We start from the raw sequence: 114,258 nt of genomic DNA on the forward strand, positions 1-114,258 counted from the left end.
CGAGTGAGAACCATTGCTGTTTGCATTTTGCATTGAGCTCGACAGCCGGATCAAGAAATCCTGATGTGGCGGGATCACATATTTAAACCCTGTTCAAACAAAGGGGCCGGATAGAATCCCATCCGGCCCCACCATGGAGTCAATCAGCGACAAAGTACCGATCATTCGCCCCATCCAGCGCGATCAGAGCGCCTCGTCGTCGCTCTCACCGGTCCGAATGCGCACGGCCTGCAGCAGGTCATAGACGAAGATCTTGCCGTCACCGATCTTGCCGGTATAGGCAGCCTTGCAGATCGCCTCGATCACCCCTTCGACGTTGTCGTCGGCCGTCGCTATCTCCAGCTTTACCTTGGGCAGGAAGTCGACCTGATACTCGGCTCCCCGGTATAATTCGGTGTGCCCCTTCTGGCGGCCAAACCCTTTGACCTCGGACACGGTCAGACCCTCGACCCCCAGGTTGGCGATGGCTTCGCGCACGTCGTCCAACTTGAAGGGTTTGATAATCGCAGTAATCAGCTTCATCTGGTTGCTCCCAATCCATGGTATGTCATGAATGGGGAATCAATTCTTGTGCCAAGTCTTTTTATTGTTTAATTTCAAAAAGATAGCATTTACGTCTGGAGCAGGACTCTCCCGGCATCACCAAGGGAGCGCATCTCGCCCCATTATGAGGCACCAAGCTGAGCCAGCCACAGCCGATGCACCAAACAAGAGCACCGCAGTATGTTAGTCATCTCCAACAGCGTTACCCTGCCCTGGCATGAACTGCAATTCCAGACCATGCGGGCACAGGGCAACGGTGGCCAGCACGTCAACAAGACCGACTCCGCCGTCTGGTTGCGCTTCGATTACCGCAACTCCCCCAGCCTCACCCCGCTCTACAAGGAGGGGCTCGACAAGCTGAGCGACAGCCGGGTTCACGACGGTTTTATCATGATCCGGGTCGAGACCCACCGCAGCCAGGACATGAACCGCAAGGAGGCGATGAACCGTCTGGTGGAGCTGCTGAAGAAAGCGGCCTGGCGCCCCAAGGCCCGCCACGCCACCAAGCCGACCCGCAGCTCCCAGCGCAAGCGGGTCGATGCCAAGAAGCGCAAGGGGGAGATAAAATCGACCCGCGGCAAGCCGGTAGTGGACTAGCCGGGCCCTTGCCCAACGCCCGAGGATGACAGAATGAAATTCAGTTTTTGCGACAGCGCCCACGGCCCCCTGCTCATCGCCATCGACCGGGACGGGCTGCGCTATGTGGAGTTCGTGCTAGGCGAGCAGCCGGTGACCCCGACCGACGAGTGGCAGCGCGACGATCAGGCGCTGGCCCCCTTCGTCGAACAGTTCGCTGCCTACTTCGCCGGTCGCCTGCGCCGCTTCGATCTGCCGCTCGCCGCCCGGGGCACTCCTTTTCAGCAGTCGGTGTGGCGCGCCCTGGGCGACATCCCCTACGGCGAGACCGTCAGCTACCTCGAGATAGCCCAGGCTATCGGCAATCCCAAGGCGGTTCGCGCGGTGGGGGCGGCCAATGGCCGCAATCCGCTCAGCATCATAGTGCCCTGTCACCGGGTGATCGGCCGCAGCGGCGAGCTGACCGGTTATGCCGGCGGTATCCCCATCAAACGTTGGTTGCTGGCGCTGGAACAGCAGACCGCCGACGACTTCGTGCTGACTCCCTGATCAGCCAGCGGCATCCCGTTCACAGCGCTGGGACAGTAGACCGCCGACAACTTCGCGCTGACCCCCTGACCAGCCAGCCCGCATTGCGTTTAGCAAAATGAACATAGTATGAAGAATCGCCTCAGAAGGGCTTCAGACAGCATCAGGCATCATGGCTTCACACTTGGATGGCATGGCTCATCCCTCATTCAAGTGGCACCCATGTGACGCTTCCAATCTGTCTTTTTCCCCGCGCCTCCCTGAGGCGCTTTTTTTTGCCGGCAAACGGCCACAAAAAAGCCCGCCGAAGCGGGCTCTGACCGGAAGGTGCTAGCTTCAGGGTCAATCAGAGGGCGAGGAACAAACCTGCCAGCGAGGCACTCATCAGGTTCGCCAGCACACCCGCCAGGATGGCGCGCATGCCGTAACGGGCGATGAAGGATTTGCGCTCCGGCACCATGGCACCCAGGCCGCCGATCAGGATCGCCATGGAGGAGATGTTGGCGAAACCACACAGGGCAAAGGTGACGATGGCCTTGCTCGACTCGCTCAGGGTCTGATCCTGCACCAGGGCGATGAAGGCGACGAACTCGTTCACCACTATCTTGGTCCCGATCAGGGCGCCGGCAGCCTGAGCCTGCTCCCAGGGGATGCCGATCAGCCAGGAGACAGGCGCAAACAGCCAGCCCAGGATGATCTGGAAGCTCAGCTCCAGCCCGACCAGGTCGCCGGCCCAGCCCAGCAGGCCGTTGAGCATGGCGATCACCCCGACGAACGCCAGCAGGGTGGCACCCACGGCAACCGCGATGTTGAGGCCGGACATGGCGCCATCGGCGGCCGCTTCAATCACGTTGGTGGCGCGCGGGATCACCACGTCCTGATGATGGTCCTGCTCTTCGGCGGCAGGCGGCACCAGGATCTTGGCCATGGCCAGACCGGCCGGTGCCGACATGAAGGCCGCCGCGATCAGATATTTCAGCTCGACCCCGATGCTGGCGTAACCCACCAGGGTACCGCCGGCCACGGAGGCGAGGCCGCAGCTCATCACCGCGAAGAACTGGGAGTCAGACATCTTGGAGAGATAGGGTTTGACCACCAGCGGCGCCTCCACCATGCCGACGAAGATGTTGGCGGTGGCGGAGAGGCTCTCGGCGCGGCCGGTGCCCAGCAGTTTCTGCAGGCCGCCGCCGAGCAGGGCGATCACTTTCGGCATCAGGCCGATGTGGTAGAGGATGGCGATCACCGCGGAGAAGAAGATGATGACCGGCAGCACGTTGAAGGCAAAGATGAAGCCCAGCTTGAACTTGGCCAGATCGCCGAACAGGAAAGCGATCCCCTCCTGACCATAACCGATCACGCTGCTGACGCTTTCGCTCACCCCGTTCAGCACGTGCTGACCGGCGGGCAGCCAGAGCACCAGGCCGGCGAAGAGGATCTGCAGGCAGAGGGCGAGACCCACTGTTCGCAACGGGATACGACGACGATTATCAGAGCAGAGCGTGGCCACGGCCAGAATGCTCAGGATGCCGAGCAGGGCAATCATAGGGACTCCATCAGGTGGGGCGAAAGATGGGCGCGGATTCTGCGCTCCCGGCCTCACCACTGCAAGTCCACTTGGTTACAGCCCTGTTAGCAAAAACGTTTGCACGATACCGGTTGCGGCAACTGGCTGATTTGACTCGATTTTGGTTTCAAGCGAAAGCCAGTGTTCTTATGTGGAAACGATTATTCCTCTGTACCGGACAATTTGCCGCCGAGCCAGGGGGCCAGCCGCTGCTCCCAGTAGGGATTCGGACCGAAGCTCTCCTTGAGGAAGTCGATGAACAGCCGGATCTTGGGATCCAGGTGCTCGCGTCTGGCATAGACGGCGTGCACCGCCATCTTCTGGTTCGGCCGCCACTGGGGCAGCAGCGGGATCAGCTGGCCGGACTGCAACTCCTTGTCCAGCAGGTAGTTGGCCACGTAGGCGATGCCGAGCCCGGCCAGGGCGGCGTCGCGCACCGCCTCCGCCAGATCCACCCGGTAGTTGCCGGCCACCTGCACCGTCTGGCGTTCCTTGCCCTGGCGAAACGACCACTCGTGGTAGCGCCGCTCCCGGCTCTGGTAGGTGATGCAGTTGTGCTGGGCCAGGTCTCTGGGGTGCAGCGGGGTGCCGTGGCTCAGCAGATAGTCCGGCGAGGCCACCAGTACGAAGTGAATGTCCGCCAGCCGCTGCCCCACCAGGGCCTCGGGCTTGTCCTCGTAGGTGGTGATCCAGAGATCCAGCCCCTCATCCACCAGGTTGGTGCGATGATCGAACAGCGAGACCTCCAGCTCCAGCTCGGGGTAGCGATCCTGAAACACCTTGAGGCGCGGGATCACGTGCAGCCGGCCGAAAGACTGGCCAACCCCCAGATGCAGGATGCCGCTCACCTTGCCGCGCCGCTCCGCCACCATGGAGTCGGCCTCCAGTGCCACCGCCACCAGGGCACGGCAGTGGCGGGCATACTCCTGACCGAGCTCGGTGAGGGAGAAGCGGCGGGTAGTGCGCTGCACCAGCTGGGCACCGAGTTCGGTCTCCAGCTGGGCCAGCTGTTTGCTGATGTGGGATTTGGAGACCCCGAGCCGCCGGGCGGCCGCCGAGATGCCCTGTTCACGGACCAGGGCATCGAAGATCACCATTTGGGGCAGACGTTGCAGCACGGGATTACCAGAGAGAAGAGCGGGCCCCCATTATTCCAGAGCCGCCCGCCGCGGGGTAGCGCTAAAGGCCGAGCGCCCGTTTGACCTCTTTTTGCAGGGGATCGTCCGCCGGATTCTGGTTCGCGCCATAACTCGCGACCAGCTTGCCGTCACGCCCGACCAGGTATTTGTGAAAGTTCCAGCCCGGCGCCTCGCCCGCCGCTGCGGCCAACCCCCGGTAAAGCGGGCTGGCATCGGCCCCGCGCACGGCGATCCGGTTGAACATGGGGAAGGTCACCCCGTAATCGCGTCGGCAGACCGAGGCGGTCTTGCCCTCCTCCCCCGCCTCCTGCCAGAAGTCGTTGGAGGGGAAGCCGAGCACCACCAACCCCTTCTCCTTGTAGGTCTGGTAGAGCGTCTCCAGATCCCGGAACTGGCCGCGATAGCCGCAGTAGGAGGCGGTATTGACCACCAGTACCACCTTGCCCTCGGTCAGCTGGCAGAGGTTGTGGCGCTGGGTGCTGTTGAGCTCCTGCATCTCCACGTTGAAGTAGTCCGGGCAGGCGGCGACGGCCGCCCCGGCTCCGAGTGTCAGCAACAACATGATCCATTTCATCGAGCGACTCCTGTCAGGCAGATGAGTGACATACGCGCGGACACGCCGGTCGGTTCACCCGCTCAATAGAGGGGGATGCCGGTGAGCATGCCGTGCCCCCAGAAGATCAGCAGGGCGGTGAGCGCCAGTCCGGCCCCCACGCTGAGCCCGGTGCCGTACCAGTTGGCCGCCGGACGGGGATGGCGCTGCCAGTCCCGCACCGAAATCCAGACGATGCTCACCAGCGCCCACAGGCCGATGCCGCCAAACAGCACCAGGGAGCGGGCCTCGCTGTTGACCGCCAGGTGGGCACCGGCCCAGAGCAGGGTGCCGAGCAGCTGGGGATGCACCAGCCAGCGCCGCAGGTGATTGGGCCCCTGGCCGGAGCAGAACAGGATCAGGGCGATGGGCATGACCGCCATCATCAGGGTCGGTCCCCAGGCGGGCAGAAAATAGAGCGGCAGGGGGCTGGCGGTGCGCCAGCCGGCGATGATGCAGGCGATGGCGATGAACACCAGCAACGAGAAGAGTCCCTTGTAGCGATTCTCCCCCAGCCGCTCGCGCAAGCGGGCCCGATGGGCACCTGCGAAGCAGGGATAGAGGTGGATCAGGGTAAACAGCAGTACCCCCAGGGTCAGCAAGATCATGGGTTGCTCCTTGTACTATGGGGGATCACTATGCCGCAAAGTCGGCGGCCAGAATACAGAAACCGCAGAAAAGCACAGGCTATACAGCAGGATAATGAAAAAAGCCGATCATCTGATCGGCAAGGTGTTTCGGGCAGACCTGCAGCGGGGCAGGTCGTCACCGCGACACGGGGCTAGGTTGGCCGGCGCCAGGCACCGGCCAGAAGAGAGTCAGGGTCGCAGCAGATAGAGCGCCGCCACGTTGCGGGCCGTGAGCTGCAGGTTGGTGGTGGCGGTGGCCAGCGCCTCCGGCAGCGACATGGCGCGGTTGACCACGGCGAACACCGCATCCAGCCCGTGCTCGTGCACCACGCCGCAGTCGTCGGTCAGGCAGCCCGCAATGCCGATCACCGGCTTGCCAAACTGCTTGGCACAGCGTGCGACACCGATTGGCGTCTTGCCGTGGATGGTCTGGTTGTCGATGCGCCCCTCGCCGGTGATGACCAGATCCGCATCGGCCACCGCCTCGGCCAGTTTCAACGCCTCGATGACGATCTGGATGCCGGGTTTGAGCTCGGCGCCGAGCAGGCCCACCAGGGCCGCCCCCATGCCACCGGCGGCGCCCGCCCCCGCAATCTCCTTCACCTGCTTGCCAAGCGCCTGCTCGATGCAGTCGGCGTAGTGTGCCAGGTTGGCGTCCAGCTGCGCCACCATCGCGGGGGTCGCCCCCTTCTGCGGACCAAACACGGCGGAGGCCCCTTTCGGCCCGCACAGCGGGTTGTCCACGTCGCAGGCCACCTCGATGGTGATCTTGGCGAGGCGCGAATCGAGCCCGCTCAGATCGATGCTGGCCAGCTCGGCCAGACCGGCGCCGCCCGGTGCGATGGGAGTACCGTCGCGCTTGAGCAGCTTGCCGCCAAGTGCCTGGATCATGCCGGCACCGCCGTCATTGGTGGCGCTGCCGCCGATACCGAGGATCAGATGCTTCACCCCCATGTCGAGGGCCGCTAGGATCAGCTCGCCGGTGCCGCTGCTCGAGGTGTGCAGCGGATTGCGCAGCTCAGGCGCCACCAGATGCAGGCCAGAGGCCGCCGCCATCTCGATGACGGCGCGCTCGCCATCCCCCAGCAGACCGACGAAGCCCTGTACCTTGTTGCCGAGGGGAGCGGTCACGTAGAAGGGCAGAATGCGGCCACCGGTGGCGTCCACCAAGGACTGCACCGTCCCCTCGCCGCCATCGGCCATCGGCAATTTGACGTAGGTGGCATCCGGCAACACCTGCTTGAATCCGGCCTCGATGGCATCGGCCACCGCCATGGCGCTGAGGCTCTCCTTGAATGAATCGGGGGCGATAACAATTTTCATATCAATTCCTTAGGCGAGGCCAAACACGCCGAACATCAGGGTAGAGACGGCGGCAATGGTCAGACCCACCGCGGTTTCGTAGGGGATAAGCTTGAGCCGCTCACCCACGCCCATGTGGACGCTGCCGCCGGTGGCATGGAAGAAGGAGCCGTGGGGCATGTGGTCGAACACGGTGGCACCGGCGTGGATCATGGCGGCCCCCGCCAGGCTGCTGATGCCAAGCTCTATCAGAGTGGAGCTGAACACGTTGGAGGCCACCACGGTACCGGCGGTGGTCGAGGCGGTCGCCAGCGACATCAGGGCACCGGAGATGGGAGCCAGCAGGTAGGAGGGCAGGCCGGAGGCGGTCAGGCCGCTGATCAGCACATCCTTGAGACCGGAGTTGGCGATGATACCCGCCAGGGTACCGGTACCCAGCAGCATGATGGCCACCGGCGCCATGCGGGCGAGACCCGAGACCGCAAACTGGTTCACCTTGCTGAACTTGCCCATCATCAGGGCGCCGACCAGGCCACCGAGGGGCAGTGCAATGAGCGGGTCCACCACGATGCCGGCGATGGGGCGCAGGGCCAGCAGCAGGATGGCCACCAGCGGCGCGCTGATGGCGGCGGCAAAGCCCGGCAGCTTGCTGCCATTGAAGCTCACCACCTCGTCGGCGGCGACCTTGCTGCCCTTGTTGTTGAGGCGCTTGGCCAGCCAGTAGGCCATCACCAGCCCGAACAGACCCGGGATGATGCCGGCCGCCATCACCGAGGTGAGCGGCAGGTGGAAGGCATCCGCTGCGGCGATGGCGTTCGGGTTCGGGGACATGACGTTGCCCGCCTTGCCGCCGCCGATCATCGCCAGCAGGATGGCCGCCTTGGAGAGGTCGGCACGACGGGCGATGGCCAGCGCAATGGGGGCGACCGTGATGACGGCCACGTCCACGAACACGCCGACCGCGGTCAGGATCAGGGTGGCCAGCGCCAGTGCCAGCAGGGCCCGGGTCTCGCCCAGCTTCTTGACGATGGTCTCGGCGATGGTGGTGGCAGCGCCCGATTCGATCAGCACGCCGGCCAGCACGCCCGCCGCCAGGATCCGCATCACCGCCGTGGTGATCCCCTGGGCACCGCCGATCATCAGGGCGACCGTCTGGCTCAGATCGGCGCCGCCGATCAGGCCGCCGGCCAGGGCGCCGACGATCATGCCGTAAGCGGGCGGTACCTTCTTCAAGATCAGGAAGATGGCGATGGAGAGCGCGGCGAGAGCGCCGAGCGCGGATACAGGGATCATGACGGGCACCTTTCAAATGAGTGAGTGGTGGCCATTATGGTGATCCGGGATCGGAATGCTTTGGTCAAAAAACCAAATATCAGCTTTGTAAAACGCAACTTTCTGTATGAATGAACAAATCAACTGTCGAGGTTGAGCCCGAGATAGAGCAGAAACTTGTCATCTAACTTGTTGAAATTCAACCCGGTTATCTGCTCAATCCGGGTCAGCCGATAGCGCAGGGTATTGGGGTGGATGAACAAGGCTTCGGCGCAGGGATGCAGATCACAATCCTGCAAGAAATATTGGCGCAGCGTCTTCTGCAGCGTTCCCTTTGTGTCCTCCTGCGCCAGCTTGTGCAGCGGGGCCCGCAGTTGATCTGCCTGCCAGGAGTCCGCCAGACTGCCGAGCAGCACCGGCAGCCGGTAATCCTCGAAGAAATAGACCTGCTTGCGCGGCGCCTGCCGCATGCCGCGGCGCAAGGTGTCCCGCGCCGTCTGGTAGGAACGCGCCAGCCCGCCGGTGCCGGCGAAGTAATCACCCACCCCGATGCGCACCCGAAAGTGGGGAATGCGCGCCAGCAGCTGCTTGATGCGGCTGCGCTCCTGCGCCGACTGCCAGATGCCGTCGCTGAGCTGGGCCGGCTTGAGCACCACTATCTCGTCCAGGCCGTTGATGGCCACCAGGTTGTCCCGCTCCGGGTTTTCCAGCAGGTGCACCAGCTCCCGCAGCCTGGCCGGGTCGGCCTCCTCCAGCGCCAGCACCGCCACCACCCGCGGCTGGGCCAGATCCAGCCCGAGAAAACGGGCCGCCTGCTGCAGCTGATCTTCCCGCCCTTCACCACGGATGAGCTGCAGGACCAGCTCCTCCTTGTGGCGCTTGTCCCACTGCAGCTGCTCGGTGAGCGCCGCCTGCTCCAGAATGAGCTCGGCGGTCATGCGCACCAGCTCGGCGTAAGCACGCACTTCGTCCGGATCGCCCGAGATGCCGATGACCCCGAGCAGCTCCCCCTGATAGGCGATGGGCAGGTTGATGCCGGGGCGCACTCCCTTGAGCTCGCGGGCGGTGGCGTCGCTGATCTCCACCACCCGGTTTTCGGTCAATGCCAGCACCGCCCCCTCGTGACGCTGATGGAGCCGCTCCGGGTTGCCGGACGCAATGATCAGGCCGTGCTCGTCCATCACGTTGACCGAAAAAGAGAGGATCTTCATCGCCCGGCTGACAATCTGCCGTGCGAGGGTGTCATTGAGCTGCATAGGTACTCCGCTGAACGAAACGGGAATAGCCTGAAGCGATGATGAGTCTCTGTGGCTCGTCCATCACGTTGGCCGAAGAAGAGAGGATCTTCATCGCCCGGCTGACTCTCTGGCGCGCGAGGGTATCGTTTAGCTGCATCACATCTCCAAAGCGGGGGCCGGACCGGCCACAAAGCGCCGGTAGCGGGGCAAAGATGCCACATCTTCAAGACAAGCGAGGGGGGGCTCGCTAGAATAGGCCACTTTACGCTATATGCGCCCCGCCATGGAGCAGGATTTGCCCTGCCCATGACGACTCACCCTTCCGCTATGGACTGAACTATGGATTATGAATTTCGCCGCGATCCGTTCGGCGGTTATCGCGCCCGGTTCTCCATGGGCCATGAGGCCATCGGCCAGTGGCTGATCGACGAAGTGGGCAAGGACGAGGATAAACTCGACGAGCTGTTCGCCATCATCGATCAGCTCTCCAGCCGCACTCGCGTCGAATACCGGCTGCTGGGCGGCGACTACTCCCTGCTGCTGACCCACGAGGAAGCCGAGGTGAAAGCCAACGTCCTCAATATCGAGCAGGATGAGGATCTCGACGATCTCGCCTACTACGATGATGAACAGCTGGCCATGTGCGGGCTGGAAGATTTTGCCCAGGTGCTCGGCTCCTGGCGCGCCTTTATCCGCAACGAGGATATGGGCTGATCGACCCCTCTGAAAAACGACATCGGGCAACCATGCCCCATTGCCTAACCAACAGGATTGACTATGTCTATTTACGATTTTGATGACGAGCTGCCGGAAGACGAGCAGGAACAACCGAAAAAAGCCGCCCCTGCCAAGAAGAAAGGCAAGCAGGTGCTGAACACCCAGGTCAACCTGAGCCCTCGCGATGCCAGCCGTCTGAACGGTATGCACGTCGAAGCCATCGCTACCCTGGACGACGTCAGCCTGCCGAAGAACGTCATCTTCAAGGCCGGCCTCATCGCCCTGGGCGAGCTGGAAGCCAGCAAGCGTGCCGACATCATTGCCCGGGTGATCGCCGAATCCGGCCGCTGAGACGCCTTGTCACCCTTGCCAAAACCGGAGCCCAGCTCCGGTTTTTTATGGCCTCGCTCCCTGGCAACCACCCGAGCACGGGATCCGACCAGCTTATTAAGCCTTGTCTCATGGGATGCCCCATTGTTAAGGTGCGGGACTTTCATCGGCCTTGGAGACTCAATGTTACCTCTACCTGATTCACTCATCTGGGGAGCACTGGCGCTGGCCGTCTTGCTCTGTCTGGCCCGGCAACGGCTGCCCGGCTTCATCATGCTGGCCATCGCCCTGCTGGCGGCCCTCGGCCTCGGCCACCTGAGCCCCATCGCCCTGCTGGCCAGCGCGGCGGGCCTGCTGCTGGCCTGGCGCACCCCCTCCCTGCCCCAGCCCTGGCGCGCCGTCGCCCTGGGCGCCGTGCTGCTGTGGGCGGTGGCGCTGATGCTGCACCTCATCCCCGGCTTCACCAACCTGAAGGTGCTGGACCAGGTGCAGGCCGGCCCCGCCAGCGTGCCGTTCAACATGTACCTCAACCTGGACAAGCCGCTGGTCTTCTTCGGCCTGCTGCTGGCCTGGCCCGCCCTGCTGGGCCCGGGCGGCGCCATTCAGTGGCGCAGACTGGCACTGCTGCTGGTGCCGCTGGCGGCCCTGCTGATCGCCGCCTGGCAGCTGGGGGCCCTCAGGCCCGAGGTGGGCCTGCCCGGCTGGTGGTGGCTGTTTGCCCTCAATAACCTGCTGTTCACCTGCGTGGCGGAAGAGGCGCTGTTTCGCGGCTTCCTGCAGCAGGGGATCGCCGCACACAGCCGGCGCTGGCTTGGGGTGCTGGTGGCCAGTCTGCTGTTCGGCGCCGCCCACCTGGCCGGCGGCCCGCTGCTGGTGCTGTTCGCCGCGCTGGCGGGGGCCTGCTATGGCCTGGCCTTCCTGCTGAGCGGGCGCCTCAGCGTCGCCATCGCGATCCACTTCCTGTTCAACTTCGCCCACCTGACCCTCTTTACCTACCCGCTGGCCAGCCGCTGATCCCGGGCGCCCCCTGCGGGGCGCCTGCAACCTCTGCTCCCCCTTGGCGCACGCCGCCCACTCCTTTGCCATCCGTCTGCGCAGATGCACCTTTCATTTGCACTATTTAGCTAAGCGAGAGTGGCGATTAATTGACCCAAGCCAAGATAGCGCGCTTGCTGCCCCCTAGAATGGGCCGGTAACAATCACAAAAAATAAAAACAAATCTATCAGTTACTTGGCTCAATCAGGATGCACTCATGACCACAACCCAACGGGAGGGGGAGATACGTTTCCCCGACCACCTGTCACTGATCTCGACGACCGACCCCGCCAGCCACATCACCTACGCCAACCAGCACTTCTGTGATGTGGCCGGTTATCACCCCGCCGAAATGGAGGGGGTACCCCACAATCTGGTACGCCACCCCGACATGCCCAAGGCCGCCTTTGCCGACATGTGGCAGCGACTGCGTCAGGGCAAAAGCTGGATGGGGCTGGTGAAAAACCGCGCCAAGAGCGGCAAGTTCTACTGGGTCAACGCCTATGTCACCCCCATCCTCAACGAACAGCGGCAGATCATCGAGTACCAGTCGGTGCGCACCCGCCCGAGCGAGCACGACATCGCCTGGGCGGAGCAGCTCTACGCCCGTATCCGGGCCGGCAAGGCGCTGCCCTGGTTGAGCCGGCTCGCCCTCGAACCTGGCCTGCTCACCCTGCTGCTGTCGGGCGGTGCCCTGCTCACCCTCCTGATGGCCATCATCAGCGGCAATCCGCTGTGGGGAGCGCCAGGCGCACTGGCCATGCTGGCCCAGATGCTGCACGGCTGGCGCCTGCAGCAGCGGCTCAACCGGCTGGCCCGCACTGCCGGCGAAGAGATGGGCACCCCGCTTTGCCAGGTGCTCTACACCAGGCGGCGGGATACCCTGGCAGCCCTGGAGCTGGCGCTTCGCATGAAGCGGGCCGAGCTCAAGGCGGTGGTGGGGCGCAGCGCCGACACCAACCAGCAGATCCTGCAGGCCGCCGAGGATGACAGAGGCAATATCCAGACCATCGACATCCACCTGCAGCAGCAACGGGCCCAGAGCGAGCAGCTGGCCGCCGCCATCACCGAGCTCAGCCACTCCATTCGCGATGTGGCGAGCAACGCCCATCAGGCCAGCGAACTGGTGGGCGAGGTGCAGCAGGTCTCCGCCGAGGGGTTGCGGGCGCTCGCCACCACCCAGTCCTCGGTCGATCAGCTCCATCACGAGCTCGATGCCAACCACGCCGTGCTGGCCAGGCTGACCGGCGACAGCCAGAAGATCAGCGGGATCCTGGAGGTGATCAGCCAGATCGCCGATCAGACCAACCTGCTCTCTCTCAATGCGGCCATCGAGGCGGCGCGGGCCGGCGAGCAGGGGCGCGGTTTTGCGGTGGTGGCCGACGAGATCCGGGCGCTGGCCCAGAAGACCCGCAGCTCCACCGGCGAGATCAACGAGATGATCCAGGCGCTGCAGCAGACGACCCGTCAGCTGGCCGACGGCATGAGCCAGGGCGCCCAGACCTCGGACCGCTGCCAGCAGCACGTGGGGACCACCGCCGAGGTGCTCAACCAGATCAACCGCATGCTGGCCCGGGTCACCCATACCAGCGACGAGATTGCCCAGGCCGTCAGCCAGCAGGCGGATGTCACCAGCACCCTAGACAAGGGCATCCACCAGATCCACCAGCTGGCCAGCCACACCGCCGACAACAGCCGCCAGGCCCTTGACGGCATCACCCTGCTGGTGGAGCGGCTGCATGCCCTCTCCCGCCTGATCAACCAGTTCCAGCACTGACCGCCTTGCAGGGGCGTGCCGCCCGGCACGCCCGCTTCACCTCGTTCGCCTGATCTCCCCCCGTCCCTGTCGGCAGCTGCCAACCCCATGGGTTAACACCTCCCCATATGGGGCCTTTCATTTATTTGTAACAAAAATGTAAATGAAATGACCTCTGTGCCCGCCATAACAGTCACTTTCCAGCGTGCCTCGACCAAAAGGACTTCATGATGCACAAACCCCTCAGTTATGCCGCCCTGCTGCTGGCCAGCCAGTTTCCGCTGCAGGCGCTGGCCGACACCGATGTCTACCTCACCAACAACAGCCCGGATCCGGTTCAGCTGGAGATCCGCCAGAGCGGCTCCGGCCAGCTGCAGGCCGGCAGCCAGTGGCTTCAGCACAGAACCGAGCTGGGCCCCTGGGAGAGCGCCATGGTGCTCAGCTTCAATCGCTACGAGGGGGTGAAGGCGGGTAAGAGCTATCTGTTCGAAACCCGGGTCACCACTCCCGGCGGTGACACCTATCGCCTCAACCAGAAGATGGAGGGCACCTGGTGGAACAGCACCCTGCAACACGGCGGCGAGACGCCGGCAGACAACTCAGGCTGGCAGAGCGATCGCACCATCCACCGCCTGAGCGGGCCGCAGGAGCTGGCCTTTGCCGCCAAGTTCACCGGCCGCTACGACGATCTGCACTATATGCTGACTCCGCCACAAAAGCGGGAGCAGCCCGAAGCTGACGAAGCCAGGTTGAAGGTGGCCAGCTACAACGTCTGGGCGCTGCCGGTGATCGCCTCCAGCATCGGCGAGCGACTGGCGCTGCTGCCCGAGTACCTCAAGGGTTATGACGCCCTGCTGTTGCAGGAGGTGTTCGATGGCCGCCGCGAGGGCTTCCTGCAGGCACTGGCCAAGGAGTACCCGTACCAGACCAGGGTGCTCGACAAGCCGGGGGTCAACATCCACGACGGCGGCGTGGTGATCGTCAGCCGCTACCCAATCGTGCGCGAGGCCCAGCTGGTCTATCCCCAGTGCACCGGCACCGACTGCTTCGCCGACAAGGGGGTGATGTATGCGGAGGTGATCAAGGGGGGCAAGGCCTGGCACCTGTTCGCCACCCACACCGCCAGCTTCGACACCGACGAGGCGCGCCGGCTGCGCCAGATCCAGTTCGGCCAGATCCGCACCCTGGCCGCCAGTCTGAAGATCCCCGCCAGCGACACCGTCATCTACGGCGGCGACTTCAACGTCAACAAGCGCAAGTTTGCCGACGACTACGCCGGCATGCTGGCCAATCTCAACGCCGACGAGCCCCGTTATGGCGGCTACACCGAGGCCACCTTCGATCCCAGGCTCAACCCCTATGCCGGCGGTCCGCTCTCCGGCGGTGCCAACGTGGAGTACCTGGACTATCTGGTGGTGAGCCGGGAATACGGCGCCGTGCGCCACAACCTCAACAGCGTCTGGATCCCGCGCAGCAGCGATGGCAGCCTCTGGCCCGCCAGCAACCTCTCCGATCACTTCCCGGTCAAGGGGGAGATCAGCCGATGAAGCGCCGCTACGGCTTGCTGGCACTGGCGGTGCTGGCCTTGTTGCTGCTCAACCTAAGCTGGCAAGAGGCGCCAACGCAGCCGGCACACACCGGCCAGCTCGCTCACCCTGCCGCCGCAGCGTCGCCGCAGACACTACCGGCACAGGCCCCCGCTACCGGCCCGGTTGCCGCCACCGCCGTGCCAGATGGCCCAGCACCTGCACCTGCCAGCTGGCGCGAGCTGCCGGACGAAATGAACCGGCAGCTCGCCAGCGAGGTGAGCGACAGCGAGCAGCCGCTGGCCGAGCGGCTGGCCAATCTGGAGGCGATAGAGGCCCAATGGCTGAGCGAGGGGGAGAGCCTGTTCCGGCTGCAGGGGCGCTACGCCCTGGCACTCGAGCAGCTGGCGCAGGAGCACGAGCAGCTGCCGCTGGCCGAGCGGCTGGCCGCCCTCACCCGCTTGCAGGATGAGTGGGCGGCGGATCATCCGGATCTGGCGGCGGAGCTGTTCAACCCGGCCGCCCGCTTGCAGCAGGCGCGCCAGCTGTGGGGGGACGAGGAGCTGGCGACCTTGGCTCGCCACTTCCTGCCGGCCGGACAGGCCGAAGCGACCGTGCAGTTTGCCGCCAGCCGACAGCAGCAGCTGGCGCAGCGCAGCCACTACCAGCAGCAGCTGACCGAGCTGGAGCAGCAGCTGGCGGCCAGCCGGGGCAACATGGACGAGGCAAGCTGGCAACAGCACAGGGAGGAGGTACTCGGCCAGTTTCGGCGCGACTTCTTCGCCCAGACGCCGGAGCAGCCCTGAACAAACTACGGCTCGGGGGATCTGACCCCGACAAGAAAAAGGGCCCGTCAGGGCCCTTCGCATTTTCCCGCCATCAGGCCAGCGGGTAACTGGCCGCCAGTCCGTTCTCGCAATGCCAGTTGGCCCACAGCTTGTTGTCGGTGCCCATCAGCAGGGTGGCGAAGTTGCGGGTACGCAGGTAGACGGGGGCGCCGAACGGCTTGATAAGCTCAGCGCGGATCAGCCGGTTCTCGTCGAGGTATTCGGCATCGTCGTTGGTCATGGCGAGGATCCCCATCCACTGGAACTGGGTAGGACAGGGGTGGACGATACCGGAGGAGACCAGCTGGTGCACGTTGATCACCCCGTCCCGCTTGTCCTGGATCACCCCGAGGCAGCCCACGTGCACGTCGCCAGAGAGGATCAGGGTCTTGCAGCCAGCATCCTGCTGGCGCCGGACCCTGGCATTGTCCAGCAGCCGCATGATGAGCCGGGCCCGCTCCCCCTGATGATCCTTGGCCCGCCAGTGATCCTTGAGATCGTCGGTCAGCTCCTCCTCCCAGGGGGTAGCATCCAGCGCCGCCTCGGTGAAGGAGAAGTCACGATAGACCACGGGCACCCCCGCCAGCACCAGCAGGTGGCCCGCGTCGCAGGCGGCCAGCGCGTCGTTGATCTGATCCCACTGGGACGGACTCATCACCTGGGCGCGGGTCCGATTGGCCCGGTTGTCCAGCGCCAGGATCTGGTAACCCCGAAAACTGAGCCGCCAGGAGTGGTGGCCCAGCTTGACCGGGTCCAGCAGGGAGACGTTGGCAACGGAGCGCAGCTGGAACAGCCGGAAATAGCGGGACGCGGCGGCATAGATGGCCTTATAGACGTCGCAGCCCTGCAGATTGTCTGGCGACTCGGGATAGCTGCCCCAGCCATCGAAGATGTCGTGGTCATCCCACATCATGGCGCTCGGGATCCGGGCCAGCAGGCGCGCCACCTCGGGCCGCCCCCACTGTTTGCAGTAGAGATCGCAGTAGAAGCGATCGAGCTGCTCCTCCATGGTGCGGGTCGCCTTGCGTTTGACCTTCTCCGCCATGTCCAGCTCGTTCCAGGCCTTGAGGCTGGGCACCGTGGTCCAGAGGGAGTCGGCATAGACCTGATCGCCCCCCATCAGCAGCAGCGAGAAGGGGTGCGTGGCGTGCTCGGTGGCCAGCTTGTCCCACATTACATAGGGCTGCGGGGTGGAGGTGAGCAGCTTGAAGTCGGAAAAACCGTTGCAGGAGGCGTACCCGATACGCACCCGCTCCGCCAACCCAGGCAGATGAAACTGCCAGCGATCCTCACCGGCCAGATCCCGGGCGGGCTCCCCGTCCAGCAGGATCTGGTACTCCACGCTCGAACCCGCCTCGGCCGGGGTTGCCGTCCAGTTGACCCGCCAGAAGCCGCCCCTGGGGGTATCCGCCTGCTTGCCGGCGGCCAGCAGGCTGCCGTTGATCCTGACCCCGGCGCCCTTGCAGTCAGGCCCCGCCAAAAAACAGATGCTGTATTGCGTCTCCGCCTCGAGCCCCAGCAGGGGCCCCATCACCAGACTCGCCATTGCCTATCCCTCCGTGGTTGAACCCATGGAGCATAGTGAAACGGGCGTCCTTTGGTACTGCCCAAGCGGGCAGTCCATCTTGGGTCAGGCTTGCCCTAGCCCTTGCTCTTGAACTGTTTGGCGCTGCGTTTGGCCTGGGTGCGACGGTTGGCCTGCTTGTCACGGGGGGCGCGCTTGCCCTCCCCGCTGGCTGGCTGATCGGTGACCGGGAAGCCGGCGAGCTCCGCCAGCGGCAGCTCGCGGCCGGTGAGGGTGCGGATCGCCGCCAGGGTGTCGGCCTCGCCATGGCAGGTGAGCGAGATGGCGAGCCCGCTGCGTCCGGCCCGGGCAGTGCGGCCGATGCGGTGCACGTAGACGGGGGCGCTGGCGGGCAGATCCAGGTTGATCACCAGCGGCAGCGCCTCCACGTGAATGCCGCGCGCCATCAGATCGGTGGCCACCAGCACCCGTACCTTGCCCGCCTTGAAGTCACCGAGCGCCTGCTCGCGCACCGCCTGCTCCTTCTCGCCGTGCAGGGCCGCCACCGCGATGCCCGCCTTGGCCAGCTTGCGGGCCACCCCGTCGGCGTCGTCCCGCGCGCTGATGAAGACCAGCACCTGCGGCCACTCGTGGGCCTTGAGCAGGCTGATGAGCACCGGCACCTTGCTGCTCTTGTTGACCAGATAGAGGCGCTCCTCGATGTCGTCGGCCACGCTGTTGCGGGGATCCGCCTCCACCCGCACCGGCTCGGTCAGCAGACCGGTCGCCAGCGCATCCAGCTCGGCCGGCAGGGTGGCCGAGAACAGCAGGGTCTGACGCGCGACCGGCATGGCATTCAGCAGCCACTGGATGTCGGGCCAGAAGCCCATCTCCAGCAGCCGATCCGCCTCGTCCAGCACCAGATGGCGCAGCTGGCTCAGTCCCAGCAGTTGCTGGGCCAGCAGATCCCGCAGCCGCCCCGGGGTCGCCACCAGCAGTTGCGGCCCCAACGCCAGTTCGGCCTGTTGCAGCTCTTGCGCCACCCCGCCGCACAGAGTCACCAGCCGCAGACCCAGCCCGGCGGCCGGCCCCTGCAACGCCTCGCTCACCTGCACTGCCAGCTCGCGGGTCGGCACCAGCACCAGCCCCTGCACCCGATCGCTGGCCGGATCGAGGCGCTGCAGCAGCGGCAGGCCGAACGCCAGGGTCTTGCCGCTGCCAGTGCGGGCCAGCGCCAGCAGATCCCGTCCTGCCAGCGCGGCGGGAATAGCCAGTTGCTGCACCCGGGTCGGGCGCTTGAGGTCGGCGGGCAGGGTCGCCAGCAGAGCGGGGACGAGGGCAAGTTCATCAAAAGTCATGGGGCTACGCAGCTATCGACAGAAGAGGGAGGTGGGGGCGAAGTCTAGTGAGCGGCCGACCATAAGTAAAATCCCATCCATCGCGGCTAGCGGCCCGCGCCCGGCCCGCCATGAGCAAAGCGGGCCTGACTACACTTCAGGGAACCTCCCCCGGGGACGTGACCAGACCATGACCAGACATCCCTCTCTGCTGCTGTTGCTGCTGCTTTGCCTGACGGGACTGACCAGCCTCAGCCTCTCCCGCGCCGACACGGCTGCCGCTCCCGCCGCCAAACCGGTACGGATCCTCAACGCCCACCTCGGCGAGTTGCCGGGGCTCATCAACGCCGACAAGACCGGCCCCTTCGTCGATCTGGTGCGCGCCATCGATGATCTCTACCCCGAGGTGAGCATCCGGATCACCATCTATCCCCTCGCCCGGGCCATGGCCGGGGTGATCGCCGGCACCGCCGATTTCAGCCTGCCCGCCATCCGCAATCTGCAGGATGCCGACCTGCTGCCCTATCGCTTCAGCACTCGCAGCTTCGGCAAGGTCACCCACGTGCTCTACAGCAATACCGACCACCTCATCACCCCCGACATGGCCTACGGCATAGTGCCCACCAAACGGGATCTGCTGATCGAGGCGACCCCCGGCTTTCTGCCCATTCCGCTGCAACGGTCGATGAGCATAGAGCAGTCCCTGCGCAAGCTGTCGCGCGGGCGCATCGACGCCTTCATCTGGGCCCAGGAGGAGGCCGACCTGATGCTGCGCCAGCTCAAACTGACCAACATTCACCGGGAACACCTGGGGGATTTCGAGGATGTCTTCATCATCGCCAAGGGGCCTACCGGCGACGAGGTGGATCGCTTCCTCGGCGAGGCGATCGAGAGGCTCGCCGCCTCCGGCAAGCTGGCAGAGATCTACTCAAGGCTGCACCGCCCCTATGTCGAGTGGCAACCCCACCCGGAGCCACTACCCGCCAAAGACGCGACCAAAGCCCCCTGACTGTTCCATAAAAAAATCCCGCCGGGGCCATGCCCCGGCGGGATTGTTGTCAGCCTGCCTGCTTACAGTACGGCCAGGGCGGCGGCGTAGTTCGGCTCGTCGGCGACTTCGGCCACCAGCTCGCTGTGCAGCACCTTGTTCTCTTCATCCAGCACCACGATGGCACGGGCAGCCAGACCCACCAGCGGGCCGGAGGAGAAGGCCACGCCGTAGTCCTGTAGGAAGGCGGCACCACGCAGGGTGGAGAGAGTCACTACCTTGTCCAGCCCTTCGGCGCCGCAGAAGCGGGACTGGGCGAACGGCAGGTCGGCGGAGATGCACAGCACCACGGCGTTGTTCAGCGCGCTGGCCTGCTCGTTGAACTTGCGCACGGAAGTGGCACAGGTCGGGGTATCGACGCTCGGGAAGATGTTCAGGATCTTGCGCTGACCGGCGAAGCTCGCCAGGGTCAGATCGGAGAGATCCTTGGCCACCAGGGAGAACGGCTTGGCCTGCTCGCCGGCAACCGGGAAGTGACCGGCGACGGAGACGGGATTGCCTTGCAGGGTAACGGAATTGCTCATGTTATGTCCTTGACTATCGAGGGAGGATCAGGCCCTCCAGTATAGGCCCGCCGGGCGGGGACAAACACCCGCCAACCACAGGGATATCACCTCTGCCGGCAGCCTGTTGCGAGGAGCGGGAGAAAGGGGCTTGACCTTGGACTTAACACCAAGGTTTACACTCGGCTCAGTTATCGAAGATCTCGCACCGGCGGGATCCATCCAAGAGGGACTCATCATGAGCAAATCCTGCTGCAGCCATCAACACGCCGCCGCCCCCATCAAGGCCGTCAGCAAGACCGCTGCGCCCCAGGCCGAGCACCAGCACGACAGCCACTGCTGCGACCAGGCCGCACCAGCCAGCTGCTGCGCGAGTCAGGCCCCCCATGATCATCAGGATCATGCCGCCAGCGACGCTCCCGAGGGGGAAGAGCCCCCCAGAGGGGGTTGCTGCGCCACTCCGCCGCCCGCCCATGCCCAGCATGCCCATGACGGGGAGCACGACCACCATGAGCATGCCGTCGCGGCAGAACCTCCGCTGGACGCCCCCGAGCAGAACAGCCGCCGCCACAGCTGGCAGGTGCTGGGGATGGACTGCCCCAGCTGCGCCCGCAAGATAGAGACCGCCGTCAGCCGGGTGAACGGCGTGCAACAGGCCCGCGTGCTGTTTGCCACCGAGAAGCTGGTGGTGGATCTGGCCCCCGGCCTCTCCCCCGATCCCGTCACCGCCGCCGTGCTGGCCGCCGGCTTCCAGCTCAAGGGCGAGCGCAGCGGCAAGCAGGAGCCCGGCCGCGAGCGCAACCCGCTGCAGACCCTGCTCGCCAAGTATTGGCAGCCGCTGTCGCTGGCCGGTCTGATGCTGGTGGCGGCCCTGCTGCCGAGCCAGATCGGTCAACCGCTGTTTACCCTGGCCACCCTCTGGGGCCTGTGGCCCATCTCCCGCAAGGCGTGGGCACTGACCAAGAGCGGCTCCCCCTTCGCCATCGAGACCCTGATGACGGTCGCCGCCGTAGGCGCCCTGTTCCTCGGCGAAACCGCCGAAGCGGCCATGGTGCTGCTGCTGTTCATGCTGGGTGAACATCTGGAGGCCTACGCCGCCGGCCGCGCCCGCGCCGGGGTCACCGCCCTGATGGCGCTGGTGCCCGACAAGGCGCTGCGCATCCGTACCACTGCCGAGGGCGAGGTGCGGGAAGAGGTGGCGGCCGACCAGCTGCGCCCCGGTGACATCATCGAAATCGCCCCGGGCGCCCGCCTGGCCGCTGATGCCCGCCTGCTCGACACCCTCGGCGCCTTTGACGAGAGCGCCCTGACCGGCGAATCCATCCCGGTGGAGCGCCGTCAGGGTGACAAGGTGCCCGCCGGCAGCCTGGCGGCGGATCGGGTGCTGCGCCTCGAGGTGGTGTCCGAGCCCGGCAACAACGCCATCGACCGCATCCTGCATCTCATCGAAGAGGCCGAGACCCAGCGCGCCCCCATCGAGCGCTTCATCGACCGCTTCAGCCGCTGGTATACCCCGGCCATGATGCTGGTTGCCCTGCTGGTGGTGCTGGTACCGCCGCTTGCCTTCGGCCAGAGCTGGGACGAGTGGGTCTATCGCGGGCTGGCGCTGCTGCTGATCGGTTGCCCCTGCGCCCTGGTCATCTCCACCCCGGCGGCGGTCACCTCGGCGCTGGCGGCAGCCACCCGGCAGGGGGCCCTCATCAAGGGAGGCGCCGCGCTGGAGCGCCTCGCCCATATCGATACCGTGGCCTTTGACAAAACCGGCACCCTGACTTTGGGCAAGCCGCAGCTGACCGAACTGGTGAGCCTCAATGGCCAGCCTGAGGCCGAACTGCTGGCGCTGGCGGCGGCCATCGAGCAGGGCTCCCACCACCCGCTGGCCCGCGCCGTGGTGACGGCGGCCAGCGAACGGGGCCTCAGCCTCGCCGCGGCCCAGGCGCTGCGCGCCCTGCCCGGCATGGGCGTGGAAGGTCGCATCGACGGTACCCTCTGGCAGCTGCTGGCGCCGAGCCGGGTCGCCACCCTGGATGCCGCGATGCAGGCCCGGGTCGCCACCCTGGAGCAGCAAGGCAAGACAGTCGTGGTGCTCGGTCAGCCTGACGCCGCCCCGGCCGCCCTGCTGGCCCTGCGCGACCAGATCCGGCCGGAAGCGGCGGCGGCGCTGCAAGAGCTCAACCAGCTCGGCCTGCAGAGCATCATGCTGACCGGCGACAACCCCCGCGCCGCCGAGGCCATCGCCGGCGAGCTCGGCATGGGTTGGCGCGCCAGCCTGCTGCCGGAGGGCAAGGTCGATGAAATCGCCAAGCTCGGCCTGACGCAAAAGGTCGCGATGATCGGCGACGGCATCAACGACGCCCCGGCCATGAAGCGGGCCAGCATCGGCATCGCCATGGGGGGCGGCACCGACGTGGCGCTGGAGACCGCCGATGCGGCGCTGACCCACAACCAGCTCGGCGGGGTCGCCGCCATGATCCGGCTCTCCCGTGCGGCACTGGCCAACATCCACCAGAACATAGCGCTGGCGCTGGGGCTCAAGGCCATCTTCCTGGTCACCAGCCTGCTCGGCATCACCGGCCTGTGGATTGCGGTGCTGGCCGACACCGGCGCCACCGCGCTGGTCACCGCCAACGCCCTGCGCCTGCTGCGCAAGCGCTAAGCCGGCCGTTAACGGCACAACTTACAGCCGCCCCAACGGGGCGGCTTTTTTATTGCCTCGCCCACAGCAAAGAAAAAGCGCGGCTGCCGGTCGGCAGTCGCGCTTTGCTTACTCTCTCGGAGTTATCCCACCCTTGGCGAGGTGGAATTCAACCCTGGGGTGCCGAGCCAGCCCCGGGCTCGATGGGAATGACTACTTGGCGCTGCACTCCTGGATCACAGCGGTACCGGCCTTGGTGCCGGCCGGGTCAACCTTCACCAGCACGCTCCACAGCCCCTGCGGCAAGGTGATGCTGTTGTTGGCGCTGCCCGGCTGGGAGAAGCCGATGGCATAACCCGTCTCCGCCGTCACCGCGCCGCCACCGTTGAGCAGGTACTCCTTGCTCCAGTCCTCGTTGGCCACCTTGAACTCGGTGCTGCCGGTGTAGTTGAAGGCCGCCTGATAGATGGCCAGATCTCCGTCCATCCCCTTGTAGCTCAACTGATACTGGGGCTGAGCGGCCCAGCCGGAGAGCTCGCCCTTGACGAACAGGTTGTAGCCGAGCGGATTGCCCGCCACCGTGTCCAGCACCTTGCAGCTCTGCACCGGCTCGGTGAAGCTGACGCTCAAGGTGGGCTTGTCCTTGTTCATGGCGGTAAACACGAACTTGTAGCTGCCCGCCTTGGCCAGATCGAGCCCGATGTTGCCGGTATCGCCACCCTTGCAAAGGGTCAACGGAGTGCCGACCACCAGCTTGTCACCCGCATTGCAGCTGCCGTAGTTGAGGGGACCCCAGCTGGCATCCGCGATCTTGACGTTGGTGGTGCCCAGCTTGTCGCTGCTCACCTCGGTGGTGAACTCGTACATGAAGTTGCTGCTGAAGGTCATCTGGTTGATGTTGCCCCACTCATTGAGGAACCCCTTCAGATAGACGGCGGTGTCACCGAACGGCGGTACCGTGCTCAGATCAATCTTCTTGCCGACCGGCAAGCCAGTGCCCTGGGCACCGCTCTGCGGCTTGACGAACACCGCCGCCGACCAGGCACCCAGGGTCAGGGTACCGCCATTGACGGCCGCATCACGGGCGATGCTCTCGCCGCCGCGGTGGGCCGGGCTCAGCTGCAGGCTGGTCAGGTCGATGGGCTGATCGTTGCCGTCACGGAAGTCGCTGATGCTCTGGGGAGCATTGGTGGCGTTGATCATCACCACCAGACCGTCGATGGCCGGATCCAGATCCGCCCCCGCATTGATGCCGTCATCCACCGTCATCACGATGAGGCCGGGCTCCTGATCCGGGCCGGTATTGCGGAAGTCGACCCGCTTGATCACCTCGGCGCCGCTGCCCAGACGCAGCAGACGGGAGGATTGACGCAGCTCGGCCAGCTCCTGATAGAAGCCCACCATGGTCGCCATGTCGGCACCGCTCGGCTTGACGTGCTTGCCGAGTACTTTCTCGATCAGCGGATAGTTGTCGCCATCCTTGTCCTTGCGCGGCAGCCCCTTGTCGAAGTTGTTGTCGGCCAGGGTATAGTCGACCCGGTTGTACCAGTCACCCGAGTCGTAGCTGTCCCGCTCCATGGACTTGGAGCGCAGCAGCTCGACACCGGCATGGGTGAAGGGAATACCCTGCCCCAGCATGGTGGTGGCGAGCGATACCCCCTGCATCCGCACCAGATCGGCCCCTTGCGGCGCCTTGTAGATCAGGTTGTCGAACAGGGTCTGGTTGTCGTGCTTGTCGACGTAGTTCTGGATTTCGGTCGGATCCTGGGCATAGCCCGCCGGTTGACCGTTGTAGTCGATGTCGGAGCCCTTCTTCGGCATCCCGTCCTTGTCGGTCAGGATGAAGTCCTTGAGGTTGCCGGCCATGCCGAGGCGCACCAGATCGGCTTGATGCAGGGCAGTGGCGCGATCGACGCCATCCATCTCGTTGGCATCCACCAGAGCACCGTTGCCGAAGCCCTGAGTCTTGCGAATGGTGTCGCCGCCGTCGAACGGACTGCCGCCGCGCACCGCATCCCGCAGCCGGTCGGAGAAGGAGCCGATGCCGGTGCCGGCCAGGTGTTTCTGGGTCGCCTGCACGAAGCGCTTGTCATCCTGCACCTCGCCGAAGTTCCAGCCCTCGCCGTAGAAGTACATCTCGGGGTTGACCTGCTTCACCGCGGCCAGCGCCTGCACCATCTGATCTTTCGGGTGATGGCCCATCAGGTCGAAGCGGAAGGCGTCGATCTTGTAGTCGCGCGCCCAGGTGACCAGGGAGTCATCCATCAGCTTGGCGAACATGGCGTGTTCTGGCGCCGTGTTGGAGCAGCAGGTGGAGTTCTCCACCGAGCCGGTCTCCGGATTGAGGCGCTGATAGTACCAGGGCACTATCTTGTCGAGCACCGACTTGGGCCCCAGGCCCGCCTCGTTGGTGTGGTTGTAGACCACGTCCATCACCACGTTCATGCCGATGTTCTGCTTGATGGCCTTGACCATTTCGCGGAACTCCAGGATGCGCTGGCTGCCCTCTGCGTTGGTGGCGTAGGAGCCTTCCGGGGTGGTGTAGTGGTAGGGGTCATAACCCCAGTTGAAGGAGTCGACGCCACGCAGATAGCCGTAGAGCTCCTGCACCTGCGGGTTCTCCTTGCTGTCGCTCCCTTGCAGATCGCCAAGCACGGCCTCGATGGTCTGGCCGCTGCTGCAGTAGCCGGCGAACTTGGAGTTCTGCACCTCGGGGTTGACCTGGCACAGCTTGCCGAAGTCGTCGCTGATGTTGGCGACCTTGGCCGGATCCTCGTTGACGGTGGCGATGTCGAACACCGGCAGCAGGTGCAGGTGGCTGACGCCGCTCTTGGCCAGCGCCTGCAGGTGCTTGACCGGCGCCGTGTCGGTATCGGTCAGGCCGAGGAACTTGCCGCGGTGCTCGGCCGGGGTGGAGTCGTCGTTGCCGGTCAGATCGCGGACATGGGCCTCATAGATGGTGATGTCGGCGGGGTTCTGCTGGCTGTGGGGCGCCTTGAGGCTGTCCCACCCTTCCGGCTTGAGGGCCGGATCGTTGAGATCCACCACCTGGCTGAACTCGGAGTTCATCGCCAGGCTCAGGGAGTAAGGATCGGTCACCTGATAGGATTCCAGCTTGCGGCTGACCGGGTGATAGACCTGGATGTCGTAGCGGTAGAACTTGCCCACCAGCTCGCTGCCACCCTGCACGCTCCAGCTGCCGCTGGCCTCGTCCAGGGTCATGGTGCGCTCGCCGAGCGGCTTGTGCTGCCCGTCGAACAGCGCCAGCTTGACCGACTTGGCGGTCGGCGCCCACAGCCGGAAGGTGACATTGCCCCCCTCGACCACGGCGCCATAAGTCAGCTTGGTGGCCGCTTCGCTGTAGATGGCATCGAGAGCGCCGGCGCTCTGCACCAGGGTCGCCCCCTGCAGAATGCCGTCGGCGTCGGTGCCGATGGCCACCAGCTCACCCTTGAGCAGCGGCTTGAGGTCCTTGCCAGCCGGCAGGGCGAAGGCGGCGGCATCTTTCAGATGCGGATACTTGGCCTGCTGCTCGGCGGTCAGGCTGGTCGGAGCAAGGGTGATGTAGGGGAAGTCGAACACCCCTTCGGCGTTGGCCTTGATGGTGCCGGACTCGGTGTAATAGAGGCGCACATGGGGCTTGTCCTTGCCCCCTTGCCAGATCAGGGTGTTGCCGTCGATCAAGTGGGCACTGGCGCCCGCCACGCCGAAGGCGGCGGTGAAGGCCTCGGCGCGGCTCCCGAAGATCTCGTTCTTGCCGGCGACGATGGCCACGGTGCGGTCCGGGTGATCGCTGAAGACCACCTTCATGTCGCTGCCGGTCAGGTTGGCCAGATCGCCGTTGCGGGCGATGAAGTTGATGCAGCCTTCCAGCTTGCTAAGGGGCACCACCCAGCTCGGGCCGAAGCCGTCGGCCGCGGCCGGGGTGTTGACCTTGTCGTCCCAGCCCGCGTTGAGGCCGCTCTCGGCGGTGGCGCTGCAGGCGTCGTTGTTCCACAGGTGCAGGCTGTAGTTGGCGAAGGGGCCTGTGACCCCGCGGGCCGCACTGGTCTGGGTATCCACCAGGGCGATCACCGCCTGATCGGGCCCGGCCACCAGTTGCTCGGCAGGGGGTTGCACATTGGGCAGACGGGCGACGGGGCCGTCCGTGGGTTCAGGGGTGGAGGGGGAGGAGCTGTTGTCATTGCAGCCGGACAAAAGCGCGAGCAGTGAGGCTGTTACCAGCGCCACTTTGGTCTTTTTCATATCCATTTTTTTATAATTCCCGCTGTAGTTAGTCTCGATATCCGAGTACCCGGTCATTGCCGAGCGGTGCCATATTAATCAGCAGAAATCGTTTCAAATGTGAGCAGGGGGGCAAAAAAGTTAACCGCTTTCAACAAGATAACGTTTTCATAACGAAAATCGGATCGGGCTCACAGACCTGCCGCCCGATTCGGCACATACCTGCGGGCAGAGCCATGATGTCTGGAAAAATTGATTTCCGATCAAATGGATAAGTGGATACGGCAAGAGAGAGGGAGCCACGACAGATGAAGCGGATTGAGGAGCAGGCCAGGCGGCTGGACCAGGAGTATCAAGAGATTGCCCAGCTGTTTGACCAATTTTGTCAGCAGGCGGGGACGCTCGCCGAGCAGTACCACTTCTTCAACTGGCCGGATTATGAGGATACCCCGCCCCTCGCCCGAGCCTTTACCCTGCTGGGAGAGCCACGGGAGCTGCGGCTGCGCTGCCAGCCGGGGGAGCGCGGCAGTTTGAGCGGGCTGATCCAGGTGTGCGGCGAGGAGGGAACAATCCACGCCAGCCTCGGCTTTCGGGCCGACGGCCACCTGCTGCTGGAGTCGGGCCGGCTGCTGGACAACCCGCCAGAGCTGCTGCTCAAGCTGCTGCTCGGCGCCATCTGGCAGCACAAACCGGAGGATGTGCAGGGCCAGCCACACTGAGCCAAAAAAACAGGAAGGGGCCTTGGCCCCTTCCTGCTGTTGCGGGCGGCCAACCGGCCAGGATCAGGAAGCGCTCACCTCTATGGTGACGTGCACCAGCTCCTCGTGGATGGCGAGCCGGGCGCGGATCTCGCTGGCGGAAACCGGCGCCGCCATCAGCAGGGAGAGCACGCAGGCATACTGCTGCTGGCCCACCCGCCAGACGTGCAGATCGCGCACTTCGGCGTCCGGCAACTCGGCGATCACCTCGCGGATCTCCGCCACCAGCGGCGCGTCCATCTCGGCATCCAGCAGCACCCGGCCGGAGTCGCGCAGCAGGCCCCAGGCCCACACCGCCACCAGCCCGGCCCCCACTATGCCCATCAGGGGATCCAGCCAGTCGGCCCCCCACAGCATGCCCCCCACCAGCGCCAGAATGGCCAGCACCGAGGTGGCCGCATCCGCCAGCACGTGGATGTAGGCGGCGCGCAGGTTGAGATCCTGATGACCGTGATGATCGTGTGAGTGATCGTGGTCGTGATGATCATGATGGTGGTCGTGACCGTGTCCATGGTGATGAGCGTGATCATCCTTGAGCAGCCAGGCGCAAGCCAGGTTCACCAGCAGGCCGACGATGGCGATGGCGATGGCCTGCTGGTAGTGGATCGGGCTGGGATCCAGCAGCCGGAACACCGACTCGAACAGCATCATGCCGGCCACCCCCACCAGCAAGAGGGCGCTGGTAAAGCCCCCCAGCACCTCGATCTTCCAGGTGCCGAAGCTGAATCTGTGGTCGCGGGCGAAGTGGCGGGCGGCGCGGTAGGCCAGCACCGACAGGCCGAGCGCCAGCGCGTGGGAGCTCATGTGCCAGCCGTCGGCCAGCAGCGCCATGGAGTTGTAGAACCAGCCGCCGCCGATCTCCGCCACCATCATGATGACGGTCAGCAGCACGGCCCAGCGGGTCTTCTGTTCGGCCAGCGGATTCCCTTCGTGGACGACGGGTTGGTGGCAGTGGGATGAGGCGAGGGATGACATGGATTTCTCCTGAGGACGACAATGCAATATACTATACCCCAGTATAGTTTTATTGATCGAGAGGATCCTGCATGTCACACACCATTCACGGCAAGAAGAAGCTGCTGGCGCGGGTGCGCCGCATCAAGGGACAGGCAGGGGCACTGGAGAGCGCGCTGGAGCAGGAGAGCGACTGCGCCGCCATCTTGCAGCAGATCGCCGCCATTCGCGGCGCCGTCAACGGCCTGATGCTGGAGGTGCTGGAGGGCCACATGCGCGAGCATCTCGGCGCCGAAGAGGCGACCCCGGCCGAGCGGCTGGAGGATCTGGATCAGGTGGTGCGGGTATTGCGATCCTATCTGAAGTAGGGCCGGTAGATGGAGCCATGCGTAGCCCCGCCTCATCCCGTTGACGGCTGGGCGGCGTCGGCCCCACGGCCCCCGCCCCTTTCAGACTTGAGCCCTCGCCGGCTTTACGCCATGATGACCGCCGATCATTGATCGCCATACCCTGGATTCCATTTCGCAAGGACCCCCCATGTTTGAACACGTCGATGCCTATGCTGGCGACCCCATCCTGACCCTGGTCGAGACCTTCCACAAAGACACCCGCGAGCAGAAGGTGAACCTGGGGATCGGCCTCTATTACGACGAGCAGGGCCGCATTCCGCTGCTGGCCTCGGTACAGCAGGCCGAAGCCCAGCGCGCCGCCGCCCCGGCCCCCCGCCCCTACCAGCCGATGGAAGGCGCCGCCAACTACCGCACCGCAGTGCAGCACCTGCTGTTCGGTGCCGACCACGAAGCGGTCAAGGCGGGTCGCATCGCCACCATCCAGACCATCGGTGGCTCGGGCGCCCTGAAGATCGGCGCCGATCTGCTCAAGCGCTACTTCCCGACCTCCGAGGTGTGGGTCAGCAATCCCACCTGGGACAACCACAAAGCGATGTTCGAGGGCGCCGGCATCAAGGTGCACGATTACCCCTACTACGATGCGGCCACCGGCGGCGTGCAGTTTGACGCCATGATCGACTGCCTGAGCAGCCTGCCGGCAAAAAGCATCGTGCTGCTGCACCCCTGCTGCCACAACCCGACCGGGGTGGATCTCTCTCGCGCCCAGTGGGACCAGGTGATCGCGCTGGTAGTCGAGAAGAATCTCATTCCTTTCATGGACATCGCCTATCAGGGCTTCGGCGACGGGCTGGAAGAGGATGCCTACGCCATTCGCGCCATGGTGGCCGCCGGCGTCAGCTTCTTCGTCAGCAACTCCTTCTCCAAGAACCTCTCCTTCTACGGCGAACGTTGTGGCGGCCTGTCGGTCATCTGCCAGGATGCCGAAGAGGCGAGCCGCGTGCTGGGCCAGATGAAGGCCACCGTGCGCCGCAACTACTCCAGCCCCCCCACCCACGGCGGTCAGATCACTGCGGCCGTGATGAACGACGCCAGCCTGCACGCCATGTGGGTCGGTGAGGTGACCGAGATGCGCACCCGCATCAAGGCGATGCGCGAGAAGCTGTTCGAGGTGCTGAGTGCCAAGGTGCCGGGCCGTGACTTCAGCTACTTCATCAACCAGCGCGGCATGTTCAGCTACACCGGCTTCACCCCGGAGCAGGTGGACAGACTGCGGGAGGAGTTCGCCGTCTACCTGGTGCGCTCCGGTCGCATGTGCGTGGCGGGCCTCAACAGCCGCAACGTCGACTACGTGGCCGACGCCATGGCCGCCGTGCTCAAGGGCTGATCCCCGCAAGCCCCGCTCAGGCGGGGTTTTTTGTTTGTCCCGCTTGCTCGTGGAACCGTTATGGATCTCATTGCCCTCTCCCGCCTCGGCGGTCGCCATCTGGTCACCCTGCACCTGCTGCTCGACAGCCAGAGCGTCACCCGCACCGCCGAGCGGCTCTGCACCACTCCCTCCACCGTCAGCAAGACCCTCAACCAGCTGCGGGATCTGCTCGGCGATCAGCTGCTCTACCGCCAGGGCAACCAGCTGTTGCTGACCCCGTTCGCCGAGCGGCTCGGCCCTACGCTGCACCGGCTGCTGAGCGAGCTGAACGGCCTCACCGGCCAGGGCGGGTTCGATCCCGCCAGCTGGCAGGGGCAGCTGAAATTTGCCCTGCGCGAGAGCGGCATGGTCTGGCCCATGGGCCCCATCCTGGCGCAGCTGATGCGCGAGGTGCCGGGCCTGGTACCCGACATTCGCAACAAGGATGAGCAGGGGTTGGCGGCACTGGCGGCAGGCAAGCTGGACTTCGTGATCCTGCCCCACGATCAGAGCCAGCCCCTGCCCCGCCAGCAAGGGCTGGTGTGGGAGACCCTGCGCGAGGACAAGCTGGTCTGCCTGCTGCGCGCGGATCACCCGGCGCTGGCGCGATCCTGGGATCTCGATGCCTACCTGAGCTGGCGCCATATCGCCATTCGCGATCAGGAGCTGGCCAACCCCTTCTTCGAACAGAGCCTGGCCCAGTTGCAGGTGCGCCGGCAGATCGCCGCCATCCTGCCGGATTTTGGCAGTGCGGCGGCCCTGCTGCGCCAGAGCGATCTGATCCTCACTGCCATCGGTGGCTGGGCAGAGCAGGCGGCCCCCCACGCTCTGGTGAGCAGGCCGGTGCCCTTCGATTACGGTGCCGTCACCCACAGCCTGGTGTGGTACGGCCCGGCCGGAGAAGAGCCGGCCCGGCGCTGGTTTCGCCAGCGCATCCTGCAACTGGCCCGCGAGCTGGGATAAGGACGACCATGCCCGGCACACTCAGGCCGGGCATGGCGGGTGTCAGGGTTTCTTGGTGTAGATGGGGCTGGGGAAGGGAGAAACGTTGTTGCCCAGTTCGGTGATGCGGGCGGCCCCCTGCTTGCGCACCTGATCGACCCGCAGCACGTGGTGCATGGGGATCATGGTGCGATTGACGTCGGCAAATTCACTCTTCAACTTCTCGTGGCTGGGGTCGACGATGAGCGCCGTGTGGTTGTCCCACACGAAGTTGGCGATCTCGATGAAGCCGAACAGCTGACCCTGGCTCACTTCCCTGACATAGACTTCGTAACGCTCGTTGTGACAAATGAACTGCACTCGATATAAGGCGTTGGATTCACTCATGTTCGTCTGTTGATAGTGGGCGATTGACCCATTCTAGCCGCCACCTCGCAGAGCTCAAATAGACAGCAATCACAGTTACGTCATCTCAAGACTCAGGCAGCAAAAAAGCCACGCCAAACCGCTCGGTTCGCCGTCCAATCTTGCCTTGTAGTATCAAATCCCTTTGCGATCAGTTGATTAGCATCCGGCTACTCAGAGCAGTGGCGGCAGGCTGACCGGGCCGAGCCCGGCCACCGCCAGCGCAGCGGCCAGCTGCTCCAGCTCCTCTCGCGCCGCCTCTGGCCAGCCCTGCGCCGCCCCGCGCACGCCGTGATGGCGAAAGCCGTTGAGGCGGATGGGCACGGGCCCGAGGGCGCACAAGAAGGCGGCGAGCCCGCCCTCCAGCGTGCCGTCGGCGGCGAGATAATCGCTCTGCCCCGGCACCTGCAGCAGGCGTACCTCCGCCAGCTTGCCCGCCTGCGCCAGCAGTTGCAGCGACGCCAGCACCCGCTCGCGGCCATAGCCGGTCAGCGTGTGATGCACAGAGTCGCGCCACCCCTTGAGATCGATCATGGCGCCGTCCAGCACCGGCAGCAGCCGCTGCCAGCCAGCCTCGGCAAGCGAACCGTTGCTGTCGAGCAGGCAGTCGAGATGAGCCAGATCCGGCGCCCCCTTGATGGCCGTGAACAGCGCGATCACGAACGGCAACTGGGTGGTGGCCTCACCGCCGGAGACGGTAATGCCGGTCAGCAGCGGGCCGTAGCGGCGCAGCAGAGCCAGCACCTCGGCCACCGTCATGGTGGCGGTCTTGGGGCTGGCGCTGCGGGGGCAGGCATCGAGACAGGCATCGCAGTCGGTGCAGTGCGCCGCCTGCCAGCTCACCCGTCCCTCGTGCAGGGTCAGCGCCCCGCTCGGACAACCGGGCACGCAGTCACCGCAGTGATCGCAGAGGCCGATGGTGTGCGGGTTATGACAGCCGGGGCAAGCGAAGTTGCAGCCCTGCAGAAACAGCACCAGCCGGTTGCCGGGGCCGTCCACGCAGGAGAAGGGCAGCCAGCGGCTCACCGTCGCGGTGCGCGCCGCCCCTGCCCGCCTGCCGCACTCAGTAGTCACACAGGGTCGCCTCGCGCCCCACCACCCGCGGCGCCCGCTGGCGGATCCCGGTCAGTTCGCTCGCCTCGGCGCCGAGGCAGGTGGTCTGCAGCCGCGAGCCCTCGGTCGCGAAGCGGGCCACGTCGCTCTTGCGGATCATGTAGCCGGTCACCCGCACCAGGTCGCTGTCCGCCACGTTGGCGGTGAACTCGCGCATGCCGATGGCGAGCGCCCCCTTGCACAGCTGCAGCAGCGCCTGCAGGTTCTGGCGGATGGTGGGATCCAGGGTGAGGATCTCGCTGATCCCGGAGTGATAGAAGCCGTGGTGGGGCGCCAGCGCCAGCACATGGCTGGCGGGATCCGGCTCCTCGCCATAGGGGATGCGTACCCCGGGGGTCACCCCGCGATCCACGCTGAGCCCGCCCTGGGAGTGGAGCAGGGCGCGGCCACCCCAGGCGTGCACCTGCGGCGTTTCGCTCACGTGGCGGGCGAGCTGGGCCGAGATGCGATAGCCCAGCTGGTTCGCCTCCTCGTCCCGGCCGTAGCGCTCCGGCAGATTCTCCTTGTCCATCAGAAGGTTGACCGCCTCGGCCATGCCGTAGATGCCGAACATGGGTACGAAGCGATCCTCTTCCAGCAGCCCCTCCTGCACCAGGAAGCTGTCGAAGAAGCCTGACTCCTGGTGCAGGAAGGCGGCACGCGCCTCGATCAGGCGGGAGGCGAGGCGGCAGTAGTGGGGCAACAGGCAGCCCAGGAAGTCGTCGATGCCGTGGGCCTGCTCGGCCACCCGCTTGAGGGAGACCCGCACCAGAGTATTGGCACCGCCCGCCTGGGGCAGGGCGTTGTAGCAGCTGACGATACCGAAGCCGCGCTCATCGAAGGTGTTGCGATGCAGCGGGTAGTTGGCGATGTGGGGCTTGCTGCAAGCCGCGATGTTCTTCACCCCCTGCAGCAGCAGGCTGTCCGGGGTCTGCGCCGGATCGTGGAACAGGGTGAGGTTGGGAGCCACCTGCTTGAGATCGCCGTCGATGCGCAGGATCAGGCGGCAGAGCCGGTTGTCATCCGGGCCTATGTTGACGTGCATGAAGGCATCCGGCAGCACCCGGTCCAGGTAGATCCAGAACCCCTTCAGCTTGCGATAGAGGGCCTCGTCATCCAGCTCACCGACGAAGGGCAGCAGCAGGTGGTCGAGTCGGCCCAGCCAGACCGGCATGCCGGTGACGGAGGGCACGTGGTGGTAGAGGATGCGCAAGGCATCGAGCGCCTCGTCAAAATCCTGCGGCGGTGCCAGCTCCAGCCAGGCCGAGCCCTGGCGCAGGAACTTCTCGTAATCCGGCAGCACATAGCGCGGCTTGTAGGGGGCGTGCCCCTCGAACATGTCGCAGACAAAGCCCTTGGCCATCGCCTCGCTCACCTCGGCGGGCAGTTCGGGATAGGGCAGCGCATTCTCGGCGGCCAGCGCCAGGGCATGGCTCTTCTGGGCCGGTGACAGCAGGGGATCGCGCACGATGCGCTGGCAGGTTTCGGTGAAGGACATGGCTCGCTCCTCGACGGATGGGAGCTAAATCCTCACACTTGAGAGGTGTTTTTTGAAGTGACATTCACAACATGGCGGATATCCAATAAAGACATCCGCCATGCAAGATCACGGGCCTAGCCCAGCCAGGGCAACAGCTGGGCCACGCCCCCCTGCCAGCGCAGCAGGAAGAAGCCCCCCATGCCGACCACCACCACCAGCAGGGTCGGCAGCCGCAGCAGGGTCAGCACCGTCACCAGCAGGGTGGCGACCAGGTAGTCCGGATCCCAGCTCAGCCCAGTGCCCGGCTGGTAGCTGAAGACGATGGGCAACCAGATGGCGGTCAGCACCGACTGGGCCGAGAAGCTGAGGAAGGCCCCCATCTCGGCACCTGGCTGATAGCGGGTCAGCCGCGAGAAGAAGGCGAAACGGTTGAAGAAGGTGATCAGGGCCAGCAGGCCTATCATCAGCCAGCTCATGATTACCTCCTCATCCGATGCAACACATAACCCACCAACATGCCCGAGAGCGCCGAGATGATGATGTAGACCTCCGCCAGCAGCGGCTTGGTGAGCAGCGCCATGGCACCGCTCACCAGGGTGGCCGCCACCATGGGCAGGTTCTTCATGGCGGGAATGGTCATGGCGATGAAGGTGGCGGCGATGGCAAAATCCAGCCCCATCTGATCCAGTCCGTCGATGTACTGGCCGGCGGCGATGCCGAGCAGGGTCGCCGCATTCCAGAACAGATAGAAGACGAAGCCAGCAATGAGCGCGTAGGCCGGGTCGAAGCGACCGCTGCGCTCCCGGTCTTTGAGCGCCACCGCGAACATCTCGTCGGTCAGAAAGAACGCCAGACTGGCGCGCCAGCGCAGGGAGAGCGGCAGCACGTCGCGGCGAAAGGTGAAGCCGTAGAGCAGGTGCTGAGAGGTGATGACAAAGGTGGAGCCCATGATGGGCACCAGTGGCGTCCCCGCCCCAAACAGGGTGGTGGCCGAGAGCTGGGCGGCGCCGGCATAGACCAGCAGCGACATCAGCTGGGCCTGCAGCGGGCTCAGCCCCACCTGCAGCGCCAGGGCGCCGCACAGGATCCCCCAGGGGATCACCGAGACGGAGAGCGGCAGAATATCGATCGAGGCGCGCCACCAGAGCGCGCGGGTACTCTCGGCCCCGACGGGCCGGGAGCAGGTTGCTGATGGCATGGGATCATCCTTGTTGCGTCCACGGCGAGCCGGAAAAACTAGCACAGCACGGGGACGGATACCAAGAGGCTGCGGGTAAAGAAAGAGGATGGAGACAGAACAGGGGGAGCCAAAAAACAGAACGCCACCCGGAGGTGGCGCGCTGCAGAGAGTCAGGGCTGAATGACGATGGGGGTGCCGGGTTCAATGGCGTTCCACACTTCGTCCAGATCCTTGTTGAGCATGGCGATGCAGCCATTGGTCCAGTTGGACGGCTGCAGGCGGGTGTTGCCTATGCTGTTGCGCTGACCGTGGATCATGATCATGCCGCCCGGTCGCACACCCATCTCGTTGGCCGCCTTGATGTCGTCCAGATTCGGGTAGTTGATGTGGATGGCCTTGTAATAGTTGGAGTTGGTCTTCTTGTAGTCGAGGATGTAACGGCCTTCCGGCGTGCGCTGATCCCCTTCCCGCTGCTTGTGCCCCTTGGGAGCCGGACCCAGAGCGATCCAGTAGCGTTTGACCTCCTTGCCATCCTTCATCAGGGTCAGGCTATAACTCGATTTCTTCACCACCACCATATCGGCGGACAGGGTGGCAAAACTCAATGCGGGCCACAGCCCCAGCAAACACAGTAATACGGCTCTCATTCCATCCCTCGGCAAGCCTCTGGTAAGGGCTTTTCTGTTACCAAATCATCTGAACTGCACCGCCTCGTGTGGCGGGCGAGCGCCATCATATTGGATCGCCATCAATACTCAATATATCCAGAGAAACATATCCCGCGCCATCTTTTATAGATTGTTACAATTAACTGCCAAAACAACGGGATAACCCCCCTATCTCGGGATAGTCCCGGGCGGGACATTGGGGGAAGATAAGGCGCTTTTCACCTCTCAGGAACCTCACGATGCGATACCGACTCTCCCTGCTGCTCCTGCTGCTCTGCTCCTCCCTGCAGGCGGCCGAGCCGCTCTGGCTGCGCGAGCCCGCCCTCTCCCCCGACGGCAAGCAGCTTGCCTTCACCTGGCAGGGCCGCGTCTACCTGAGCGCGGGGGATGGCGGCCCCGCCATGCCCCTCACCGATAGCAACTACCTGAGCCAGCGCCCGCTCTGGTCGCCGGATGGCAAGCTCATAGCCTTTGCCGCCAACCTCTACGGCAACGAAGATGTGTTCGTGGTGCCGAGCCACGGCGGCGAGATGGTGCGGCTGACCCGGGATTCGCGCCCCGACCTGCCCCAGGCCTTCAGCGCCGACGGCAAGCAGCTGCTGCTGAGCAGCCAGCGCCTCACCGACCCCGACGCCGATCACTTCGTGGCAGAAGGCTATCAGGCCGGCAACCTCTACTGGACGCCGGTTGCCGGCGGCCCGCTGACCCCGGCCCAGCCCCTGCCCGCCACCCTGGCCCGCCCCCACGGCAACCAGCTGGCCTACCAGATGCCGGGCATGGATCAGCCGTTTCGCAAGCACCAGCACTCGTTCGCGGTCTCCCGTCTGTGGTTGTTCGACGGCAAACAGCATCGCCAGCTGACCGAAGACAGGGTGGCCGCCAGCGATCCGGTCTGGGATGAGCAGGGCAAGCAGCTCTACTACCTGAGCGAGCGCAGCGGCGATTTCAACGTCTGGCAACGGGATCTGGCCAGCGGCCAGGATCGCCAGCTCACCCACTTCAAGGGCCATCCGGTGCGCGGCCTCTCTGCCTCCCGCCAAGGGGATCTGGTCTGGTCCTGGCAGGGGGAGCTCTACCGCCTCGATGCCGGCAGCGACACCCCGCGCAAGCTCGTCATCCAGCCACTGTTCGCCAAGGTACCGGCCGAGCAGAGCTGGCAGCCCGGCCCCGTCGACGAGGCCATCGCCCGCCAGGACGGGGAAGAGGTGATCCTGGTCAGCCAGGGGGATCTCTACGCGGTCGACACCCGGCGCGAGCGGGTACGCCAGCTCACCCGCCACCCCAGCGAGCAGTCGGCGCCGCGCTATCTGGATAAAGAGCAGGAGCTCATCTACCTCTCCGAACAGGAGGGGCCGGCGGCGCTGTATCGCCTCAAGAAGGGGCAGCCGGACAAGCTGTTCAGCGACCCCGGCACCCTGACCGAGGAGAAACTGCTGGCCATTCCGGGCGCCGCCATCAGCGTGCCGACCCTCTCCCCCGACGGCAAACAGCTCGCCTTCGTGGTGGACGGCCAGGCCGTCCACCTGCTGGATCTGGCCAGCGGCAAGCAGCGCCAGCTGGTCGCCGCCGAGTTCAACCCCTCCCGCCACGCGGTGGAACTGGCCTTTGCCCCCGATTCACGCCACCTGGCGCTGACCATCCAGCCCGACTCCGCCCAGCAGGAGATCGCCGTCATCGATACCCGGGATGCCAAGGCCAAACCGATCAATGTCAGTCTCAACGGCTATCGGGATGGCGAGCCTGCCTGGAGTCAGGACGGCGGCATCCTCTACTGGCAATCCACCAAGTACGGTGTGCTGGGCGCCGATGGCGAGCCCCTCGGCGGCAGCCTGCTCGGCCTCTACAGCAGTCGCGCCGCCAAGAGCGACTTCATCGCCGAACAGGCACCGCCCAAGGCCGGTTACGGTTTCGAAGCCGACCGGCTGGCCCACCGGGAGGCACTCCAGCTGCAGCCAGAGGGCCCCATCCTCGCCAGTCGCATCGTCGACGATCATCTGATCTATCTGGTGGAGGTGATGGACGCCAACGGCGAGAGCGAGATCAAGGGCTATGCCCAGGATCTGCGCAAGGGTGAAACCAAGCTGCTGTTTGCCGAGCAGCCGGGGCCGGCGCTGGCCAGCCTCAACCAGGATGCCAGCCTCGCCACCCTGGTGCGGGAGGGGGAAATCGCCCTCATCGATACCCGCTCCGGCGAGGCCAGCAGCCACCCCTTCAATCTGCTGATCACCGCCAGCTGGCAGGATCGGATGAGCGCCGCCTTCGACCAGATCACCCGTCTCACCCGGGACGAGTTCTACCGGGCCGACATGAACGGAGTGGACTGGGACGGCTATGTGGCCGCCTATCGCCGCCTGCTGCCCGGCATCAGCAACGATCGTGACTTCGGCAACCTGCTGGCGGAGCTGGCCGGCGAGCTCAATGTCTCCCACACCTGGGGCAGCGGTCCGGCCCCCTCCCTGCGCATGCCGGACGAGACTGCCAGCCTCGGCGGTTACTGGCGCGAGCGACAGGGGGCGGTCGAGCTCGACGCCCTGCTGGCCGGCGGCCCGCTGGAGCAGGAGACGGATCTGGCGCCAGGCGCCCGCCTGCTGGCCGTCAACGGCACCGAGCTGCACAGCCTCAACGAACTGGATGCCCTGCTCAACCACCAGGCCGGCCAGCGACTGGCGCTCACTGTGCTGCCCAAGGGGGCCAAGGAGCCCAGCCAGCTGGAGGTCACCGCCATCGACCTGCAGCAGGAGTATCAGTTGCAGCTCGACGGCTGGGTCGCCAAGCGCCGCAGCCAGGTGGAGCAGTTGAGTCAGGGGCGGGTCGGCTATGTCTATCTGCCGGAGATGAGCAGCGCCGTCTATGAGGAGGTGGTGGCCGACGCCCTCGGTCGCCAGCGCAATCGCGAGGCGCTGATCGTCGACGTGCGCTTCAACAAGGGGGGCTATCTGGCCAACACTCTGGTGGAGTTCCTGACCGGCAGCGGCAGCGCCCAGGGCATGGCCCGCAGCTGGCCACGCCTTGGCAAGGGGGAGACGGACGCCGCCACCCGCCAGTGGACCAAACCCTCGGTGGTGCTGGTCAATGCGGGCAGCTACTCGGAAGGCTCGGCCTTTCCCCAGTACTACCGCACCCTCAAGGTGGGCCCCATCGTCGGTGAGCCGGTGCCGGGCACCGGCACCATGGTGTACGCCCACACTTCCAGGCTGATCCCGGGCCTTGCCTACGGCATCCCGACCCTGGGGCTGCGCAACCCCGACGGCACCCTGTACGAGAATCAGGAGCTGATCCCGGACGTGCAGGTGGCACTGACCCCGGCCGACATGCTGGCGGGGCGCGATCCCCAGCTGGTCGCCGCAGTGCAGGCCGCCCTCGCCCAGTTGACCACGAATGCGAAACCCGCAGCCAAACGGGCTGACTGACGCCAGCCAGCAAAAGAGGAGCCGGCCGGGCTTGCCCGGTCGGCTCCTCTGACAGACAGACATCAAGGGCGCCCCACCTGTTGCGGGGCGCCCTTGATGCATCAGGCCGGCTGCGTCTCGGCCGGCTGGCGTGCCAGCGCCAGCTGATACCTGTGCTCGGCCAGCTCCAGCTCGCGGCGCGCCTCGTCCACCTTGCCATCGGCGCTCTTCACCGCCGCCACCAGCTGGTTGTAGCGATCCCAGCTGCCGTTGTACTCGTTCACCTCGGCCTGGTAGCGCTGGCTGATCTCGTTGGACTGGCGAATGATGGCGTTGTTCTCATCGTGCAGCTGATCGATGCGGGCGCTCAGGTTCGCCTGGATGGCGCGGATCCGGCGATACTCTTCCGGGCCGTAGCTGCCGTTGTAGCTGTTGTGCTCACGCACCAGCCGGTTGATCTCCTGCACCGTCTGGCGGTTGCGCTGGTTCAGCTGGCTCAGCTCGCGCTGGTAGCGATCAAAGTTGCCCTTGAGCGTCTGCTGGCGATCCTGCAGGGCGGTTCTGGCCGCCACCTGCTGGCTGTAGTGCTCCTGAGCCGCCGCCAGGTCCTGGCGTCGGGTCTCGAGGGAGCGCTCCAGCTCGCCCAGATCCGGCAACTCTTCCGTCACCATGGTGGGGTAGAAGGCGGCGATCTGCGGCGTCGTCACCCTCAGCGCCCGCACCGCATCGGCTCCGTTGGCCTGATCCCGGTAATCCACGCCGCACGGCTGCCCCTTGCAGATCAGGTCCGGGCTGGAGAACTTGTACTCGTGGCTGTAGACCCCGAAGCTGGAGGGATAAGCCATCACGGTGGCGAAAGAACCCCGCACCCCGTGCCCCAACGCATAGTGATAAGTGCCCCCCGTGCCATCCTGCAGGCGGGAGTGGTTGAGCCCCATGTTATGACCCAGCTCGTGCGCCAGCACCACGTCGCCACAGCCGGTGGCCGTCACATGGCTGAACATGCTGCCGGCATCCTGGGAGACATCCCCGTCGGCATACGCCTTGCTGCCATCGGGATAGGTCGCGGAACCACCAACCCAGGCCAGCCCGCAGCTGCCGTGGTCACCGGTCTGGGGGCGCATCAGCACCACCATGTCGGCGCCATAACGGGTGCGCAGGGTCGGTACCTGCTTGAAAGCCGGATCCTGCTGGTAGGTCACCGCGTTGAGCGCGGATTTGTCGGTGCCGCCATCCGGGTAATTGACCTGCTGGTCGTGCACGGCCCGCACCGTCAGATCCAGGCCGCTGGCGGCATAGATCTGGTTGGTGACGTTGATCATGTGCTGGATCCGGGTCTGCGCATCCCCTTGATAGCGGGCCGCCAGCCCCGGACTGTGCAACACCATCAGGTCGATGGTTTCCGCCAGCACCGGGGTCGCCCCGAGCAATCCCGCAATCATGATCCCCAAGGTGGTTTTCTGCATGTGATCTTCCTTTTCTGTTGTTATTGGTGAGTCGGGATCAGGGCGTCATCGCCGCCATGACCCAGATCCAGCGGCGGGTTCTTGTAAACCCAGCCCTTGCCTCCCAGGGTCTCGACGGAGTAACTGCCTTGCGGCGTGCCGATGAACCCGAAAGTCGCTTGCTTGCCGACGGTGAAATTGACCGGATAGCTGTCACCGTCAACCCGAATTTCCCCCTGCCAGTTGCGCTCCCCGCCCCGCTGCAGTTCAACCTTGGTCACCCTGGCCTGCAGGGTGCTGCCGTCTGGCAGCGGCAGGGCCACGCTGTCGCCCACCTGGGCCTGCTCCAGGTCGCTGCCCTGCAGGGCGATCGGCTGGGGTTGCTCGACCGCATCGCCGGGCTCCGCCAGCGGAAAGTCCGCATCCACCTCGGCCGCCTGCCAAGGGGTCTCCAGCTGCTGGCTGCCATCTTCCCGCAGCCGATCCGGCTTGGCGGGGGCTGCGACCGGCGCCGGCTTGAGCACGGGGGCAGGCATGGCGGCGAGTGGCGCGAGCTCCGCCAGCGGGCCGCTATCCGCCGCGTGCCCCTCATCCCCTGCCGCCCCCTGGCCGGGCGCCACCGCTTGCGGCCACAGGTACCAGCCGATCACTCCAGCCAAGAGGGCGCACAACCCCAGCCAAGGCTTCCATTTCGCTCTCTTCATACTGATACTCCAGTCAAAAACAATCCTTATAAAACAATGGATTGCGTTCAAAGTGAGCAGGCATGCTAGAAACCGCCGAGCAGGCTGGCACCCCCCTATATGGGGCGTCGAAAAAATGGACGCGGGAGGTTCACCCCTGCAGGAGGAGTCACACAAGCCAGTGCTGGCGGGGGCTGAGAGAGGGTTCGAATGATGCTTTTTTGCCGCATGAAAATGGCCCCAAAAAGGGCTGGAATGAGGCCATTCACCCCATATGGGTTAAGCAGATTTGGCTGTACCGGGGGGCAGGCGTCGGCGTACCCTGATGGCATCAATCAGGTCAAGGATGTTGCATGAACGGTTTGCCGATACGGGCGCCAGCACTGGGCTGGCTGTTGATTTCACTGCTGGCGGCGCCGCTGGCCGCCGCCCCCCTGACGCTGCAGGGCGAGACCCAGCGTTACCGCATCGATCCCGATACCCTGGCCATCTCGGTCAACCAGATCCCGGTCAGCACGGGCCAGCCCGCCCGCCAGGTCGATCAGTTGCAACAAGGGGAGCAGCAGGCCAGCTGGCACTGGCCCGCCCAGGACGCCAGGGTGGAGGTCAAGCTGGATGGTGACGACCTCTTGCTGACGCTGGTCAGCGACAGTCCCCGTCAGCTGGCCTGGTTCAGCCTGCCGAAAAACCAGACCCACCTCTCCCTGGCCTTCGGCGAGGGCAGCCGCTTCTCGGTGCGCGACAGCGACTGGCTCGGCTATGTCGGCGACGAGCTGGCCGAGCTCAACACCCATTACGACCTCAAACTGCCGCTCTGGAGCCAGGATGCCGGCAAGCAGACCTACAGCTGGATCCTGCAGACCCCCTACGACAACCGGCTTCGCTTCAGCCGCCAGGGAGGCCGGCTGCAACTGAGCGCCAGCCATGAATTCAGCAGCTTCAACCAGCAGGCGCCTATGGTGGTGCGGCTGAGCGTGGGGGATGACTGGCTGGCCGGCGCCCGCCGCTACCGGGCGTGGTTGCAGAGCGAGGGGGACTGGCAGTCTCTGGCCGACAAGGTCGCCCGCATCCCCGCCGGGCGGCGGCTGATCGGCGCCAGCCATGTCTACCTGTGGGGTGATGCCCTGCTCGATCGGCAAGATGTGAAGGCGTGGCCCGCGCTGCAGGCCAAGCTCCGGCAAAAGCCGGAGTGGCTGCAAGGCTTCAACAGCGAGGAGCGGGAGGCGCTGGCCGCCAAGGCGCCAGAGCCCTGGCAGCAGGCGCTGATCATGGCGGGTCTCAACCGGCTGATTGCCGACCAGCTGCCGCTGCCTGCCCAGCAGGGCCCGCAGGCCCAGAGCAAGGTGCTGGCCCTGCGCCAGCAGTGGGTCAAGAGCCAGTTCGGTGAGCAACTGGTGGCGCAGGAGCGCTGGGGCCAGGGGCTGTCGCTGCCGGTGATCGAGGCGCTGCAGCAGGCGGGACTGCGCAAGCTGTGGCTCGGCACCCCGCAATGGACGGCGGCCCTGCAGCAGGGCTATGCCCTCACCGCCGCCCAGCGCCAGGGCTATCTGGTGGGCAGCTATGATTCTTACGATACCGCCATCGCGCCCGGCACCAACGACAGCTGGCTCACCGCCCAGCTGCCGCCGGAGATCGGCAAGCGCTGCGCCATCGTCGAGGCCAACGGCAAGCCCAAGCCGGGCTTTGGTGGCGAGGGGGTCTATCTCAATCCGGGCTGCACCCTGCCGTTTGCCAAGAGCCGCATGAGCGAGCTGGCCAAGGTCAGCGGCATCAACAGCCTGTTCCTCGATGTGGACGGCACCGCCATGGCCTCGAACGATTACAACCCGGCCCACCAGCAGGGCAGCCAGGCGATGATCGCCGACCGCAACGCCCGCATGAGCTGGGTGGGAGAGCGGCTCGGGCTGGTGCTCGGCTCGGAGGATGGCAACGCCCTCACCAGCAAGCCGCTGCTGTTTGCCCACGGCATCCAGAGCTGGGGCTTTGGCTGGACCGATGCCGCCATGCGCAAGCAGGCCAAGTCTCCCTACTACCTCGGCAAGTGGTGGCCGGACGAGGCGCCGCAGGTCTTCTTCCAGCCTGCCCGGCTCAAGCCGCGCTACCTGAAGACGGTGTTCAACCCGGCGGATCGGCTGCCCCTCTATCAGACGGTGTTCCACGACTCCGTGCTCAACAGCCACCACTGGCTGCTGGACAACCTGAAATTCCCGGGCATCAAGGAGGAGCGTGCCCTGCTCGGCCTGCTCTACAACACGCCGCCGCTGGTCAACCTGAGTCGCAGCACGCTGGCGAGCCGCCTGCCGGAGCTGGTGAGGCTAGACAGCCAGTTCGGCCCGCTGCACGAGGCGCTGTGGGACAAGGCTCTGGTGGGCTTTCGCTGGCGTGACGGGGTGGGCCGGGTGCAGGAGACCCGCTTCTCCGACGGCAGCCGGCTGGTGGCCAACTTCGGCCACAGCTCCATCATGATCGACGGCCACAAGCTGCCGGGCCGCCAGCTGCTGGTGGCGCTCAAGGACAAGCCGGTCAGCGTGCTGAAGATCCAGGGCTGAACCCGGGCAGCCATCAGGAGGGGGTCGCCCCGCTGGCCGGGGCGGGCGGCAATGCATGGAGGTTGAGCCAGCGCCGGCGCAGCGCCTCCAGCGAGCCATCCTGGCGCATCTGGTCGAGGGCCCGCTGCAGGGCCTGCACCTTGGCCGGCTCCGTCGCCAGGTTGAGGGCGAAGTAGTACTGCTCGCCGTCGTCATAGACGAACAGCGGGGTGAGCGCCGCCAAGCCGTGCCCCAGCTGGTGCATGTGAAAGGCTGCCCCCAGATCCAGCGCCGTTACCAGCTCCACCCGGCCGCGCAGCAGCATGCGAAACTTGTCCTCCTCGCTGTTGACGCTGACCGGCGCCAGCCCCTGGCGGATCAGTTGCTGGGCCGAGGCCGAATTGCGCACCACGGCGATCCGGTAGTGGCTCGCCTCCTGCAGGCTGCGGGGCTGGATGTCGGTGCGCGAGCTCAGCCGCCACACCCGGATGGTGCGCGGCCCGACCGGCCCCACCCACTGGAACTGCTGCTCCCGCTCCGGGGTACGCGCCACCGAGAAGAGGATGCTGCCCACCTGATAGCGGGCATTCTGATAGGCCCGTGCCCAGGGCTGCAGCTGGATGTCACCGCGCAGCGTCAGGCCGCTGCGCGCCAGCAAGGCATGCAGCAGATCCACCGAGAAACCGCTCACCGGCTGACCGGCCAGCTGATAGTTGTAAGGGGGCATCTGCTCGGTCAGCGCCTGCAGTGCCCGGGCCGGCTGCGCCAGCCCTCCCGTCAGCAGCAGCGTGGCCAGAAGCCACCGCCACCGCGCTGTTGTTCCCACCCTCGACTCCTTCCCATGAAAACAGACCCCTGCCGCAGCAGGGGTCTGACATAATGCATGTTCACCGGCTTGCGCCTCAGTGGCTGGTCACCGTCTCCTGGTAGTGGTCGCGGATCCAGTGCTCGAAGTCGGCCAGCATGGCCGCTTCGGAGCCGCTATTGTCGGCGATAAGCTGGTCGCCGTGAACCACCCGGATGCGGGCATTGAGCGGCTCACCCTCACCGACCGGCGGACGCTGGCGGGCCGCCGCCATGCAGGCCTCTGCCTGCTGCCACGCCTCGGCCACGCTCTGGTTGCAGGCCCGGGCCAGCGGCCCGGCGCTGAAGCCCTTGCCGGTCAGGCTCTGCAGCGTCTCGTCATGGGTCATGCCGTTGCCCGGCCCCCAGTAGTGGGCGGCCAGATCCGGCCCGATGCGCGGGTTGTCGGTGAGGTAGCCGTCGCGTTTGAGGAAGTAGGCGCGGGTCTGCTCCACCGCCATCAGCGCCAGCAGATAGCCGTGATAGGCGCAGGCCGACTCCTGGTTGAGCAAGTGCGGGATAGCCAGCAGCGGACGCGGACTCTCCACCCCCAGGATCTTGCGCTCCCAGCGGCGGGCCAGTGCCAGCACGGCGGCCGGGGTGCGCTCGGCCTCGTCCATGGCGTAGAGATCCCGCTCGAAGTAGGCCACCAGCGCGATCTGGCGCTCATTGAAGGCGCGAAACGGCTGGCGTGCCTCGATCATCGCCTTGATCAGCGCATCGGGGATCGGCTCCCCCGCCGCGTTTCTGGCGTAGCGCTTGAGCCAGTCAGCGTCGTCCAGCAGGCTGTCGCAGAACATCGACTGGGTCTCGGCGTAGGCCATGGAGGTGGGCGGGAACTCCTGGGAGAAGCAGGGGGCGTTGCCGGTGACATTGGCAAAGTGCGCCGCGTGGCCGCCCTCGTGGAACAGGGTGTTGAGCCCGCTCCAGCCGCTGCCCACCTGGGCCGGGTTGGCCAGGCTGGTGAAGTTGACCACCGCCGGCACCCACTCCCCCTCCTGCCAGAAGCTCGGCACCGGGCCGTGGCAGAAGCCGTTCTCGTATTTCCCCTCCCGGGTCAGCAGATCCAGGGTGAGGGTGGCGCCGCGGTACTGGATGCCGAGCCGGCGAAAGCTCTCGACCCAATCCTGCAGCGCCCGCGAGAAGGGCACGTAAGGGTCGAGCTGGCGGGTCACGTCGCCACTCACGCTGTAGCGCAGGTTGTGAGGCAGCAGGGCCGCCTCCCCCTTGGCCGCTTTCAGCTCGGCCAGGCTCTGGTGCAGCCGCTGCTCGGTGCCGGCGATGAAGTCGTCGAGAATGGCGAACAGCTGCGCCGGACTCATCTGCTCGTTCTTGTGCACCTTGTAGTCGAAGTAGTCGCGATAACCCATGGCGCGGGCGAAGCGGTTGCGCAGCGCGACGATGGCCAGGTAGCCGTTGTCCACCACCCACCGCTCCAGGGTGTGGAACATGGCGAGCGCGCTGTGGCGCACCGCCTCGTCGCTGCTGGCGGCCAGCGCCGTGCTGGCGGCGGGCAGGCTGCCGGCCACCTGCCCGCCCTGCTCGTCCAGCAAGGTCAGCTTCAGCTCCCGGCGACGGGCAAACAGCGCCGCCTCGGCGGCCACCAGTTCGTCCATCAGGGCGGCGGCCTGAGGATCCTCGATGACGTTGCACTCGAAGAAGGCGATCCAGCCCCCCAGACCGCGCTTGAGCTCGGTCTCCTCGGCCTGGGCCTGCATCTGCCGCAGTACCGGCAGACGCGCCGGATCGGCGCAGAACGCCTTGTAGGCCTGCTCGGCGGCGGTGAAGCCGGCCTGATCGTCGCTGGTGCCCATGTAGGTGGACCAGAACAGATCCTCCTTGCGCCTGTGTACCTGCAGGTAGTCGGCGTTGAGCTGGTTGAGATAATTCCTGGCAATGGAACTCATAACTTCCCTCTTGTTATGGGGCGGCCGCGAGGGCGCCCACTCCTTTTTGGTGAAATGCCAACTCATTCACATTTTCTGCAAATTGAGCAGACAAATAGTGCGCCGGGATGCGCGCCATCACGCTATCAAAAGCGAGGGTTTCTGTCTGCTGGCTATACTGATTGTCAAATTGCTCAATTGGCGTTTTATGGCCCCAAGCCATTGAAAGTTAATTAAATGTTAATAAGAAAATAATCAGGGCCAGCCAACGGACTGGCCACCACCAGACCCGCACGGGAAAGTTAAGGAAGAGACTATGTTCAAGCTCGGTGATATTGCCGTGAGCCGCAAATTGATGCTGTTGCTCTCACTGGCGCTGATCGGTTTCATCGCACTGCTGCTCATCTCGGTCAGTGCCCTGCATCGCAATCTGATGAGTGAACGGGAAGCCAGGCTGCAGGCCGTGCTGGACCTGGCCATGAGCCGGATCCAGACGCTGGCGACCAGCCTGCCTGCCCCCCAGGCCCAGGCCGAAGCCAAGGCCATGCTCAACAGCATGCGCTTTGACGGCGACAACTACCTGTTCGTGCTGGACGAGAACCGCCGGATGGTGGTGCACCCCGTCAGGCCCGAGCTGGTCGGCCAGCAGATGGGCGAGAGCGGCACCGCCACCGCCGGCGTCCACTGGCAGCAGATGGTGGATCTCGGCAAAGGGGGCCACAGCGGCCGGCTGGAATACAAGTGGATCTCCCCCTCCGGCGAGGCAGCCCAGAAGATGTCGCTGGTGGCCGGTTATCAGCCCTGGGGCTGGATCCTCGGCTCCGGCGTGCTGTTGCAGGACATCCAGGCCACCATCTGGTCCCAGTATCAGCTGATGGGGGGCGCTACCTTGCTGGTGACCCTGCTGATGGGGCTGCTGGGCTTTGCCATCAGCCGCTCCATCGTCAATCCGCTGGCCGAGATCAACCGGGCCATGCAGCAGGTGGCCGCCGGCGATCTGGTGGTGAGCATCCCGGTGCACGGCAAGGATGAGCTGGGGGCCGTCGCCAGCTGCACCAACCAGGGGCTCGATGCCATTCGCCGCGCCCTGCTGGAGGCGAGCCAGGGGGCCCGCAACGTGGCGGATGCCGCCCTGCGCATCGCCGCCTCCGCCGAGCAGACCAACCAGGCGGTCAACAGCCAGCGGGATCAGCTGGCCCAGCTCGCCACCGCCATGAACGAGATGAGCGCCACCATCTCCGACGTGGCGGGCCACGCCGAGAACACCGCCCGCGATACTCAGGACGCCACCAGCGAAGCCGGTCTTGGCAACCGTGACGTGCACGCCAGCGTGCACGGCATCCAGGCGCTGGCCACCGAGGTGGAGCAGGCCACCCTGCAGGTCAACCAGCTCAAGGAGGGGGTGATGCAGATAAGCGAGGTGACGGCGGTCATCAGCGCCATCTCGGAGCAGACCAACCTGCTGGCCCTCAACGCCGCCATCGAGGCGGCCCGTGCCGGCGAGCAGGGCCGCGGTTTTGCCGTGGTGGCCGACGAGGTGCGCCAGCTGGCCAGTCGCACCCGCCAGTCCACCGAGGAGATCCAGAGCACCATAGCCCAGCTGCAACAGCGGGCGGTGACCGCCGCCAGCGCCATGGACGCCAGCCGCAAGCTGGCGGAGAGCAGCGTCAGCCAGTCGGAGAAAGCGGGCCAGGATCTCTCCCTCATCGTCAACCATATCCAGCACGTCAGCGACATGGCGACCCAGATAGCGACCGCCGCGGAGCAGCAGAGCATGGTGGCGGAGGACATGAACCGCAACGTCAGCGGCATCAACGACTCGGCGCTGGAGATGTCCCAGTCCGCCTCCCAGCTGGCCCAGGAGAGCGAGCTGCTGGCCGGGCTTTCGCGCAGCCTGGACGAGCGGCTGGCGGTATTCAAACTCGGCAGCGCCATCGACCAGCAGCTGGAGCAGCGGCTCGCCCCTCTGCACCGGCAGGTGAGCCCGGCCGAACGCCCCCGCGCTCGCCACTGATCCGTCCTGCCCTGTCGCAGCGCACGCCCCCGTCAGCCCGGCTGACGGGAGCGTTCTTCATTGATGAAAAATGTGGATTTTTTGCATCTTGTCGACCTGTTCGACGACATTGATGCGGCGGCGTTCAGTTAACCGTCATTTAAAAACAAACAGTTAAGTGTTTGCTCTACTCCGATGAGGTCAAGCTGTAAAGATTTACACTTAATTATTTAATCAAAAATAGCCATGATGGGTTGTCGCCAAACGCGACACCATGACCCTTTATGTAGTCATTTGGCAAACTGGTTGAAAGGCCAGGACGCAAAGCCTCCGGTCTAAAGACATGTCGTCCAGGATAGCGGGGTTGCCACATCGTGCTTCGGGGAACTCCCCTGCCAACTTGACTGCCCACATCTGTCGAACAGAGGAATGTATGGCAGCAAAAATCCAACTCAATCACGTCGCTGCGACGCTGGCCCTGCTGGTCAGTGGCAGCGTGCTCGCCCATGGCTACATCAGCCAGCCGGAATCACGCAACTACCTGTGCAAGACCGGCGGCAACAGCCAGTGCGGCGCGGTGCAATGGGAGCCCCAGAGCGTGGAAGGCCCCTCCGGCTTCCCGCAGGCCGGCCCGCCCGATGGCCAGATCGCCTCAGCCGGCAGTGCCAGCTGGCGCGAGCTGAATGCCCAGACCAGCGACCGCTGGACCCGCCGCGAGGTGCAGGCCGGCCCCTTCGCCATCAGCTGGACCTTCACCGCCAACCACGTCACCCGCAACTGGCGCTACTACCTCACCAAGCAGGACTGGAACCCGAACCAGCCGCTGACCCGCGCCGCCTTCGAGCTCACCCCCTTCTGCGTGGTGGACGGCAACATGACCCAGCCGCCCAAGCAGGTCACCCACCAGTGCAACCTGCCCCAGCGCACCGGCTATCAGGTGATCCTGGGGGTGTGGGAAGTGGGGGACACCAGCAACAGCTTCTATAACGTGATCGACGCCAACTTCAAGGGCGGCACCCAGCCGCCGCTGGCCTGGAGCCAGGGCGGCACCATCTATCCTTCCACCGAGCTGGCGGTCGGCGACAAGGCCAGAACCCTGGTGTTCGACGCCAACGGCGTGCGCCCCGATCTGCAGACCGAGCTGACCATCGCCAGCCCGGAGCAGGGCCAGAAGAACAACTGGACCCACGCCCTGGCGAGCAAGATCAATGCAGAGCAGAGCCAGATCCGCGCCGGCCAGCAGAGCGGCGAAGGCCAGTTCAACCCCGTCTACGGCCAGAACCCGGTCTACTTCAAGGCCGGCAGCGCACTGGAGCGGGTCGAGATCCAGCTCGAGCAACAGCAGCCGCCGGTGAGCAACGGCGTCAGCGTGAGCGGCCTGGAGAGCGACTACCTGCTCGACGAGGGCAAACTCACCCTCAACTTTACCGTGGCCGCCGAGGGCGATCTGACCGTCACCAACACCCTGTATGATCACGGTGGGGCCGCCAAGGGACAGACCAGCGCCGACATCAAGGACAGCACCCACAGCTTCACCATGCCGCTGACCGGGCTCAGCGCCGGTCACCACCAGCTGGTGATCGAGGGCAAACCCAAGGCCGGTGGCGATGCGGTGCAGCAGACCCTGGATCTGATGCTCAAGGATCCGGCCGCCGGTGGTGACTACCAGTTCACCTTCCCGGACGGGCTCAAGTCCTACACCGACGGCACCAAGGTGCTGCAGCCCAAGAACGGCAAGGTCTACCAGTGCAAGCCCTTCCCCTATCGCGGCTGGTGCAGCCAGTGGTCGGCCAGTGCCACCCAGTATGAACCCGGGGTCGGCACCAATTGGCAGGATGCCTGGATCCAGGTGAACTGAGCCGCAGGCACAGCATGACGCCATCAACAAAACGGGGAGCCACTGGCTCCCCGTTTTCTCTGATGCACCACCTCAGATCTGGAAATCGATGGCCGCCTCGCTGCCCATGGCGCGGGCCTGAATGTCCGCCAGCGCCAGCTCCGGGTTGCAGAGCTGGATGAACTGCCAGGCGAAGTTGTGCTGGAACTGTCCCTGCTTGAGACCGATCCAGGCGGTGTGGGGCGCAAACAGCCGGCTGCCGTCCAGCTGCACCAGCCCCTTGTCGCGCTGGGTGTCGAACGCCATGTCCGCCAGAATACCCACCCCCATCTCCAGCTCGACATAAGTCTTGATGACGTCGGAGTCCTGCGCGGTCAGCAGGATCTGCGGGGCGATGCCCGCCTCGGCAAACGCCTCGTCCACCCGCGCCCGCCCGGTCAGGCCGGCCTGGTAGGTGATGATGGGCCAGTGCGCCAGCGCCGCCAAAGTCAGCTCCCGCTCGGCGGTGAGCGGATGCTGCTCCGGCACCACTATGTTGTGGTGCCAGCGATAGTAGGGAAACGCCACCACCCCTTCGCTCTTGTCGAGCTGCTCGCTGCTGATGCCGATGTCCACCTCGCCGGTCTGCACCAGCCGCACTATCTCCTCCGGGCTGCCCTGGCGCAGCTCCAGCTGCACCAGCGGGAACTGCTCGCGAAACGCTTTCACCACCCGCGGCAGGGCATAGCGGGCCTGGGTATGGGTGGTCGCCACCAGCAGCCGGCCCGACTCGCGGTTGGCGAAGGTGCTGGCCAGCTTGCGGATGTTGTTGGCGTCGTTGAGGATGCGCTCGGCGATCACCAGCAGCTCCTTGCCCGGCTCGGTCATGCCGAGCAGCCGCTTGCCGTAGCGGATGAACAACTCGATCCCCAGCTCCTCTTCCAGCTCGCGGATATGGCGGCTGACCCCGGACTGGGAGGTAAACAGGGCATTGGCCACCTCGGTCAGGTTGTAATCCCGCCGTGCCGCCTCCCGGATAATTCGCAACTGCTGAAAATTCACGTCATCGCCTCCTGCGCTGACCGGCCGGTCGGAGCCTGCCCCGCCGCCTTGTTGTTATCTTGTCTGGCCGCCCGAGCCTGAACTCTGAGCGCCATACTGACCCTGTTGTATCCCAGGCGGGCAGATCCCGCCATGGTCACGCTGCTTGCCTGCGCGGCCCGCCAGGGGCCTGCCACTTAAATCTGGTAATCCGGGTAGAGCTGGGCCTGTTTGGCCACCAGCCGCACCCCCTGGCCCGGGCTGAAGGCGCGGGCCGCCTCCTTGCTCAGCTCGGCTTCGAAGTGTGCACCGTTTGTATCCCCATTACCACGCAGTTCCACCCGGATGCGCGGCCCCATGGGCAGCAGGCGGGTGATGGTGGCGCTGATGCCGCCCGGCGCATCCGCCGGCAGTATCTCCAGCTCGTGGGGACGCACATAGGCGACGGCGGCGCTGCCCTCCGCCAGCTGGGAGCTGATGGGCCCACCCAGCAGCTGCTCGCCGATGCCGAGCCCCTGCCCGGCCACCCGGCCGCGAAACAGGTTCACGCTGCCGAGGAAGCTGTGCACGAAGGAGCTGGCGGGCTGGTCGTAGACCTCGGCCGGGGTGCCGATCTGCTCGACCTTGCCGGCGTTCATCAGCACCACCCGATCCGCCACCTCCAGCGCCTCCTCCTGATCGTGGGTGACGAACAGGCTGGTGACGTGCAGCTCGTCGTGCAGCTCGCGCAGCCAGCGGCGCAGCTCCTTGCGTACCTGAGCGTCGAGGGCGCCGAAGGGTTCGTCCAACAGCAGCACCTTGGGCTGCACCGCCAGCGCGCGGGCCAGCGCGACCCGCTGACGTTGACCGCCGGAGAGCTGGGTCGGGTAACGCGCGGCCACGTGGCTGAGCTGCACCAGATCCAGCAGCTCCTTGACCCGGGCGCGGATCGCCGCCTCGGCCGGTCGCTCGCTGCGCGGCTTGACCCTAAGGCCAAACGCCACGTTTTCGAACACCGTCATGTGACGAAACAGGGCGTAATGCTGGAACACGAAGCCGACGTTGCGCTCGCGCACGTGCAGATCCGAGGCATCCTCGCCGCGGATGATCACGCTGCCGCTGTCGGCCTGCTCCAGCCCGGCGATGATCCGCAGCAAAGTGGTCTTGCCGCAGCCGGAGGGGCCGAGCAGCGCCACCAGCTCACCGTCGTGAAAGTCGAGGTTGATGTCGGCCAGCGCCGCGTACTGGTTGAAATGCTTGTTGAGTCCTTGTACCTGAATGCTCATGGCAGCCTCTTGAATTCGGTGATCAGTGAGAGTGAGTGGGCTGGGCACGCAGCCGGGCCAGCAGGGTTTCCCCCAGCAGGGTGAAGATCCCGAACAGGGCCAACAGGCTGGCCACCGCGAAGGCGGCGCCGGTCTGGTACTCGTTGTAGAGGATCTCGATGTGCAGCGGCAGGGTGTTGGTCTGGCCGCGAATGTGGCCGGAGACCACCGACACGGCGCCGAACTCCCCCACCGCCCGGGCGGTACAGAGCAGCAGGCCGTACATCAGACTCCAGCGGATGCCAGGCAGGGTGACCCGCCAGAACATCTGCAGGCCGCTCGCCCCCAGCATGATGGCAGCCTCTTCCTCTTCCGGGCCGCGCGCCTCCATCTGGGGCAGCAGCTCGCGCACCACGAAGGGCACGGTGATGAAGGTGGTGGCCAGGATGATGCCGGGGGTGGCGAAGATCACCTTGATGTCGTGCTCGCTCAGCCATTCGCCAAACCAGCCGCGGCTGCCGAACATCAGCACGAACATCAGCCCCGCGATCACCGGCGACACGGAGAACGGCAGATCGATGATGGTGATGAGCAGCTGCCGACCCGGGAAGCGGAAACGGGCGATGGCCCAGGCCGCGGCGATCCCGAACAGCAGGTTGAGGGGCACCGAGCAGAGGGTCACCAGGGCGGTGAGGCCGAGGGCACTGAGGGCGTCCGGCTCGCTGATGGCGTGCCAGAAGAAGGCCAAACCAGGGCTCAGCGCCTGGATAAAGACGGTGGCCAGCGGCAGCAGCAGCAGGGCGGCAAACCAGCCGAGGCCGACCGTGATCAGCAGCCACTTGACCCAGACCGGCTCGCGGATGACGGGAGGCTGGCGCACCGAGGTGGTCGGCGCCGCCTCGCCCGTGGCCAGCGCCAGGCTTGCGTTGGATGCATTCATATCCGGCTCCCTCCGATACGGGCCCAGCTCCAGGCCTGCAACTTGTTGATAAGCAGTAACAAAATGAAAGAGATCAGCAGCATGACCACGGCGATGGCGGAGGCGCCGGCATAGTCGTACTCCTCCAGGTGGCTCATGATCATCAGCGGCGCGATCTCCGACACCATCGGCAGGTTACCGGCGATGAAGATGACGGAGCCGTACTCCCCCACCGCCCTCGCGAAGGCCAGGGCAAAGCCGGTCAGCAGAGCAGGCACCAGGGTCGGCCACAGCACCCGGATGAAGGTCTGCCAGCGATCGGCGCCCAGGCTGGCGGCGGCCTCCTCCTGCTCGGTCTCGGCTTCCCGCAGCACCGGCTGCAGGGTGCGCACCACGAACGGCAGCCCGATGAAGGTGAGCGCGATCACCACCCCAATGGGGTTGTAGGCGAGCTCGATGCCAAACGGGGCGACCCACTGCCCGATCCAGCCGTTGGGGGCGAAGATGGCGCACAGGGCGATGCCGGAGACGGCGGTGGGCATGGCGAACGGCAAGTCGATCAGAGCATCCACCAGTCGACGACCGGGGAAGGTGTAGCGCACCAGCACCCAGGCCAGGATCAGGCCGAACAGGGCGTTGAGCAGCGCCGCCACTAGGGCGGCCCCGAAGCTCAGACGAAAGGAGGCGAGCACCCGCGGCGAACCTATCACCTGCCAGAACTCGGCCAGGGTCAGATTGTTCACCGCGAACAGCACCAGCGCCGAGAGCGGCAGCAGCACCAGCACGCCCAGATAGAGCAGGCTGAAGCCGAGGGTCGGGCCGAAGCCCGGCAGCACGGAGTAAGAACCAAATCGCATAACGCATCCGTTTGTTATGAAAAACATTAGATACAGCGATTCTGCGCATTCCTGTTTGGGGCAACAAACACCAATAACGCCTTTGCTAAGCACTTTTTTGTCTAACAGCGGCGGACAAGGCTTTTAGAGCCATAAAATGAAAAAAAGGTCTTTTATATAAATAAAAGACCTAAAAATGGAGCGTCGTGCAATGTACCAAGCTATCCAAATCAGACTGTCGCGGTGTCGGGTGCCTGCCCTCCTTCTCTATTCCAAACCTGTGTGATCAACGCTCGCCGCTCAGCGAAAACTCAAAGCCGCCCGCCGCTCCCACACCGCCGGCGTCGGCTCTACCACCATCTCGGCCCGCCGATAGAGGGTGCCGAGCAGGTTGAGCCCCTGGTTCCATTCGCCGTGGCCGGACTGGGCATTGATGTGGCCCACCTCGCCGGCATCGAACAGCGGCACCTGCCACTGGCGGCTCCAGTACTCGGCCCGCTCAAAACTCATCCAGGGATCATTGCGGCTGGCCACCAGCTGGGCCGACACCTTGAGCGACCCTGCCAGCAGCTCGTCTGGCAAGCCGAAGCGGGCCGGATCCGCCGGCGCCACGATGAACAGCGAGGCCACCTTGTCGGGCTGCTGACGTGCCGCCGTTATGGCCGCCAGCGCGCCGAAGGAGTGAGCCACCAGATGGGCCCGGCCGCGCCGGCTGCGCAGCTTGCTCGCCAGCTTGGCGCTCCAGACCGTGAGGTCAGGCCGATCCCACGGCAACCCCACCATCCGCTGCCAGTGGGGGAAGTATTGGTGCCAGCGGCTCTGCCAGTGATCCGGCCCACTGTTGTGCAGACCGGGAACCAGGAGGATCTTGTTCATCTTGGTGCTCCTATCAGCTGGCACAGGGGCCAGTTAAGTTGGCAATGGCCGGCCGCTTAGCGACCCGGCTGGTAGATCTGGTCAAACAGGGCGCCCTGGGCGAAGTGCTTCTTCTGCGCCTTGTCCCAATCCCCTTCCAGATCCTTGACGGTGAACAGCGCCAGTTGCGGGAACTGGGCCGCGGTCTCCTTCAGGATCGCCGGGTTGCTGGGGCGATAGTGATATTTGGCGATAATGCGCTGCCCCTCGTCGGAGTAGAGGTAGTCGAGGTAAGCCTTGGCCACCGCCTCGGTGCCGTGCTTCTTGGCCACCTTGTCCACCACCGCCACCGGCGGCTCGGCCAGGATGGAGACCGACGGCACCACCAGCTCGAACTTGTCGCTATTGCCGGGCTGACCCAGCACCAGCAGGGCTTCGTTCTCCCAGGCCAGCAGCACGTCGCCAAGGCCGCGCTCGATGAAGCTGGTGGTGGCACCGCGGGCGCCGGAGTCCAGCACCTTCACGTTCTTGTAGAGATCGCCGACGAACTGCTTGGCCCCCTCCTCGCTGCCGCTCTTCTTCAGGGCGTAGCCCCAGGCAGCCAGGTAGTTCCAGCGCGCCCCGCCGGAGGTCTTGGGGTTGGGGGTGACGATGGCCACGTCCTTGCGCACCAGATCATCCCAGTCCTTGATCTGCTTGGGATTGTCCTTGCGCACCAGGAACACGATGGTGGAGGTGTAGGGCGCCGCATTGTTGGCCAGCCGGCTCTGCCAGTCGGCGGCGGTCAGCCCCTGCTTGGCCACGGCATCGACGTCGTAGGCCAGCGCCAGCGACACCAGGTCCGCTTCCAGCCCGTCCACCACAGCGCGCGCCTGCTTGCCGGAGCCGCCATGGGACTGGCTGACCACCACGTCGTCGCCGGTCTTCGCCTTCCACTCCTTGGCGAAGGCGCCGTTGTACTCCTGGAACAGTTCGCGGGTCGGATCGTAGGAGACGTTGAGCAAACGGATCTCGGAGGCATTGGCCTGACCGAGGGTCAGCAGGGAGAGCAGGGTCAGGGCGGTCATTCGCAGTTTCATGGGGATACTCCATATCTCGTTGGGTTGAATGCAGCATGCCGTGGGCTTGTTATGCCGAGAACCAAGAAATAACGCTTTGCTTATCTCATTTGCTCATATCAGGAGGCCACAGGCGCCATTCGCGCACTCTGTGAGCCAGGCCGCGCTGGCCCGGTGCCGGCTGTGCCATCATGGAAACAAGGCAGGCAGATGACGAAAAGGAAGTCGTTATGTGGATCAATGCAGAACCCGTCAATGGCGCCCTGGTGTCGCTGGCCATCGGCCTCATCATCGGACTTGAACGGGGCTGGCAGGTACGCCAGCTGGGGGACAACCAACGCATCGCCGGGATGCGCACCTACGGCCTCATCGGCCTGCTCGGCGGGGTCTGCGCCCTGCTGCTGCCCACCCTGGGCCCCTGGCTGCCGCTGCTCGGTCTGCTGGCGGTGGTGACGGGCTGCGGCCTCTCGGTCTGGCTGGCCCAGCGCTGGCAGGGGGAATTCGGCCTCACCAGTTCGGTGGCCATGCTGCTCACCTATCTGTTGGGGCTGATGTCGGTGCTGTTGAGCCCGAGCGAGGCGGTGGCCTGCGCCGTGCTGGCGGCCCTCTTGATGGGGCTCAAGGGCAAGATCCAGCAGGGGATGCTGTTTCTGAGCGAGACCGAATTTCACGCCACCCTGCGCTTTCTGCTCATATCTCTGGTGCTGCTGCCGGTGCTGCCCAACGAGGAGATGGGGCCGCTCGATGCCTTCAACCCCTTCAAGATCTGGCTGATGGTGGTGGTGATCGCCGGCATCTCGTTCTGCGGCCACTTCGCGGTGCGCCTGCTCGGCACCCGCGCCGGGCTGGTGCTCACCAGCATACTGGCGGGGCTCGCCTCTTCCACCGCCCTCACCCTGCAGTTCGCCCGCCTCAACAAGGAGCAGGGCGGGCTGGAGCGGCTGCTGGCCACCGGCATCCTGCTGGCGGGGGCCACCATGTGGCTGCGGCTGCTGGTACTGGTGCTGCTCATTCACAGCGAGCTGGCGATGCGTCTGGCGGCGCCCCTGCTGCTGCTGGCAGCCACCGTCTACGGCTTTGCCTTCTGGTTCTGGCGCCAGCGCGAGGAGCTGCCCGACGGCCCGGTGCAGCCCCAGACCAGCAACCCGCTCGATCTCGCCACCGCCATCAAATTCGGCCTGCTGCTGGCGCTGATCGGCTTCATGGCCACCCTGCTGCAGAGCAAGGTGGGCAACTCCGGGGTCTATCTGCTGTCGTTGGTCTCCGGCATCACCGACGTGGACGCCATCACCTTGTCGCTCTCCCAGCTCTCCCACAAGGAGTTGGCGCTGGAGGTGGCGGCCCGCGGCATCCTGCTGGCCGGGCTGGTCAACTCGCTGGTGAAGGGGCTGCTGGCCCTGGGGATCGGCGGCCGCCGGCTGGGGCTGCGGGTGCTGCTGCCCTACTTCGTCTCGGCCCTGCTGATCCTGCCGCTGATCTGGCCCGGCACCTGAGCTTGCAGCAAGTGACAGCCTGACGCCGCCAAAGTGCTCGCGTATACTGGCTCCTCTTGGCACATGAGAGGAGCTGTAGCATGGCAAGCGATTGGGACAAGGTACTGGCGGGCGGCGCCCTGGACAGCCAGAGCGAGGAGATAGCGAACGACCGGATCCGTGGTCAGGCGCTGCTGGCACAACTCAACGCCTCCCCGGCCGGTGACGAAGCCCTGCGCCAACGCCTGTGCGGCGAGCTGTTCGGCCACTGCCCCGACTCCTGCTGGATCAGCACTCCCTTCACCTGCGAATTCGGCCGCAACATCCACATCGGCGAAAAGACCTTCTTCAACTTCAACATCACCATTCTCGACGTGGGCGAGGTGCACATCGGCAGCCATGTACTGCTGGCCCCCAACGTGCAGATCTACACCGCCACCCACACCATGGACTATCTGGAGCGACGCAACTGGACCGCCTACAACAAGCCGGTGCGGATCGGCGATGACTGCTGGATTGGCGGCGGCGCCATCATCTGCCCCGGCGTCACCATAGGGCCGCGCTCCATCATAGGTGCCGGCGCCGTGGTCACCCGCGACATTCCGGCCGACTCGGTGGCGGTGGGCAACCCGGCGCGCGTGATCCGCAGCCTGAGCCCGGACGCCCCCCGTGGCTGGGAGCTGGCCCTGTGATCTGGCTCGCCCTGCTTCCCCTGCTGTGGACCGCCTGGCTCGGCCTGGCCGACACCAACTGGTGGCCACTCGCCATCGTCACCACCATGAGCCTGCTGACGGTGCTGGCCTACGCCCACGACAAGCGCCAGGCCATTCGCGGTGGCTGGCGCATCCCCGAATCCCGGCTCCACCTGCTGGAGCTGTTCGGTGGCTGGCCAGGGGCCCTGGTGGCCCGTCACTGGTTGCGCCACAAGACCCAGAAGGGGAGCTATCGCAGGGTATTCTGGTTCATCGTGCTGCTGCACCTCACCCTGTGGGGGCTCTGGCTCGGCCGTCCACTCTGGCAGACGATCTGACGCGGGTCGCAGTGCCCGATTGCCGGCCATTGCAGCCAGCAATCGGGTATGAGACAACAGAAGGCAAGCAGGCTGTTTTCTCGTTTGTTCATCGGCAAGGAGTCACTCATGACCATGTGGACCGGTATCGTGCTGATCGTCTTCATCAGCGCACTGTTCGGCTTTCTCAGCAAGCGGGCCCGCTACCAGCTGGGGGATATTCGCATCACCGACCGCCTCGGCAAACAGGACGTACTCATCAACCAGTTGCAGGAGCGCATCGCCAATCTGGAGGCCATCGTCATCGAGGAGGAGAAGCGCCGCCCCTTCAAGGAACTCTGATCCGGCAAGCCGGGCGGCAAACCGGCCAGCCCCCGGGCTGCAAGGGTTTGCCGCCGCCCCTTCCCGCGCTCACCCGCCTCCAGCAGGGCAAAAACTAAATTCACAGCAGGATCAGTCCCCTGCCATTTTCAGTCTGAATTTTCGCCAAGCTGGCCCATTCCCTGCTCCGTCATGACATCAGTCGTACGGAGAGTGACATCATGATCGCCATCAGCACCCTGCTTCCCCTCGCCTCCCTCGCCCTCAAGCTCGGCAGCAAGCTGCTCGGCGATGGCACACCACAGGCCAAGGCCGAGCCCCCCGTGCAGGAAGAGCGGCTCGCCCCCACGGTGCAGAGCCTGTTCCAGCGGCTGGGGGTCAAGGATGCCAACAGCGAGCAGAACCGCCCCGCCATCAACCACTTCATGGGGGCGCTGATGCAGACCCTGGGCCAGGAGTACTCGGGCCAGTCGCTGCCCCAGGCCATCGACGCCGCCCGCACCCAGCTGGCCGACGGCACCCAGAGCACCCGCCTCGACGCGCTGCAGAGCGAGCTCGACACCCTCAAGGGCTCCTTGGGCAACAGCGACCTCAACCTCGATCAGCTGCTCTACGCCTTCAAGCAGACCCTGCCCAACGGCAAGGGGGAAGGCGTCGGCAAGCTGCTCAATGCCAGCGCGTGAACGGGAGTGGAACCATGAAAAACGGCAACCTGGAGGTTGCCGTTTTTGTCGGGCCGGATCCCATGCTGCCACGCTAGGGTAGTGAAAGAGGTGGACTCAGCATTGCCTCAGCCAGCGCGGTCTGCCCGCGATCCTGCAAGGTATTGGCCGCTCCCAGGCGATCCGCCGCCTCCTTGTTCTGACCCAGTTTGAACTTGCCGACCAGCCCGGTTATCTCGATTTCGATGCCGACAACCGCCTGCACCATGGTCTCGAGATAGTCTCGCGGCGCATCCGCCATCTTCCATGGGGTCGTCTCCCCGGCCTCATGGTGACGAGTCAGATTTGCCAGCAGCCTGCGCACGAAGCGGGCATCGTCGCGGATCAGGATGCGACCGTGAGCATGCACCACGCTGTAGTTCCAGGTCGGCACCTGCTGGTGATGCTCATGCTTGCTCGGATACCAGCTGGGGGAGATGTAGCCGTCGGCGGCCCTGAAGATCACCAGCACTTCGTCGCCGTCTTTCATCTCCTGCCAGAGCGGGTTGTTGCGAGCAACGTGGGCACGCAGGACGCCATGGGCCCCTTCCCCTGAATCCAGCTCGAATGGCAGATGGTTGGCATCCAGTCCCCCTTCACCATGGGTGATCAAGGCCCCCAGCGGAGAGGCCCGGATCAGCTGGTGCAGGGTCTCGGAGTCGGTAACGGCGAAATGGGGTGGTTGATACATAAGGGCTCCTTGAGCGAGGCACTGGCGTCCATGCAGAAGCCCATTCTTGCGCAATCGGGAGTGGCAGGCGATGGCATAGACATAAAAAAAGAGGGCCTGAGCCCTCTTCGTTTCATTCGGCTTGGCAATCAGCCGCGCTTGGCCAGCCAGGCTTCGGCGGCGACCAGTGCGCCTTCGATCTGCTCGCGGGCAACGCCGCCTTTGGCGACCCGCTTGGCCAGGGTCGCTTCCAGCTCCAGATTGGGGTAGACATCGAACTCGATCACCGGGCTGAAGCGCTGGAACTCACCGATGGTCAGCTCCTCAAGCGGCTTCTTCACCTGGATCGCATAGACCACGGTTTCACCGACGATGTGGTGCGCCTCACGGAACGGAATGCCCTTGGCCACCAGATAGTCTGCCAGCTCGGTGGCGTTGGCGTAGCCGCCCTGCGCCGCCGCCATGGTGCGCTCGCCATTGACCTTCAGATCGATCAGCACCAGCGCCGCCATGTCGAGGCAGTCGTGCCAGGTGTCGAGGGCATCGAACAGCCCCTCTTTGTCTTCCTGCATGTCCTTGTTGTAGGCCAGCGGCAGCGCCTTGAGGCTCATCAGCATGCCCATCTGGGCGCCGACTACCCGGCCGGTCTTGCCGCGGATCAGCTCCAGCGCATCGGGGTTTTTCTTCTGCGGCATCAGCGACGAGCCGGAAGTGACCACATCGGAGAGCTCGACAAAGCCCGCCTCGCCGGTGTTGTAGAAGATGAGATCTTCGGCAAAGCGCGACAGGTGGGTCATGGAGAGGGACGCTACGTGCATCAGCTCCACCACGTGATCCCGATCGGAGACCGAATCCAGGCTGTTGCGGGTGGCGCCGGCAAAGCCCATGTCGATCGCCAGGGCTTCGCGGTCGATGGCGTAGGCGGTGCCCGCCAGCGCGCCGCAGCCGAGCGGGCTGGTGTCGAGGCGCTTGAGGGCATCCTGCAGCCGGGAATAATCCCGCTCCAGCATCTCCACATAGGCCAGCGCCCAGTGGGCGTAGGTGACCGGCTGGGCCCGCTGCAGGTGGGTATAACCCGGCAGCACGGCGGCCTGATTGGCGCGGGCAGAGGCGACCAGCCCCTGTTGCAGGGCAGTGATGGAGCCGAGCAGCAGCTCGCCCTGGGCCTTGCACCAGAGTTTCAGGTCGGTGGCGACCTGATCGTTGCGCGAGCGGCCGGTGTGCAGCTTCTTGCCGAGATCGCCGACGGCGGCGATGAGCTGGCTCTCGACCCAGGAGTGAATGTCTTCGGCGTCCGAGCTGAGGATTTGCTGGGGATCCTGCTGCACCGAGGCGAGCAGCACTTCCATCGCCTGCTGCAACTTGGCCTGCTCACCCTCGGTCAATACGCCCACCTTGACCAGCGCTTTGGCCCAGGCCATGGAGCCCTGAATATCCTGCTCCGCCAGCCGGTAATCGAACCGCAGCGAATCGTTGAACTGCTTGAACCGGCTATCGGCTCCCTGACTGAAGCGTCCACCCCAAAGTGCCATACTGCTCTCCTTGAATGCGTTGTCGGCGGCGCCCTGGCCACCGAGCTTGAAATCGTGCCCTGTTTTTCTGCGAGCCTGTTATCTCACAGAAGCGGCCGGGGCGCTGCCGCTCTTGTCACACCCGCCGATGATGGCTCAGGAGCCATGCCCTCGGCCTATAGAAGAGGGGGCCATGCCCCCTCAACGGAATCAACGGGTTATCGCGCTTGCTTAACCGTGGGTGTGATCGCCACCGATGGCCTGGTGCTGCTCCTTCATGGCGCGGATCCGGCTGGCCAGGGTGTAGAGACGGATGAAGCCTTCGGCATGGCTCTGGTCGTACACTTCGTCGGCGCCGAAAGTGGCGAAGTCTTCGGAGTAGAGGCTGTTCGGCGACTTCTTCTGCACCGCAGTGACCTGACCCTTGTACATCTTCAGCACCACTTCACCGTCGAGATCTTCGGCAATGGCGTTAGCAGAGGCGACAATGGCCTTGCACAGCGGGGTGAACCAGCGACCGTCATAGACCAGATGGGAGAACTCGGCCCCCAGCTTCTCCCGCCAGGCGCGGGTCGGGCGATCCAGTACCAGCTCTTCTACCGCGCGCAGCGCGGCGACCATCACGGTACCGCCCGGGGTCTCGTAGCATCCGCGGGACTTCATGCCCACCATGCGGTTTTCGGTGATGTCGATGCGGCCCACGCCGTGCTTGCCGGCACGCTCGTTCAGGGTCATCAGGATCTGGTGCGGGCTGAGCGGCTGGTCGTCAACGGCCACCACTTCACCCTGGGCCACGGTCAGCTTGACGTACTCCGGCTGATCCGGTGCCTGCTCGGCCGGTACGGTCCACTGCCAGACCGCTTCGGACGGCTCGTTCCAGGTACTCTCCAGCTCGCCACCCTCGGTGGAGATGTGCCAGGCGTTGGCGTCGCGGCTGTAGATCTTCTTCAGGGTCGCCTTGCAGGGGATGTTGCGGGTCTCCAGGTAGGCCAGCAGATCTTCCCGGGAGCGCATGTCCCACAGACGCCAGGGGGCGATCACTTTCAGCTGGGGCGCCAGCGCGGCGACTGCACCTTCGAAACGCACCTGATCGTTGCCCTTGCCGGTGCAACCGTGGGAGATGGCATCGGCCCCTTCCGCCAGCGCCGCCTCGACCATCGCCTTGGCAATCACCGGACGGGCCATGGAGGTACCCAGCAGGTAGGTGCCCTCATAGACGGCGCCGGTCTTCAGGGTCGGGTAGACGTACTCTTTGACGAACTCTTCCCGCAGATCCTTGACGATGCACTTGGTGGCGCCGGAGGCGATGGCTTTTTGCTCGATCCCTTCCAGATCGTCACGCTCCTGACCGACGTCGGCGACGAAGGCGATGATCTCCGCATCATAGTTTTCCTTCAGCCAGGGAATGATGGCCGAGGTATCCAGTCCGCCCGAGTAAGCCAGTACGATCTTGTTGATTCCGCTCATTTACTTCTCTCCATGATGATTCGATAAAAGGGTGTTATTTGGGGTCGGTTGCCGTTATTTGTGCCCAAGCAGGGTCAGCAGCACGGCGTTCTGGATATGCATCCGGTTTTCTGCCTCGTCCATGATGAGGGAGCCAGGCCCGTCCATGACCTGAGAGGTGATCTCCAGCTCCCGGTGCGCCGGCTGGCAGTGCAGCACATGCTGGATGCCGGTGCGGTCGAGCAGGGCCTGGTTGATCTGATAAGGCATAAAGATATCTTTTACCTGCTCCATTCGCGTGTTGTCACCCATGGAGACCCAGGTATCCGTGTAGGCCACGTCAAACCCTTCGATGGCCGCCACGTCGTCGCTGATGTGGATGGTCGCACCGGACTGGGCTGCCAGCGCCTGGGCCTGCAGGAAGATCTGGGTATCCGGGCCGTGGCCTTTCGGGCAGACCAGGGTCACGTCGGTACCGAGGGTCGCCCCCAGCAGCAGCAAGGAGTGGCTGACGTTGTTGCCATCGCCGAGATAGGCCAGCTTCACCTTCGACAGATCGTCGTAGTGTTCGCTAATGGTCATAAAGTCGGCCAGCCCTTGGCAGGGGTGGTAGAGGTTGCACAGGCTGTTCACCACCGGCACTGTGCCGTGCTCCGCCAGCTCGACCAGGGTCTGGTGATCGAACACCCGGGCGACGATGGCATCACACCAGCGCGACAGGTTGGCGGCGAAATCCTTCACCGACTCGCGCTTGCCGAGCGCGCCGTTCTGCTGATCCAGATAGACGCTGTGGCCGCCCAGCTTGGCGATGCCGATGTCGAAGGTGACCCGGGTGCGCAGGGAGGGTTTCTCAAACAGAGTCACCACGCTCTTGCCGGCCAGCGCCTGGCTGTACTTCTTCGGGTCGGCCTTCACTGCTTTGCCCAGCGCAATCAGCGCCTCAATCTGGGCTTTGTTCAGATCACTGTCTTTCAGAAGATGTTGCATCGGATGTTCCTTGTTCCGGTGGAGATCAGAGGGTGACCTGGGTGCCGACCGCGCCGCCAGCCAGCAGCTTGAGCAGCTGATCCGGGTAGCGCCAGCTGGCGACGCAGACCGGTTTGCCCAGGGTCTCGGCGGCATGCAGGGCGGCTTTCACCTTGACCGCCATGCCGTCGCTGATCACCCCCTTCTCCATCAGATCCAGCGCGGTCACTTTGTCGAGCTGGGGCACCAGCTTGCCCTTGCCATCCAGGATGCCGCTCACATCCGACAGCATCACCAGGTCGGCGCCCAGTGCCTCGGCAATGGCGGTGGCCGCCTGATCCGCGTTGACGTTCATCAGCTGCCCCTCGGCGGTGATGCCGATGGAGCTCACCACTGGCAGGAAGCCCTGCCCCAGGATCCCTGCCACCAGTGCCGGGTTGCCCGGCTTGCACTCGCCGACGGCACCGAGATCCGGGTCGAGCTGGGTCACCTGGCACAGACCGCCGTCCGCCAGACAGAGTCCCACCGCCGGGATGTCGGTGGCGATGGCCTTGGCCATCATCATCTTGTTGGCGGTACCGGCCAGCGCGCCAGCGATGAAGGGGATCTGCTCGAACGGGGTCACCCGCAGACCGTTCTTCTTGGTGGAGGTGAGCCCCAGCCCCTTGAGCAAGTCATCCACCAGGCAGCCGCCGCCATGCACCAGCACCAGGGGTCTGTGCTGCTCGTCGAGAAAGGTCTTGAGGGTGGCAAACAGGGCGGTCAGCGCCTCGTCGTTTTCGATCAGTGCACCGCCCAACTTGATTACCAGAGTCTGCTTGTTCATCGTTGCGATCCTTCCTTGAGTCCTTAAATCAGGCCGGTGGCCGGTTCAAATCCGAATTTGATATTTATGCACTGCATGGCCTGTGAGGCGGCGCCCTTGAGCAGGTTGTCGATGGCGGATACCACCACCAGCATGTTGCCCTGCTGTTGCCAGGCGAGGTCGCAGTACGGGGTGCCCGCGACACCACGGATGGAGGGCATCTGGCCGGTCAGACGCACCAGCGACTTGCCCTCGTAGGCCTTGAGGTAGGCCTGATCCACCTGGGTCGGCGTCACGCCGTCCGCCAGTTGCACATAGATGGTGGCCAGAATGCCGCGCACATAGTTGCCAAGGTGGGGCTGGAACAGCACCTCCTTGCCCAGGTGGTGGCTGATCTCCGGCTGATGCCTGTGATTGAAGGTGCCGTAGGGGTTGAGGCTCACCTCGCAGAAGCTGGTGTTGATGGCCGCTTTGCGACCGGCACCGGAGACCCCGGAGACGGCGTTGATGATGGGCTGCCACCCCTTGGCAATCAGTCCTGCCTGCTGCAGCGGCTTGAGGGCGCACAGGGAGGCAGTCGGGTAGCAACCGGGCACGGCAATCAGCTGGGCCGCCTTGACCGCTTCGGCATTCCACTCGGCCAGGCCGTAGGCGGCCTGATCCAGCCACTGCTCGCTCTCATGGGTGAAGCCATAGTAGGAGGCGTAGAACTGCTGATCCCTGACCCGGAAGGCCCCGGAGAGATCGAACACCGGCAGCCCCTTGGCGAGGAACTTCGGCGCCAGTTCGGCGCTCACCTCGTGGGCGGTGGCCAGCAGCACCAGATCGGCCTGGGTCAGGATCCGGGTCATGCCATCTTCGTCCAGCGGCAGCAGCGGCTGATCGAGCGCGCCGACCCACTGGGGATGCAGAGAAGAGAAACGCTTGTGGGCGTCCTGGCTGCCGGCGGAAACATAGAGGCCGAACAGCTTGAGCTGTGGATGGTTCTGGACCAAGGCGGCCAGCTCGGCTCCCGCGTAGCCACTGGCACCGACGATAACGGTGTTAAGCATGTTGAGTATTCCAAGTCAGAGTTCGAGATTCACAGCATGGTGCTGCGGTGCACAAGGGGGTTCGATGCCCCATGCACAAGTGCGGAGGGGCAATTCAGGCGGGTGTGTGTCGTCGGTTATAGATCAGGTGACAGAACATTAACTTTCCCTTACAACTAGAAGCCTTGTCGATGAGCCACGTATTCAGGCAAACTTACAGAATATTCATGCACTCACTTTGCATTTGTATTTTCTAACAGAAACATTCCGGGGAAGCAAGGAGGAGCAGGTGGCCAATCTGGATTTTTTTTCACTCTACAAGAATATTATTGCGATTCCGTCCATCAGCAGCACGGATCCCCGCTGGGATCAGAGCAATGAGGCGGTGATCCGGCTGCTGGCCGACTGGTTCGGTCAGCTCGGTTTTCAGTGCGAGGTAACCGCCCTGCCCGATCTGCCGGGCAAGTTCAATCTGGTGGCGACGATAGGCCAAGGCGAAGGGGGGCTGCTGCTGGCGGGCCACACCGATACGGTGCCGTTCGATGAGGGCGCCTGGCGCAAGGATCCCTTCAAGGTGACCGAAGAGGGCAACCGCCTCTATGGCCTCGGTACCATCGACATGAAGGGCTTCTTCGCCTTTATCGTCGAGGCGCTGAAAGAGATCGATCTCAAGACCCTCAGCAAGCCGCTGCGCATCCTGGCTACCGCCGATGAAGAGACCACCATGGCGGGGGCCCGTGCCATCGCCGCCGCAGCTGAGCTGAAACCCGACTACGCGGTGATCGGCGAGCCGACCGGGCTGGTGCCGGTGGTGGCCCACAAGGGGCACATGTCGGAGGCGATCCGCATCACCGGCAAGAGTGGTCACAGCTCGGATCCCGCCAACGGCGTCAACGCGCTGGAGATCATGCACCAGGCCATGGGCCAGGTGCTCAAGCTGCAACACAGCCTGAAGGAGAAGTACGCCGACCACAGATTCGCCGTGCCGCAGCCGACCCTGAACCTCGGCTACATCCAGGGAGGCGACAGCCCGAACCGCATCTGCGGCTGCTGCGAACTGCACATCGACATGCGCCCCACCCCACAGGTGGGCCCCGACGAGCTGATGGGCATGCTCAAAGAAGCGCTCTCCCCCATCGAGATCCACCAGCCGGGCTGCCTGCACCTGCAGCACCTGCACGAGCCGATCCCCGCCTACGCCTGCGCCGATGACTCCGAGCTGGTGCGCGAGGCCGAGCGGGCGAGTGGGCGGGCCGCCGAATCCGTGAACTATTGCACCGAGGCCCCCTTCATCCAGCAGCTCGGTTGTGAAACCATAGTGCTGGGCCCCGGCCACATCGCCCAGGCCCACCAGCCGGACGAATATCTGGATCTGTCGTTCGTCAAACCGACCACCCGCGTATTGCAGCACCTGATCCGCCGTTTCTGTCTCTGAATTGACGGGAATGTAAGTAAGTTACATGACATCGCACCTCGGGACAGGTGATGGAAATACATGTTCTGAATCGGCCTGTTATTTGACCTTGCGCAGACAATCTGGGTAGATTGTCACCCTAAGATGACGGAGCATATGTTGTAATCGCACAACAATAAGTGAGGTCGTCTCTCACCCCGGATGGGTGTCAGGCACCAACAAGATAAGGATGTGGAATGAACGAAAAGTACGCCGCACTACGCGCCAACGTAGGCATGCTGGGTCAACTGCTGGGCAAGTCCATCAAGGATCATCAGGGACAGGCCTTCCTCGACAAGATCGAAACCATTCGCCAGCTGGCCAAATCCTCCCGCAAAGGCAATGAGACAGACCGGGAACGTCTGCTCGATACCCTGCGCAACCTGAGCGATGACGAGCTGCTGCCGGTGGCCCGCGCCTTCAGCCAGTTTCTCAACCTGGCCAACGTGGCCGAACAGTTCCACACCATCTCCCGTCGCTGCGAAGAGCAGGTCTGCACCCCGGATCCGCTCGAGCAGATGTTCGACAAGCTGAAAGCCTCCAATCTGTCGCAGGAAGCCATCATCCAGGCCGTGCGCGAGCTGGACATCGATCTGGTGCTGACCGCTCACCCCACCGAGGTGACTCGTCGCACCCTGATCCACAAGCACGTACAGCTCAACGACTGCCTCGAGGCGCTGGAACTCTCCGATCTGCTGCCCCGCGAGCGGGACAAGATCCTCAATCGCATCGAACAGCTGGTCAACCAGGCCTGGCACACCAACGAGATCCGCGAACAGCGCCCGACCCCGGTGGACGAGGCCAAGTGGGGCTTCGCCGTGGTGGAAAACAGCCTGTGGCCGGCCATCCCCGAATTCATGCGCAATCTGGACGAGCGGCTGCAACACCACCTGGGTGTGCGGCTGCCGCTGGATGCCGCGCCGGTCAAGTTCACCTCCTGGATGGGCGGTGACCGCGACGGCAACCCCTTCGTCACCGCCAAGGTGACCGCCGAGGTGCTGGAGCTGGGCCGCTGGATGGCGGTGAGCCTGTTCTACAAGGACATCAAGGAGCTCACCTCCGAGCTCTCCATGTCCGACTGCACCGACGCCGTGCGCGAGCGGGTCGGCGATCACCCCGAGCCTTATCGTGCCCTGGTACGCGAGCTGCGCGAACAGCTGCGCGAGACCCAGGAGTTCCTCACCGCCAAGGTGCAAGGTCAGGCGAGCGAGAGCCGGGATCTGGTCAAGACCACCGCCCAGCTGCGCGAGCCGCTGGAGCTCTGCTACCACTCCCTGCACGCCTGCGGCATGGGCAACATCGCCGACGGCATGCTGCTGGACGTGCTGCGCAAGCTGGCCTGCTTCGGCATCCATCTGGTCAAGCTGGACATCCGCCAGGATGGCGAGCGCCACGGCCAGGTCTTCTCCGAGCTGACCCGCTACCTCGGCATGGGTGACTACGCCGAGTGGAGCGAGGACGATAAGCAAGCCTTCTTGCTCAATGAACTCAACTCCCGCCGCCCGCTCATCCCGACCGACTGGGAGCCGAGCGACGAGACCCGCGAGACCCTGGATACCTGCAAGGTCATCGCCCAGCATGACCCCGATGCCTTCGGCATCTACATCATCTCCATGGCTGGCGCACCGTCCGACGTGCTGGCGGTGCAGCTGTTGCTGAAAGAGGCCGGCTGCAAGTTCCGCATGCCGGTCGCCCCGCTGTTCGAGACCCAGGAAGACCTGATGGCGGGCACCGCCGTGATGGAGCGCCTGCTGTCGGTGGACTGGTATCGCGGCTACATCCAGGGCCGTCAGTACGTGATGATCGGCTACTCCGACTCTGCCAAGGACGCGGGCATGATGGCCGCCGGCTGGGCCCAGTACGCCGCCATGGAATCCCTGGTGGCACTGGCCGAGGCCAACAACCTGCGCCTGACCCTGTTCCATGGCCGTGGCGGTACCGTCGGCCGCGGTGGCGCGCCTGCCCATCAGGCGATCCTGTCGCAACCGCCGGGATCCCTGCGCGGTGGCCTGCGGGTGACCGAACAGGGCGAGATGATCCGCTTCAAGTTCGGTCTGCCGAAGGTGGCCATCCAGAGCCTCAACCTCTACACCAGCGCCGTGCTGGAGGGGAACCTGCTGCCGCCGCCCAAGCCCAAGGAGTGCTGGCGCGCCGTGATGGAGCAGCTGGCCTCTGTCTCCTGCGATCACTACCGCAGTATCGTGCGCGGTCATCCGGACTTCGTGCCCTACTTCCGCGCCGCCACCCCGGAGATGGAGCTCGGCAAGCTGCCGCTCGGCTCGCGCCCCTCCAAGCGCAAGCCCAACGGCGGGGTCGAGAGCCTGCGCGCCATCCCCTGGATCTTCGCCTGGACCCAGAACCGGCTGATGCTGCCGGCCTGGCTCGGCGCCCACAAGGGGTTGCAGCAAGCCATCGCCGACGGCCAGAAGGGCGTGCTGGAAGAGATGAGCCGCCAGTGGCCCTTTTTCCGCACCCGCCTCGAGATGCTGGAGATGGTGTTCCTCAAGGCTGACGTCTGGCTGGCCGAGTACTATGACACCCGGCTGGTGCCCAAAGAGCTGTGGGGCCTTGGCAAACAGCTGCGTCAGGAGCTTGCCGACTCCATCCAGGTGGTGCTGGAGCTGCGCCCGCAGGGCGACTTGCTCGACGACCAGCCCTGGATCAAGGAGTCCATCAAGCTGCGCAACCCCTACACAGACCCGCTCAACGTGCTGCAGGTCGAGCTGCTGGGCCGCTCGCGCAACCATGCCGAAACTCTGCATCCCGAGCTGGATCAGGCGCTGATGGTCACCATCGCCGGTATTGCCGCCGGTATGCGCAACACCGGTTGATAGTCGGGGCTATCAAGCTCTCCTCAATGACAAAGGGCGCCTCGGCGCCCTTTGTCATATCTACAGGCCCACTGGAGCCATGTTGCCGGAGAATCCTTGGTCGTTAGGCGTTGCCATGGAATCGCAGGGCCGATTAACTATCAGGCGCAATCGCCCGCTTTACAGCTTTAGAGGATGGTGGATGCAAGCCTGCAGGTCTCGAAGGGGTTTCGCCCGCCCTTCGGGCTGGGGCGAGTGACTTTGGAAAGACCCAAAGTCACCAAAGGTCTTCTCCCCCGCTTCTTCGCCCGACTACGTCGGGTACCTTCGGCTCACCCGCATGTCCGACGGCACGCGCCGACGGGCCATCCATGGCCCGGCGCCACTCGCTCGACATCCTGTCTCGCGACCTGGACAAGCGTACTCGCCTCAGCGAATAAGAGGGGGAACCAATACCGTGCCCGCTCTTGACCAGTCTGTGCGGGAGCAATGCCCGTTCATGCTACATGTACAAGTCCGGTTATTACCTGACTCTTACCAGCAACCTGTTGAAGAAGCTAAAAAACGGGCCGCTTACAGGATAGGTAAATCAGCCCGTAGACCTAAAAACCTGACGCTAAACAATAAAAAGAGGCGCCACTGGCGCCTCTTTGACTGAACGGCTTGTCTGCTGTTACAGGCTGGCACAGATCTGCCAGAGGTCGTACTGGATGGCGGCGGCCGTCACTTCCCGGCCAGCGCCCGGCCCCTGAATGACCAGCGGGTTGGTGCGATAGCTGTCGCTCTCGATGGCGAAGATATTGTCGCACGGCAGCAGGTTGGCGAACGGGTGGTGGGGCTCCAGCGCCTCCAGCCCCACTCGAGCCTTGCCGTCGTGCTCGAAGCGAGCGACGTAGCGCAGCACCTTGCCGACCCGGCGTGCCCCCTCGAAGGCGGTCTGGATCGGGTCATCCAGCTCCTTGAGCCTGTCCATGAACTGATCCGTGCTCACCTTGCGCAGGGAGACAGGCACCAGGTTCTCCAGCTCGATGTCGGCGGAGTCGAGCTCGAAGCCCGCCTCCCGCGCCAGAATCAGCAGCTTGCGGCGCACATCCTGGCCAGAGAGATCCTCGCGGGGATCCGGCTCGGTCAAGCCGTGTTGCCATGCCTCGTCCACCAGCTCGGAGAAGGGGCGGCTGCCGTCATACTGCTGGAACAGCCAGGAGAGGGTGCCGGAGAAGATGCCGGAGACCCCCTGAATGCGGTCGCCGCTCTGGCGCAGCATCTGGATGCTGGACTGGATCGGCAGCCCGGCGCCCACGGTGGCGTTGTAGCGCCACTGCACCTGATGGTCGCGGCAGGTCTGCTTGATGCGCTGGTAGAACTCGCTGTCGGCGGCGCCGGCAAACTTGTTGGCGGCGATGATGTGAATGCCGAGCTGGGCAAAATCCGGGTAGTAGCGGCTCACCGTCTCGCTGGCGGTCATGTCCAGCGCAATCAGGGTATCGAAGCCGTGCTGCTCCAGCTGGGCCAGCAGCTCGGGCCAGATCAGCGGCCTGGGATTGAAGTTGTCCTGCACCTTGAGGGGATCCAGCCCCTCTTCATCCAGCAGGCCCCCTTCCGAGCTGAACACCCCGTAGAGGGTGAGCGCCAGGTTCAATTCATGCTCGAGCCGCGCTTTTTCGCGGCCATAGAGGTTCAGCCAGTGACCGCCGATGTTGCCCTTGCCGAACACCACCAGCCCGACCCGGTTCGGGCGGCTGAACAGGGCGCTGTGCAGGGCGATCAGCAGTGGCTCCAGCACCACCTGGCGCAGCACGGCCACCAGGCTCAGGCCATCTTTGGCCACCTGCACGAACTCCAGCGGCTGATCCGCCAGCAGCTGGTAGAAGCGGTGGCACTGCTCGGCATTGTCGGTGACCCCGGCCCCCACCAGCGCCACCAGGCTGTAGCCTTCGCGCTGGATAAGACCGGTGAAGCTGCCCTGCAGCTGGAAGTCGCGCAGCAGCTCGAACGCCCCCTGCGCCACCTCGAGGGTGTAGGCGAGGCGCAGGATCCGGCGATCTGGCTGGCGCTGCAGGGTGAGCGGGTTGAGGCGATGGCGGGCCAGATGGGCCTCGATGGTGGCCACCGTCTGTTCATAATGGGTCTGCGGCAGCACCTTGAGCTCGATCAGGGCGATCTGATCCACCGAGGAGACGATGCGGGCGCCGCCGGAGCGGGGGGCACGGCGCAGAATGTGGGTGCAGCCCTCGTCCGGGTTGTAGCTGCAGCGCAGGGTGAGCCGCTGGCGGCTGTCGGCCACCGGCTGCAGGGTGCGCGAGTGCAATACCGAGGAGCCGAGGCGGGCCAGCTCGTTGGCTTCGGCCAGGCTCAGGCGCTCCAGCAGGCGCGCTTCTTTCACCCGGCGCGGGTCGGCGCTGTAGACCCCGGCCACGTCGCTCCAGATGGTGGTGGATTCGCCGTCCGCCAGCAGGGCCAACAGGCTGGCGCTGTAGTCGGAGCCGTTGCGACCGAGCAGCAATGAGCGTCCCTCCATGTCGGCGGCGATAAAGCCGGTCACCACGATGCGCCCGGCGTGTTCCGCCAGCCGCGCCTTGAGCAGTTCGCTGGACAGCGCGGTATCCACCTTGACCAGAGCACCATCCTCGGCGCGCAGGAAGCTGCGGGCATCGAGCCAGATGGCCTTGTCGCCGCGACTGGTGAGTAGGGCCGCCAGCAGGCGCGCCGACCACACCTCGCCAAAGGCGAGCAGGCCGTTGCGCTCGAAGCGGTCAAACTGTCCCTCCAGGGTCTTGGCGATCAGCTGCATGTCGTCGGCCAGCTGCTGGCTCAGGTCGAGGTGGAGTTCCCCTTCCAGCAGGCCGTCGATCAGGCTCTGCTGATAGACCTGCAGGGCCGAGATGGCCTCGCCGGCGGCTTCATCCCCGGCTTCGGCCAGCTCCACCAGCTGGATCAGCCGGTTGGTGGTCTTGCCGGCGGCGGAGACCACCACCAGCTCTCGGCCGCCCCCCTGCTGCTCGGCTTGCTGTTCGAGAATGCTGGCGACCCGGCGATAACAGACCGGATCCGCCAGACTGCTGCCACCGAATTTGTGGACGTGACGTCGCTTCAAGCCTGCTTCTGTTGCCACCGCGATCTCTCCTTGTTGCTGCTGTTCCATTACTTCGCCACCTGCTGTGCCTGTGCAAACGCCGCGGCCAGATCGGCCACCAGATCCTCACCGTGCTCGATACCGACCGACAGCCGCAGCAGCTGGTTGCTGATGCCTGCCGCCTGCTGGGCGGCCGGGGTCATGGCCCTGTGGGTCATGCTGGCCGGATGGGCCACCAGACTCTCCACCCCGCCGAGGGATTCGGCCACCGAGAAGAGGGTGAGGGCCGCCAGGAAGGCGCGAATGCCCGCCTCATTGCAATCGAGCTCAAAACTTAGCATGGCGCCGAAGCCGGACTGTTGACGGCGCGCAATATCGTGGCCCGGATGGCTCGGCAGGCTGGGGTGATAGATGCGTTTGACCAGCGGTTGCTGCTGCAGGAAGGCGAGGATGCGGTCGGTGTTCTCCTGATGGGCGCGCAACCTGGGGGCCAGGGTGCGCAGGCCGCGCAGGGTGAGGTAGGAGTCGAACGCCCCGGAGGTGAGCCCCAGACAGTTGGCCCACCACACCAGGGAGTCGGCCAGCTCGGGTTCCTTGGCGATCGCCACCCCGCCCACCACGTCGGAGTGGCCGTTGATGTACTTGGTGGTGGAGTGCACCACCAGATCGGCCCCCAGCGCCAGCGGCTGTTGCAGCAGTGGCGAGAGGAAGGTGTTGTCCACCGCCACCTTGGCGCCCGCCGCGTGGGACGCCTCGGCGATGGCAGCGATGTCCACCACCCGCAGCAGCGGGTTGGAGGGGGTCTCCACCCACACCAGCGCCGGCTGCTGGGCCAGTGCCTCGGCCAGTGCCGCCGCATCCCCCTGATCGACGAACTGCACCCGGTAGTGGCCCTTGGCCGCCAGGTACTCGAACAGGCGCCAGGTGCCGCCGTAGCAGTCGTGGGGGGCGATCAGCAGATCCCCCGCCTTGAGCAGGGCGGTGGTGACCAGATGAACGGCCCCCATGCCGGTGCCGGTCACCACGGCGCCGGCCCCCCCTTCCAGCGCCGCCAGCGCGTCCGCCAGATTGGTGCGGGTCGGGTTGCCGGAGCGGGCATAATCGTATTGACGGGGTTCGCCAAAGTCGGCAAAGGTGTAGTTGCTGGAGAGGTAGATGGGCGGCACCACGGCACCGTGTTGCTGGTCAGTCTCAATCCCGGTGCGCACTGCCTGGGTGGCCTTGTGGGTCATGTCACTCTCCTTGATGTCTCTTCACACGCTGGCATGCTGTTTCTGCCACGCGCCATCCCGCCGTTGCAGGCTCATGGTGAACCACACTACGCCAGCTTAAAAAGGCCGTCAACACTTCTAGACGTCTAAATGGCTTTGCTGTTGGATTGCCATTAAATTCCTTAAGGGTTAAAATCCGCGCTCACGGCTAAATGAGAACAGGTGGATCATGGGTACAGAGTGGAACGGCGACTACGTCAGCCCCTACGCGGAACACGGTAAGAAGAGCGAACAGGTCAAGAAGATTACCGTCTCGATCCCGCTCAAGGTGCTGAAGGTGTTGACCGATGAACGCACCCGTCGCCAGGTGAACAACCTGCGTCATGCGACCAACAGCGAGCTGCTCTGCGAAGCCTTCCTGCACGCCTTCACCGGTCAGCCGCTGCCCTGCGACGAAGATCTGCGCAAGGATCATCCGGACAGCGTCCCTGCCGAGGTGCGTGCCATCATGGAAGCGCTGGGCAAAGAGATCGAAGATTTCGACGCCGAGTAATCCTGCAGCAGATGCCAAACAGCAAACCCCCTTTGATGACGCGGCCCCAGGCCGCGTCATCGCTATCCGCCCCTTTCAGCCTGCGTCGCTACCAGAGCGACATCTGCAGCCACAGCCACGACCATGCCCAGCTGGTGATCCCCCTCGACGGTCCCATCGAGATCGAGGTGCAGGGCCAGGGGCGGCGGCTCGCGCCCGGCTTTGCCTGCATCATCGCCCCCGGTGAGCGGCACGACTATGCCGCCGATCCGGCGCTCTCGTTTCTGGTGCAGGAGAGTCACTGGCTGCCCGGCGAGCTGGGCGAGCGCCCCTTCATCGAGCTGGACCAGGCCCAGCGCCACTACCTCGCCTTCCTGCACCGCATGGTGGCCGAGGGGCGCCACGTGGCCGGCATGGAGCAGGTGTGGCTGGGTCTGCTGGCAGAGGCGCAGCAGGCAGGCTCGCGCGGCCGTGCCCGCCTCGCCCCGCGTATCGGCAAGGTGCAGCGTCATATCGAGGCCAACCTTGCGACTGTGCTGACCAATCAGCAGCTGGCCGCCATCGCCTGCCTCGGCCAGAGCCAGTTCAAGCACGCCTTCCAGCAGCAGGTGGGGATGAGCGTCTCCCACTACATCCGGGCGCGGCGCATGGCGCTGGCGCGAACCCTGCTCGCCCACACCGCCCTGCCCGTCGGCGACGTGGCCAACCGCTGCGGTTACCAGAATCAGGGAGCCTTCGGCGAGCGCTTCCTGGCCGAAACCGGACTGACCCCTTCCCTCTGGCGCCAACAAAACGGCCGCTTGCCGTAACCGGGCGGCCGTTTGCCGAAGACGGCGCAGGTGGTTTCGAGGCATGCTGAGGCTCATGCAAGGTATGGGCAACGAGGAGCCAAGATGCAGACCATAAGCTGGCAGGATTTCGAGATGGTGGAGCTCAGGGTGGGCACCCTGGTGCGGGTCGAGCCCTTCCCCGAGGCGCGCCGCCCGGCCTACAAGGTGTGGGCGGATTTCGGCCCCGAGCTCGGGGTGCGCAAGAGCAGCGCCCAGATCACCGACCTCTATCAACCGCAGGAGCTGGTCGGCCGCCAGATCGTCGCCGTGGTGAACTTCCCCCCCAAACAGATAGGCCCGATCCAGTCGGAGTTTCTGCTGACCGGCTTTTACCGGCCGGACGGCGCCGTGGTGATCGCCATCCCCGAGCAGGCGGTGGAGAACGGCGCCAAGCTCGGCTAAGGCCACCACCGGACCGATACAAGAGAGGCGACCCTGGGGTCGCCTCTCTCTTTTGCGGCTGATTGCTCGCCGTTACTTCAGCAGGCTGAAGATCAGTGCCGACACCGCCAGCGCGCCGGTCAGCAGGATGAAGCCGTTGGCCCAGCGGTGGCGGAAGCGGGCCAGCGCCTCCACCTTGTAGATGGCCACCACCGGCATGATGAACAGGATCATGGCGATCACCGGGCCGGAGAGGGTCTCCATCAGCCCCAGGATCCCAGGGTTGATGATGGCTGCGCCCCAGATGGAGAAGAACATCAGGGCGATGCCGAGCCGGTCGGCCTTGGCCAGCGACAGGCCGGTGGGCTTGGCGATCAGGCTTTTCAGGCTCTCGCGGGCACCGAGGAAGTGGCCGAGGAAGGAGGAGCTGATGGCGATGAAGGCGATGAGCGGCCCCAGGGTCACGATCACCGGGTTGTCGGTGATGTTGGCGAGGTAGGAGAGCACCGAGACGTTCTGGGCCTTGGCCTCGGCCAGCTGGGCCGGCGAGAGGCTCAGCACGCAGGAGAAGACGAAGAACAGCACGAAGCCCACCAGCATCACGGTGGTGTTGCGCAGGATCAGGCTGCTCTTGGCTTCCGCCTGCTCGCCGTACTCCCGGCGCTGCACGTTGGCAAAGCCGGAGATGGCGGCGGCGTGGCTGAAGGCGAACACGGTGACCGGCAGCGCCAGCCAGACGGTGTTGAGGAAGCTGCCACCCTCCAGGCTGCCCAGCTGCGGCCATTGCCACTGGGGGATCAGGTAGCAGGAGAGCGCCGCCAGGATGGCCGCCAGCGGATAGACCATGACGGCGAAGGCGCGCAGCATCGCCTTCTCGCCGGCCAGCATCACGGCGATCATGGCGAACACCAGCAGACCGGAGAGCATCACCCGGTTCGGGGCATCCATACCGAGCTGATTGATCATGAAGCTCTCCACCGTGTTGGTCAGCCCGACCCCGTAGATGAGCAGGATCGGGAAGATGGAGAGGAAGTAAAGCGCCGAGATGAGGCGGCCGGCCATCTTGCCGAAGTGCTCCTGAGCCACCTCGGTGAAGTCGGCGTGGGGGCGCGAAGAGGAAAGCACGAAGCGCGCCAGCCCGCGGTGGGCCAGGAAGGTCATGGGACCGGCCAGCACGGAGACGATGATGAGGGGCCAGATCCCGCCCAGACCCAGATTGATGGGCAGAAACAGGATGCCGGCGCCGACGGCGGTACCAAACAGGCTGATGACCCAGTGGGTGTCGTGGCGACGCCAGGGGGTGGCGCTGACGGTGGTGGAGCAGGAACCGGACAGCTCCTTGGTGACGTCTACAGATAAACTCATTACTAATTCACTTTTTGTCAGTGTTTTAATCTGAGTTCATTGTGGTTTATCGGGATTTAATTCTCAAAAGTCCACCCTGAAACATATCACTACCATTACGGGCTTCAGCCAGTGAGATTGGGAATGGAATCGGGATCACATAAATGAGTAAAACTGAATATTGTTGAAAACGTGAAATTTAAAACCAAATTTTCACTCTTGGTCAATTTTTTATTTTGGCCAAATGATCGTTTGCAGAATTACCTGAAAAAATCGTGCCATTACTCCGCCTTCTCTTGTGATGATTCACTGTCATTCCCGCGCTTTGCCAGCGGATATTTCTGTTCATTCCCGATGAAACCAGCGGATCACACCAAGCAATCAGGCGGCCATGGGGCCGCCTGATTGCCGTCAACGATGACCTGTTCACCCGCTCAGTGCGCCAGAATGCTGCCCCAGGCGAGATCCGGATCCCCCATCACGATGAAGTCCGGGTTCTCCAGCGACTCCGTCTCGTTGTAGCGCAGCGGCTGCAGCGCCAGGCTGAGGATGCGACCACCGGCCGCCTCGACGATGCACTGGGCGGCGGCGGTGTCCCACTCGCCGGTGGGGCCGAGCCGCACGTAGCAGTCGGCCGCCCCTTCCGCCACCAGACAGGACTTGAGCGAGCTGGAGCCGAGCGGGATCAGCTCGTAGTTGATGGCCGGGTTGAGGCGGCGGGTCAGGTTCTCCAGCTTCTGGCGACGGCTAATAGCGACTACCAGCGAATCGGGCTGATCGTGCTCGTGGTGCATGGCGCTGATGGGGTGCACCTCGCCGTTCGCCTCCTTGAAGGCGCCATGACCACGCACCGCCCAGTAGAGCACGTTCGACTCGGGGGCATAGATGACGCCAAGCACCGGTACATTGTCCTGTACCAGGGCGATCAGGGTGGCGAAGTCGCCGCTGCCGGCGATGAACTCGCCAGTGCCGTCGAGGGGATCCACCAGCCAGTACTGACGCCAGTTGGCGCGCTGGCTGAAAGGGATGTCGGCCGCCTCTTCGGTCAGCACGGGAACATGGGGAGTGAGCGCCGACAGCGCCTGTTTGAGGTAGGCATCGGCAGCAAGATCGGCACTGGTGACCGGGGTCGCATCCTCCTTCAGCTGACGCTCGAACTGACCGCCGTGATAGATTTCGTGAAGGATCCTGCCCGCTTCGCGCGCGATCTCCTTGACCCCCGGCACCCAGGCCAACAACTCCTGCATCTTGTTATCCTCTGTATTCAAACTGCCCGTCTGCGGGCTATTCTGCCTGCTCCGCCAGCCAGCGTTGGGCCAGCAGCAGCGCACTGATGCTGCGCGACTCGGTAAAGTCGGGTCGCGCCAGCAATTCGTCGATCCGGTTCAGCGGCCAGGGGATCACCTCGAGGGGCTCGGGCTCGTCCCCCACCCGCTGCTCGGGGAAGAGATCCCGTGCCAGCAAGATGTCCATCCGGCTGGAGAAGTACCCCGGCGCCAGCGACACCTGCTTGAGCAGGGTCAGGCTGTTGGCCCCAAAGCCCGCCTCTTCCATCAGCTCCCGGTTGCCCGCCTCGAAGGCATCTTCACCCGGGTCGATCAGCCCCTTGGGAAAGCCCAGCTCGTAGGAGTGGGTACCCGCCGCGTACTCGCGCACCAGCAGCAGGGTGTGGGCATCAAACAGCGGCACCACCATGACGGCGCCCCGGTTGCCGCCGCGCATCCGCTCGTAGACCCGCTCTTCGCCGTTGGAAAACTTGAGGTGGAGCGACTCCACCTTGAACAGCCGGCTCTCGGCCACGATCTCGGCCTTGAGGATCTCCGGCTTGCTCTTGCCATGCGCCATGGTGTCGACGCTGAGGTGGACGGGTTTGCGTTGGTGGAGGTCACTCATCGGGGCTGGCTGCTCGTTAAAAAATCGTGTTTCAAGAGTAAACGACTCCCCTCTCGAACACCACGGGGCAAGGGTGGGAAAGCGGCGGGAAAAATCCGTTATAATGCCCGCCCGTTTCGACCCGACCACCGAGGCCCCATGCCGACCCCACTGCCCTGGCACCAGATAGACACTGTCCTGCTCGATATGGATGGCACCCTGATCGATCTCCATTTTGACAACCACCTCTGGCAGCAGCTGGTACCCGAGCGCTATGCCGAGCGACTCGGCCTGCCGCTGGCCGAGGCCAGAGTGCAGATCGAGGCGCACTACCAGGCCGTCAGCGGCACCCTCAACTGGTACTGCGTGGATTACTGGAGCGAGACGCTGGGGCTCGACATCCGCGCCCTCAAGCAGGAGATCCTGGCCAAGATCCAGTGGCGGCCCCACGTCATCCCCTTCCTGACCGCCCTGCGGGCCGCGGGCAAGCAGCTGGTGCTCTTCACCAATGCCCACCCCACCAGCCTGTCGGTGAAGGATGCGCAGCTGGGGCTGGCCGGCCACCTCGATCTGATGGTGAGTACCCACGAGCTGGGCTGGTCGAAGGAGAGCCAGCACTGCTGGCAGGCACTGGCCGAGCGGCTGGCGTTCGACCCGGCCCGCACCCTGTTCGTGGATGACAGCGAGCGGATCCTGCGCGCCGCCGCCGACTACGGCATCGGTTATCAGCTCGCCATCCAGAACCCGGACAGTTGCCAGCCCGAGCAGCACATCACCGCCTTCCCGGCGATCCGTGATTACGCCGAGTTGCTGCCGCTGGCCGTGTAAGCCGAGAGGCAGGGGAACATCTGGGCAACCAGACGCCATCTCCCCCATCCCTTCCACGATGACGCCGGATAGCAACCGCTGACCCAGCAGGTAGCGGATAAACACAAGGGCTGCCCAGGCAGCCCTTGTCGATCCCGGGTCGCTCACCCCAGCCACGTCACCAGCCGGTACTGCTTCTTGCCCCGGCGCAGCAGCAGGTAGCGGCCGAACAGCCGGTCAGCCGCCGTCAGTGGCTCTTCCCGGCGGATCTCGCCATTGAGGCTGATTGCGCCTGCCGCCAGCAGCTCGCGGGCGATCCGCCTGGAGTTCGCCAGACCGCTCTCCACCAGCAGGGTCACCAGATCTGTTTCCCCCTCGATTCGGCAGCTTGGCATGCCATCCTGCGCCAGCTGGGCCAGGTCACTCTCGCCAAGGCGCGCCACCTCGCCACTGAACAGCAGTTCACTGATGCGCTGCACCGCCGCCAGCGCCCTCTTGCCGTGCACCAGCTCGGTCAGCTCCTCGGCCAGCACCTGCTGCGCCAGCTTGCGCCCTTGCCGCTTCGCATCCTCCGCCTCCAGCGCCTCAATCTCGGTCAGCGCCATGAAGCTGTAGTAGCGCAGGAAGCGGTAGACATCCTCGTCCGCGGTGCTGAGCCAGAACTGGTAGAAGGCGTAGGGCGAGGTGAGCGCCGGATCGAGCCAGATTGCGCCCCCTTCGGTCTTGCCGAACTTGGTGCCATCGGCCTTGGTGATGAGGGGCAGGGTCATGCCGTGCACCTGCGCCTGATGGAGGCGGCGGGTGAGATCCATGCCGCTGGTGATGTTGCCCCACTGGTCGTTGCCGCCGATCTGCAGGGTACAGCCGAGGCGCTGGTTGAGCACCGCGAAGTCCTGGGATTGCAGTAGGGCGTAGGAGAACTCGGTGAACGAGATGCCCTGATCCGGGCGGGCCAGCCGCTGGCGCACCGATTCGCGGGCCAGCATGGCGTTGACCGAGAAGTGCTTGCCGATGTCGCGCAGAAAATCGAGGGCGGACATCTGCCCCATCCAGTCGGCGTTGTTGACCAGCAGCGGCGCCGCCAGCCCGTCGCTGGCCGGCAGCAGCGCTTTTATCTGGGCCGACAGGCTGGCTACCCAGCCCTGCACCGTCTCGGCGCTGTTGAGGTTGCGCTCGGTCGCCTTGAAGCTGGGATCGCCGATAAGACCGGTGGCACCGCCCACCAGCGCCACCGGGGTGTGGCCCGCCAGCTGGAAGCGGCGCAGCATCAACAGCGGCACCAGATGGCCGATGTGCAGGCTGCCGGCGGTGGGATCGAACCCGCAGTAGACGGTGCGCGGGGTGGCGAGGTGGGAGGCCAGCGCCACCGGGTCGGAATTCTGGGCCACCAGGCCGCGTCGGGTCAGCTCATCGAGCAGGTGGGGGTTGATCATGGGTGCTCCAACAGCAAGGGGAAAAGGCCACATCCTCGCCGCTCTGACCTGCGCCGAATATGTCCCCTAGGGGACAGTTTTGCCACTCTCGTGCTAGCATCCGGCTATCGTGTGACCATCGCACAACCATCGCGGGGAGCCTGCCCGCCACCCGGAAGCCATCGCCATGAACCAGACACTTGCCACAGATGCCCCGACCCGCAGCATGACCGAGGTGGTCGATGCCCTGCACGGCAGCGCCTTTCCGGCGGCGCTGGTGCGCCTGATCCAGCAGCAGGTGGCGTTCGACTGTGCCTTGCTGCTCGGGGTGGGGCAGCGCCCCGTCTACCTCTATGACAACCTGCACCACCAGCGGGCCCTGCTGTTCGATCGCTACCTCACCCGCCACTTCAGTCAGGATCCCTTTATGCAGGCGCTGGAACAGGGTCTGGGGGCCGGGGTCTGGACGCTGGCGCAGGTGTCGCGCGGGCGGCTCGACCCTGAGTATCGCCACCACTTCTATCAGGCCACCGGCTGGCAGGAGGAGGTGGGGCTGATCCTGCCGGTACGCGATGGCCTCACCCTGATGCTGTTTCTGGGCCGACTCGACAAGCGCAGCAGCCTCAGCCGTGACGAGCTGGCCCGACTGGAGGCGCTGTTTCCGCTGGTCCATTCGCTGTGCCGCCAGCACTGGCGGGAGGGAGCCGCGTTGCTGGCACAGAGTCCGGCACTGCCGGGTGGCGCCGATCTCAAGGCGACCGTGGAGCAGGCCATCGCCAGCGTGGGGGGCGCGAGTCTCACCCGCCGCGAGCGTCAGGTGGCGGGATTGCTGTTGCAGGGGCTGGATACCGAGGCCATTGCCGATGCACTCGGCATCGGCAGCGGCACGGTGAAGAATCATCGCAAGCACCTCTACGCCAAGCTGCACCTGCGCTCGCGGGCCGAGCTGTTCCGCTTCTTCCTCAATCATCTCATCACGGCGCCAGCCAGCACCTTCCCATAACGACACCACCCCGCCGGGGCGGGGTGGTGTCGATGCATGCCAGATCAGACAACAAGGCCGTCAGATCCGGCCCTGATAGCGTAGCGGGAAGCGCCCCTGACCATCGGGTTGGCCGAGGAAGGGCAGCCCCTGCTTCATCTGCTCCGGCAGATCGGGCCCGGGTTTGAGGGTGCCCTGGAACAGGTACTGGCGATTGGCCTGCAGCTCCAGCTTGCCCTGCACCTGTACCGCCTCCGAGCCCTGCTTGAGCTCGGCCACCAGCCGGGAGTCGATGCAGGTCAGCTTGATCTCGGGATCCCCCAGCACCAGCTTGCCGGCCGGGGTATCGGCATCGGCCCCGTACCAGTAGAGGTTGCCGTAGAGGTTGTCGCACCAGGGGTTGCCCTGGGCTACCTGATCGAGCTTGAGCTGCAGCTGGCCGGCCACCGTCACCGGCACGGGCAGCTGCATCGGCACCCGCACCAGCAGCCAGGGGGCCGGCACGTTGAGGGTGATGTCGCGGCCAAAGGCGGCGCCGCTCCAGCCAACCACCCCCTGCCCGTTGAGGCCGCTGCGCTCGCCAAAGCGCAGGGACACCTCAGGGGCAAAACGCAGCAGCGACCAGCCGTTGAGCTCCCAGCGTAGCTGGGTCAGCGACTCACTGGCGTATTGCAGGCGGGCAACCTGGCCGCTCCAGAGGGTGCCGCTCACCCCTTCCAGCTGTACCAGGGGCGGCAGCGGCAGGTAGCGCACCACCAGAGACGCCGGCAGCTTGGCCAGCAGGAAAACCAGATAGGCCGCCAGAAACAGCACGGCAATCAGCACTCTTTGCTTCATAGAAAACGACTCGACTGCAAACGCCCGATCAGGCGCGGGGCCCTGCTCGGGACGCGTGGTTTCATTGGGGACGGCTCAGCTGCAAGCGGCGTACCTTGACCAGGCCGGGCGCCAGATTCTCACGGGCCACCTCGATCACCTGCACCTGCACGCCATGGCGATCCGCCAGGGTCGCCAGCCAGATCAGCAGGTCATCGAACGCCACCGTGTCGATCCACACCTGCAGCTCCTGACCCTGGGGCTGCAAGCGGGCAATCTTGATCTTCTGGTTGAAGGCGGTACGGTTGACCACCCCTTCCAGGGTGCCGCTAGTATCGAGCTGGCGGCCCTGGCCACCCTGCAGCGCCAGCACCTCTTCACCCTTCTCTTTCAGCCAGGCGAGGGTCTGCTGCTGGCTCAATACCTGCCGCTCGCGCTCGTCGATGCGATTGCCGATGGGCTGCCAGATGACCCAGTAGCAGAAGCCGATCAACAGTACGCTGCCGCCCACCGCCACCAGCCGCTGCTCACGGGCGCTGATGCCGCGCCACCAGCCTTGTAGTTTGTCCATCATGATGATTTACCCTTCAGCACCAGTGCCCCTTCAACCTTGCCTTCGGTGCTGCGCACCTCCCCCTGCTGCACGTCGAAGCGCTTGCCGGCCAGCTCGCGAAAACGCTCGATCTCGGCAAAACCGGGGGCCGTCACCTGCAGCCTGAGCTCGCCGCGAGCCGCGTCGAAACGCAGCACCTCGGGCTTGAGGCCGGGCACTTCGGCAAAGGTGGGCGCCAGCTCGGTCAGCACCATCAACACCCCGTCCTGCGGCGTCTGCCCCAGCTGCTGGAGGTGCTGGGTCATCTGGCTGCGCACGTTGACGATGCGGCTCTCCCCCGGGAAGATCCGGGTGTAGACCTGCCGGATCTCCGCCTTGAGCGCCTTGTCCTGCTCCGCCAGCTGGTAGAGCTGCACGCCGCGCTGGGCGAACGCCACCACCAGCAGCGCCCCGGCCACCACCGCCACCTTGCGCCACTGCTGCCAGTAGCGGGAGTATTCGGTCTGCGGCCGGTAAGGCCCCTGCAGCAGGTTGGCCTGACTGGCGAGTGCGCCCCGGGCCAGCAGCAGCATGGGCAGCTCGGGATCGGCCGCCTGCCAGCTGGCCGCCGCAATGGCCGGCGGCGGGGTATGGCTGTGAATGGTCACCGGCGCCGGCTCCGCCGCCAGCAACATGGCCAGCAGCGGCTCGTCGGCGACGATGCCCTGACAGGGCCCCTGGCGTAGCAGCCACTCCTTGCCCAGCTGCAGCGCCGACCAGCCCCCGCTCGCCTGCGGCAGCGCCAGCACGTCCGGCAGCAACTGCCGGCTCTTGAGACCGGCCTGCTCCAGCCAGCCGAGCCAGGTCTGCATCTTCTCCTTGTCGACCGCCATCAGGTCCACCTCGTGACCCTGATGACCCAGCACCACCAGGTGCAGCTCATCCACATCGGAGGCGATTTGCTCCTCCAGCAGATAGGGCAAGGCGGCCGCACTCTGGCGGCTGTATTTGCCCGGCAGGCTCACCCGCCGGAAGATAAGATCGCTGCCGGGCACCAGCACCACCGCCGGGCGGCCACCGGCCCGCTCCTGCAGCTCGCCAAGGGCATGGGCCGAGGCCAGGGTACCGGAGGCGATCACCTCCTCTTCCCCGCCCGACCACACCAGCCACTCGACCGGCTGCTGCGCATTGGTCCCCAGACGGATGACCAGACTCTCGCTCACTAATGTCTCTCCTGCCATGCCCGCTCGCATCCTTCGGGATGGGCGGGCGCGCAGCCATGGGCTGCAGTCCAATCGGGGGATGGCGCGGGCCGGCCAACGGCCGTCGCCCGCCTCCCTTGTTATTCGGCGCCGCCGTTCAGACGGCGCAGCATCACCAGCTTGTTGTCCTTGCCGCGCACGAAGACGCTCTCCAGCCGGGCGCGGGTGTCACCCACCTCGGCAATCAGCCTGGCCTCGAAATAGCTGCTCTTGACGTCCAGCGCCGCATCCAGCCCCTGGATGTTGCCCACCTGTACCGGCATCTGGTCCGTCATCTCCTTCTTGTTCTTCCACCCCTTCTGGGGGCGGCTGGTCAACACCCGCTTGGCATCGTCCAGCCCTACTTTGTCCAGATAGAGCGCCACCAGCAGGGCCGACTGCTCCGGCCGGATGGTGTTGACGTTCACCACCAGCTTGTCGTTGGGCAGGGCGCACACATAGGGTGCCAGCCGAGCGTACATCTTGGCGCTCACCCCGCGCACCGCTCGCAGCTCGTCGGTGCCAAGCATCCACTGGTTGGCGGTCAGATATGGGGGGGTGAGCCCTTCGTAATAGGCATCCTCGGCGCCGTAGCTCGACACCAGCACGGTATCCTTGTCGGTCCAGTCGCGGATGGCATCGGTCAGCTGCACCGCCTCGTAATCTTCCACCTCAAGCTGCTTGAGCAGCGCCTTGAACACCTTGACCGGATAGGGCTGCTTCTCCAGATCGTCGCCGCTGATCCCGTCCTTCAACGGCACGCTCAGGCTGTTGAGGTTGAAGCAGGATTGCAGATCCCGCACCCGGCCGGTGAGCTTGCCGTCATCCACCGGGAAGACCGCATCCTGGCGCGCCCAGTTCTGCCCCAGGCTGACCACGTTGGGGTCGTCCTTGAAATCCTGGGCCAGCACCTTGCTCACCAGCGCCTCCGCCGACATGGCATACCACCAGGCCTGCTTGCCGGCGGTGAGGTTGGCGGTACGGCGCAGCTCCAGCTGCAGGCGGCCGCTCATGTTGCTGGCGATGATCACCATCACCGACAGGATGAGCAACACCACCAGCAGGGCCATACCCCCCTGGCGGCCCGGTGTGGTGCGGGATCGGCCCCGGCCGCGCTTAATTGCCATTGTCCGCTCGCTGGCCGCCAGCGCCGATCAGGAACTGGCGGCGGATGGTACCGTAATCTTCCAGATCCAGCTCCACCGCCAGCCCGTAGGGCAGCACGTTGCGCTGGGTCCACTCCTCTTTCCAGGCGCCCTTGTCGTAGAAGTAGAGCCGCAGCGCCGTCACCCGCTCCAGCATCGGCTGGATGCGCGGCTCGGTGCCGATCACCGGATCCGGGTAGAGGTAGCTCAGCCGCTCCAGCTTGTGATCCTTGAGCCGCCAGCCGACCCGCTGCAGGCCTGAGCGCGGCAGCATGCCGTCCGGGTTGAGCCAGCCGCCGCGCATGAAGGCCATGCCCCAGTCGTCGCTCTGCTGGCCAAAGCGGGAGGCCGCCAGCAGCACCTTGTTGTTCTCGCCGTCGATGCGGCCGCTGCGCGGCACCATCTGGGTAATGTCCCGCTCCAGCACGGAGAAGGCCAGTTGCAGCTCGGAGAGACGTCCCTCCTTGCGCTTGGCCACCTCGTCGCTGGTGAGCACCCCTTGCAGCACCTGATAAGCGCCCAAGCTCAGGCCGGCGAAGATGGCGATGGCCACCAGCATCTCCAGCAGGGTAAACCCCGCCTGATGCCGGCTCCGGCTTATGGAGACACCTTGATGCAGATTCATCGGCTGATATAGGTCCGGATCATGGCCACCGGGCTGTCAGCCTTGGGCGCGGTACGCACTTCCATGTCCAGCGCCTTGAAGTTGCTGTCGGCGGTAGCGACGCCGCGATAGCGCCAGTACCAGGTCTGGCCCGCCATCTGCTCGTCCCCTTCCACCCAGCTGTCACCGGGCCACTTGGCTTCGAGCTTCTGCTGCACCAGCTGGTTCTCCACCACCCAGGTCGCCAGGGTCTTCTGTTCCAGATAGTTGAGGCCGGAGAGGTGCTCGCTGGCGGTCTTCATCACCGCCAGCCCGGCGATGGCGAACACCGCCAGCGCCACCATGACTTCCAGCAGGGTCATGCCACGGGCGTTCATTCCTCTTCCTCCTCGTCCTGCAGCAGGCGCAGGCGGCCGAACTCGTCCGCCTTGACCGTGCGCACATAGCGCAGATCGTCGTCCTGCTGGGTCAGGGTCAGCACGAAGGGGGTCAGCTCGCCACCGGGAAAGATGAACACCTGCGGCGTGCGCTCCTTCTCGTCGCGCCCCTTCTCGTACTTCTCGTCGGATTCGGTCCGCCAGCTGAAGCCCTCAAGCTCGATGGCCAGCCGCATGTTGTCGGGCAACTCGACCCGATCCAGCAGCTTGTCGCCGCTCATCACCTGCCACTTGCGATCCTTGGCCGCGCGCTGCATGAACTGCCAGCCGTTGTCCTCGACACGCAGGCCCACCAGCCGGCCATCCATCACCGAATACTCCTGCGCCTGCTGCAGCACGGCCATGAAGCGGCGCGCCTGCTTGTCGAGCTCTCTATCCCCCCTGGCGCCGCCCATGCTGAGGGTGACGGCAGTGGCAACCAGCCCCATCAACATGGCGACCAGCAACACTTCCAGCAGGGTAAAACCGGCCTGGCGACGGGCAGAAGAGGCCACCTTCATTCAGGCAGCCCCGGCATGACTCGGTGAGCGCGACGCGGCGGGATCACTTATTGGAAATCCTTCAGGTTCCAGTTGCCGATGTCGTCATCGGTACCGGCTTCGCCATCCAGCCCCATGGAGAAGATGTCGATCTTGCCGAACTGACCCGGGCTCAGCATCTGGTACGGGTTGCCCCAAGGATCCTGCGGCAGGCGCTTGATGTAGCCCCCTTCCCGGTAGCTGCGCGGCTCAGGTGCGGCGGTCGGTTTGTTGACCAGCGCGTCCAGCCCCTGCTCAGTGGTCGGGTAGCGATTGTTGTCCAGCTTGTACATGTCGAGGGCGTTTTCCAGCGCCACTATGTCGGAGACCGCTTTCTGCTGGTCCGCCTTCTCCTTGTTGCCCATCAGGTTGGGCACCACCAGGCTGGCCAGGATCCCCAGGATCACGATGACCACCATCACTTCCAGCAGGGTAAAACCCGATTGACGACGCTTTTGCATGACTTACTCCCTAACGAAATGAGATGGCATGAACCATCAACGATTAACTGTTAAACCACGATCGCTCGATGACGCCTGTCGGCTAATCGAACCTACGGAGTTGATTGGATTGGTAGGTTCGAATAGCGAAGCGTATTCGAACGTCCGAACCTTACATATTCACCATGTTGTTGAGCCCGAGCGAATTGACCGCAGGATCGACCGAAGTCACCTGCCCGCCAGCATCACAGATTCACCATATTGTTGAGCTCGAGGATCGGCTGCAGAATCGACATCACGATAAACAGCACCACCCCGGCCATGGAGACCACCAGCATGGGTTCGAACACCCCGAGGGCGATGTTCACCTGGGTTTCAAACTCTCGATCCTGGTTGTCCGCCGCCCGCTCCAGCATGTTGTCGAGCTCGCCGCTCTGCTCGCCGGAGGCGATCATGTGCAGCATCATGGGCGGAAAAATCTTGGTTTCATCCAGCGACTTGCGCAGGCTGGTCCCCTCCCGCACCCGCTCGGTGGCCTCACCGATACGCATGCGGGCAAAGTCGTTGGAGAGCACTTCGCCGGAGATCTTCATCCCCTCCAGCAGCGGCACGGCGCTGGCGTTGAGGATACTCAGGGTGCGGGCGAAACGGGCGGTGTTGAGACCGCGGCTGACCCGGCCGATCACCGGCAGGCGCAGGATCAGCTGGTGCCAGTGACGGCGACGCTTGTCGTCGGTCAGCCACCAGCGCCAGACAAAGCCGCCCACCAGCAGCAACAACAGGAACCAGAGACCGTAGTGCTGCATCAGCTCGCTGGTACCGATGAGGAAGCGGGTAGTGGCCGGCAGTTGCTGGCCCATGTGTTCGAACTGGGCCACCACCTTGGGCACCACGGCGGTGAGCAGGATGGAGATGACGCCGATGGCGACGCAGGTCAGTACGATGGGGTAGATCATCGCCTGCAGCAGCTTGGTGCGCATGTGCTGACGCTGCTCGGTGTAGTCGGCGAGGCGGTTGAGCACCTTCTCCAGGTGACCGGACTTCTCGCCGGCCGCCACCATGGAGCGGAACAGCTGATCGAACACATGGGGGAAGGCCGCCAGCGAATCGGCCAGCGAATAGCCCTCCACCACCTTGCTGCGCACCGTGGCCACCATGCTGCGCAGGTGGGCCTTCTCGCACTGCTCGGCGACGGCCTTGAGCGCCTCTTCGATGGTGAGCCCGGCCCCCACCAGGGTGGCCAGCTGGCGGGTGATCATCGCAAGCTCGGCGGTGCTGGCACCACGGCGGAACAACACGAAGCGGTTCGCCTCGCGCTTGGCCTTCTCGGTGGTCTCGTTCACCTCGAGCGGGGTCAGCCCCTGCTCGCGCAACAGCTGGCGTACCTGGCGGGCGGAATCCCCCTCCAGCACGCCGCTCTTGTTGCGTCCCTTGCCGTCGAGGGCCTTGTATTCGAATGCTGCCATCTCAGTCTTCCCGGGTCACGCGCAGCACCTCTTCGAGGCTGGTCTGCCCCTTGAGTACCTTGTCGATGCCGTCGCGGCGGATGCTGGGGGTGTGACCCCGGATCAGCCGCTCGATGGCCAGCTCGCCGCTGGCGCTGTGGATCGCCTCGCGCACCGCTTCATCGATCACCACAAGCTCGTGGATGCCGGTCCGGCCGCGATAGCCGGTGTGGTTGCACTGCTCGCAGCCCACCGGCCGCCACACCTGCTGCTCCGGCGCCAGCTCGATGCCCATGGCAATGCGCTCCTGCTCGGTGATGGGGCGCGGCGCGCGGCAATCGGGGCAGAGGGTGCGCACCAGCCGCTGGGCCAGCACCGCCAGCAGTGAGGAGGAGAGCAGGAAGGGTTCGATGCCCATGTCCCGCATCCGGGTGATGGCACCGATGGCGGTGTTGGTGTGCAGGGTCGACATCACCAGGTGACCGGTCAGCGATGCCTGCACCGCGATCTGGGCAGTTTCGAGGTCACGGATTTCCCCCACCATCACCACGTCCGGATCCTGGCGCAGAATGGCGCGCAGGCCGCGGGCGAAGGTCATGTCCACCTTGCTGTTGACCTGGGTCTGGCCAACCCCTTCGAGGTCATATTCGATGGGGTCTTCGACGGTCAGGATGTTGCGATCCCGCGAGTTGATCTCGGAGAGGGCCGCGTAGAGGGTGGTCGATTTGCCCGAACCAGTCGGGCCCGTCACCAGAATGATGCCGTGGGGCTTGCGAATGAGTTCACTGATGATGTTGCGGTTGGCCAGCGTCATGCCAAGCTGCTTGAGCTCGAGCCGCACGTTGTTCTTGTCGAGCAGACGCAGCACCACCCGCTCGCCGTAGCTGGACGGCATGGTGGAAACCCGCACGTCCACCGCCCGGCCGCCGATGCGCAGTGAGATGCGGCCATCCTGCGGTACCCGCTTCTCGGCGATGTCCATCCGCGACATGACCTTGATGCGCGACACCAGCAAGGAGGCGAGCTTGCGATGGGGACGCAGGATCTCCCGCAGCACCCCGTCGATGCGAAACCGGATCACCAGTGCCCGCTCGAAGGTCTCGATGTGGATGTCGGACGCCTCTTCTTTTATCGCCTCGCTCAGCATGGCGTTGATGAGGCGGATGATGGGGGCGTCGTCGTCGGCATCCAGCAAGTCTTCACTCTGGGGCAGCTCTTCGGCCAGCGCGAAAAAGTCCATCTCGTTGCCGAGATCCTCCATCAGCTGGCGCGCCTCGGAGGAGTCGCGCTGGTAGTGGGCCATCAGCAGTTCTTCGAAGGCCTCGCCGTCCATCTGCTCCACCGTGAAGGCGCAGCCCGCCACCCGCCGCACTTCCAGCAGGGTTTGCGGCGTCACACCCTGGCGGCAGAGCAGCACCGGGGCCCCCTGCCGCTCGGTCAGGATCACCCCGAAGTTGCGGGCGAAGGCAAACGGCAACTCGGGCAGGGCTGCCGGCATGTCGACGCCATCCAGCTGGTATGCCGCCATTACTTGTTACCCACGAATGGCTGGGATCCGCCGCTCGTCTGCGGGACCGACTGTGTCTGCTGGAGCTGCTTCTGCACCTCGGGCGACATGGTCACGCCCTGGCCGTACTCGGGCAGCACCTGGCGCTTGGGCGAGGTGAGGTAGCCCTCCTGCGCCGCCGCCTCCTGCTGCTCTGAGCGGAACTGGGAGTACTTGTTGCTGGAGATACCGCTGTAGACATCGGCATCACGCAAAATGGTCGGTCGGATAAAGACCATCAGATTGCGCTTGGAGGTCGAGTTGGAGGTAGAGCGGAACAGATAACCCAGCACCGGGATGTCGCCGAGCAGCGGCACCTTGGAGACCTTCTCCTGGGTCTTCTCGTCCATCAAACCGCCCAGCACCACTGTCTCACCACTCTTCACCAGCACCGCGTTCTTGATGGTACGGGTATCGAAGGTCGGGCCCAGCGTGCTGGTGCCGGGTGCCTGGGTCTGCGCCACGCTGGAGACCTCCTGCTCGATGTTGAGCAGCACGGAATCCCCCTCGTTGATCTGCGGCGTCACCACCAGCTTGGTACCCACCGTCTTGCGCTCGATGGTGTTGAACACCTGATCGCTGGTGGTGGAGCTCTGGGAGCCACTCTGCACCGGCACTTCCTGACCGACGTTGAAGGAGGCTTCCTTGTTGTCCATGGTGACGATACTCGGCGTGGAGAGAATATCGTTCTTGGTATCGGTCGACAGGGCCGTCACCAGCGCGGCCCAGTTGCCCTTGTAGAAGCCGGCCGCCATACCGTTGAAATCCTTGGCCAGCGAAGCCAAGCCGGTGGTAGTGCCGTTCTTCTGGTAATCCTTGGCCGCGATGGCCACCGAACCGATGGGCAGACCGGTGTCGGTGAACTGGGTGCCGCCGCCATTGGTGTTGGCCCACTGCACCCCGAGGTTGAGGCCGTCGCCATCGGCGATCTCGACGATGATCGCCTCCACCAGTACCTGGGCACGGCGAATGTCGAGCTTGGCGACTACCTGCTCCAGTTCGGCCATCACGTCCGGCTGGGCGGTGATCACCAGCGCATTGGTGGTCTCGTCGGCGGAGATGGCCAGCTTGCCACCGCCGATGCTGGCACCGCCACCGCCTGTGGTGGTGGCCGCGCCGCCCTTCTTGTCCGCCTCGATGCTGGAGCTGACGCCCTTGAGCACCTCCACCAGATCCTTGGCCTTGCCGTATTTCAGATAGAAGACCCGGGTGTTGCCCTGGCTCTGCAGGTCACGGTCGAGCTGGTGCACCATCTGGATGATGCGGGCGCGCGCCTTGGGCTCGCCGCTCACCACCACCGAGTTGGTGCGCTCGTCGGCCACCACCTTGGGGGCCAGCAGCAGGGAGGTGTTGCCGCCCTGGTTGTTGCCATCCTTGTTGAGGTTGGTTACCAGCCGCACCATCTCGCCGGCAGAGGCGTACTTGAGCTTGACGATGTCCACTTCCTGGTCGCCCGCCTTGTCGACCCGGCGTACCACTTCCACCAGCCGATTGACCACGGCGGCGCGGCCGGTGATCAGCAGCACGTTGGAGGGGTCGTAATGGACCACGTTGCCGCCACCGGCGTTGTCGTTGAGCTGGCGCAGCAGCGGCGCCAGTTCACGTACCGAGACGTTGCGCACCGGCACGACCCGGGTCACCATCTCGTCGCCGCTGCCGGGGTTGCTCTCGTCCACCACCGGGATGGCGGAGGTCTTGGCATCCTTGGAGCGCACCACCTTGAGCACGCCGTTGTCCATCGGGACCACGGCGAAGCCATAGACGTCGAGCACGCTCAGGAAGAACTGGTAGTACTGGTCTTCGTTGAGCAGGTCATAGCTGCGGACGTTGATCTTGCCGCGCACCGAAGGCTCGATGATGATGGTCTTGTTCAGGTTCTTGCCGACCGTGTTGATGAACTCTTCGATGTCGGCATTCTTGAAGCTGGCGGAATACTCGGTGGCCCAGGCAGAACCTGCCATCATCAGCGCCGCAGCCACGGTGGCCAGACGCCAGCCCTTCCCTTTATTTATCATTCTTGGTGCTACTCCAAATCATTATTCTGACAAGCCGACATAAACGTCGTAGAGCTGTCCTTGCCGCTCGACGGTGACGGTCATTTCCGTTGCGCCAGCCACCTGCTGCATCGCCTGCATGGCCTGAGCGTTATCCCGCAGATCCAGCCCATTGATGCTGACCGCCATGTCGTTGGCGACCAGCCCCAGTTGATTGAACAGTTCCGGATTGCTGCCCGGATTGAGGCGATAGCCGACCATACGGCCATCGACCCGGACCGGGGAAATATTGAGGTAATCGGTGATCTTGCCGGGGTTGCCCATCAGCTCGTTGCGCACCGAGGAGAGCTTGCCGTCCTGGTTGCCCGGCTTGGGCAGCGGCTTGCCGTACTCCTCCCCGTCCAGCATCAGGGTTTCGTCGCGGCCGTCCCGCTCGATGATGACCCGATCCGGGAACACCTGGCGGATCTTGGCCTGGGTACCATCGATGAGATCACCGATGCCGTAGGAGTTCTGCAGCCCGTTGTGGGCGATGATGGCAATGGATTTGGCGGGATCCGAGCTCGCCAGCACGCCGTTGAGCTGGGCGTTGAGCTGGGTCTTGGGAGCATCGGCTGCGACAACATCGGCCGCCTGGGCCTGCTGTTTGGCCTTGCCGAACAGTGCCAGCCGGCTGACGCCGCTCAGGTCGAGCCGGTTTGCACCCTGGCTCTGATTGGCGACCACCGACGGTTGCCAGGACTGGCTGACGGGCCGGCTGCCGAGATCCAGCAGACGCCAGGTGAGACCGGCACACTGGTGGGCCAGCAACAGCAGCAGAAGCCAGAACAGAGGCTGGCTGAATCGGGAGAGTGGCACGGTTTTACAACGGGCCAGAAGGGAGCTCAACAAGTCATCCCTGAACGGTAGCGTCATGTTTATCAATATTTTCTGGCATCCAAATCGGTTGGCTATTGTGTACGGCAATGGACCCAGAGACAACCGACCGGATGGGATGAAGCTGCGAAAATTGACATTCCGTCACACCATCAGCCCCCCTGTTTCTATCCCGGGGCCCGCCTCTGGTATAATCAGGCACCCCTTTCAGCCATTCCGGAGTCGATTCATGCCGAACCCCGCAGAAACCCCAGCCCTGGTCCGTCTCGACAAGTGGTTGTGGGCGGCGCGTTTTTACAAGACCCGCAGCCTGGCCCGCGACCAGATTGAAGGGGGCAAGGTGCATTACAACGGCCAGCGCAGCAAACCGGGCAAGCATGTCGAGGTCGGCGCTCTCATTCGCTGCTGGCAGGGTCAGGACGAACGGGAAGTGCGGGTTCTCGAGGTGAGCGAGCAGCGCAAGTCCGCCCCGCTGGCCCAGCAGCTCTATGAAGAGACCGAGGCCAGCCTGAAAAAGCGGGCCGAAAACAGCGAGGCACGCCGCTTCAACAGCCAGTTTGCGCCAAGCCCCGAGCGTCGCCCCGACAAGCAGGAGCGGCGCCAGCTGATCAAGGTCAAGCAATATTGACCCGCCAAGATGGCCCTTTTATGACGACAGTTGCCGGAATAAGTTCCTAACCAGCTGTTTATTAATGTTTTTATCTATTTACCCCACCGAAGAACCCAGGAATGCATGATGAGTAACCAAGATCTCCTGTATCGCTATCTGTTCGAAGAGTACGAAGTCCGGGGCGAGCTGGTCCAGCTGGACCACACCTACCGCCACGTGGTTGAGGCCCAGAACTACCCGGTACAGGTGCAAAAACTGCTGGGTGAACTGCTGGTCGCCACCAGCCTGCTGACCGCCACCCTCAAGTTCGAAGGCTCCATCACGGTGCAGTTGCAGGGCAACGGCCCGGTACGGCTGGCCGTCATCAACGGCGACAACAACCAGCAGCTGCGTGGCGTGGCCCGCTATGAAGGGGAACTGCCGAGCGACGACAAGCTGCAGAGCCTGATCGGAGAAGGCCAGCTGGTCATCACCATCACCCCGGAGCAGGGTGAACGCTATCAGGGCATCATAGCGCTGGACGCCGACACCCTGGCCGGCTGCCTGGAGCACTACTTCGCCCAGTCCGAACAGCTGGCGACCAAGCTGTGGATCCGCACCGGCTACCACCAGGGTGAGCCGCGCGCCGCCGGCATCCTGCTGCAGGAGCTGCCTGCCCAGAGCGAGGATCACAGCGACGATTTCGAGCACCTGACCCAGCTCACCAGCACCATCAAGGACGAAGAGCTGTTCGGTCTGGAAGCGGAAGAGATCCTCTACCGCCTCTACCACCAGGACAAGGTGCGGGTGTTCGATCCGCAGGCGGTCGAGTTCCGCTGCACCTGCTCCCGCGCCCGTTGCGAAGGGGCTCTGCTGCAGATAGAGAAAGAAGAGGTCATGGAGATGGTGCAGGAGCTCGGCAAGATCGACATGCACTGTGATTATTGCGGCGCCCAGTACCAATTTGATGGGATCGACGTCGAAACCCTGTTCAGCAGGGCTCCCGGTAATGATGCAAACAAGTTACACTAATTGAAGGCGGGCAAAACCCGCCTTTAACTTAAATAACAAAAAAATACCCTATTTTATAAAGTTTGATGGCGATCGCTAAACTCTACCACCTAAGTGATAGGATGAACGCCAGATAGAACCCTACCAACCTCTGAACCCAGGAGAATACAATGACAATCGTGGCAGAACCCACCCTGGCCAAGCAATTAGGACTGGACCAGTACGGTATCAAGAACTCCACTGAAATCCTGCGCAACCCTTCCTACGACCAGCTGTTCGCGGAAGAGACACGTGCCGACCTGGAAGGGTTCGAGCGCGGCGTGGTGACCGAACTGGGCGCCGTCAATGTCAATACCGGCATCTTCACCGGCCGCTCCCCTAAAGATAAATATATCGTCAAAGACGCCACCACCCAGAATACTGTGTGGTGGTCTGACCAGGGTAAAAACGATAACAAAGCCATCAGCCCGGAAGTGTGGTCACATCTGAAATCCCTGGTGACCAAACAACTCTCCGGCAAGCGCCTGTTCGTGGTCGACGGTTTCTGCGGTGCCAACCCGGACACCCGCCTGGCCGTGCGCATCATCACCGAGGTGGCCTGGCAGGCTCACTTCGTGAAAAACATGTTCATTCGCCCGAGCGATGAAGAGCTGAAAACCTTCAAACCGGACTTCGTGGTGATGAACGGTGCCAAGTGCACCAACCCGAACTGGAAGGAGCAGGGTCTCAACTCCGAGAACTTCGTCGCCTTCAACCTGACCGAGAAGATCCAGCTCATCGGCGGCACCTGGTACGGTGGCGAGATGAAGAAGGGGATGTTCTCCATGATGAACTACTTCCTGCCCCTGCGCGGCATCGCCTCCATGCACTGCTCCGCCAACGTGGGCCAGGACGGTGACGTGGCCATCTTCTTCGGCCTCTCCGGTACCGGCAAGACCACCCTCTCCACCGATCCCAAGCGTCAGCTGATCGGCGATGACGAGCACGGCTGGGACGACGACGGCGTGTTCAACTTCGAAGGCGGCTGCTACGCCAAGACCATCAAGCTCTCCAAGGAAGCCGAGCCGGACATCTACAACGCCATCCGTCGCGATGCGCTGCTGGAGAACGTGACCGTGGCGGCCGACGGCACCATCGACTTCGACGATGGCTCCAAGACCGAGAACACCCGGGTCTCCTACCCCATCTATCACATCGAGAACATCGTCAAGCCGGTCTCCAAGGCGGGTCACGCCAACAAGGTGATCTTCCTGACTGCCGACGCCTTCGGCGTGCTGCCCCCGGTCTCCAAGCTGACCAAGGAGCAGACCAAGTACCACTTCCTGTCTGGCTTCACCGCCAAACTGGCCGGTACCGAGCGCGGCATCACAGAGCCGACCCCGACCTTCTCCTCCTGCTTCGGCGCAGCCTTCCTCTCCCTGCACCCGACCAAGTACGGTCAGGAACTGGTGAAACGGATGGAAGCCGCCGGCGCGGAAGCCTACCTGGTCAATACCGGCTGGAACGGCACCGGCAAGCGCATCTCCATCAAGGATACCCGCGCCATCATCGACGCCATCCTGGATGGCTCCATCGAGAAGGCCGAGACCAAGGTGCTGCCGATCTTCAATCTGGAAGTGCCGACCGCCCTGCACGACGTGAACCCGGCGATCCTCGACCCGCGCGACACTTACGCCAACAAGGCCGAGTGGGACGCCAAGGCGGTTGACCTGGCAGGACGCTTTATCAAGAACTTCGAGCGCTTCACCGACAATGAAGAGGGCAAGCGTCTGGTAGCGGCAGGTCCGCAGCTGTAACAGCGACCCCGTTCATCGCCAATCTCATACCGGTCAGCCCAGCTGGCCGGTATTTTTTTGAGCAGAGCGCGGCATTTGACTCCTGCCAAACCTTGCCTTGTGGGCCCTTGCGCGTTAGATTCAGCCCAACTTTATACAATATACAATTTTGTAACGATTCCCCTGTGACCCGACCATGACCCCACCCTACAAGACCCGTACCCAAATGGTGATGGAAAACCTCCGTGGCCGGATCCTGCGCGGTGAGTTTCCCGCCGGCGCCCCCCTGCGCCAGGACGCCATCGCCAAGGAGCTGGCGGTGAGCCGCATTCCGGTGCGCGAAGCCCTGATGCAGCTGGAAGCGCAGGGGCTGGTGAAGTTCGAGGCACACCGCGGCGCCGTGGTCACCATGCTGGACGCCGCGGCCATCGAGGAGCTCTTTTATTTGCGAGCCCTGCTGGAAGCCGATACCCTGTTCCACGCCGTCGACCTGATGACGGAGGAGACCTTCGCCCGGGCGCAGGCGATCCTCGCCCAGTTCGACCAGGCCCTCGAGTCGGGCACCCAGATCGAACGCTGGGCCGAACTGAACCACAGTTTTCACGCCACCCTCTATCAGGCCGCCGGCCGCCCCCAGGCACTGGAGCTGATCGCCCAGATCAATCTGAGCTGTGACCGCTATGTGCGCTTCGAGCTGCTGTTCGCCAGCGATGGCGTCGACAAGGCCGAGCGCGAGCACGCCCAGCTGCTGGAGCTGTGCCGTGCCCGCCGCAAGCACGAGGCGGTGGTACTGCTCAAGCAACATATCGAGGCGGCTGGCCAGTCCATCAAGCGGATCCTGGACAGCGGCCACAACCACTGAACACTCACATCACAACAATCTGGCATTAACGACATGAATCATTTCGAGATTATTGAAACCCGCGTCGCCCAGGTCAGGGCCGAACTGGCCATGATGGAGCTGGACGCCTTCATCGTCCCCCACGACGACGAGCACCTGGGGGAGTACATTCCCGCCTACGCCGAGCGACTGGACTGGATCACGGGTTTCAACGGCTCCGCCGGCCTCGCCATCATCCTGGCGCAGCGGGCGGCCCTGTTCATCGACGGTCGTTATACGGTGCAGGCCCGCATGCAGGCACCGGCCGAGCTCTTCGAGTTTCTCCATCTGGTGGAAGATCCCCATGTGCAGTGGCTGGCGGATCAGCTGCCGTCCGGCTCCCGGGTCGGCTTCGACGCCCGCCTGCACAGCCTGGCCTGGTATCACAATGCCAAGGCGGTGTTGACCGAGCGCGGCATCGAGCTGGTGCGCGTGGAGCAGAACCCCATCGATCTGCACTGGAGCGATCGCCCCGCCCCCACCAAGAATCCGGCCATCCTCTACAGCGAAGCGCTGGCGGGCCAGTCCAGCCAGGCCAAGCGCGAGATGCTGGCCAACGATCTGCGCAAGCGCGGTCTGGATGCGGTGCTGCTGACCCAGGCCGAGCCCATCAACTGGCTGCTCAACCTGCGTGGTCGCGACGTGGAGCGGCTGCCGGTGGTGCTGGGCTTCGCGGTGCTCTACGCCAACGCCACCATGGATTTCTTCGTCGACACCGACAAGATCGACTGCTTCGCCTTCAGTCAGCACGTGGGGCAGGATGTCTCCGTCTACCCCATCGACAAGCTGGGTGACGTGCTGCAGCGCATCGGTGAAGACCAGCAGAAGGTGCTGGCCGATCCCAACACCGCCAACGCCTGGACCCAGCTGGTCATGGAAGAGGCGGGCGCCATCCTGGTGGCCGGTCAGGACCCGACCATGCTGCCCAAGGCATGCAAGAACGAGGTGGAGCTGGCCGGCATGCGCGCCGCCCATCTGCGCGACGGCGTCGCCGTCACCCGTTTCCTGGCCTGGCTGGATCGGCTGATCGCCAGCGGCGAGTTCGACGGGGTGGATGAAGGCACCCTGGCCGACCAGCTGGAAGCCTTCCGCCGCGAGCAGGAGCACTATGTCGAGCCAAGCTTCGACACCATCTCGGCGCTCGGCCCCAACGCCGCCATGTGCCACTACCGCCACACCAACGGCACCCCGCGCACCTTTGGCCAGGACAGCATCTATCTGGTGGACTCCGGCGCCCAGTATCTGGACGGTACTACCGACATCACCCGCACCATCAAGGTGGGTGAACTGACCGACGAGCACAAGGCAATGTTCACCCGGGTATTGCAGGGTCACATCGCGCTGGATCAGGCCCGCTTCCCGCGCGGCACCGCCGGCATCCAGCTCGACGTGCTGGCCCGCCAGCCGCTGTGGCAGGCCGGTTACAACTACGACCACGGTACCGGCCACGGCGTCGGTCACTTCCTCAGCGTGCACGAAGGCCCGCAGCGCATCGCCCCCAAGGGCAGCCTGGTGGCCCTGCAGCCGGGCATGGTGCTCTCCAACGAACCTGGTTACTACCGGGAAGATGCCTTCGGCATCCGTTGCGAGAACCTGGTGGTGGTCACCGAGCAGGAGCAGATCGGCGAGCTGCCGATGCTGGGCTTCGAGCGGCTGACCTATGTACCGTTCGATACCCGCCTCATCGACCGCAGCCTGCTGAGCTCGGCCGAGTTCCGCTGGATCAACGAGTACCACGCCGAGGTCTACCGCCGCCTGAGCCCGCTGCTGGAGGGCGAGGATCTCGCCTGGCTGGAGCAGGCAACCAGCCTCATTTAAGCGCAGACAAACAGAGTTGTCTGATGAAACAGGGCCCACGGGCCCTGTTTTTTTTGCCCGCCGGTTTGACCTGTATCAAGACCCCGCCGCCCCAGGTCCGGACAATGCCCTACATGACGACCCATCACTCCCACCCCGCGCGCCCGGCCCGTGCCGACAAGGCGCCCGTGCATCCCAGGCTCAAGCGGGAGCAGCAGACGGTCAGCGCCATGATCCGCCTCTACTGCGACCACCATCATCAGGATCCCGCCTGCCGGCACTGCCAGCAGTTGCAGGAGTTCGCCCACCAGCGGCTGCGCCGCTGCCGCTATGGTCACGGCCACAAGCCCACCTGTGCCAACTGCCACATCCACTGCTATGCCCCGGCCATGCGCAAGCAGATCCAGCTGGTGATGAAGTGGAGCGGCCCGCGCATGCTGTGGCATCACCCCTGGCTGGCCCTGCGCCACCTGCTGGACAGCCGTCGCAAGGCCCCCAAACGACCGGGCAGCCGTCCCCTGCCGCCCTGAGTCGGGGCAGCCCTGCCGCTCAACGCCCCAGACCCGCTTGCATCAGCCCGACGGGCCCACTACCCTGTGGCTCCTTTTTGACTGCCGCCCGGCAGCACGTACGACATCACAGGAGCCCGGATGCACCAGCCCCCCGTTTTGAGAGTGGCGCGCCACACCGACATGCACGCCATCTGGCAGATCGACGTCAATGTATTCGGGGAGGATGTCTATCCCGGCTTCTTCTTCCGCCAGGCCATGGATCTGTGGCCCGAGCTGCTGCTGGTGGCCGAGCTGGACGGCAAGCTGCTGGGCTATGCCCTGGGCGGACTGGGACAGGATCGGTCGCAGGGCTGGCTGCTCTCCTTGGCGGTGCTGCCGGAGGCGCGCGGCTTCGGACTGGCCGAGCGCATGATGCTGCAGGTGGAGCAGTCACTGCTGACACTGGGGATCGAGCGGGTCAGACTGACGGTGGATCCGGCCAATCCGGCCCAGCGCCTCTACTTTCGACTCGGTTATCAGCAACTGGCCGAGGAGCGCGACTATTTCGGCCCGGGCGAGGATCGCCTGCTGCTGGAAAAACGGCTCGACTGAGCCGGCGGTGACGGGGTTTGCCGGGCCCGGGCCTTATAATTGGTTACACTTTGCTGGTTTCATGCTCAATCCGGTTGGCGTAGAGTTGAATCACTGACCGAACAAACCAGATTAGATGCCAGCCCAGGAGGCCCATCATGTTGAAACGCATTACCCTCATCGCCCTGTTGGCCACCACCACCGCCACCACCCTCAGCGGCTGTGCCAACAGCGACGTCTACTCCGGTGACGTCTACACCAAGGATCGCGCCAAGCAGGTGCAGACCGTCAGCTACGGCACCATCCTCTCCACCCGCCCGGTCAAGATCCAGGCCGATGAAAACTCGCTGATCGGCACCATCGGTGGCGCCGTGGTCGGCGGCCTGCTCGGCAGCACCATTGGCGGCGGGCGCGGCAGCGACATCGCCGCGGCCGGTGGCGCCATCGCGGGTGCGGCAGCCGGCAAGGCGGCCGGTGATAAGCTCAACCAGGTGGACGGGGTCGAACTCGAGATCAAGAAAGAGAACGGCGAATCCATCGTGGTGGTGCAAAAGGCCAACCCCACCTTCGTGCCGGGCGCCCGGGTCCGCATGACCCAGGGCAACGGCACCATCAACGTGGCCGTGGTCAACTAAGCCCTCCGCCCATGAAAAAGCCCTCGCACTGCGAGGGCTTTTTTTATTGCCATGTCGACCGGGAATTACTGACGGATCAGCCGGAAGATGGCGTAGCCGGGGTGCTGGGCGTCATCCATCGGCAGGGTGGACTTGTACTCCAGATCCGCACCGGCCAGCTGTTTGGCCTCCTCGCGGGGCGAGGAGTAGAGCCGCACGTCCACGTTGGCCGGCAGGGCCTTCATGTGCCAGTTGTTGTTGGCCGCCGGGCTGAAGCCGGCCGGGTTGTCGGCAGACTGGGCCTTCAGGTACTGGGCGATGATCTCGCGCGTTTCGAAGGGGTCTTCATGCACTATGTTGCTGCCGTCGATGCCCGGGAAGTGGCCGCCGCCGCTGGCGCGGTAGTTGTTGGTCACCACGTAGAACTTCTGGGCCGGATCGATGGGCTGGCCGTTGAAGGTGAGGCTGCTGATGCGCTGGCCGTCGCTGACCTTGGCCCCTTCCTTGTTGTAACGGGCCGGCTGGGTGATATCCACCTCGTAGTTGACCCCGTCGATCACGTCGAAGTTGTAGGTGGGGAACTTCTCGTTCACCAGCCACTGCACCTCGGTCTTGCCGGTGTCGATCTGGTTGAACTGGCCGGCACTCATCTCCAGCCACTCCTTGACGGTGGCCCCGTTCACCTCGACCACCTGCAGGGTGTTCGGATAGATGTAGAGGTCGGAGACGTTTCGCAGGGAGATGTCGCCCTGGGCTACGTAGGTGAAGTCATTGATGCCGTTGCGACCGCCACGGAACGGCGCCGCCACCGACAGAATGGGGTAGGACTCCTTGAGCAGGCCGTCTGTTTGCAGCTGTTCGGCATGCTTGCGCTGGGCATCGCTCACCAGCTGCACCGAAGGATCATCCTGCACCAGGGCGAAGAAGCTGTGGATGGAGGAGGTGATCTTGCCGAGCGGCTCGTCCAGCCACTGGTTGGTGGCGTCGTGGTCGGCCTGCACCAGGTCCACCACCCGCTGATCCACCGCACTGCCCTCGCTGGAGTCGATCTTGCGCAGGCTGGCCTGGCTCTGTTTCACCTGCCACTTGCCGTCCACCTGCTCCAGCTTGAGGTCGATGATGCCGAGGTGGTTGCCCCAGTAACCTGGCATTACAGTCGGAATGCCGCTCAGGGTACCGGCTTTGTTGTCCACCTCCGGCAGATCCGGGAAGTCACCAGGGAAGTTCTTGTGGGCGTGGCCCAGCATCAGGGCATCGACCCCCTTCACCTTGGCCAGGTGCCAGGCGGAGTTCTCCATCATGGCCTCGTAGCTGCTGGCGTTGATGCCAGTGTGGGCCACCACCACCACGATATCGGCGCCCTTGGCGCGCAGCTCGGGCACATAGTGGTTGGCAGTCTCGACCATGTCGGCCACCACCACCTTGCCTTCCAGATGACGTTTGTCCCACTGCAGCACCTGCGGCGGGGTCAGCCCCAGGATACCGACCTTGACGGTCTGCAGCTGGCCCTTGTCATCCTTCACCTTGCGTTCCAGCAGCAGGTAGGGGGTGAACTTGTTGCCGCTCCAGTCTATTTGCCCCTTGGCATCGCGCTTGAAGGCGCCCGCCTCGAACACGTTGGCGTTCACATAGGGGAACTTGGCTCCCTGCAGGGTCTTGGTGAGGTAATCCAGCCCGTAGTTGAATTCGTGGTTGCCCAGGTTGCCGGCATCGTAGCCGAGCTCGTTCATCGCCTTGAACACCGGGTGGGCCTGCTTGTCGAGGTAACCGGCACCCGACTGCTCGAAGATGTAGTCCGCCAGCGGCGTGCCCTGGATCAGGTCGCCGTTGTCGAGCAGCAGGTTGTTGGGGTTTTCGGCGCGGGCCGCGCGGATCAGCAGCGCGGTGCGGGAGAGGCCAAACTTGCGATCTTCCTTGTTCTGGTAGTAGTCGTAGCCCAGTACATTGGAGTGGATATCGGAGGTCTGGATCAGACGCAGGGCAACCTCACCCGGTTGCGCCTTGCTGTCGTTTTCATTGCTACAGGCAGATAACAGCACGATGGCTGCAATAGCACCCAGCTTCATGGTTTTATTCACTGTCTTGTCCCTTTTATTATGAGTGTCGCTTTACCAGCGACGGGAATTTAACAGACGAATATGTCAGCGCATGAAGCCGGGATTAATTTTTATGAGGTGCGGCACAAAAATAGCCTTATGACGCCAGCAGAGCCCCGCTCGCCAGCTGCAACGCCAGCCCCAGCATGATGAAACCAACAATAGTATCAATAGCTTGCTGAACCCTGCCGCGAGCGAGCCAGGGTGAGAGTGCCGCCGCCCCGAACGCCAGGCTGTAGAACCAGACCAGCGAGGCCAGCATGGCTCCGGCCGCAAAGGCCGGCCGCAACTCTTCGGCAAACTGGCTGCCGAAGGAGCCGAGCAGCATCAGGGTATCCAGGTAGACGTGGGGGTTGAGCAGGGTCACCCCGAGCGTCATGGCCAGCACGCTCTTGACCCCCATCAACTGGGGCGAGTCCGCCAGCTTGGCTCCCTGCCCGCGCCAGGCACTGCGCAGGGAACGGATACCGAACCAGCCGAGAAACAGCACGCCGCCCCAGGTCAGCAGGGCCAGGCCGATCGGGCTGGCCGCCAGCAGGTTGGCCCCGCCAAACACCCCGATGCCGATCAGCACGAGATCGCACAGGCAGCAGAGGGTCGCTGTCAGCAGGTGGTGGTTGCGGTGGATGCCCCGACTCAGCACGAAGGCATTCTGGGCACCGATGGGAATGATCATGGCAAGGCCGAGGGTGAAGCCTTGCAGGGTGGTAGCAAACATGGATGAACCGTCCAGCAGAGTGATTGGACGGCACTATAAGGGGGGCAGTTCTATTTAGAGAAATTCATTGATCTGCTGAGCCATTTGTTTTGCTAATGACTGCAGGGCAGGCATAACCCCTTCGGGGCAGAAGGGCCGCCATTCGGCCATGACTGTCAATTGCAGGATCTGACAATTGTTAGCCAATCACTCTGCCCCGAGAATCATCGGGTTTTATTGCATCAGCTTGGGGAAGTTGGTGACCACGACCTGCTCGAGATTGGGCAGCAAAATGCCACTGCTCACCCCCTTGGCGATGGCCTGGTAGCGATTCATCGACCCCGTTTTACGGGTGACCTGATTGAGGTGGTAGTTCACGGTTCGCTCCGTGATCCCCAGGATGCAGGCGATTTCACCCGACGTTTTCCCTTCACTGGCCCAGAACAGGCATTCGGTCTCCCGGTCAGTCAGGGCCTCCTGAGGGTCATCTTCCCGCAGACTGACCCGCACAATCCGGATCGCCGCCTCGAAGATGTAGTTGGACATCCAGGAGAGGATGGGCGAGGACTCCAGCAGCAGATCGCTCGATGCCCGCTCGGCGGTGATGAACGACAGTATGCCGTTCTCCCCTGCCGCACCGTGCAACGGGAACGAAATTCCGTTGCGCAGCCCGAACTCCGCCGCCAACCCCATCACGTCAAGACTGCCCTCTTGCAGAAAACGCGCCCGCTCATCCAGCCGGTTCCAGTAAATGGGCAAGGTCTGCTTGCGGGCCAATTGAATGATGGGATCACAGGCCAGCATATGGTTGGCCGTGTAGGCCTGCACCCAGGAGTCTGGGCACTGGTTGAACAGCACCACCTTGGGTCTTTGCATCGACATGGGAATGATCAGCGCAAACCGGTAGTAGTCGTAACCCATACCGAGCGTGAACCGACCGATCAACTCGGCCAAACGATCCCCGTCCGTTACCGAAGTGAAATGTTCGAGGTACTCAAGCAGTTGGTCTTGTTTCATATGCTAGCCCCCCTGGCCAGGGCCTCGATTATAGCGCCGAACACTGAAATGGAGACATCTGAATGCTTGTTTTCAAAGGAAAATTAAAAGAACACCCCAGATGGGAGGTAGAAAACGAGCTTTATCGCTTTCGCAATCGCGTCTTCTCCGATCGCCTCGGCTGGGATGTGGAATCCCACCGTGGTCTGGAGCAGGACAGTTTCGATACCCCTGATACCCACTGGGTGCTGATCGAAGACGAGGAAGGCCTGTGCGGCTGCATCCGTCTGCTCAGCTGTGCCCAGGATTACATGCTGCCCAGCATCTTCCCCACCGCCCTCGCCGGTGAAGCCCCGCCGCGCAGCAACGACGTGTGGGAGCTGACCCGCCTCGCCATCGATGCCGAACGGGCTCCCCGACTCGGCAACGGCATCAGCGAACTGACCTGCATCATCTTCCGCGAGGTCTATGCCTTCGCCAAGGCGCAGGGGATCCGCGAGCTGGTTGCCGTGGTCAGCCTGCCGGTAGAGCGGATCTTCCGCCGTCTCGGCCTGCCCATCGAGCGGCTCGGTCACCGCCAGGCGGTGGATCTGGGCGCCGTGCGCGGGGTCGGGATCCGCTTCCATCTGGATGAGCGTTTCGCCCGTGCCGTCGGCCAGCCCCTGCAGGGTGCCTATGACGAGGCGCGCGAACTGGTCACCGAATAGAGACGACGCAAAAAAATCCCGGGGTAAGACCCGGGATTAAAAGTTCTCGCTATGGCCCGTTTCCACCCCATGCAAAAACGGACGCAAAAGAGTATCTCTTGAATACCTTTTGACCACCACTGTCACATCTCACAGTGACAAACCCGCTTTGACCTCACAGCCCTTGTCACGCCTGGTCTGCCGACATTTTCAGCGATCTCCGGTTGTTCTCCCGCCACCACTTGAGTAGCATCCCTTCTCAATTCCCTCTGTTGATAAGGCATGCTGATGAAGGCGTTGGATTACAAGCTGCTGCTGGCGCTGGATGCGGTGATGCAGGAGCAGAACTTCGAGCGGGCCGCCCAGCGCCTGCACATCACCCAGTCCGCCATCTCCCAACGCATCAAGCAGCTGGAGCAGCAGTTTGCCGAGCCGCTGCTGATCCGCGGCCAGCCGCTGCAGGCCACCGCGCTCGGGCAGAAGCTGCTGGCCCACTACCGTCAGGTGCGCCAGCTGGAGCTGGAACTGGCCGGCGAACTCTCCCCCGCCGAGCCGCAGGCGCCGATCCGGGTCAGCATCGCCGTCAACGCCGACAGCCTGGCCACCTGGTTTCTGCCGGCCCTGGCCCCGCTGCTGGAGCAGCACCCCATCGAGCTGAACCTGCTGGTGGATGACGAGAGCCGCACCCTGGATCGGGTGCGCGAGGGGCAGGCGTTCGGCGCCGTCAGCCTGCACGGCCAGCCGCTGGCCGGCTGCTGCGTCGACGAGCTCGGCGAGATGCGCTACCTGCTCACCGCCAGCCCCGCCTTCGTCGCCCGCCACTTCCCGCAGGGGCTGACCCTGGCGGCGCTGGCCAAGGCGCCGGCGGTGGCCTTCGATCAGCGCGACGACATGCACGTCAGCTACATGGCCCGCCACTTCGGGCTGGAGCCCGGCGGCTACCCCTGCCACACGGTGCGCTCGTCCGAGGCCTTCGTCGCCATGGCTGAACAGGGACTGGCCTGCTGCCTGATCCCGGAATTGCAGATCCGCCGCCAGCTGGCGGAGGGCAGCCTGCTCGATCTCAGCCCGGACCAGCATCTGGTCGAGCGGCTCTACTGGCACCGCTGGGTGCTGGAACGGGGGCTGCACAAACAGATATCCCAACGCCTAATCGAGCAGGGTCGCCGGGCACTGCAACCCGGCTGAACCGGCCATTCACCTTGGCTTTGGAGGGGTAAAAACGTATAGTGCTGGGCGATCCGTCATCAGGTCTCCACCCAGGTTTTCCACTTCAGGTTCCTCACTTATGTTCCAAGACAATCCGCTGCTGGCCCAGCTCAAGCAACAAATCCGCGAAAACATCCCCAAGAAAGAGGGTGTGATCCGCGCCTCCGATCGGGGCTTCGGCTTCCTGGAGGTCGATGAGAAGACCAGCTATTTCGTGCCGCCTCCCTACATGAAGAAGGTGATGCACGGTGACCGGGTGAGCGCCCTGATCCGCACCGAAAAAGAGAAGGAAGTGGCCGAGCCGGATGCCCTGCTGGAGCAGTCCGTCACCCGTTTCGTGGCCCGCGTCAAGATGTTCCGCGACCGCCTCAACGTGGTCGCCGATCACCCGCTGATCAAGGATGCCATCAAGGCCCGCGTCAAGAAGGGGCTGGACGAGAAAGAGTTCAAGGAAGGGGACTGGGTGGTTGCCACCCTCAAGCGTCACGCTCTGGTGGACGGCAACTTCTCTGCCGAGATCACCCAGAAGATCGCCTCGCAGGAAGATCACAACGTACCCTGGTGGGTGGTGCTGGCGCGCCACAACCTGGCCCAGGTCGAGCCGGCAGATCTGCCGGAGTGGAAGGTGATCGAAGAGGAAGAGCTGCCGCGCACCGATCTGACCGCGACCCCCTTCTTCACCATCGACGGCGCCAAGACCAAGGACATGGACGATGCCCTGGCCATCCGCAAACTGGACAACGGCTGGGAGCTGCTGGTGGCCATCGCCGACCCGACCGCCTACGTGGCCGAGGGCAGTGAGCTGGACAAGGAAGCTGCCCAGCGCGCCTTCACGGTCTACATGCCGGGCCGCAACGTGCCGATGATCCCGCGCACCCTATCCGACGAGCTCTGCTCCCTGAAAGAGGGCGAGGAGCGCAACACCCTGTGTGCCCGTCTGCTCATCGCCGAGGATGGCCTGCTGCTGGAAGAGACCGAGTTCTTCGCCGCCCGCATCAGCTCCCACGCCCGTCTCACCTATGACGACGTCTCCGACTGGGCCGAACACGGCAAACAGCTGGATATCGACGCCGGCGTGCTGGCCCAGCTGCCGCTGATGAAGGCGATGACCGAGGCGCGCATAGCCTGGCGCACCGAACATGCCCTGGTGTTCCCGGATCGTCCCGACTACGACTTCGAGCTGGGCGAGAACGGCGAAGTGCTGGCCATTCACGTCGAGCCGCGCCGCATCGCCAACCGCATGGTGGAAGAGTCGATGATCGCCGCCAACATCTGTGCCGGCCGCGTGCTCGGCAAGCAGGTCGGCTACGGCATCTTCAACGTCCACACCGGCTTTGACGAAGAGTCCCTCGACGGCGCCATCGATCTGCTGAAAAGCGCCGAGGCCCCGTTCGAGAAAGAAGAGATCGCCAGCCTGTCCGGCTTCTGTGCCCTGCGTCGCTGGATCGACAACCTCGACACCCGCTGGCTGGACGGCAAGATCCGCCGCTTCCAGAGCTATGCGCTGATGTCCGCCGAGCCGGGTGCCCACTACGGCCTGGGGCTGGATGCCTATGCCACCTGGACCTCACCGATCCGCAAGTACGGCGACATGGTCAACCATCGCCTGCTGAAAGCCGTCATCGCCGGCAAGACCCCGGGTGAGCGCCCGAGCCTGGAGCTCACCGAGCACCTGACCGCCTGCCGTCGTCTGCACCGCATGGTGGAGCGTGACATCGGCGACTGGCTCTATGTCCGCTACCTCAAGGCCGATGCCGGCACCGACAAGGTGTTCAACGCCGAGATCATCGACGTTATGCGCGCCGGCCTCAAGCTGCGTCTGCGCGAGAACGGCGCCGTGGTGTTCATGCCCGCCCGCCATATCCTCGACAACAAGGATCGGCTGGAGTGCAACTGGGACAACGGCCGCGTCTATCTGGACAAGACCGAGGTGGTCTACGAGCTCGGCCAGATCATCGAGGTCAAGCTGACCGAAGCGGTGGAAGAGACCCGCTCCCTCATCGCTAAGCCGGCGGTGGAGCTGGTGCCGGGCCCGGCCCCGGTCGCCCCCACCAGCGAGGCTGATGCCGCGCCTGCCGACGAGGCGCCCAAGGCCGAATAAGCCAGGTTTCCCCACCTTGCAAAAGCCCGCACTCTGCGGGCTTTTTTATTGGGCCATGCCGCGCGCCGAGTCCGACGATCACTTTTTGTACGCCCCGAGCTTGCTAGTTGCTCGCCACGAGCATAGAGTGACCCCATAAATGAACGAACGTTCGCTCATTGTAAATTTTCAGGCAAGAGGCATCCCCATGACCACCAACAACCTGCGGCTGGAGCAACGGCGCGAGCAGATCATCCAGGCGGCGCTCGGCTGCTTTATCGAGCGAGGCTTCCACCAGACCGGCATGCGCGACATCGCCGCCGCCGCCGGGGTGAGCCTCGGCAACCTCTACAACCACTTTGCCCGCAAGGAAGAACTGATCGCCCTGATCGCCTCGCTGGAGGCGGCCGAGCTGCAACCCCTGCTGGATGAGCTGGTCCAGGGGCCGGCCCGGGCGGCGCTGGCCCGCTTCGCCGCCGGCTACCTCGCCTGGTCGCTGACCCCGGAGAACCTGCTGCTCGGCACCGAGATCCTGGCCGAGCTGACCCGCCACCCCGAGATGGCCGCCACCTTCGCCAGCAACCAGCGCCAGCTGTGCGATGCCCTGGCGGCGACGGTGCGCCGTGGCCAGCAGGCGGGGGAGCTGGCCGCACACCTGCTGCCGGATCTCACCGCCCAGCTGTTGCTGGACGCGCTGGAGGGGCAGTCGGTGCGCCACGCCCTGGCCCTGCATCCAGAGCAGACACCGGTGGAACAAAGGTTGCCGTCCCTGCTGGACCAGTTGCTGGGCCCGGCCCGCTGATCACCCCAAGGAGCCACCACCATGACGACCCCGCACAATCGACTGGAAGGACTGGATCTGGCCCGTGCCATGGCCCTGCTCGGCATGGTGCTGGTGAATTTTCGCATCGCCATGGGGGTGTTGGCGGGGGGGCCGACCTGGCTCAAGCCCCTGCTGGATGCACTGGAGGGGCGCTCCGCCGCCAGCTTCGTGGTGCTGGCCGGCATCGGGCTGGGGCTGTCGACCCGCAAGCTGGCGTGGTCGGCGGCCATGAGCCATACCGCCAGGCGGGCCCTGTTCCTGCTGATCGTGGGGCTGCTCAACTACCTGGTGTTTCCGGCCGACATCATCCACTACTACGCCATCTACTTTCTGCTAGGGGCCTGCTGTCTCCGGCTTCCCTCCCCCTGGCTGCTGGCTCTGATCCCGCTGCTGGCGGCAAGCTTCGTCGGCCTGCTGTTCCTGCTCGATTACGATCGGGGCTGGCAGTGGCACAGCTTCAGCTATCCCGAGTTCTGGACCCTGGCCGGCTTCATCCGCAATCTGCTGTTCAACGGCTGGCACCCAGTGGTGCCCTGGCTGGGCTTTCTGCTCTACGGCCTCTGGCTGAGCCGCCAATCTCTGGCCAATCCGGTCACCCAGCGCTGGCTGCTGGCCGGCGGGGTGAGTGCCATGGCGCTGGCCAAGGGGCTGTCGCTCTGGTTGCCGACCCTCTTGCCGAACCCCGAGCTGGCGCTACTGCTGGCGACCCAGCCCATTCCCCCGGCGCCGCTCTACCTGCTGTTCGGCATGGGTGCGGCCAGTACCCTGATCGCCCTCTGCCTCTGGCTGGGACGCGCCCTGCCCGAGGCCCGCTGGTGGCGAGTGTGGCTGCCGGTCGGCCGGCAGACCCTGACCCTCTATCTGGCCCACATCATGCTCGGCATGGGAGTACTCGAGGCCATCGGCTGGCTGCAGGGGCAGGATCTGCCCGAGGTGGTGCTGGCCGCCAGCCTCTTCGCCCTGGCGGCGCTGCTGTTTGCCAATCTCTGGAGCCTGCGCTTCGAGCGAGGCCCGCTGGAGTGGCTGATGCGTCGGCTCTGCGGCTGAAGGAGATCATGAAAAACTGAAAGTGGGTTACAAAATAATTGATTCATTGGTTATTTGAATATTGATTCAAGCAATCCATCGTCAACACCCTCAGTTTTCAGGTCAGGCGAATTGCTCCAATTGAATACAAATAATAGAAATGAGAAATGGATCACATTGACATCGGGTTTGCGCAAACAACAGAAGGTGATTCACATCACATAAAAACGATACTGGTGGCAGCAAAGATCGAAATGTAGCCGAAATACAGAGAGTGAATGTGATCGACATCACTATGAAGGGAGGGGGTAGGTCGGGGTATTTGAGAGCTGCGTCACAAGACACCCCGTTTTCAGCCTAATTTGATCACAAGCTGGTAGATTGAAGTTGCTTAGACGACAGGGATGGCGGTTCGGCAAAACCGGCCAGCCCGACTACCACTTTTAATCAAACAGGCTTAAAACGGGGTCCCGACATGTTATCACCGGATACCAAAGTCAAGATACAGAATTTTGGACGCTTCCTGTCCAATATGGTCATGCCCAACATAGGCGCCTTCATCGCCTGGGGCTTTATTACCGCCCTCTTCATCCCCACCGGCTGGCTGCCGAGCGAAACCTTGGCCAAGCTGGTCGGCCCCATGATCACCTACCTGCTGCCGCTGCTGATTGGCTACACCGGCGGCAAGCTGATGGGCGGTGAGCGCGGCGGCGTGGTCGGTGCCATCACCACCATGGGCGTCATCGTAGGGACCGACATTCCCATGTTCATGGGCGCCATGATGGTCGGCCCGCTCGGTGGCTGGGCCATCAAGCGTTTCGACAAGGCGATGGAAGGCCGCGTCAAGAGCGGCTTCGAGATGCTGGTCAACAACTTCTCCGCCGGCCTCATCGGCATGCTGCTGGCGATCCTCGCCTTCTTCGTGATCGGCCCCTTCGTCAAGGTCCTCTCCGGCGTACTGGCCGGTGGCGTCGGCTTCCTGGTGGACAACAACCTGCTGCCGCTCACCTCCATCTTCGTTGAGCCAGCCAAGATCCTGTTCCTCAACAACGCCATCAACCACGGCATCTTCTCGCCGCTGGGGATCCAGCAAGCCACCGAGCACGGCCGCTCCATCTTCTTCCTGATCGAAGCGAACCCGGGCCCGGGCATGGGTGTGCTGCTGGCCTACATGGTGTTCGGTCGCGGCGCCGCCAAGCAGTCCGCTGCCGGAGCCTCCATCATTCACTTCTTCGGCGGCATCCACGAGATCTACTTCCCGTACGTGCTGATGAACCCGCGCCTCATCCTGGCGGTGATCGCCGGCGGCATGACCGGGGTGTTCACCCTGACCCTGTTCAACGCAGGTCTGGTCTCCCCCGCCTCACCGGGTTCCATCTTCGCCGTGCTGTTGATGACGCCGAAAGCCTCCCTCATCGGGGTGCTGCTCTCCATCGTCGCCTCCACCACCGTCTCCTTCCTGGTCGCCGCCGTGTTCGTGCGTGCCCAGCAGCCGGAAGCCGACGAGGCCGATGCCCTCGGTGAAGCCACCCGCAAGATGAAAGCCATGAAGGGCGCCAAGCCTGAGACCGCAGCAGCCAAGAAGCCGGGCGATGAACTGATGGCGGTGCGCAACATCGTGGTCGCCTGCGATGCGGGCATGGGCTCCAGCGCCATGGGCGCCGGCCTGCTGCGCAAGCGGGTGCAGGCCGCCGGCCTCGACATCAGCGTCACCAACCGCGCCATCGATCAGCTCGACGATCAGGTGGACTGGGTCATCACCCACAAGGATCTGACCGAGCGGGCCCGTCGCCACGCGCCGCACGCCCACCACATCTCGCTCACCAACTTCCTCGACAACGGTCTCTATCAGGAGCTGGTACAGAGCCTGACCCAGGCCGCCAACGATGACGTCGCCAACCCGCAGCTGCTGGTGGCCGCCAACGACGACAGCTACGAGCCGCAGGTCGCCGAAGTGTTCACCCTGAGCCGTCATGACGTGCACCTGGGGCTCAAGGCCGACAACAAGGAGGCCGCCATCCGGGCTGCCGGCAAGCTGCTGGCGGAGCGGGGCTACGTGGCGCCTGAC

At 64.4% G+C, this 114,258-nt stretch carries 100 protein-coding genes and 1 riboswitch (1 of these 101 only partly in view); of the genes, 44 read left to right on the plus strand and 56 right to left on the minus strand.

Annotated elements, in window-relative coordinates; genetic code table 11:
• Positions 1-183: 183 nt before the first annotated feature.
• Positions 184-522, minus strand: coding sequence for a P-II family nitrogen regulator (gene glnK / locus OKC44_RS11225; protein ID WP_011704615.1), 339 nt, complete (start codon positions 520-522; stop codon positions 184-186).
• 201 nt (positions 523-723) lie between these two features.
• Between glnK and arfB the strand changes: the two genes are divergently transcribed.
• Positions 724-1,140 (plus strand): alternative ribosome rescue aminoacyl-tRNA hydrolase ArfB, encoded by a 417-nt coding sequence (arfB, locus tag OKC44_RS11230; RefSeq protein WP_011704614.1) that lies wholly within the window; start codon positions 724-726, stop codon positions 1,138-1,140.
• A gap of 33 nt (positions 1,141-1,173) precedes the next feature.
• Entirely contained in the window at positions 1,174-1,668 is a 495-nt protein-coding gene (locus tag OKC44_RS11235) for a methylated-DNA--[protein]-cysteine S-methyltransferase (protein WP_024944589.1), read from the plus strand.
• A 325-nt stretch (positions 1,669-1,993) separates the two neighbouring features.
• Here the strand turns inward: OKC44_RS11235 and OKC44_RS11240 are convergent, their stop codons facing one another.
• The 7 genes from OKC44_RS11240 to OKC44_RS11270 form a co-directional block, all read right to left on the minus strand.
• The gene (locus OKC44_RS11240) at positions 1,994-3,190 is read right to left on the minus strand and encodes a NupC/NupG family nucleoside CNT transporter (protein ID WP_011704612.1); all 1,197 of its coding nucleotides are present in this window, start codon (positions 3,188-3,190) and stop codon (positions 1,994-1,996) included.
• A gap of 182 nt (positions 3,191-3,372) precedes the next feature.
• Positions 3,373-4,308 (minus strand): LysR family transcriptional regulator, encoded by a 936-nt coding sequence (locus OKC44_RS11245; RefSeq protein WP_270813200.1) that lies wholly within the window; start codon positions 4,306-4,308, stop codon positions 3,373-3,375.
• Positions 4,309-4,390: 82 nt separating this feature from the next.
• Positions 4,391-4,924, minus strand: coding sequence for a glutathione peroxidase (locus OKC44_RS11250; protein ID WP_270812873.1), 534 nt, complete (start codon positions 4,922-4,924; stop codon positions 4,391-4,393).
• A gap of 62 nt (positions 4,925-4,986) precedes the next feature.
• Positions 4,987-5,550 carry an NnrU family protein gene (locus tag OKC44_RS11255; protein WP_017409007.1) on the minus strand — a complete coding sequence of 188 codons (564 nt, stop codon included), beginning with the start codon at positions 5,548-5,550 and terminating at the stop codon, positions 4,987-4,989.
• 210 nt (positions 5,551-5,760) lie between these two features.
• Positions 5,761-6,894, minus strand: coding sequence for a glycerate kinase (locus tag OKC44_RS11260; protein ID WP_270812875.1), 1,134 nt, complete (start codon positions 6,892-6,894; stop codon positions 5,761-5,763).
• A 9-nt stretch (positions 6,895-6,903) separates the two neighbouring features.
• Complete coding sequence (locus OKC44_RS11265; protein WP_270812877.1) at positions 6,904-8,166, minus strand: GntP family permease; 1,263 nt, start codon at positions 8,164-8,166, stop codon at positions 6,904-6,906.
• Positions 8,167-8,285: 119 nt separating this feature from the next.
• Positions 8,286-9,401, minus strand: a complete 1,116-nt coding sequence (locus tag OKC44_RS11270) for a sugar diacid recognition domain-containing protein (RefSeq protein ID WP_016349398.1) — start codon at positions 9,399-9,401, stop codon at positions 8,286-8,288.
• A gap of 321 nt (positions 9,402-9,722) precedes the next feature.
• Here OKC44_RS11270 and OKC44_RS11275 point away from each other — a divergent pair, with 321 nt between their 5' ends.
• The 6 genes from OKC44_RS11275 to OKC44_RS11300 all read left to right on the plus strand — a co-directional run bounded on the left by OKC44_RS11275 (position 9,723) and on the right by OKC44_RS11300 (position 15,554).
• Positions 9,723-10,097: a YacL family protein gene (locus OKC44_RS11275; protein WP_029304568.1), complete on the plus strand. Its 375-nt coding sequence runs from the start codon at positions 9,723-9,725 to the stop codon at positions 10,095-10,097.
• Positions 10,098-10,160: 63 nt separating this feature from the next.
• Positions 10,161-10,451 (plus strand): hypothetical protein, encoded by a 291-nt coding sequence (locus OKC44_RS11280; RefSeq protein WP_011704604.1) that lies wholly within the window; start codon positions 10,161-10,163, stop codon positions 10,449-10,451.
• Between the two features lie 162 nt (positions 10,452-10,613).
• Positions 10,614-11,444 carry a CPBP family intramembrane glutamic endopeptidase gene (locus OKC44_RS11285; protein ID WP_270812880.1) on the plus strand — a complete coding sequence of 277 codons (831 nt, stop codon included), beginning with the start codon at positions 10,614-10,616 and terminating at the stop codon, positions 11,442-11,444.
• A 239-nt stretch (positions 11,445-11,683) separates the two neighbouring features.
• Positions 11,684-13,243: a methyl-accepting chemotaxis protein gene (locus OKC44_RS11290; RefSeq protein ID WP_270812882.1), complete on the plus strand. Its 1,560-nt coding sequence runs from the start codon at positions 11,684-11,686 to the stop codon at positions 13,241-13,243.
• 209 nt (positions 13,244-13,452) lie between these two features.
• Positions 13,453-14,769 carry a sphingomyelin phosphodiesterase gene (locus OKC44_RS11295; protein ID WP_270813202.1) on the plus strand — a complete coding sequence of 439 codons (1,317 nt, stop codon included), beginning with the start codon at positions 13,453-13,455 and terminating at the stop codon, positions 14,767-14,769.
• Complete coding sequence (locus tag OKC44_RS11300) at positions 14,766-15,554, plus strand: hypothetical protein (RefSeq protein WP_270812884.1); 789 nt, start codon at positions 14,766-14,768, stop codon at positions 15,552-15,554. The genes OKC44_RS11295 and OKC44_RS11300 overlap by 4 nt, the downstream gene beginning before the upstream one ends.
• Positions 15,555-15,627: 73 nt before the next feature.
• On the opposite strand, the gene OKC44_RS11305 is transcribed toward OKC44_RS11300, so the two are convergent.
• Complete coding sequence (locus tag OKC44_RS11305) at positions 15,628-17,121, minus strand: alkaline phosphatase D family protein (protein ID WP_270812886.1); 1,494 nt, start codon at positions 17,119-17,121, stop codon at positions 15,628-15,630.
• A gap of 95 nt (positions 17,122-17,216) precedes the next feature.
• Complete coding sequence (locus OKC44_RS11310) at positions 17,217-18,437, minus strand: DEAD/DEAH box helicase (protein WP_270812888.1); 1,221 nt, start codon at positions 18,435-18,437, stop codon at positions 17,217-17,219.
• Between the two features lie 169 nt (positions 18,438-18,606).
• On the opposite strand from OKC44_RS11310, the gene OKC44_RS11315 reads away from it, so the two are divergent.
• Complete coding sequence (locus OKC44_RS11315) at positions 18,607-19,425, plus strand: transporter substrate-binding domain-containing protein (protein ID WP_011704597.1); 819 nt, start codon at positions 18,607-18,609, stop codon at positions 19,423-19,425.
• 62 nt (positions 19,426-19,487) lie between these two features.
• Here OKC44_RS11315 and tpx read toward each other — a convergent pair whose 3' ends face one another.
• Positions 19,488-19,988 carry a thiol peroxidase gene (tpx, locus tag OKC44_RS11320; RefSeq protein ID WP_016349389.1) on the minus strand — a complete coding sequence of 167 codons (501 nt, stop codon included), beginning with the start codon at positions 19,986-19,988 and terminating at the stop codon, positions 19,488-19,490.
• A gap of 217 nt (positions 19,989-20,205) precedes the next feature.
• On the opposite strand from tpx, the gene OKC44_RS11325 reads away from it, so the two are divergent.
• Positions 20,206-22,623, plus strand: a complete 2,418-nt coding sequence (locus tag OKC44_RS11325) for a zinc/cadmium/mercury/lead-transporting ATPase (protein ID WP_270812892.1) — start codon at positions 20,206-20,208, stop codon at positions 22,621-22,623.
• A 192-nt stretch (positions 22,624-22,815) separates the two neighbouring features.
• Here the strand turns inward: OKC44_RS11325 and pulA are convergent, their stop codons facing one another.
• The gene (gene pulA / locus OKC44_RS11330) at positions 22,816-26,853 is read right to left on the minus strand and encodes a pullulanase-type alpha-1,6-glucosidase (RefSeq protein WP_270812894.1); all 4,038 of its coding nucleotides are present in this window, start codon (positions 26,851-26,853) and stop codon (positions 22,816-22,818) included.
• 281 nt (positions 26,854-27,134) lie between these two features.
• Between pulA and OKC44_RS11335 the strand changes: the two genes are divergently transcribed.
• On the plus strand, positions 27,135-27,545 hold the full coding sequence (locus OKC44_RS11335; protein ID WP_011704593.1) for a hypothetical protein: 411 nt from the start codon (positions 27,135-27,137) through the stop codon (positions 27,543-27,545).
• Between the two features lie 63 nt (positions 27,546-27,608).
• Here OKC44_RS11335 and dmeF read toward each other — a convergent pair whose 3' ends face one another.
• Positions 27,609-28,559: a CDF family Co(II)/Ni(II) efflux transporter DmeF gene (dmeF, locus tag OKC44_RS11340; protein WP_270812896.1), complete on the minus strand. Its 951-nt coding sequence runs from the start codon at positions 28,557-28,559 to the stop codon at positions 27,609-27,611.
• A gap of 71 nt (positions 28,560-28,630) precedes the next feature.
• Here dmeF and OKC44_RS11345 point away from each other — a divergent pair, with 71 nt between their 5' ends.
• From OKC44_RS11345 to OKC44_RS11355, 3 genes are all read left to right on the plus strand, one after another.
• On the plus strand, positions 28,631-28,906 hold the full coding sequence (locus tag OKC44_RS11345) for a metal/formaldehyde-sensitive transcriptional repressor (RefSeq protein WP_005308614.1): 276 nt from the start codon (positions 28,631-28,633) through the stop codon (positions 28,904-28,906).
• 169 nt (positions 28,907-29,075) lie between these two features.
• Positions 29,076-30,272, plus strand: coding sequence for an amino acid aminotransferase (locus OKC44_RS11350; RefSeq protein WP_011704591.1), 1,197 nt, complete (start codon positions 29,076-29,078; stop codon positions 30,270-30,272).
• A gap of 60 nt (positions 30,273-30,332) precedes the next feature.
• A complete protein-coding gene (locus OKC44_RS11355; protein ID WP_017408990.1) occupies positions 30,333-31,256 on the plus strand; it encodes a LysR family transcriptional regulator in 924 nt (307 codons plus the stop codon).
• A 42-nt stretch (positions 31,257-31,298) separates the two neighbouring features.
• Here the strand turns inward: OKC44_RS11355 and OKC44_RS11360 are convergent, their stop codons facing one another.
• From OKC44_RS11360 to OKC44_RS11385, 6 genes are all read right to left on the minus strand, one after another.
• Positions 31,299-31,622 (minus strand): DUF1820 family protein, encoded by a 324-nt coding sequence (locus OKC44_RS11360; RefSeq protein ID WP_011704589.1) that lies wholly within the window; start codon positions 31,620-31,622, stop codon positions 31,299-31,301.
• A 192-nt stretch (positions 31,623-31,814) separates the two neighbouring features.
• Entirely contained in the window at positions 31,815-32,666 is an 852-nt protein-coding gene (locus OKC44_RS11365) for a YjjW family glycine radical enzyme activase (protein ID WP_270813204.1), read from the minus strand.
• Between the two features lie 37 nt (positions 32,667-32,703).
• A complete protein-coding gene (locus OKC44_RS11370; protein ID WP_270812901.1) occupies positions 32,704-34,230 on the minus strand; it encodes a YjjI family glycine radical enzyme in 1,527 nt (508 codons plus the stop codon).
• A 116-nt stretch (positions 34,231-34,346) separates the two neighbouring features.
• Positions 34,347-34,688, minus strand: a complete 342-nt coding sequence (locus tag OKC44_RS11375) for an AzlD domain-containing protein (protein ID WP_016349379.1) — start codon at positions 34,686-34,688, stop codon at positions 34,347-34,349.
• A 2-nt stretch (positions 34,689-34,690) separates the two neighbouring features.
• Positions 34,691-35,410, minus strand: coding sequence for an AzlC family ABC transporter permease (locus tag OKC44_RS11380; RefSeq protein WP_270812904.1), 720 nt, complete (start codon positions 35,408-35,410; stop codon positions 34,691-34,693).
• Between the two features lie 152 nt (positions 35,411-35,562).
• Positions 35,563-36,039 (minus strand): L,D-transpeptidase family protein, encoded by a 477-nt coding sequence (locus tag OKC44_RS11385; RefSeq protein ID WP_024944607.1) that lies wholly within the window; start codon positions 36,037-36,039, stop codon positions 35,563-35,565.
• 260 nt (positions 36,040-36,299) lie between these two features.
• Here OKC44_RS11385 and OKC44_RS11390 point away from each other — a divergent pair, with 260 nt between their 5' ends.
• A complete protein-coding gene (locus OKC44_RS11390) occupies positions 36,300-39,470 on the plus strand; it encodes a S41 family peptidase (protein WP_270812906.1) in 3,171 nt (1,056 codons plus the stop codon).
• 101 nt (positions 39,471-39,571) lie between these two features.
• On the opposite strand, the gene OKC44_RS11395 is transcribed toward OKC44_RS11390, so the two are convergent.
• A complete protein-coding gene (locus tag OKC44_RS11395; protein ID WP_270812910.1) occupies positions 39,572-40,915 on the minus strand; it encodes a zinc-dependent metalloprotease in 1,344 nt (447 codons plus the stop codon).
• A 20-nt stretch (positions 40,916-40,935) separates the two neighbouring features.
• Positions 40,936-41,598, minus strand: coding sequence for a hypothetical protein (locus tag OKC44_RS11400; protein ID WP_270812913.1), 663 nt, complete (start codon positions 41,596-41,598; stop codon positions 40,936-40,938).
• A 332-nt stretch (positions 41,599-41,930) separates the two neighbouring features.
• On the opposite strand from OKC44_RS11400, the gene OKC44_RS11405 reads away from it, so the two are divergent.
• Complete coding sequence (locus OKC44_RS11405; RefSeq protein ID WP_270812915.1) at positions 41,931-44,126, plus strand: glycoside hydrolase; 2,196 nt, start codon at positions 41,931-41,933, stop codon at positions 44,124-44,126.
• A gap of 13 nt (positions 44,127-44,139) precedes the next feature.
• Here the strand turns inward: OKC44_RS11405 and OKC44_RS11410 are convergent, their stop codons facing one another.
• Both OKC44_RS11410 and OKC44_RS11415 read right to left on the minus strand, forming a co-directional pair.
• The gene (locus OKC44_RS11410) at positions 44,140-44,931 is read right to left on the minus strand and encodes a substrate-binding periplasmic protein (RefSeq protein ID WP_270812916.1); all 792 of its coding nucleotides are present in this window, start codon (positions 44,929-44,931) and stop codon (positions 44,140-44,142) included.
• A 76-nt stretch (positions 44,932-45,007) separates the two neighbouring features.
• On the minus strand, positions 45,008-46,855 hold the full coding sequence (locus OKC44_RS11415) for a M3 family metallopeptidase (protein ID WP_270812917.1): 1,848 nt from the start codon (positions 46,853-46,855) through the stop codon (positions 45,008-45,010).
• A gap of 295 nt (positions 46,856-47,150) precedes the next feature.
• Here OKC44_RS11415 and OKC44_RS11420 point away from each other — a divergent pair, with 295 nt between their 5' ends.
• Both OKC44_RS11420 and gbpA read left to right on the plus strand, forming a co-directional pair.
• On the plus strand, positions 47,151-48,848 hold the full coding sequence (locus OKC44_RS11420; protein WP_270812918.1) for a methyl-accepting chemotaxis protein: 1,698 nt from the start codon (positions 47,151-47,153) through the stop codon (positions 48,846-48,848).
• Positions 48,849-49,113: 265 nt separating this feature from the next.
• A riboswitch (cyclic di-GMP riboswitch) is annotated at positions 49,114-49,199 on the plus strand.
• 61 nt (positions 49,200-49,260) lie between these two features.
• Entirely contained in the window at positions 49,261-50,685 is a 1,425-nt protein-coding gene (gene gbpA / locus OKC44_RS11425; RefSeq protein ID WP_044799107.1) for an N-acetylglucosamine-binding protein GbpA, read from the plus strand.
• A gap of 72 nt (positions 50,686-50,757) precedes the next feature.
• On the opposite strand, the gene cbl is transcribed toward gbpA, so the two are convergent.
• From cbl to OKC44_RS11455, 6 genes are all read right to left on the minus strand, one after another.
• Positions 50,758-51,705, minus strand: a complete 948-nt coding sequence (gene cbl, locus OKC44_RS11430; RefSeq protein ID WP_011704576.1) for an HTH-type transcriptional regulator Cbl — start codon at positions 51,703-51,705, stop codon at positions 50,758-50,760.
• Positions 51,706-51,881: 176 nt separating this feature from the next.
• Entirely contained in the window at positions 51,882-52,949 is a 1,068-nt protein-coding gene (locus tag OKC44_RS11435) for a sulfate/molybdate ABC transporter ATP-binding protein (protein ID WP_011704575.1), read from the minus strand.
• 22 nt (positions 52,950-52,971) lie between these two features.
• Positions 52,972-53,868, minus strand: a complete 897-nt coding sequence (cysW, locus tag OKC44_RS11440; protein WP_024944616.1) for a sulfate ABC transporter permease subunit CysW — start codon at positions 53,866-53,868, stop codon at positions 52,972-52,974.
• Positions 53,865-54,704, minus strand: coding sequence for a sulfate ABC transporter permease subunit CysT (cysT, locus tag OKC44_RS11445; RefSeq protein WP_005308571.1), 840 nt, complete (start codon positions 54,702-54,704; stop codon positions 53,865-53,867). Before cysT ends, cysW begins: the two co-directional genes overlap by 4 nt.
• Before the next feature lie 279 nt (positions 54,705-54,983).
• The gene (locus OKC44_RS11450) at positions 54,984-55,559 is read right to left on the minus strand and encodes an RBBP9/YdeN family alpha/beta hydrolase (protein ID WP_011704572.1); all 576 of its coding nucleotides are present in this window, start codon (positions 55,557-55,559) and stop codon (positions 54,984-54,986) included.
• A gap of 56 nt (positions 55,560-55,615) precedes the next feature.
• Positions 55,616-56,617, minus strand: coding sequence for a sulfate ABC transporter substrate-binding protein (locus OKC44_RS11455; RefSeq protein ID WP_270812919.1), 1,002 nt, complete (start codon positions 56,615-56,617; stop codon positions 55,616-55,618).
• Between the two features lie 209 nt (positions 56,618-56,826).
• On the opposite strand from OKC44_RS11455, the gene OKC44_RS11460 reads away from it, so the two are divergent.
• From OKC44_RS11460 to OKC44_RS11480, 5 genes are all read left to right on the plus strand, one after another.
• Entirely contained in the window at positions 56,827-58,089 is a 1,263-nt protein-coding gene (locus OKC44_RS11460) for an MgtC/SapB family protein (RefSeq protein ID WP_060390446.1), read from the plus strand.
• Between the two features lie 80 nt (positions 58,090-58,169).
• A complete protein-coding gene (locus tag OKC44_RS11465; protein WP_016349367.1) occupies positions 58,170-58,760 on the plus strand; it encodes a sugar O-acetyltransferase in 591 nt (196 codons plus the stop codon).
• On the plus strand, positions 58,757-59,098 hold the full coding sequence (locus OKC44_RS11470) for a DUF1294 domain-containing protein (RefSeq protein WP_039215378.1): 342 nt from the start codon (positions 58,757-58,759) through the stop codon (positions 59,096-59,098). The genes OKC44_RS11465 and OKC44_RS11470 overlap by 4 nt, the downstream gene beginning before the upstream one ends.
• A 108-nt stretch (positions 59,099-59,206) precedes the next feature.
• Entirely contained in the window at positions 59,207-59,419 is a 213-nt protein-coding gene (locus OKC44_RS11475; protein ID WP_016349365.1) for a hypothetical protein, read from the plus strand.
• Positions 59,420-59,619: 200 nt separating this feature from the next.
• On the plus strand, positions 59,620-60,081 hold the full coding sequence (locus OKC44_RS11480) for a hypothetical protein (RefSeq protein WP_029301914.1): 462 nt from the start codon (positions 59,620-59,622) through the stop codon (positions 60,079-60,081).
• Between the two features lie 73 nt (positions 60,082-60,154).
• Here the strand turns inward: OKC44_RS11480 and OKC44_RS11485 are convergent, their stop codons facing one another.
• The 6 genes from OKC44_RS11485 to argC form a co-directional block, all read right to left on the minus strand.
• A complete protein-coding gene (locus OKC44_RS11485; RefSeq protein ID WP_270812920.1) occupies positions 60,155-60,790 on the minus strand; it encodes an FMN-binding negative transcriptional regulator in 636 nt (211 codons plus the stop codon).
• Positions 60,791-60,918: 128 nt separating this feature from the next.
• Positions 60,919-62,301 (minus strand): argininosuccinate lyase, encoded by a 1,383-nt coding sequence (argH, locus tag OKC44_RS11490; protein WP_270812921.1) that lies wholly within the window; start codon positions 62,299-62,301, stop codon positions 60,919-60,921.
• Between the two features lie 210 nt (positions 62,302-62,511).
• The gene (locus tag OKC44_RS11495) at positions 62,512-63,747 is read right to left on the minus strand and encodes an argininosuccinate synthase (RefSeq protein WP_016349361.1); all 1,236 of its coding nucleotides are present in this window, start codon (positions 63,745-63,747) and stop codon (positions 62,512-62,514) included.
• Between the two features lie 54 nt (positions 63,748-63,801).
• A complete protein-coding gene (locus tag OKC44_RS11500; protein ID WP_270812922.1) occupies positions 63,802-64,713 on the minus strand; it encodes an ornithine carbamoyltransferase in 912 nt (303 codons plus the stop codon).
• Positions 64,714-64,738: 25 nt separating this feature from the next.
• Positions 64,739-65,518: an acetylglutamate kinase gene (gene argB, locus OKC44_RS11505; RefSeq protein ID WP_187268732.1), complete on the minus strand. Its 780-nt coding sequence runs from the start codon at positions 65,516-65,518 to the stop codon at positions 64,739-64,741.
• Between the two features lie 23 nt (positions 65,519-65,541).
• Positions 65,542-66,549 (minus strand): N-acetyl-gamma-glutamyl-phosphate reductase, encoded by a 1,008-nt coding sequence (gene argC, locus OKC44_RS11510; RefSeq protein WP_270812923.1) that lies wholly within the window; start codon positions 66,547-66,549, stop codon positions 65,542-65,544.
• Between the two features lie 268 nt (positions 66,550-66,817).
• On the opposite strand from argC, the gene argE reads away from it, so the two are divergent.
• A complete protein-coding gene (argE, locus tag OKC44_RS11515) occupies positions 66,818-67,963 on the plus strand; it encodes an acetylornithine deacetylase (RefSeq protein ID WP_130633109.1) in 1,146 nt (381 codons plus the stop codon).
• 215 nt (positions 67,964-68,178) lie between these two features.
• Positions 68,179-70,812: a phosphoenolpyruvate carboxylase gene (ppc, locus tag OKC44_RS11520; RefSeq protein ID WP_005308531.1), complete on the plus strand. Its 2,634-nt coding sequence runs from the start codon at positions 68,179-68,181 to the stop codon at positions 70,810-70,812.
• A 652-nt stretch (positions 70,813-71,464) separates the two neighbouring features.
• On the opposite strand, the gene OKC44_RS11525 is transcribed toward ppc, so the two are convergent.
• Positions 71,465-73,933 (minus strand): bifunctional aspartate kinase/homoserine dehydrogenase II, encoded by a 2,469-nt coding sequence (locus OKC44_RS11525; RefSeq protein ID WP_270812926.1) that lies wholly within the window; start codon positions 73,931-73,933, stop codon positions 71,465-71,467.
• The gene (gene metB, locus OKC44_RS11530; protein WP_270812927.1) at positions 73,933-75,096 is read right to left on the minus strand and encodes a cystathionine gamma-synthase; all 1,164 of its coding nucleotides are present in this window, start codon (positions 75,094-75,096) and stop codon (positions 73,933-73,935) included. The genes OKC44_RS11525 and metB overlap by 1 nt, the downstream gene beginning before the upstream one ends.
• A 208-nt stretch (positions 75,097-75,304) precedes the next feature.
• On the opposite strand from metB, the gene metJ reads away from it, so the two are divergent.
• The 3 genes from metJ to OKC44_RS11545 all read left to right on the plus strand — a co-directional run bounded on the left by metJ (position 75,305) and on the right by OKC44_RS11545 (position 76,839).
• On the plus strand, positions 75,305-75,628 hold the full coding sequence (metJ, locus tag OKC44_RS11535) for a met regulon transcriptional regulator MetJ (protein WP_195877938.1): 324 nt from the start codon (positions 75,305-75,307) through the stop codon (positions 75,626-75,628).
• 35 nt (positions 75,629-75,663) lie between these two features.
• Positions 75,664-76,416: an AraC family transcriptional regulator gene (locus tag OKC44_RS11540; RefSeq protein WP_270812928.1), complete on the plus strand. Its 753-nt coding sequence runs from the start codon at positions 75,664-75,666 to the stop codon at positions 76,414-76,416.
• 84 nt (positions 76,417-76,500) lie between these two features.
• Positions 76,501-76,839 carry a tRNA-binding protein gene (locus OKC44_RS11545; RefSeq protein ID WP_029301901.1) on the plus strand — a complete coding sequence of 113 codons (339 nt, stop codon included), beginning with the start codon at positions 76,501-76,503 and terminating at the stop codon, positions 76,837-76,839.
• A 72-nt stretch (positions 76,840-76,911) separates the two neighbouring features.
• Here the strand turns inward: OKC44_RS11545 and OKC44_RS11550 are convergent, their stop codons facing one another.
• The 3 genes from OKC44_RS11550 to nudE form a co-directional block, all read right to left on the minus strand.
• Positions 76,912-78,183 (minus strand): aromatic amino acid transport family protein, encoded by a 1,272-nt coding sequence (locus tag OKC44_RS11550; RefSeq protein ID WP_017408955.1) that lies wholly within the window; start codon positions 78,181-78,183, stop codon positions 76,912-76,914.
• A gap of 413 nt (positions 78,184-78,596) precedes the next feature.
• Entirely contained in the window at positions 78,597-79,409 is an 813-nt protein-coding gene (cysQ, locus tag OKC44_RS11555) for a 3'(2'),5'-bisphosphate nucleotidase CysQ (protein ID WP_011704554.1), read from the minus strand.
• A 37-nt stretch (positions 79,410-79,446) separates the two neighbouring features.
• Positions 79,447-80,055, minus strand: coding sequence for an ADP compounds hydrolase NudE (gene nudE, locus OKC44_RS11560; RefSeq protein WP_270812929.1), 609 nt, complete (start codon positions 80,053-80,055; stop codon positions 79,447-79,449).
• Between the two features lie 138 nt (positions 80,056-80,193).
• On the opposite strand from nudE, the gene yrfG reads away from it, so the two are divergent.
• Positions 80,194-80,862 carry a GMP/IMP nucleotidase gene (gene yrfG, locus OKC44_RS11565; protein ID WP_270812930.1) on the plus strand — a complete coding sequence of 223 codons (669 nt, stop codon included), beginning with the start codon at positions 80,194-80,196 and terminating at the stop codon, positions 80,860-80,862.
• Positions 80,863-81,005: 143 nt separating this feature from the next.
• On the opposite strand, the gene tyrS is transcribed toward yrfG, so the two are convergent.
• Positions 81,006-82,274 (minus strand): tyrosine--tRNA ligase, encoded by a 1,269-nt coding sequence (gene tyrS / locus OKC44_RS11570; RefSeq protein WP_270812931.1) that lies wholly within the window; start codon positions 82,272-82,274, stop codon positions 81,006-81,008.
• 166 nt (positions 82,275-82,440) lie between these two features.
• Between tyrS and OKC44_RS11575 the strand changes: the two genes are divergently transcribed.
• Complete coding sequence (locus OKC44_RS11575; protein ID WP_270812932.1) at positions 82,441-83,256, plus strand: helix-turn-helix transcriptional regulator; 816 nt, start codon at positions 82,441-82,443, stop codon at positions 83,254-83,256.
• Positions 83,257-83,316: 60 nt separating this feature from the next.
• Here OKC44_RS11575 and exeN read toward each other — a convergent pair whose 3' ends face one another.
• The 12 genes from exeN to exeC form a co-directional block, all read right to left on the minus strand.
• The gene (gene exeN, locus OKC44_RS11580; RefSeq protein WP_270812935.1) at positions 83,317-84,072 is read right to left on the minus strand and encodes a GspN family type II secretion system protein ExeN; all 756 of its coding nucleotides are present in this window, start codon (positions 84,070-84,072) and stop codon (positions 83,317-83,319) included.
• 61 nt (positions 84,073-84,133) lie between these two features.
• Entirely contained in the window at positions 84,134-84,625 is a 492-nt protein-coding gene (gene exeM, locus OKC44_RS11585) for a GspM family type II secretion system protein ExeM (RefSeq protein ID WP_016349344.1), read from the minus strand.
• Complete coding sequence (exeL, locus tag OKC44_RS11590; RefSeq protein ID WP_270812937.1) at positions 84,622-85,806, minus strand: GspL family type II secretion system protein ExeL; 1,185 nt, start codon at positions 85,804-85,806, stop codon at positions 84,622-84,624. The genes exeM and exeL overlap by 4 nt, the downstream gene beginning before the upstream one ends.
• Positions 85,807-85,925: 119 nt before the next feature.
• On the minus strand, positions 85,926-86,951 hold the full coding sequence (exeK, locus tag OKC44_RS11595; RefSeq protein WP_270812940.1) for a GspK family T2SS minor pseudopilin variant ExeK: 1,026 nt from the start codon (positions 86,949-86,951) through the stop codon (positions 85,926-85,928).
• Positions 86,941-87,570: a GspJ family T2SS minor pseudopilin variant ExeJ gene (gene exeJ / locus OKC44_RS11600; protein ID WP_270813205.1), complete on the minus strand. Its 630-nt coding sequence runs from the start codon at positions 87,568-87,570 to the stop codon at positions 86,941-86,943. The genes exeK and exeJ overlap by 11 nt, the downstream gene beginning before the upstream one ends.
• A 20-nt stretch (positions 87,571-87,590) precedes the next feature.
• Positions 87,591-87,950, minus strand: coding sequence for a GspI family T2SS minor pseudopilin variant ExeI (gene exeI, locus OKC44_RS11605; RefSeq protein WP_005308487.1), 360 nt, complete (start codon positions 87,948-87,950; stop codon positions 87,591-87,593).
• A complete protein-coding gene (exeH, locus tag OKC44_RS11610; protein WP_270812941.1) occupies positions 87,947-88,510 on the minus strand; it encodes a GspH family T2SS minor pseudopilin variant ExeH in 564 nt (187 codons plus the stop codon). The genes exeI and exeH overlap by 4 nt, the downstream gene beginning before the upstream one ends.
• 47 nt (positions 88,511-88,557) lie before the next feature.
• Entirely contained in the window at positions 88,558-88,989 is a 432-nt protein-coding gene (exeG, locus tag OKC44_RS11615) for a GspG family T2SS major pseudopilin variant ExeG (protein WP_005308483.1), read from the minus strand.
• 224 nt (positions 88,990-89,213) lie between these two features.
• Positions 89,214-90,434 (minus strand): GspF family T2SS innner membrane protein variant ExeF, encoded by a 1,221-nt coding sequence (gene exeF, locus OKC44_RS11620; protein WP_011704542.1) that lies wholly within the window; start codon positions 90,432-90,434, stop codon positions 89,214-89,216.
• A gap of 1 nt (position 90,435) precedes the next feature.
• Entirely contained in the window at positions 90,436-91,941 is a 1,506-nt protein-coding gene (gene exeE / locus OKC44_RS11625) for a GspE family T2SS ATPase variant ExeE (RefSeq protein ID WP_270812943.1), read from the minus strand.
• Positions 91,941-93,974 carry a GspD family T2SS secretin variant ExeD gene (gene exeD, locus OKC44_RS11630; protein WP_270812944.1) on the minus strand — a complete coding sequence of 678 codons (2,034 nt, stop codon included), beginning with the start codon at positions 93,972-93,974 and terminating at the stop codon, positions 91,941-91,943. Before exeD ends, exeE begins: the two co-directional genes overlap by 1 nt.
• A gap of 21 nt (positions 93,975-93,995) precedes the next feature.
• Positions 93,996-94,844 carry a GspC family type II secretion system variant ExeC gene (exeC, locus tag OKC44_RS11635; RefSeq protein ID WP_272481873.1) on the minus strand — a complete coding sequence of 283 codons (849 nt, stop codon included), beginning with the start codon at positions 94,842-94,844 and terminating at the stop codon, positions 93,996-93,998.
• A gap of 214 nt (positions 94,845-95,058) precedes the next feature.
• Between exeC and hslR the strand changes: the two genes are divergently transcribed.
• From hslR to OKC44_RS11675, 8 genes are all read left to right on the plus strand, one after another.
• Positions 95,059-95,457 carry a ribosome-associated heat shock protein Hsp15 gene (gene hslR / locus OKC44_RS11640; protein ID WP_016349333.1) on the plus strand — a complete coding sequence of 133 codons (399 nt, stop codon included), beginning with the start codon at positions 95,059-95,061 and terminating at the stop codon, positions 95,455-95,457.
• Positions 95,458-95,565: 108 nt separating this feature from the next.
• Positions 95,566-96,450: an Hsp33 family molecular chaperone HslO gene (gene hslO / locus OKC44_RS11645; protein ID WP_024943636.1), complete on the plus strand. Its 885-nt coding sequence runs from the start codon at positions 95,566-95,568 to the stop codon at positions 96,448-96,450.
• 149 nt (positions 96,451-96,599) lie between these two features.
• A complete protein-coding gene (gene pckA / locus OKC44_RS11650; protein ID WP_011704536.1) occupies positions 96,600-98,225 on the plus strand; it encodes a phosphoenolpyruvate carboxykinase (ATP) in 1,626 nt (541 codons plus the stop codon).
• A 175-nt stretch (positions 98,226-98,400) separates the two neighbouring features.
• Complete coding sequence (locus tag OKC44_RS11655) at positions 98,401-99,066, plus strand: GntR family transcriptional regulator (RefSeq protein ID WP_011704535.1); 666 nt, start codon at positions 98,401-98,403, stop codon at positions 99,064-99,066.
• A 33-nt stretch (positions 99,067-99,099) separates the two neighbouring features.
• The gene (locus tag OKC44_RS11660) at positions 99,100-100,902 is read left to right on the plus strand and encodes an aminopeptidase P family protein (protein WP_270812946.1); all 1,803 of its coding nucleotides are present in this window, start codon (positions 99,100-99,102) and stop codon (positions 100,900-100,902) included.
• Between the two features lie 113 nt (positions 100,903-101,015).
• Entirely contained in the window at positions 101,016-101,411 is a 396-nt protein-coding gene (locus tag OKC44_RS11665) for a nitrous oxide-stimulated promoter family protein (protein ID WP_026080215.1), read from the plus strand.
• A gap of 120 nt (positions 101,412-101,531) precedes the next feature.
• Positions 101,532-101,984, plus strand: a complete 453-nt coding sequence (locus OKC44_RS11670) for a GNAT family N-acetyltransferase (protein WP_039215349.1) — start codon at positions 101,532-101,534, stop codon at positions 101,982-101,984.
• 137 nt (positions 101,985-102,121) lie between these two features.
• On the plus strand, positions 102,122-102,598 hold the full coding sequence (locus OKC44_RS11675; protein WP_270812947.1) for a glycine zipper 2TM domain-containing protein: 477 nt from the start codon (positions 102,122-102,124) through the stop codon (positions 102,596-102,598).
• Positions 102,599-102,663: 65 nt separating this feature from the next.
• Here the strand turns inward: OKC44_RS11675 and OKC44_RS11680 are convergent, their stop codons facing one another.
• From OKC44_RS11680 to OKC44_RS11690, 3 genes are all read right to left on the minus strand, one after another.
• Entirely contained in the window at positions 102,664-104,643 is a 1,980-nt protein-coding gene (locus tag OKC44_RS11680) for a bifunctional 2',3'-cyclic-nucleotide 2'-phosphodiesterase/3'-nucleotidase (RefSeq protein ID WP_270813208.1), read from the minus strand.
• A 127-nt stretch (positions 104,644-104,770) separates the two neighbouring features.
• Positions 104,771-105,391 carry an L-lysine exporter gene (gene lysE / locus OKC44_RS11685; RefSeq protein ID WP_011704530.1) on the minus strand — a complete coding sequence of 207 codons (621 nt, stop codon included), beginning with the start codon at positions 105,389-105,391 and terminating at the stop codon, positions 104,771-104,773.
• A gap of 213 nt (positions 105,392-105,604) precedes the next feature.
• On the minus strand, positions 105,605-106,387 hold the full coding sequence (locus OKC44_RS11690) for a LuxR family transcriptional regulator (protein WP_005315931.1): 783 nt from the start codon (positions 106,385-106,387) through the stop codon (positions 105,605-105,607).
• A 62-nt stretch (positions 106,388-106,449) separates the two neighbouring features.
• On the opposite strand from OKC44_RS11690, the gene OKC44_RS11695 reads away from it, so the two are divergent.
• The 6 genes from OKC44_RS11695 to OKC44_RS11720 all read left to right on the plus strand — a co-directional run.
• The gene (locus OKC44_RS11695) at positions 106,450-107,073 is read left to right on the plus strand and encodes an acyl-homoserine-lactone synthase (protein WP_011704528.1); all 624 of its coding nucleotides are present in this window, start codon (positions 106,450-106,452) and stop codon (positions 107,071-107,073) included.
• A 267-nt stretch (positions 107,074-107,340) separates the two neighbouring features.
• The gene (locus OKC44_RS11700) at positions 107,341-108,240 is read left to right on the plus strand and encodes a LysR family transcriptional regulator ArgP (protein WP_011704527.1); all 900 of its coding nucleotides are present in this window, start codon (positions 107,341-107,343) and stop codon (positions 108,238-108,240) included.
• Between the two features lie 100 nt (positions 108,241-108,340).
• Positions 108,341-110,362, plus strand: coding sequence for an exoribonuclease II (locus tag OKC44_RS11705; protein ID WP_029301884.1), 2,022 nt, complete (start codon positions 108,341-108,343; stop codon positions 110,360-110,362).
• A 187-nt stretch (positions 110,363-110,549) separates the two neighbouring features.
• Positions 110,550-111,143, plus strand: coding sequence for a TetR/AcrR family transcriptional regulator (locus OKC44_RS11710; protein ID WP_139749443.1), 594 nt, complete (start codon positions 110,550-110,552; stop codon positions 111,141-111,143).
• Between the two features lie 21 nt (positions 111,144-111,164).
• Positions 111,165-112,211, plus strand: coding sequence for a DUF418 domain-containing protein (locus tag OKC44_RS11715; protein ID WP_270812949.1), 1,047 nt, complete (start codon positions 111,165-111,167; stop codon positions 112,209-112,211).
• A 454-nt stretch (positions 112,212-112,665) separates the two neighbouring features.
• A protein-coding gene (locus OKC44_RS11720; protein ID WP_270812952.1) for a PTS mannitol transporter subunit IICBA crosses the window boundary here: on the plus strand, positions 112,666-114,258 show its 5' portion. Its footprint extends 330 nt past the window's final position; only the first 1,593 of its 1,923 coding nucleotides appear in the window; the start codon lies at positions 112,666-112,668; its stop codon lies off the right edge, out of view.

This window comes from Aeromonas sp. S41-2, assembly GCF_027705845.1.
Classification (GTDB): Bacteria; Pseudomonadota; Gammaproteobacteria; order Enterobacterales; family Aeromonadaceae; genus Aeromonas; species Aeromonas hydrophila.

What these genes read in the sequence shown, in the direction of transcription:
- glnK (WP_011704615.1), bottom strand. Translation starts at nt 522, where the DNA reads ATGAAGCTGATTACTGCGATTATCAAACCCTTCAAGTTGGACGACGTG.
- arfB (WP_011704614.1), top strand. Translation starts at nt 724, where the DNA reads ATGTTAGTCATCTCCAACAGCGTTACCCTGCCCTGGCATGAACTGCAA.
- OKC44_RS11235 (WP_024944589.1), top strand. Translation starts at nt 1,174, where the DNA reads ATGAAATTCAGTTTTTGCGACAGCGCCCACGGCCCCCTGCTCATCGCC.
- OKC44_RS11240 (WP_011704612.1), bottom strand. Translation starts at nt 3,190, where the DNA reads ATGATTGCCCTGCTCGGCATCCTGAGCATTCTGGCCGTGGCCACGCTC.
- OKC44_RS11245 (WP_270813200.1), bottom strand. Translation starts at nt 4,308, where the DNA reads ATGGTGATCTTCGATGCCCTGGTCCGTGAACAGGGCATCTCGGCGGCC.
- OKC44_RS11250 (WP_270812873.1), bottom strand. Translation starts at nt 4,924, where the DNA reads ATGAAATGGATCATGTTGTTGCTGACACTCGGAGCCGGGGCGGCCGTC.
- OKC44_RS11255 (WP_017409007.1), bottom strand. Translation starts at nt 5,550, where the DNA reads ATGATCTTGCTGACCCTGGGGGTACTGCTGTTTACCCTGATCCACCTC.
- OKC44_RS11260 (WP_270812875.1), bottom strand. Translation starts at nt 6,894, where the DNA reads ATGAAAATTGTTATCGCCCCCGATTCATTCAAGGAGAGCCTCAGCGCC.
- OKC44_RS11265 (WP_270812877.1), bottom strand. Translation starts at nt 8,166, where the DNA reads ATGATCCCTGTATCCGCGCTCGGCGCTCTCGCCGCGCTCTCCATCGCC.
- OKC44_RS11270 (WP_016349398.1), bottom strand. Translation starts at nt 9,401, where the DNA reads ATGCAGCTCAATGACACCCTCGCACGGCAGATTGTCAGCCGGGCGATG.
- OKC44_RS11275 (WP_029304568.1), top strand. Translation starts at nt 9,723, where the DNA reads ATGGATTATGAATTTCGCCGCGATCCGTTCGGCGGTTATCGCGCCCGG.
- OKC44_RS11280 (WP_011704604.1), top strand. Translation starts at nt 10,161, where the DNA reads ATGTCTATTTACGATTTTGATGACGAGCTGCCGGAAGACGAGCAGGAA.
- OKC44_RS11285 (WP_270812880.1), top strand. Translation starts at nt 10,614, where the DNA reads ATGTTACCTCTACCTGATTCACTCATCTGGGGAGCACTGGCGCTGGCC.
- OKC44_RS11290 (WP_270812882.1), top strand. Translation starts at nt 11,684, where the DNA reads ATGACCACAACCCAACGGGAGGGGGAGATACGTTTCCCCGACCACCTG.
- OKC44_RS11295 (WP_270813202.1), top strand. Translation starts at nt 13,453, where the DNA reads ATGCACAAACCCCTCAGTTATGCCGCCCTGCTGCTGGCCAGCCAGTTT.
- OKC44_RS11300 (WP_270812884.1), top strand. Translation starts at nt 14,766, where the DNA reads ATGAAGCGCCGCTACGGCTTGCTGGCACTGGCGGTGCTGGCCTTGTTG.
- OKC44_RS11305 (WP_270812886.1), bottom strand. Translation starts at nt 17,121, where the DNA reads ATGGCGAGTCTGGTGATGGGGCCCCTGCTGGGGCTCGAGGCGGAGACG.
- OKC44_RS11310 (WP_270812888.1), bottom strand. Translation starts at nt 18,437, where the DNA reads ATGACTTTTGATGAACTTGCCCTCGTCCCCGCTCTGCTGGCGACCCTG.
- OKC44_RS11315 (WP_011704597.1), top strand. Translation starts at nt 18,607, where the DNA reads ATGACCAGACATCCCTCTCTGCTGCTGTTGCTGCTGCTTTGCCTGACG.
- tpx (WP_016349389.1), bottom strand. Translation starts at nt 19,988, where the DNA reads ATGAGCAATTCCGTTACCCTGCAAGGCAATCCCGTCTCCGTCGCCGGT.
- OKC44_RS11325 (WP_270812892.1), top strand. Translation starts at nt 20,206, where the DNA reads ATGAGCAAATCCTGCTGCAGCCATCAACACGCCGCCGCCCCCATCAAG.
- pulA (WP_270812894.1), bottom strand. Translation starts at nt 26,853, where the DNA reads ATGGATATGAAAAAGACCAAAGTGGCGCTGGTAACAGCCTCACTGCTC.
- OKC44_RS11335 (WP_011704593.1), top strand. Translation starts at nt 27,135, where the DNA reads ATGAAGCGGATTGAGGAGCAGGCCAGGCGGCTGGACCAGGAGTATCAA.
- dmeF (WP_270812896.1), bottom strand. Translation starts at nt 28,559, where the DNA reads ATGTCATCCCTCGCCTCATCCCACTGCCACCAACCCGTCGTCCACGAA.
- OKC44_RS11345 (WP_005308614.1), top strand. Translation starts at nt 28,631, where the DNA reads ATGTCACACACCATTCACGGCAAGAAGAAGCTGCTGGCGCGGGTGCGC.
- OKC44_RS11350 (WP_011704591.1), top strand. Translation starts at nt 29,076, where the DNA reads ATGTTTGAACACGTCGATGCCTATGCTGGCGACCCCATCCTGACCCTG.
- OKC44_RS11355 (WP_017408990.1), top strand. Translation starts at nt 30,333, where the DNA reads ATGGATCTCATTGCCCTCTCCCGCCTCGGCGGTCGCCATCTGGTCACC.
- OKC44_RS11360 (WP_011704589.1), bottom strand. Translation starts at nt 31,622, where the DNA reads ATGAGTGAATCCAACGCCTTATATCGAGTGCAGTTCATTTGTCACAAC.
- OKC44_RS11370 (WP_270812901.1), bottom strand. Translation starts at nt 34,230, where the DNA reads ATGTCCTTCACCGAAACCTGCCAGCGCATCGTGCGCGATCCCCTGCTG.
- OKC44_RS11375 (WP_016349379.1), bottom strand. Translation starts at nt 34,688, where the DNA reads ATGAGCTGGCTGATGATAGGCCTGCTGGCCCTGATCACCTTCTTCAAC.
- OKC44_RS11380 (WP_270812904.1), bottom strand. Translation starts at nt 35,410, where the DNA reads ATGCCATCAGCAACCTGCTCCCGGCCCGTCGGGGCCGAGAGTACCCGC.
- OKC44_RS11385 (WP_024944607.1), bottom strand. Translation starts at nt 36,039, where the DNA reads ATGAGAGCCGTATTACTGTGTTTGCTGGGGCTGTGGCCCGCATTGAGT.
- OKC44_RS11390 (WP_270812906.1), top strand. Translation starts at nt 36,300, where the DNA reads ATGCGATACCGACTCTCCCTGCTGCTCCTGCTGCTCTGCTCCTCCCTG.
- OKC44_RS11395 (WP_270812910.1), bottom strand. Translation starts at nt 40,915, where the DNA reads ATGCAGAAAACCACCTTGGGGATCATGATTGCGGGATTGCTCGGGGCG.
- OKC44_RS11400 (WP_270812913.1), bottom strand. Translation starts at nt 41,598, where the DNA reads ATGAAGAGAGCGAAATGGAAGCCTTGGCTGGGGTTGTGCGCCCTCTTG.
- OKC44_RS11405 (WP_270812915.1), top strand. Translation starts at nt 41,931, where the DNA reads ATGAACGGTTTGCCGATACGGGCGCCAGCACTGGGCTGGCTGTTGATT.
- OKC44_RS11415 (WP_270812917.1), bottom strand. Translation starts at nt 46,855, where the DNA reads ATGAGTTCCATTGCCAGGAATTATCTCAACCAGCTCAACGCCGACTAC.
- OKC44_RS11420 (WP_270812918.1), top strand. Translation starts at nt 47,151, where the DNA reads ATGTTCAAGCTCGGTGATATTGCCGTGAGCCGCAAATTGATGCTGTTG.
- gbpA (WP_044799107.1), top strand. Translation starts at nt 49,261, where the DNA reads ATGGCAGCAAAAATCCAACTCAATCACGTCGCTGCGACGCTGGCCCTG.
- OKC44_RS11435 (WP_011704575.1), bottom strand. Translation starts at nt 52,949, where the DNA reads ATGAGCATTCAGGTACAAGGACTCAACAAGCATTTCAACCAGTACGCG.
- cysW (WP_024944616.1), bottom strand. Translation starts at nt 53,868, where the DNA reads ATGAATGCATCCAACGCAAGCCTGGCGCTGGCCACGGGCGAGGCGGCG.
- cysT (WP_005308571.1), bottom strand. Translation starts at nt 54,704, where the DNA reads ATGCGATTTGGTTCTTACTCCGTGCTGCCGGGCTTCGGCCCGACCCTC.
- OKC44_RS11450 (WP_011704572.1), bottom strand. Translation starts at nt 55,559, where the DNA reads ATGAACAAGATCCTCCTGGTTCCCGGTCTGCACAACAGTGGGCCGGAT.
- OKC44_RS11455 (WP_270812919.1), bottom strand. Translation starts at nt 56,617, where the DNA reads ATGAAACTGCGAATGACCGCCCTGACCCTGCTCTCCCTGCTGACCCTC.
- OKC44_RS11460 (WP_060390446.1), top strand. Translation starts at nt 56,827, where the DNA reads ATGTGGATCAATGCAGAACCCGTCAATGGCGCCCTGGTGTCGCTGGCC.
- OKC44_RS11465 (WP_016349367.1), top strand. Translation starts at nt 58,170, where the DNA reads ATGGCAAGCGATTGGGACAAGGTACTGGCGGGCGGCGCCCTGGACAGC.
- OKC44_RS11475 (WP_016349365.1), top strand. Translation starts at nt 59,207, where the DNA reads ATGACCATGTGGACCGGTATCGTGCTGATCGTCTTCATCAGCGCACTG.
- OKC44_RS11480 (WP_029301914.1), top strand. Translation starts at nt 59,620, where the DNA reads ATGATCGCCATCAGCACCCTGCTTCCCCTCGCCTCCCTCGCCCTCAAG.
- OKC44_RS11485 (WP_270812920.1), bottom strand. Translation starts at nt 60,790, where the DNA reads ATGTATCAACCACCCCATTTCGCCGTTACCGACTCCGAGACCCTGCAC.
- argH (WP_270812921.1), bottom strand. Translation starts at nt 62,301, where the DNA reads ATGGCACTTTGGGGTGGACGCTTCAGTCAGGGAGCCGATAGCCGGTTC.
- OKC44_RS11495 (WP_016349361.1), bottom strand. Translation starts at nt 63,747, where the DNA reads ATGAGCGGAATCAACAAGATCGTACTGGCTTACTCGGGCGGACTGGAT.
- OKC44_RS11500 (WP_270812922.1), bottom strand. Translation starts at nt 64,713, where the DNA reads ATGCAACATCTTCTGAAAGACAGTGATCTGAACAAAGCCCAGATTGAG.
- argB (WP_187268732.1), bottom strand. Translation starts at nt 65,518, where the DNA reads ATGAACAAGCAGACTCTGGTAATCAAGTTGGGCGGTGCACTGATCGAA.
- argC (WP_270812923.1), bottom strand. Translation starts at nt 66,549, where the DNA reads ATGCTTAACACCGTTATCGTCGGTGCCAGTGGCTACGCGGGAGCCGAG.
- ppc (WP_005308531.1), top strand. Translation starts at nt 68,179, where the DNA reads ATGAACGAAAAGTACGCCGCACTACGCGCCAACGTAGGCATGCTGGGT.
- OKC44_RS11525 (WP_270812926.1), bottom strand. Translation starts at nt 73,933, where the DNA reads ATGGAACAGCAGCAACAAGGAGAGATCGCGGTGGCAACAGAAGCAGGC.
- metB (WP_270812927.1), bottom strand. Translation starts at nt 75,096, where the DNA reads ATGACCCACAAGGCCACCCAGGCAGTGCGCACCGGGATTGAGACTGAC.
- metJ (WP_195877938.1), top strand. Translation starts at nt 75,305, where the DNA reads ATGGGTACAGAGTGGAACGGCGACTACGTCAGCCCCTACGCGGAACAC.
- OKC44_RS11540 (WP_270812928.1), top strand. Translation starts at nt 75,664, where the DNA reads ATGACGCGGCCCCAGGCCGCGTCATCGCTATCCGCCCCTTTCAGCCTG.
- OKC44_RS11545 (WP_029301901.1), top strand. Translation starts at nt 76,501, where the DNA reads ATGCAGACCATAAGCTGGCAGGATTTCGAGATGGTGGAGCTCAGGGTG.
- OKC44_RS11550 (WP_017408955.1), bottom strand. Translation starts at nt 78,183, where the DNA reads ATGAGTTTATCTGTAGACGTCACCAAGGAGCTGTCCGGTTCCTGCTCC.
- cysQ (WP_011704554.1), bottom strand. Translation starts at nt 79,409, where the DNA reads ATGCAGGAGTTGTTGGCCTGGGTGCCGGGGGTCAAGGAGATCGCGCGC.
- nudE (WP_270812929.1), bottom strand. Translation starts at nt 80,055, where the DNA reads ATGAGTGACCTCCACCAACGCAAACCCGTCCACCTCAGCGTCGACACC.
- yrfG (WP_270812930.1), top strand. Translation starts at nt 80,194, where the DNA reads ATGCCGACCCCACTGCCCTGGCACCAGATAGACACTGTCCTGCTCGAT.
- tyrS (WP_270812931.1), bottom strand. Translation starts at nt 82,274, where the DNA reads ATGATCAACCCCCACCTGCTCGATGAGCTGACCCGACGCGGCCTGGTG.
- OKC44_RS11575 (WP_270812932.1), top strand. Translation starts at nt 82,441, where the DNA reads ATGAACCAGACACTTGCCACAGATGCCCCGACCCGCAGCATGACCGAG.
- exeN (WP_270812935.1), bottom strand. Translation starts at nt 84,072, where the DNA reads ATGAAGCAAAGAGTGCTGATTGCCGTGCTGTTTCTGGCGGCCTATCTG.
- exeM (WP_016349344.1), bottom strand. Translation starts at nt 84,625, where the DNA reads ATGATGGACAAACTACAAGGCTGGTGGCGCGGCATCAGCGCCCGTGAG.
- exeK (WP_270812940.1), bottom strand. Translation starts at nt 86,951, where the DNA reads ATGGCAATTAAGCGCGGCCGGGGCCGATCCCGCACCACACCGGGCCGC.
- exeI (WP_005308487.1), bottom strand. Translation starts at nt 87,950, where the DNA reads ATGAACGCCCGTGGCATGACCCTGCTGGAAGTCATGGTGGCGCTGGCG.
- exeH (WP_270812941.1), bottom strand. Translation starts at nt 88,510, where the DNA reads ATGAAGGTGGCCTCTTCTGCCCGTCGCCAGGCCGGTTTTACCCTGCTG.
- exeG (WP_005308483.1), bottom strand. Translation starts at nt 88,989, where the DNA reads ATGCAAAAGCGTCGTCAATCGGGTTTTACCCTGCTGGAAGTGATGGTG.
- exeF (WP_011704542.1), bottom strand. Translation starts at nt 90,434, where the DNA reads ATGGCAGCATTCGAATACAAGGCCCTCGACGGCAAGGGACGCAACAAG.
- exeE (WP_270812943.1), bottom strand. Translation starts at nt 91,941, where the DNA reads ATGGCGGCATACCAGCTGGATGGCGTCGACATGCCGGCAGCCCTGCCC.
- exeD (WP_270812944.1), bottom strand. Translation starts at nt 93,974, where the DNA reads ATGATAAATAAAGGGAAGGGCTGGCGTCTGGCCACCGTGGCTGCGGCG.
- hslR (WP_016349333.1), top strand. Translation starts at nt 95,059, where the DNA reads ATGCCGAACCCCGCAGAAACCCCAGCCCTGGTCCGTCTCGACAAGTGG.
- hslO (WP_024943636.1), top strand. Translation starts at nt 95,566, where the DNA reads ATGAGTAACCAAGATCTCCTGTATCGCTATCTGTTCGAAGAGTACGAA.
- pckA (WP_011704536.1), top strand. Translation starts at nt 96,600, where the DNA reads ATGACAATCGTGGCAGAACCCACCCTGGCCAAGCAATTAGGACTGGAC.
- OKC44_RS11655 (WP_011704535.1), top strand. Translation starts at nt 98,401, where the DNA reads ATGACCCCACCCTACAAGACCCGTACCCAAATGGTGATGGAAAACCTC.
- OKC44_RS11660 (WP_270812946.1), top strand. Translation starts at nt 99,100, where the DNA reads ATGAATCATTTCGAGATTATTGAAACCCGCGTCGCCCAGGTCAGGGCC.
- OKC44_RS11665 (WP_026080215.1), top strand. Translation starts at nt 101,016, where the DNA reads ATGACGACCCATCACTCCCACCCCGCGCGCCCGGCCCGTGCCGACAAG.
- OKC44_RS11670 (WP_039215349.1), top strand. Translation starts at nt 101,532, where the DNA reads ATGCACCAGCCCCCCGTTTTGAGAGTGGCGCGCCACACCGACATGCAC.
- OKC44_RS11675 (WP_270812947.1), top strand. Translation starts at nt 102,122, where the DNA reads ATGTTGAAACGCATTACCCTCATCGCCCTGTTGGCCACCACCACCGCC.
- OKC44_RS11680 (WP_270813208.1), bottom strand. Translation starts at nt 104,643, where the DNA reads ATGAAGCTGGGTGCTATTGCAGCCATCGTGCTGTTATCTGCCTGTAGC.
- lysE (WP_011704530.1), bottom strand. Translation starts at nt 105,391, where the DNA reads ATGTTTGCTACCACCCTGCAAGGCTTCACCCTCGGCCTTGCCATGATC.
- OKC44_RS11690 (WP_005315931.1), bottom strand. Translation starts at nt 106,387, where the DNA reads ATGAAACAAGACCAACTGCTTGAGTACCTCGAACATTTCACTTCGGTA.
- OKC44_RS11695 (WP_011704528.1), top strand. Translation starts at nt 106,450, where the DNA reads ATGCTTGTTTTCAAAGGAAAATTAAAAGAACACCCCAGATGGGAGGTA.
- OKC44_RS11700 (WP_011704527.1), top strand. Translation starts at nt 107,341, where the DNA reads ATGAAGGCGTTGGATTACAAGCTGCTGCTGGCGCTGGATGCGGTGATG.
- OKC44_RS11705 (WP_029301884.1), top strand. Translation starts at nt 108,341, where the DNA reads ATGTTCCAAGACAATCCGCTGCTGGCCCAGCTCAAGCAACAAATCCGC.
- OKC44_RS11710 (WP_139749443.1), top strand. Translation starts at nt 110,550, where the DNA reads ATGACCACCAACAACCTGCGGCTGGAGCAACGGCGCGAGCAGATCATC.
- OKC44_RS11715 (WP_270812949.1), top strand. Translation starts at nt 111,165, where the DNA reads ATGACGACCCCGCACAATCGACTGGAAGGACTGGATCTGGCCCGTGCC.